This window comes from Ferribacterium limneticum (assembly GCF_020510565.1).
GTDB classification, from domain to species: Bacteria; Pseudomonadota; Gammaproteobacteria; order Burkholderiales; family Rhodocyclaceae; genus Azonexus; species Azonexus limneticus_B.
This window is the reverse complement of record NZ_CP075189.1, coordinates 1,448,705-1,562,595: the sequence shown is the minus strand read 5'-3', so window position 1 is coordinate 1,562,595 and position 113,891 is coordinate 1,448,705. Positions and strand designations below refer to the sequence as shown.

Here is a 113,891-nt window from a genome sequence, read left to right as displayed (position 1 = left end):
CATGAAACTGGTCGTCGCCGGCAAGCTCAACAAGCAGATCGCCGACGAACTGAACATCAGCATGAAAACCGTCGAAGCCCACCGGGCGCGGGTCATGGAGAAAATGGGTGTGCGCACCCTGGCCGAACTGGTCAAGGCCGTGGTGACAGTTAACTGAAAACGCCCGGCAGATGCGCCGGGCCAATCACTCAAAGCGGAATGATGTCGTCGCCGCCGGTGCCGAAGTGGCCTTCGTAGTGCTTGAGCTGGCGAACTTCCTTGCGGCGCAGCAGCTTTTCCTGAACCTTGGGCGGCAGGTCGGTGAACATGATCAGATCCTTGGCGATCAGCAGTTCGATGGTGTCTTCGATAACCCGGACGAAATCGCGGTCCAGCTCATGGAGTTCGTTCTGCCGCCAGCGTTCGTGGATGAACTGCAGGACCTCGGGATGATCGGCCGGCAAGGCTTCGCTGGCGTCGCCGACGGGCATCGGGTGCAATTCGCAAATGTTGCCCTTGCTGTCTCTCGCCACGTAAAGCATGCCCATTCCTCTCTCGGTTGATCAGCGCAGTCTGCATTAGCTGATCGTGATTTGCAATTGATCCCGGCCGGGAAGGCCCACTATCAGTAGTTCCTGACCGGCGCCCTGATCGGCATTTTCGGCGTGCCGAAGTAGGTCGCCGGCGGCGCCTTGAAGCCGGCCGCCTTGTTCTTGCCTTTTTCATCGACGACGATCGTCGCCGACTGCTGCTGCGGCTTCTTGCGGCTGGCGGTAATTTCCATCGTCACCGCCCGAGCCGGCATCGGCCGATCCATTTCGGCGCGTACGATGCGCACGCGTTCGGTGGCGATGCGCTTGTCGATGACGTCCGTCGTCATGTTCCGCTCGACGAGCTTTTCGCGCATGTTGAGCAGTTCTTCGAGTTCCTTCGAGCTGCGCATCGAGCGCACCGGCGCGCCCCATTTTTCCTTCGGCTGGCTGACGGCGATGTTGAACTCTTCGGGGTTGCTCACCATGCGCGCCAGTTCCAGCCGGTCTTGACGCATCGCCCACTCCAGCGCCCCGTCGCCCCAGTCGTTCTTCGGCGTCCGGTCGGCGCCTTTTTCGATCAGCTTGCGGACCAGCGGCTGATGACCTTCGTACACTGCCATCATGAGCACGCTCGAGCCATTGGTGCTCTGGGCGTTGATGTCGGCCCCCTGGTCGATCAGAAAATCGGCCACTTCGGCATGCCCGGCGAACACCGCGTAATGCAGCGCCGACCATTGCCGGGCCGGCGCGTTGATGCGCGCCCCGCGCTCAAGCAGCCATTTGACCGTCGCCAGATTGCCGCGCCAGGCGGCCAGCGCAATGGCCGATTCGCCATTCGCGTTGAGCTTGTTGATATCGGCGCCGCGCGACAGGAAGAGGCGCATGAGATCCGGCTTGCCTTCCCAGGCGCCGATCATCAGGCCGGAACCGATCCGGCTGCCCATGAAATCGGGCGGCAGGCCGGCGTCGAGCCAGCTTTCGGCCTGGCCGACATCGCCGAGTTCCATGCTGACGGTGAAGCGCACCGGGTCGGGCAAGGCATCGGCCGAAAAAACTGGCAGCGAAGCCGACAGCAAAAACCCCATCGCGCTTATCATGGCAAGCCGTCGTTTTACAGTTAGTCTCATTGCGTATCCATTGCCTCAGGCCAGCCCCCATTTTCTCATGACCCGGATCGATTACCGGCTTTTTGCGGCGCTGGCGTTGTCGCTCTCGCTGCATCTCTTGCCACTGCTGCCGGATTTCAATTTTGGCCAAAATTTCCGGTCGACCGTGGCACCGCTGACTGCCGAGCTGCGCCCGCCCCCGGCCGCAGCCGCAACACCGCCGCTGAGCCTGCCGGAGCAGCCGGAACCGGCCAGTAAGCCCGCGACAAAACCGCCCAAGCCAGCTCTGTCAAAACCAGCCGAAAAAACCGGCGCATCCGCCCCGAAAACCTGGACCCAGACCGTCCGCGAACACCTCAAGAAGCTCGACAGCGCCGGCCAGTTCTACCCGGCCGAAGCCATCGCCCGCGGACTTGAAGGCGAAGTCCTCGTCCTGCTCATCATCGACGAAGCCGGCAAAGTCAGCGCCGCTCGCGTCGAACAAGGCAGCGGCCACCCGCTGCTCGACGCCGCCGCCCTGCGCGCCGTCCGTTCCCTGCAATCGCTGCCGGCCGACGCGCCGCGCCAGGTTGTTCTGCCGGTGCGCTTCCGGCTACGTTGATCGGCTGACGGCGTTTCGGTTGCGCGCTTGATCGGCGGACCAATGCCTGGCGCACCGAGACAGATTGAACCGTTGGCGGGAAGCGCATTCAAACTCAGGGAAGCATCAACAACGATAGGGATTTTCCGGAAGGAGTCTGCCATGTCGATCTTTGCCCGCTACCAGAGTCGTTACGAGGCCCAGCAGGAAGAGGAAATGTCGGTCCAGGAGTATCTGGATCTGTGCAAGAGTGACAAGACCGCGTACGCCAGTGTCGCCGAACGCATGCTCATCGCCATCGGCGAGCCGGAACTCGTTGATACCCGGCTCGATCCACGCCTGTCGCGGATCTTCGCCAACAAGATGATCAAGCTCTACCCGGCCTTCCGCGAGTTCTACGGAATGGAAGAGGTCATCGAGCACATCGTTTCCTACTTCCGGCACGCCGCCCAGGGGCTGGAAGAGAAGAAGCAGATTCTCTATCTGCTGGGCCCGGTTGGCGGCGGCAAGTCGTCGCTGGCCGAACGCCTGAAATACCTGATCGAGAAAGTGCCCTTCTACGCCATCAAGGATTCGCCGGTCCATGAGTCGCCGCTTGGCCTCTTCAACGTTCTTGAGGACGGCGAAATACTGGAAGAGGATTTCGGCATTCCGAAGCGTTACCTCGGGACCATCATGAGCCCGTGGGCGGTCAAGCGCCTGCATGAATTTGGCGGCGACATCACCAAGTTCCGCGTCGTCAAGCTGCGCCCTTCCGTGCTTTCCCAGATCGCCGTCTCGAAGACCGAGCCGGGCGACGAGAACAATCAGGACATTTCGTCGCTGGTCGGCAAGATCGATATCCGCAAGCTGGAAAGCTATTCGCAGAACGACCCGGATGCCTACTCGTACTCCGGCGGCCTGTGCGTCGCCAATCGCGGCATTCTGGAATTCGTCGAAATGTTCAAGGCGCCGATCAAGGTGCTGCACCCCCTGCTCACCGCGACCCAGGAGCAGAACTACAAGGGGACCGAGGGCTTCGGCGCCATTCCCTTTGATGGTCTCGTGCTGGCCCACTCGAACGAGGCGGAATGGCAGGCCTTCAAGAACAATCGCAACAACGAGGCCTTCCTCGACCGCATTTACATCGTCAAGGTGCCGTACTGCCTGCGCGTCACCGACGAAATCCACATCTACGAAAAGCTGCTGTTCAATTCGTCGCTGGCCAAGGCCCCCTGCGCCCCCGACACGCTGCGCATGCTGGCCCAGTTCTCTGCCTTGTCGCGTCTCAAGGAACCGGAGAATTCCAGCATCTACAGCAAGATGCGGGTCTACGACGGCGAGAATCTCAAGGACACCGATCCCAAGGCCAAGAGCTACCAGGAATACCGCGACTTCGCCGGGGTGGACGAGGGAATGACCGGACTATCCACCCGCTTCGCCTTCAAGATCCTGTCCAAGGTCTTCAATTTCGATCACCGCGAAGTGGCGGCCAATCCGGTGCACCTGATGTACGTGCTTGAGCAGCAGATCGAACAGGAACAGTACCAGCCCGAAATCGAGGAACGCTACCTGCGCTTCCTCAAGGAATTCCTGAGCCCGCGCTACGCCGAATTCATCGGCAAGGAAATCCAGACTGCCTACCTGGAAAGCTATTCCGAATACGGCCAGAACATTTTCGACCGCTACGTGACCTATGCCGATTTCTGGATTCAGGATCAGGAATTCCGCGATCCGAATACCGGTGAAATGCTCGACCGCGGAGCCCTCAACGATGAACTGGAGAAGATCGAGAAGCCGGCCGGCATCAGTAATCCCAAGGATTTCCGCAACGAGGTGGTGAATTTCGTGCTGCGCGCCCGGGCCAAGAACGATGGCACGAACCCGGCGTGGACCAGCTACGAGAAGTTGCGGGCGGTCATCGAGAAGAAAATGTTCTCGAACACCGAGGAACTGCTCCCGGTCATTTCCTTCAATACCAAGGCCAGCGCCGACGAGCAGAAGAAGCACAAGGACTTCGTCGAGCGCATGACCAGCAAGGGCTACACCGAGAAACAGGTGCGCCTGCTCTGCGACTGGTACCTGCGGGTTCGCAAGTCTTCGTGATGGTGGAAAGGCGGGGCGGTTTCGCCGCGCAACGGGAGGTCACCCATGACGGTACGCATCGTCGATCGGCGGCAGGACAGCAAGAACAAGAGTTCGATCAATCGCAGCCGTTTCATCCAGCGCTTCAAGGGGCAGATCCGCAAAGCGGTGGCTGATGCCATTGCCCATCGCGGCATCCGTGACCTCGACAACGGCGAGAAGATCGGCATTCCCGGCAAGGACATCACCGAGCCGCATTTCCGCCATGGCAAGGGCGGCAAGCGGGAGATCGTGCATCCCGGCAACGACCGCTTCAATACCGGCGACAGCGTCGACCGCCCGCTCGAAGGCTCCGGCCAGGGGCCGGGCGGGGCGAGCGAGGATGGCGAGGGGATCGACGACTTCGTCTTCACGCTGACCCGCGACGAGTTCCTCGACATCTTCTTCGACGAACTGGCCCTGCCCAACCTGGTCAAACGCCAACTGGCCCGCATCGACGAATACAAGCGGGTGCGCGCCGGCTACACGCAGAGCGGCGTGCCGACCAACATCAATCTGGTCCGCACCATGCGCGGCGCGGCCGGGCGGCGCATCGCCGTCGGCGCCCCCTTCGCCGCCCGGCTGCGCGAACTGCGGGAAGAACTGGAGCGCCTGCGCCGCGACTGCCCGGGCGACCCGGACATCGTCCGCATCGAGCGCGAAATCGCCAGCCTGCTGGCGCGGCGCGAGGCCATTCCGTTCATTGACCCTTTCGACCTGCGTTACAGCAACCGCATTCGCATCGCCCAGCCCTCAACACAGGCCGTGATGTTCTGCCTGATGGACGTTTCCGGGTCGATGGACGAGTCGAAGAAGCAGATCGCCAAGCGCTTTTTCATGCTGCTTTACCTCTTCCTCAACCGTAACTACGAACATATCGAGGTGGTCTTCATCCGCCACCACACGGTGGCCGAGGAGGTCGACGAGGAGAATTTCTTCCATTCCCGCGAGACCGGCGGCACCATCGTTTCCAGCGCCCTCAAGCTGATGCACGAGATCGTCGTCGCCCGCTATGCGTCGAGCGCCTGGAACATCTACGGCGCCCAGGCTTCCGATGGCGACAACTGGAACAACGATTCGCCGCCCTGCCGGGAACTGCTCAGCGAATCCATCCTGCCGCTCGTCCAGTACTTCGCCTACATCGAGATCGCCGACGCCGAACCGCAGAACCTCTGGCTCGAGTACGAACGCCTGCTCGACAGCCATCCCGGGTTGTTTGCCATGCAGCGCATTGCCGCGGTGGCCGACATCTACCCGGTATTCCGCGAGCTCTTCCGAAAGCGACTGGCATGAGCAAGAAGCGCACTCGCCCGATTGCCGAGGGCTCGGAATGGACGGTCGAAGCGATCGACCGCTACGACGCCGAGATCGGCCGCGTCGCCAAGGCCTACGGCCTCGACTGCTACCGCCACCAGCTCGAAATCATCACCGCCGAGCAGATGATGGACGCCTACGCCGCCATCGGCATGCCGGTCTATTACCACCACTGGTCCTTCGGCAAGCATTTCCTGGAAACCGAGAACCGCTACAAGCGCGGCCAGATGGGCCTGGCCTACGAGATCGTCATCAATTCCGATCCCTGCATCGCTTACCTCATGGAAGAAAACACGCTGACCATGCAGGCCCTGGTCATCGCCCATGCCGCCTACGGCCACAATTCCTTCTTCAAGGGCAACCACCTGTTCAAGCAATGGACCAGCGCCGACGCCATCATCGACTACCTCGTCTTCGCCCGGAACTACATCGCCCAGTGCGAGGAGCGCCATGGCTTCGCGGCGGTCGAGCAACTGGTCGACGCCTGCCACGCCCTGAGCAATCTCGGCGTAGACCGCTACAAACGTTCACCGCGTTTGTCGCTGGACAAGGAAACGCTGCGCCAGAAGGAGCGCGAGGAATATTTGCAGGCCCAGGTCAATGATCTGTGGCGAACGCTGCCGCGTCATGCCGCGGCCGTCGCCGAAGAGGAGGAACGGCGCTTCCCCGAGGAGCCCGAGGAAAACCTGCTCTATTTCGTCGAGAAGAATGCGCCCCTGCTCGAACCCTGGCAGCGCGAGATCATCCGCATCATTCGCAAGATCGGCCAATATTTCTATCCCCAGCGCCAGACCCAGGTCATGAACGAGGGCTGGGCCTGCTTCTGGCACTACACCCTGATCAACACGCTGTATGACGAAGGCAAGCTGACCGACGGCTTCATGATGGAGTTCCTGCAATCGCATACCAATGTCGTCTACCAACCGCCGTACACCAGCAAGTGGTATTCCGGCATCAACCCCTATGCGCTGGGTTTTGCCATGTGGCGCGACATCCGGCGCATCTGCGAGGAACCGACGGCCGAGGACCGCGAATGGTTTCCCGAGTTTGCCGGCTCGGACTGGCGCGAAACCTTCAATTTCGCGATGAGCAATTTCAAGGACGAGAGCTTCGTCGCCCAGTACCTGTCGCCCCGCCTGATGCGGGAATTCCGCCTGTTCGCCATCCTCGACGACGAGGCCAACCCCAAGCTGCGCGTCAATGCCATTCACGACGACATGGGCTATCGCGCCCTGCGCCGCGCGCTGGCCGAACAATACAACCTGGGCAGCGCCGACCCCGACATCCAGGTCTGGAACGTCGATCTGCGCGGCGACCGCTCGCTGACCCTGCGCCACTTTTCCCATCAGCACCGCCCGCTCGGCCCGGAAACAGAGCGCGTCATCGAACATCTGGCCACCCTCTGGGGCTTCACGGTGCGTCTCGAAACGCAGATGCCGGACGGCAATCTGCGCCCGGTCGCCGAATACCGCAGCGAAAAGCGCAACCGCCAAATCCCCTGACTTTCATTTTTGGCCGATATTTCCGGTTGACCGTGGGAATGGCTCGACGGCCACCCGGACCGCCCCGGCGACCCGGTCGCGGCGCACGTTGCCGACCGATGCCCCCCGGAAACCCTCATACCGTTTGGCTTCAGGCTGCGTTAAGATGAAATATCAGAATTTTCTGATCAGCCCATGAGCTTATGCTGACTTTCGCACACCTGGTGCGGCTCTTGGTCAATAATAGACAAATGTCATATTTGGAGCGGAAAAATGGGGACCCTCGGCAACTGGCGTGTTTCGACACGCATGCAGCTTCTTGTCGGCCTGACCTTGCTTGGCCTGATCATCCTCTGCCTGACAGCCTTGTTCCAACTCAAGAACAGCATGCTGGAAGACCGCAAGCAAACGACGCGCAACCTGGTCGAGGTTGGCATCGGTATCGTTGCCCATCACCACAAACTGGCTGCCGCCGGGAAAATGTCGGAAGAAGATGCCAAAAAGGCGGCGCGCGACAGTCTGCGTGGCCTGCGTTACGGCAAGGACGACTATTTCTTCGGCTTCGACACGACGGGCGTCTATTTCCTGCATGGTGGCAACCCGGCCGTCGAAGGCCAGCAAAAGATCGAGATGAAGGACACCAACGGCAAGTTGCTGATCAAGGAATTGATCAGTGCAGCCCAGGCCGGTGGCGGTTTTGTTGACTACTGGTTCCCGCGGGCCGGCCAGCAGGTGGCTGAACCCAAGCTGGGTTACGCCGCGCTGTTCGGCCCCTGGAACTGGGTTGTCGGAACCGGCATCTATATCGATGACGTAGACCGGGAATACCGCGAAAGTGCCTTGCTGCTCGGCGGCATTTCTCTTGCCCTGCTGGTCATTCTGAGCCTGGTCGGCTGGCAGGTCGGCAGCAGCGTTCTCAGACAACTGGGAGGCGAACCCGCAACCGCCGCCGGGATCATGCAGCGCGTCGCCGATGGCGACCTGACGGCAAGTGTCAACTCGGCCCCGGCCGGCAGCATGCTGCATGCGCTCAGCGCCATGGTCGGTTCGCTGCGCCAACTGGTCAGCGAAATAAACAGCGATGCCAACCGACTGGTCAGCAGCGCCGAGTCGATTGCCAAGGCGTCCGACGAGGTTGCCCGCTCGGCCGAACAGCAATCCGATGCGACGTCGGCAATGGCCGCCGCCATCGAGGAACTGACCGTCAGCTCCAGCCACATTTCGGAAAGCGCCCGCGAAACAGCTTTGGACAGCACCCAAGCCGTCGAGCTTTCGAGCCAGGGCACAGAACGGGTCAATCAGGCGACGCAAGCCATCGAGCAGATTGCCGGAACCGTTTCCGATGCCTCGGGCCGTATCAAGGCACTCGAAGAAAGGGCCCGCCAGGTTTCATCGATCGCCAACGTGATCAAGGACATTGCCGGACAGACCAATCTGCTCGCCCTCAATGCGGCAATCGAAGCCGCCCGGGCCGGCGAGCAGGGGCGCGGCTTTGCCGTCGTCGCCGACGAAGTCCGCAAGCTGGCCGAACGGACCTCGCTGGCCACCACGGAAATCGAACAGATGATCGTCGGCATCCAGAGCGATACGGTCGGCGCCGTCGAAGCCATGGATACGGCACTGCCCGAGGTACAGGCCGGCGTCGAGTTGGCTGGCTCGGCCTCGGAATCGCTGCGCGCCATCGAGGAAGGGGCGCGCCGGACGCTGACGCGGATTGGCGACGTGGCCGACGCCACGCGGGAGCAAAGTTCGGCCAGCACCTCAATCGCCCAGCGCGTCGAACAGATCGCCAACATGGTCGAGGCGACTACCGACACCATCCGCGGCACGGCTGCCACGGCACATCAGCTGGAAAGCATCGCCATCAACCTGAAGCAGCTGATCGGCCGCTTCCGCGTTTAGGCCTAGACAGCCCCCGATGCACGCAGCCCGGCTATCTCTTCACGGAGATAGCCGAGTCCGGCGAGCACTTCGTCGGTATGCTCGCCGAGTTTGGCCCCCAGCCATTCCGTGCTGCCCGGCGTTGCCGACAATTTGGGCACGATGCCGGGAATCTTGAATTCCTTGCCATCCGGCAGCTTGGCCGACTCGAACATCTGGCGGGCGATGAATTGCGGGTCGGCGAACATGTCGATGGCCGAATAGACGCGCGACGACGGTACTTCGGCCGCGGCCAGTATCTCCAGCACCTCGGCCTCGTCGTGCTCGGCGGTCCACGCATCGATCAACCCGTAAATCTCGTCACGCCGCGCATCGCGGCCGGCGTTGTCGGCCAGGGTTGGATCATCGGCCAGATCGGGCCGGCCGATGGCGTTCATGAAGCGTTTGAAAATCGCGTCGCCATTGGCGCCGATGGTGACGTGTTTGCCGTCCTTGGTCGTGTGCGTGCTCGACGGCGTAATGCCCGGCATGATGTTGCCGGTGCGCTCGCGGACGAAACCGAAAACGTCAAACTCCGGCACCATCGACTCCATCATCGCGAAGACCGCCTCGTAGAGCGCGACATCGACGACCTGCCCGGCCCCGCCATTGACTTCCCTGTGACGCAGCGCCATCAGCGCACCAATCGCGCCCCACAGCGCGGCAATCGAATCGCCGATAGAAATCCCGGTACGCACTGGCGGCCGGTCGGGGAAGCCGGTGATGTAGCGCAGCCCGCCCATCGACTCGCCAACCGCGCCGAAGCCCGGCTGATCCTTGTACGGCCCGGTCTGGCCGAAGCCGGAAAGGCGGACCATGACCAGCCCCGGGTTGTCGGCCTTCAAGGTTTCCCAACCCAGCCCGAGTTTTTCGAGCACGCCGGGGCGGAAGTTTTCGACCAGGATGTCGGCCTCGGCAATGAGCTTTCGGACGAAAGCGACGCCCTCCGGATGCTTGAGATTGGCCGTCACCGACTTCTTGTTCCGCCCCTGCACAGCCCACCACAGCGACGTGCCTTCGTAGAGCTTGCGCCACTTGCGCAGCGGGTCGCCGCCATCGGGTGATTCGACCTTGACCACCTCGGCGCCGAACTCGCCCATGATCCGCGTGCAGAACGGCCCGGCGATCAGCGTGCCGAGTTCAACCACTTTGAGCCTGGCTAGCGGCTTTTGCGCGACGTTTTTTTCCCCCTCGCTCATCAAGGCTCCCAGTGTTCGATTTTCAATTTTTGCCCAAAAATCCGGTCGACCGTGGCAATCACCGACGCCGGCGCCCCGCTCGTCGCCACCGTCAGCCGGCCCTCGCCGCCGCCGAGCAGATTGCCCGCCGCCAACAGCCGCTCAAGCTGACGCGCCACCGGCTCGCCGGTATCAAGCAGCACGGTGCCCGCCGGCATGCGCCGGGCAATCGCCGCCGACACGCACGGATAATGCGTGCAGCCGAGCACCACGACATCCGCTGCCGCCGCAGCCAGCGGCGCAACAAAGGTATCGAGCAAGGCCGCCACCGCGCCACTGTCCGGCCCCTCAGCCTCAATCGCCTCGGCCAGCCCCGGACACGGCTGGGCAATGACCCGATGGCCGTTGGCATGATTGCCAACCAGCCGCTGAAAACGCTCGCTAGCCAAAGTCCGCGTCGTCGCCAGCACGCCAATGACGCCCGTTTTGGTCAGCCCTACCGCCGGCTTGACGCCTGGCTCCAGCGCCACCACCGGCACCTCGATGGCCGCCCGAATAGCCTCCGCCGCCGCTGCCGTCGCCGTATTGCAGGCAATCACCAACGCCTTCGCCCCGCGCCCGACCAGCGCCTCGGCAATCAACACACCACGTTCGCGCAGAAAGGTCTCGGGCCGGTCGCCATAGGGCAAAAACCGGGTGTCGGCGAAATAAAGGAAGTCTTCCTGCGGCAGTCGTTCGCGCAGGGCGCGCAACACCGTCAGGCCACCGAGGCCGGAATCAAAAACAGCGATGGGATGAGAGATCACAAGTCCATTCAGGGTGAGGCGAATTTCTGCCTATTATATTTCCCCGTCGTCGCAGCCCGCCAAACCGGATGGCTCAACTTTGCTGCCTGGCCAGCCATTTGAGGAGCACCGCAAAGAGCACGTCGGGATCGACCGGCTTGGTGATGAAATCGTTCATGCCGGCCGCCATGCAGCGCTCGCGATCCTCGGTAAAGGCATTGGCGGTCATGGCCAGTATCGGCACGCTGGCGTACCCGACAATCTTGCGAATGGCGCCCGCCGCCTGCAAGCCGTCCATTTCCGGCATCTGCATGTCCATCAGGATGGCCGCATAGGGCTGCTCGAGCGCCATGCGCAGGGCCTGCACTCCGTCAGCCGCCACATCGACGACCAGCCCCGCATCCTGCAACAGCGCCGACGCCACTTCCTGATTGATCGGCTCATCTTCGGCCAGCAATATCCGCTTGCCGTGGTACTCGCGCAGCAGGATGGCCTCGGCCCCTTCAGGCGCAGGCTCTGCCGCGGCAAGGGCAGCGCGGCTGCCTTTTTTCAGGCGGATGGTCAGCCAGAACGAACTGCCCTGCCCGGCAATGCTGTCTACGCCCACCGCGCCGCCCATCAGTTCGGCAATCCGTCGCGTGATGGCCAGCCCCAGGCCACTGCCGCCGTATTTGCGCGTGGTCGATTTGTCCGCCTGCTCGAAAGCATTGAAGAGCCGGTCTTGCTGCTCGCCGGTAATGCCCACGCCGGTATCTTCGACGACAAAGCGCAGCAGGACATCGGTGTCGCTTTCTTCGAGAATCCGGCCGACCAGCCTGATTGTCCCCGCATCGGTAAATTTCAGGGCGTTGTTGAGGTAATTGACCAGCGCCTGCGACAGCCGGGTCGCGTCGCCCCACAACTGCCTGGGCAGGCCTTCGCTGTCGATGACGAGTTTCAGCCCCTTTTCGGCGATGGCCCCACCGACTACGGCGACCACCGACTTGAGCAGATCGGCCAGGACAAAATCGCTTTCCTGCAATTGGAGCTTGCCGGCTTCGATCTTGGACAGGTCGAGAATATCGTTGATCACCGCCAACAAATGCTTGCCCGACGCATCGATCTTGTCGAGCAGATCGCTTTGCTCGTCCCTGACGCCGGAGCGGCGCAGGAGATTGGCCATGCCGAGAATGCCGTTCATCGGCGTGCGAATTTCGTGGCTCATATTGGCCAGAAAGGCGCTCTTGGCCTGACTGGAAGCCTCGGCGGCCTGCTTGGCGTCCTGCAGTTCCCGGGTGCGGAGATCGACCGCTTCTTCGAGGTGATGCCGATAGCGCTCAAGTTCCTCTTCGGCCCGCTTGCGCTCGTCGATATCCGTGTGCGTCCCGGCCATGCGGACGGGGCGGCCCTCCGCATCCCGTTCGACGATCTTTCCCCGGGTCAGGATCCAGCTCCATTCGCCATTTTTATTCCGGCAGCGCATTTCGACTTCATGCGACTGCGCCTGGCCGGCCAGGTGCGCCTGGATCGACGCCCAGGCTTGGGCCAGATCGTCGGCATGGACGAATTCGTTCCAGTTATCGACCCGAATATTCATCTCGCCCGGCGCATAACCGAACATGCTTTCAAAGCGAGCACTGACGTTGAATTCGTTGCTCAGCAGGTTCCATTCCCAAAACCCCTGATCCGACCCCTCAATCACCCGTTGCAGTCGTTGCTCGTTGTCCCGGGCGAGCCGCTCGGCCAATTTCAGATCGGAAATATCGAGCGAGTTGCGTCCGATAAACCTCACTGTCCCAGAGGCATCGAGGACCGGAAACAGATGGGACACGAAAGAACGCATCCGGCCGTCCACCGGCATGCCTTCCTCAACGGAATGGCTGGACAGGGTACGCAAAACCTGTTCATCACTGGCCCGGAGACAAGCCGCGACGTCCTGCGGAAACAACTCGTCGTCGGTCTTGCCGAGGATTTCCGCTTCGCTCAGGCCGAGGATGCGCTCCAGGTTGGGATTGGCCAGGGCGTAGCGCCCATCGGGATTTTTGAGCGACAAGGCCGACGGCGAGTTATTGACGATGGCCGACAACTTGAATTCATGATCGAGCAAGGCCGCCTCGTTCATTTTATTGACGCTGATATCCTCGAAGACGGTGGCAAACTGATCCGGCCCCGTCGCGAATACGCTGATGAAAAAGAATTTTTGCAGCGGCGGGAAATAGTGTTCAAAGGTGCAGGGCTGCTGGGTCTGCACAACCCGGGCATAAACATCGAGAAACGGCGGCTCGCCAGCGCCATAGGCCTTCGAGGCCAATTGATCGACAACCGCCTCGCGCCGAATCCCGGTCTGCTTTTCAAAAGCCGGGTTCACATCGAGCACCAGATAATCGAGCGCGCGGCCTTCGCCATCGTAGACCAGCCGATGGATGGCCATGCCCTCGACCATCGCACCGAACAGCGAGCGATAGCGCGCTTCGCTTTCCTTGCCCTTTTGCTCGGCCCGTTTTTTGTCGGAAATATCCTCGAAAAGCGAATAGACGCCGATGACCGGGCCATCGGCCCTTTCCCGAATGGGAAACGAGCGAATATTGACCCAGGTCAGTCGCTGCGGATCGTGCGAAAAAAGGCCCATGACGACATCAAGAACCGGCAGGCCGGTATTGAGCGCAACCATCGGCGGATGATCCCTGCCCGGAAATGGCGAGCCGTCTTCACGCACAGGCTGCCAGCCCGGATCGGCCGAAACCATCCCGCGCATCTCGCCGAGCGGGAGGCCGAGAATTTTTTCGGCGGCGGCATTGGCCGCGGTCAGCGTTCCCTCTGCGTTCTGGAAAATGATGCCGACCGGCAGCGAATCGAAGAGCAGGCTGCCCTGTACCGCCTCTGGCGAAGGATTGCCCCCCGGGTCCGTCGTTGTACTCATTCGATTGCTTTTAGGCTTGGTTGACGAGTCAGTATAGACAAAATTTCGGGACTAAAAACAGCGCGACAACAACAGGCCATCTGGGCCTTTCCTAGCTGACATGGCGTTCAGCCAAGCAGCGCCGGGTGCCGTCACGCGCACGGCAGTGCAGACTCGACCCGAATCTGGCGCTAGCTCCGACACCCACTCGCCTTCAGCATCCGGTCATAAAGCACGACATTGACCGTCGCCGCCAGATTCATGCAGCCGTGAGTGGGGATATAGACGATGTCCTTGCACCATGAGGTGACGTTCTTTTTCAGGCTGCCGTCTTCCGGGCCGAAGATGTAGAAGGCGCGTTCGGGGTGGGTGTATTCGGTGAGCGGTTTGGCGTCCGGGTGGACTTCGATGGCGACCGGAACGCAGCCGAAGGGGATGACCGTTTGCAAGTCGTCGACGCCGATCAGCGGCAGTTGCAGGTGGACCTGTTTGGTGTCGGTGCGGAATTCGACGGCGCGCTCGTAGCGTTTGCCGGTGTAGAACACCGTATTGACGCCGTAGCAGCCGGCGGCGCGCATGATGGAGCCGACGTTTTCCGGGCCTTTCGGGTTGTAGAGGCCGATGCACGAATAGCCGGTATAGCCCTGGACGGCCTGTTTCCGGGTGATGGTTTCGATGCTCATCGTTATTCTGGCTGGCGGAATTCGTCGTCTATCCAGGCGTTGGCGCTGGCCGGGCTGAGCTTGAAGTTGGGGCCGACGCGGACCTTGGCCAGTTGCTCGCCACCGGCATCTTCGGCCGAGAGCGTGGCGTAGGGATCGTCCTCGTCGGGAACAATGTCCAGGCATATCAAAATTGGCCCGTTTTCCCGGTCGACCGTGAGTTTCCGGTGCAGTTGGGCGTGCAGCTGATGTTCGTGCCGGCGCAGGACTTCGGAGGCGGTCTTGATCAGGGTCTGGAAGGCGGAAACGTCGAGCGGCTTGGGGTTCTTCTTGTCGCGACCCATGGTCCATGGGCCGACCAGCGCCGGCTCGGCTTCGCCGTCCTTGATCATTTCGACAGCCCAGCCTTCGTCATCTTCGTTCTTGATGACGCGGGCGGTCCAGCCGTTGTTGCGCCACAGACGTGGCTCGTTGATGACGTCGGACTCTTCAGCCTCGACGGGGTCGTTGATTGCGTTTTCGGTCATCCGCGAATTGTACTTCTAGGGCGTGGCAGCGGCCTTGCTGGCTTCGATTTCAAGGTGGCAGGGAGAGAGCAGCAGATGGGCCAGATGCTCCGGATCGCTGCCGCCCAGGTGTTCGGCGAAGGCCGTCAGGCGGGGGTCGTTGGCCTCGGCCAGGGTGGCGATCAATTGCCGTGCCGCCTCGCGCGGATTGGTCACGCCGGGCACGTAGCCCGGCCAATCCTTGTAGTGGGTCAGCAGTTCGGCCTTGTGGTCCTGATAGAGCGCTGAATTCTGCACGAACTCGAGTTCGGCCTGTTTGGCGGCGATTTCCGCGTCGATCTCGGCGTCGGTATTCTGGTAGTGCGCCTTCTCGGCCTCGGTCCAGTGCGGCTTTTCACCATGCTTTTCGCGCAGGGTGGCGAAGGTGCTGTCCAGTTCGATCTGCGAATGGGTCGAGGCATCACGGAAGACGTGAACCATGTCCTTGCCGTGGCCCTCCTTGCCGACATAGCGCATGCCGGCCGTGACACGCCGCGGATTGAAGCGGAACTGGCGGGCGCAGGCGGCACGCAGGAGGTCGAAGAGTTCTTCTATTTTTGCTGGGCTCACAGGGCACTCCTTTCGCTCGCCCGAACTGCGGCGATTGCATCGCTGGCCAATTGGCTGGCCCACAGCATACGCCTGCGCCTGGCCAAGCGGCAGCCCGAAATGACAAAAGCCACCTTGCGGTGGCTTCGTTCGCGCAGTTTCCCAGCAAATCACATGCGGGCGATCATCGCATCGCCGAAAGCCGAGCACGACAGCTCTTCGGCGCCATCCATCTGGCGGGCGAAGTCGTAGGTCACCTTCTTGTCGCCGATGGCTTTTTCCATGGCCTTGATGACGAGATTGGCCGCTTCGGTCCAGCCGAGGTGGCGCAGCATCATTTCGGCCGAGAGGATGAGCGAACCGGGATTCACCTTGTCCAGCCCGGCGTACTTCGGTGCCGTGCCATGTGTCGCTTCGAAACAGGCGTACTGGTCGGAGATGTTGGCGCCCGGGGCGATGCCGATGCCGCCGACCTGGGCGGCCAGGGCGTCGGAAATATAGTCGCCGTTCAGGTTGGTGGTTGCGATCACGTCGTATTCGGCCGGCCGCAGCAGAATTTGCTGCAGGAAGGCGTCGGCGATGGAATCCTTGACGGTGATTTCGCGCCCCGTGTTCGGGTTGGTGAAATGGCACCACGGGCCGCCGTCGATGAGCTGGGCACCGAATTCCTCCTGCGCCACCTTGTAGGCGATGTCGCGGAACAGGCCTTCGGTGAATTTCATGATGTTGCCCTTGTGCACGATGGTCAGCGACTTGCGGTCGTTGGCGATGACGTACTTGAGCGCGGCGCGCACGAGGCGGGTGGTGCCTTCGACGGAAATCGGCTTGATGCCGATGCCAGAGCTTTCCGGGAAGCGGATTTTCTTGACGCCCATTTCCTTCTGCAGGAAATCGATGACCTTCCGGCAGGCCTCGGAATCGGCCGCCCATTCGACGCCGGCGTAGATGTCTTCGGTGTTCTCGCGGAAGATGACCATGTTGGTCAGTTCCGGATGTTTGAGCGGTGACGGCACGCCCTTGAAATACTGCACTGGACGGACGCATTGGTAGAGATCGAGTTCCTGGCGCAGGGCGACGTTGAGCGAACGGATGCCGCCGCCAACCGGCGTCGTCATCGGTCCCTTGATGGAAACTGAATATTCCTTGAGCGCCGCGAAGGTTTCCTGCGGAAACCACTCGTCCGGGCCGTAGAGGCGGGTCGATTTTTCGCCGGCAAAGACTTCCATCCAGTAAATCTTCTTCGCACCGCCGTAGGCCTTGGCCACGGCAGCATCGATGACCTTGATCATGACCGGCGTGATGTCGATGCCGATGCCGTCGCCCTCGATGAAGGGAATGATCGGATTGTTCGGGATCGCCTGCCCCGGAACGATTTTCTGACCGCCTTGCGGCACCTTGATGTGAGAAGTCATGGTCTCTCCTTGGGTTTTATCGGACGGGCCGCAGCCGCGCATTCCGTTGAACAGCAAAGCCCGACGCTTGTCTCCGGCGCCGGGCAGCGAGGTGATTATGTCGCAAAACGTCGGCCGGTGTCAGCCATTTGGCCGCGTGGCGAGGTTCCCACGGTCAACCGGAAAAAAGGCCTGAAAATGAAAAAAGCGAAGACCGGATGGCCTTCGCTTTTTTAATATCCGGCGCTCACACGCCGGGAAAGATGGCTCGCTTAGATGCGGGCTGCCTTGAGTGCGGCATTGAGCGTCGGGCTCGGACGCATGATCGCCTTGGTCTTCTCGGCATCGGCCTTGTAGTAGCCGCCGATATCGACCGGACGACCCTGCACCGACTTCATTTCGGCAACGATCTGAGCTTCGTTGTCAGTCAGGGTCTTGGCCAGCTTGGTGAAGTGGGCTGCCAGTTCGGCATCTTCCTTCTGCGCCGCCAGTTCCTGCGCCCAGTACATGGCGAGGTAGAACTGTGAACCGCGGTTGTCGAGCTCACCAGTCTTCGGCGACGGCGACTTGTTGTTGTCGAGCAACTTGCCGGTGGCAGCGTCAAGGGTCTTGGCGAGCAGCACAGCGCGCTTGTTGCCATCCTTGATGCCTTGCTCTTCGAGCGACACGGCCAGGGCCAGGAACTCGCCGAGCGAATCCCAGCGCAGGTGGTTTTCCTGCGTCAGCTGCTGGACGTGCTTCGGGGCCGAACCGCCGGCGCCGGTTTCGTACATGCCACCGCCGTTCATGAGCGGGACGATGGACAGCATCTTGGCCGAGGTGCCCAGTTCCATGATCGGGAACAGGTCAGTCAGGTAGTCGCGCAGGATGTTGCCGGTCACCGAAATGGTGTCGAGGCCGCGGGCGACGCGTTCCAGCGTGAAACGCATGGCGCGGACCTGCGACATGATCTGGATGTCGAGACCGGAGGTGTCGTGATCCTTGAGGTACTTCTGGACCTTCTTGATCAGCTCGTTTTCGTGCGGACGATAGCTGTCCAGCCAGAAGATGGCCGGCATGCCGGACTGGCGGGCGCGGGTGACGGCCAGCTTGACCCAGTCGCGGATCGGCGCGTCCTTGACCTGGCAGGCACGCCAGATGTCGCCGGCTTCAACGTTTTGCGTCAGCAGGACTTCGCCGGTGGCGTTATCGACGATGTTGGCGATGCCGTCTTCGGTGATTTCGAAGGTCTTGTCGTGCGAGCCGTATTCCTCGGCCTGCTGGGCCATCAGACCGACGTTCGGGACGGTACCCATGGTCCGCGGGTCGAAGTTGCCATGCCATTTGACGAAGTTGATCATCTCTTGGTAAATGCGGGCGAAGGTCGATTCCGGCATGACGCACTTGCTGTCGTACTGCTTGCCGTCAGCACCCCACATCTTGCCGCCCTGACGGATCATGGCCGGCATGGAGGCATCGACGATGATGTCGTTGGGTGAATGGAAATTGGTGATGCCCTTGGCCGAATCGACCATGGCCAGACGCGGACGGTGTTCCTGACAGGCGTGCAGGTCGCGGATGATTTCGTCGCGCTTGGATTCCGGCAAAGCCTTGATCTTCTCGTACAGATCGACCATGCCGTTATTGACGTTGATGCCGAGTTCGTCAAAGGTCTTGCCGTGCTTCTCGAAGGCGTCCTTGTAGTAGATCTTGACGCAGTGGCCGAAAACAATGGGGTGCGAGACCTTCATCATCGTCGCCTTGACGTGCAGCGAGAACAGGATGCCGGATTCGCGGCAGTCTTCCAGTTGTGCTTCGTAGAAGTCGCAAAGCGCCTTCTTGCTCATGAACATGGAGTCGATGATCTCGCCTTCGAGCAGGGAGAGCTTCGGCTTGAGCACAGTGGTCTTGCCGCCCTTGGCGATCAGTTCCATGCGCACTTCACGTGCCTTGTCGAGGGTCAGCGACTTTTCGCCGTGGTAGAAGTCGCCATGTTCCATATGCGAAACGTGGGTCTGCGACCATTGTTTCCACTCGCCCATCGAATGCGGGCGCTTCCTGGCGAAATTCTTGACGGCGCCCGGCGCGCGGCGGTCGGAGTTGCCTTCGCGCAGCACCGGATTGACGGCCGAACCGATACACTTGCCGAAACGGGCCTTGAGGGCCTTGGCTTCGTCGGTATCGGCGGTTTCAGGGTAATCGGGGATGGGGTAGCCCTTTTCCTGCAGTTCCTTGACGCAGGCCTTGAGCTGGGCGACCGAGGCCGAAATGTTCGGCAACTTGATGATGTTGGTTTCCGGCAGCAGGCACTTTTTGCCCAGTTCGCCCAGGGTGTTCGGCACCTTCTGGTCATCTGCGAGGAATTCGGAGAATTCGGAGAGAACGCGGGCCGAAACGGAAATGTCGGCCTTCTCGATTTCAATGCCGGCCGGCCCCGTAAAAGTGCGGACGATCGGCAAAAACGCACAAGTCGCCAGCAGCGGCGCCTCGTCGGTGAGCGTGTAGATGATCTTGGACTTGCCTGCGGACATACGAACCCCTTGGTGATGGTTTTTAATATGCGAGTCGACGACGATACGCCGACACCCTTGCGCGGTGCTTACAGAGTCTCGGGAGTATCCGCAAGGCAGCGCTTCCGGTCAACGGTGAAATGCGGTTTCACAGTGTGGTCTGGCGCGGATGCCCCGAATGGCGGCGATCTCGTCATTTCGCCCCAGCCCCACTAAAATCCGCTGACATACGGAGCGATCACATGAAAATCTCAGTCGGCCTCTACGGCACCAGCGCGCACCAGATAGCGCTGGCCATGATCCAGGGATTCAACAAGCACTACACGCTGTTTCGCCAGAGCAGCCGCGAAGCCAAGTCGCGTTTCGAGCAAAGCGACTGGCAGGGCGTGCACAAGGCAGTGCGCGAGCGCATCCGTTTCTACGATGACCGCGTGGACGAATGCGTCGAACGTCTGCGCGACGACTACGATGCCCAGCACATCGACGACAGCACCTGGCAGCAGGTCAAGCTGCTCTACATCGGCCTGCTGCTCAACCACAAGCAGCCGGAACTGGCCGAAACCTTCTTCAACTCGGTGACCACCAAGATCCTGCACCGCAATTATTTCCACAACGATTTCATTTTCGTCCGCCCGAGCATCTCGACGGAGAACATCGAGGGCGACGACAGCCAGACCTACCGCAGCTACTACGCCAAGGAAAACGGCCTGCGCGGGGCAATCCACAGCATCATCGCCGACTTCGGCTGGCTACGCCCCTTCGCCGACCTCGAGCGCGATGTTGACCATGTTTACGAGTCCGTCAGCCGCCACCTCAACGCCATGCCGCGGCGCGAGGTCAACTTCCAGATTCAGGTGCTCGGCTCGCCCTTCTACCGCAACAAGGCGGCCTACATCATCGGCAAGGCGATCAACGGCGCCAACGAGTATCCGTTCGCCATCCCGGTGCTGCACGACGAGGAGGACAAGCTCTACCTCGACACCATCCTGCTCGACGGGTGGCGGATCGGCCTGCTCTTCTCGCTGTCGCGCGCCTACTTCATGGTCGATATGGAAGTGCCCTCCGGCTACGTCCAGTTCCTGCGCTCCATCCTGCCCGCCAAGCCGCGCTCCGAGCTGTACATCATGCTCGGCCTCGGCAAGCAGGGCAAAACGATGTTCTTCCGTGACTTCATCTATCACCTGCACCATTCAGAAGACCAGTTCATCATGGCGCCCGGCATCCGCGGCATGGTCATGCTGGTTTTCACGCTGCCGTCTTACCCCTATGTCTTCAAGATCATCAAGGATGTCTTCGGCGCCTCGAAGAACATGGACCGCGCCACGGTCAAGCGCAAATTCATGATGGTCAAGCAGGTCGACCGCGTCGGTCGCATGGCCGATACCCTCGAATTCTCCAACGTCCTGTTCCCGCGCAAGCGTTTCGACGACGAGGTCATGGCCGAACTGGAAAAGCTGGCGCCGTCCTGCTACGAAATCGATGGCGATCAGCTGATCATCAAGCACCTCTACATCGAACGCCGAATGGAGCCACTCAACATCCACCTCGACCGCATGGAGCGTTCCAACAACATCGAAGGACTCGAACACGCCATCCGGGAATACGGCAGCGCCATTCGCGAAATGGCCCAGGCCAACATCTTCCCGGGCGACATGCTGTGGAAGAATTTCGGCGTTACCCGCTACGGCCGTGTCGTTTTCTACGACTACGACGAAATTGAATACATGACCGACTGCAACTTCCGCAAAATTCCGCCGGCCCCCGATTTCGAGACCGAGATGTCGGGTGAGGTTTGGTACCCGGTGGCGAGAAACGACATTTTCCCGGAGGAATTCGCCACCTTCCTGCTCGCCTCGCCGCAGGTGCGAAAAGTATTCCTCAAACACCACAAGGACCTGCTCGACCCGAAATTCTGGCAGGATGCCCAGCAGAAAATCCGCGACGGCCATGTCGAGGACTTCTTCCCCTACCCGCAGGAACTGCGTTTTGTGAATACCAGCAAACAGCTCAATGAATAGATAAGTGATCACTGACCCCGATAGTCAGAAACTCTGACTTCTGCCGAAATAACAATTCACTTATCTTCAGACCAAATACATTAACCGAATCATGACCTCACCGTCATTCAAGGTCAGGTTCGGTGCTTTCATAAATCCAACATCGCCCACAATTCAAGGAGAGTGATGATGCCGCTTACCCTAGCGGTTGCTCGCGAAAGCGCCGACGGTGAATACCGTACCGCGCTCGCCCCCGAGACAGCCAAGAAATTCGCCGCCCTCGGCGCCAAGCTTTGCATGGAGCAAAGTGCCGGCATCCAGAGCCATTTTCTCGATCCGGACTACACCGGCGTCGAATTCGTGCATGGCCTCGTCGAAGCCTACGCCAATGCCAATCTGGTCCTGCGCGTCGCGCCGCCGACCCTGGCGGAGATCGAGCATATCCCCGAAGGCGCAGTCCTCATCGGCCTGCTCAAACCCTTCGAAGACAAGGCCCGCCTCGCCGCGCTGAACGCCCGCAAGATCACCGCCTTCGCCCTTGAACTGCTGCCGCGTATCTCGCGCGCCCAGAGCATGGATGCACTCTCATCGCAAGGCGCCTGTGCCGGCTACCAGTGCGGCCTGATCGCCGCCGCCCGCTGCACCAAGTTTTTCCCGATGCTGACCACCGCCGCCGGCACCATCCGCCCGGCGCGTGTGCTGGTCATCGGTGCCGGCGTCGCCGGCCTGCAAGCGATCGCCACCTGCAAGCGCCTCGGCGCCATGGTCGAAGCCTACGACGTGCGCTCCGCCGCCCGCGAGCAGATCGAATCGCTCGGCGCCAAGTTCGTCGACACCGGCGTTGCGGCTGATGGCGTCGGCGGTTACGCCCGCGAACTGACGGCCGAAGAGAAGGCCGCCCAGACCGAGAAACTCGCCAAGGCCGTCGCCTTGTCCGACGTCGTCATCACCACCGCCGCCATCCCCGGCAAGAAAGCCCCGATCATCATCACCACCGACATGATCGGCCGCATGAAATACGGTGCCATCATCGTCGACATGGCGGCCGAATCCGGAGGCAACTGTGCCCTGACCCAGCCCGGCGAACACGTCGTCGCCAACGACGTGAACATCCACGGCCCCCTCAATCTTCCTTCCCGCATGCCGACCCACGCCTCCGAGCTCTACGCCAAGAACCTTTACAACTTCCTCTCGCCGTGGATCAAGGATGGCGAACTCGTTATCGACTGGAGCGACGATGTCGTCGCCGGCACGCTGCTGTGCAAGGACGGCGTCACCGTCCATAACGTGGTCAAACAAGTCATGGGAGAAGCATGATGGACGGCCTGCTCGCGCTCTACATCTTCATGCTCGCCGCCTTCACCGGCTACGAGATCATCGCCAAGGTGCCGGTCATCCTGCACACGCCGCTGATGTCGGGTTCCAACTTCATCCACGGCGTCGTCGTCGTCGGTGCCATGCTCATGCTCGGCACGGCTGACACCCCCGTCCAGCAAGCCATCGGCTTCTTCGCCGTCGCCCTCGGCGCCGCCAATGCCGCCGGCGGTTACGTCGTCACCGAACGCATGCTCGCCATGTTCAAGAAGAAAGAGGGTTGAACATGACCATCCCAATTTACGTTCAAGGCGCCTGGTTCCTCGGCGCTGCCCTGTTCATCTTCGGCCTCAAGGGCATGAGTTCGCCGGCCAGTGCCCGCAAAGGCATCATCATCGCCGGCTACGGCATGCTCGTCGCCATTGCCGCCACCTTCCTGATTCCCGGCCTGCAGAACCTCGCCCTCATGGCCCTGGCTCTGGCCCTCGGCGGCTCGGCCGCCTGGATTTCCGGCAAGAAGGTCAAGATGACCGACATGCCGCAGATGGTCGCCATCTACAACGGCATGGGTGGTGGTGCTGCCGCCGCCATTGCCGCCATCGAGTTCGCCAAGGGCGATGCCCACAGTCTGGCCACCACGGTCCTCGCCGTCATCGGCGCGCTGATTGGCGCCGTTTCCTTTACCGGCTCCTGCGTCGCCTGGGCCAAGCTGCAGGGCGTGCTCAAGAAGGCCCATCGCCTGCCGGCGCAGAATGCGGTCAATGTCGTTCTCGCCCTGATCGCCATCGGCCTCGGTGGCGCCATGGTCGTCATGGCGCCAGCGCAACCGGAACTGATCTTCGGCTTCTTCATCGTTGCTCTGGTCCTCGGCCTGATCGTCACGCTGCCCATCGGCGGTGCCGACATGCCGGTCGTCATCTCGCTGTTCAACGCCTTCACGGGTCTGGCTGTCGGCTTCGAAGGCTATGTCCTGGGCAATCCGGCGCTGATCATTGCCGGCATCGTCGTCGGCGCGGCCGGTACGCTGCTCACCCAACTCATGGCCAAGGCCATGAACCGGCCGATCTCCAACATCCTGTTCACACCGATGGTGGCCAGTGGCCCGGGTGAAGCGATCAGCGGTTCGATGAAGGAGCTGTCCGCTCTCGATGCGGCAGCGATGATGCGTTACGCCTCCAAGGTCATCATCGTGCCGGGTTACGGCATGGCCGTGGCGCATGCCCAGCACAAGGTGTGGGAGATGACCTCGATCCTCGAAGAAGCCGGGGTCGAGGTGAAGTTCGCCATCCACCCGGTTGCCGGGCGCATGCCGGGGCACATGAATGTACTGCTGGCCGAGGCCGGCGTGCCGTACGACAAGATTATGGATCTGGAAGAAATCAATGGTGAGTTCGCCCAGACGGACGTCGCCTTGATCATCGGGGCCAATGATGTGGTGAATCCATCCGCCCGCACCGACAAGACCAGCCCGATCTACGGCATGCCGATTCTGAACGCGGATATGGCGCAGAACGTCATCGTCATCAAGCGCGGCAAGGGCACCGGTTACTCGGGTGTCGAGAATGCGCTGTTCTATACCGACAACTGCCGGATGCTTTATGGCGATGCCCAACCGATGGCCGGCGAGATCATTCAGCATCTCAAGGCGATGGGGTAAATCGACATCACTGGCACCAGTGCATCCGGTCACATTTTTGTAACTGCCGTGCTGGTGCGGCCTTACAATATCCGGCTATATCGTCCCCGGAAGCGGTGAATGAAGCGTATTGATGATCTGTTGATCTGGCTGGCGGCAGCCGCCTGCCTTGGACTCTGGCTGTGGTCGCTGGCTGTCGGCCCGATTTCGCCGCACTTCCTGCTGGCACTGGCGGTATTGCTGGCAGGAACCATCCTTTTTTCCTATGGCGAACGGCGGCGCTGGAAGGACAAGCAACTGTCCTACGTCACCGAACTCAAGGACGTCATGTCGGAATACCAGGTGCTCTCCGACGAAGCGATGGCCCACGCCGAACTGCAATTCACCTCGCTCGAAACCGACATGCGGGAAGCCCAGGAGATCATCCGGACCTCGGTCAGCAAACTTTCCGGCAGCCTGACCGGACTTGAATCGCAATCCTCCGACCAGCGCCAGATCCTGCGCTCGCTGATCGACCAGATGCTCAACATGACGGGCGACAGCCATGCCCTGGAGCAGGTCAGCCTGCAACGCTTCTTCGACGAGACGAACATCCTGATTGCCGAATTCGTCGGCAAGATGGCCCATCTGCAAGAAACCAGCAAGGGCATCGCCAGCAGTTTCGACGAAATGCAGGAGCGCGTTTCGCGCATTACCGGCTCGCTCAACGACATCGCCGGCATTACCAAGCAGACCGACCTGCTCGCCCTCAATGCCGCCATCGAGGCGGCGCGGGCTGGCGATGCAGGCCGCGGCTTTGCCGTGGTGGCCGACGAAGTGCGCAATCTGGCGGCGCGCACCGGCGAATTCAACGTCGACATCCGCAAGTCGCTGACCGACATCATGAATTCCCTGCAGGAAGTCGGCGGCCGGGTCGCCGATGCGACCCACATCGACATGAGCATCGCCGACAAATCGCGCGCCGCACTGCAGGAACTGGGCGACGAGCTCATGGAACTGACCGGCAAGGCACGCGAGCACTCCGACCACATCACCGCCATCACCGAACAGATGCATGAAATGACCCAGGAAGGCGTCATGGCCATCCAGTTCGAGGACATCGTGACGCAGATGATGTCGCGCATCAGCCAGCGGACGACCAACGTCGGCGACTACATGCACGCCTTCCTCGCCCTGCAGCACGACAACGAAGCCGACGGCCTGCAACGCTTCCGTTCGCGCAGCCAGAAACTGGTCGAATTGCTGGTCAATTCACACGTCAAGGGCGATGCGATGAAAGCCAACAGTGCCGGACTGCACGCCAAGAACAACAGCGACGGCGATATCGAGCTGTTCTGAGGCCAGCTGGGCATTGCTACGGTCAACCGGAAATTCAGGCCAAAAATGGAATTGACCAACCTGATCGAAATCCTCGGCGAGAAGACCGCCGTCACGCTGGCCGGCCTGAGCATCGGCCTCTTTTTCGGCATTTTTGCCCAGCGCTCGCGTTTCTGCCTGCGTTCCGCCGTCGTCGAATTCTGGAACCGTGACGGCTGCAGCAAGCTCGCCGTCTGGCTTTTCGCCTTCTCGGCCGCCGTCATCGCCACCCAGTTCTTCATCACCCAGGGCTGGCTCGATGTCTCGCAGGCCCGCCAACTGGCCGCCAAAGGCAGCCTGTCCGGCGCGCTGGTCGGCGGTCTGCTCTTCGGCGTCGGCATGATCCTCGCCCGCGGCTGCTCGTCGCGCATGCTGGTGCTGGCCGCCAACGGCAACCTGCGTGCCCTGCTCGCCGGGCTGATTTTCGCCGTCGCCGCCCAAGCCTCGCTGAACGGCCTGCTCTCGCCACTGCGCACCTGGGTTTCCGGCTGGCTGACCATCGATGGCGGCACCGCCCGCGACCTGCTCGCCTTCCTCCATCTCGGCAATATCGGCGGCCTGCTCTTCGGTCTCGCCTGGCTGGCCGCGGCCATTCACTTCGCCCGCCGCGCCCACCTTGCCCGGCGCGAATGGCTGGGCGGCAGCGGCGTCGGCCTGATGGTTGCGCTAGCCTGGCTGGTCACCTACCAGGTCGGTACGCAATCCTTCGAAATCATCCCGGTGCAGAGCCTGAGCTTCACCGGCCCGTCGGCCGACATGCTCATGCTGGTGCTTTCGCCACCCGGCCAGCCGTGGGACTTCAATATCGGCCTGGTCCCCGGCGTGGTCCTCGGCTCTTTCCTCGCCGCCCTGTGGGGCAAGGAACTCAAGCTGGAAGGCTTCAAGGATGGCCACAGCATGCGGCGCTACATGGCCGGCGCCGTCTGCATGGGTTTCGGCGGCATGCTGGCCGGCGGTTGCGCCGTCGGTGCCGGCGTCTCGGGCGCCGCGATTTTCGCGCTGACGGCGTGGATTTCGCTGATCGGCATGTGGCTCGGTGCCGGAGTGGCCGACCGACTCATCGACCGGCCAGCCAAGCAGTCGACAACGGCATGTGCCGGCAGCACGCCGGCAACCTCGCCGTAATCCATCTTCAACGGTCAGCCGCCCTGTGCTGGCCAACCCGAATCCCGGCAACGGCCGTCTGGAACGTTTCTCGCTAACAGCGCAGATACCCTCCCGATTTGTGCCGAAGATGTCAGAAAACTCACAAGCCTTGCTCGATTCGCTGTCGCTCGACCCCCGACTGTCCCTGTTCGCCGTGGCTGCCGGGGCGACCATGGCCGGTGGCGAACTCGGCGATGACACGCTCGACGACATGGCCGCGCAGGTCGCCAGCGGTGCCCTGGCCGAACTCGATGCGCGACTCGTCTGGCCATTGCTGGCCGAAGGCCTGATGGGTGCCCAGCCCTCGCGCATGCTGGCGGCGCTGACCGCCTGCGGCGCGCTGGAGCGCCTGCTGCCGGAATTCACCGCGCTGTTCGGCCGCTTCGAGACCGGCTTCGATGGCGAGCCGGTCGATATCGGGCGGCATCAGGGGCGGGTACTCGACATGGCAGCCGTCGCCAACGCTCCCCTGCGCGTGCGGCTGGCCGCGCTACTGTGCAATCTCGGCAAGGCCGACTCACCGCCGCAGCATCTGCCCTCGCACTACCGCCACATCGACCGCTGCCTGCCGCGCATCCGCAATATCTGCACGCGTTTCGGCATCCCCACCGAGCTCGAGGATTTCGCCATCCTGGCCGCCATGGAACTGGAGCGCGTGCATCGCGCGACGCGCATGCGCGCCGACTCGATGACCGCGCTGCTCGAACGCGTTGGTGCCTTTGCCGACCCGGCGCGCTTCGACGACCTGCTGACAGTCTGCGCCTGCGACTACTTCGCCTACCCGGGCAACACCACGCCGACCTATCCGAAAGCCGCCCTGCTCAAGCAGGCCCTGGCCGCCTGCCTGTCGCTTCCCAAAACCGACGAGGACGAGGCCACCACGCTGCACGAACAGCGTGCCATGGCCGTCGCCCGCGCCTTGCGCTCCGGCACTGACCACGAACTTTGAAAGGACCAACGATGACAACCGCCCCCCTCTCCCCGGACTGCCTGATCGCTGTGGCCACCAAGACCGGCCAGCAGATCGACCTGCACTTCGGCCACGCTGACGACTTTGCCATCTACGCCGTGCGCAACGGCACGGTCGCCTTCCTCGAAAAGCGCGAGGTCGAGCATTACTGCCAGGGCGGCCATGGCGACGAAGACAAGCGCGAAGTCATCCTGCGTGCCCTCGCCGACTGCCGGGCGCTGTTCGTCGCCCGGATCGGCGGCGGCCCCGGCACCCGGTTGCGCGAGGCGGGCATCGAACCGGTGGACGATTACCCCTACGGCGCGCCGGAAGCCTCGATTGTCGCTTGGCTGGCCAGCCAAAACGGGTGAGCGCCCAATCCCACGGTCAACCGGAAAAAACGGCAAAAAATGAAATGCCGCGTAATGCCAGACGAAAAAAATCCCCGCCGCAGCGAGGATTTCTTTGAACGCCGATTGACGATCAGCGCGGGAAGTACATCTTCGCCTTGTCGAGCTTGTAGGTCCACGGCAGGCCGGCGTTCTTCCAGCCATTGACGACGCGCTGGCCGGCTTTCGGACCTTCCTTGGCGGTATCGCCCTCGACGCCTTCGGCAATCCCGTAAACCTTGGTATAACCGGCTGTTTGCAGGCGATCCTGCGCCTTCGAGCTGCGGTCGCCGGAGCGGCAGACGAGGATGATCGTGGCGTCCTTGCCGAGCCCCATTTCTTTCAGGCGACGCTCCAGTTCCGGCACAAAATCCTGGTTCGGCTCGAGCTTGTACATGGCGCGTTTGTCGTCCCAGTCGCTCATCAACTCGGGATGCTCGACGTAGGGCACCAGCGCATCGGCATCGCTCGGCCAGCCGACGTACATGGCTTCGGCCCGGGTACGGATGTCGAAGAAGGCGACGCCCTTCGGGTTGGCTTTCTTCATGTCGTAGGCCTGCTGCGGCGTCAGGTAGAGGCCGACCTTGGACTTCTTGACGTCTGGCAGCTTGTCCCAATCGGTGCTACCGGGCGCCCAGTCGGCGGCGAAGGTTTGCGTGGCAAAGGCCAGCGCGGCAACAGCAAATAGTTTCGGCAGGAGTTTCATCATGCAATCCCCGGATTGTTGGCAGCGCCCTTGAGCGTCGGCAGGTTGAGATTGACCGGTTTGACGGTCTTTATGTCACGCAGATATTTTGCCACGACATCCCAGATCGGTTCGCCGGAATTTTTCGCCTCTTCCGACACCGGTGCCCAGCCCGCGACCTTGTAGGTTTTGGCCGGATCGATGAGCTTGCCCTTGAGCATCATGTTCTGGATGCGGTTGCCCATCTTGGCAGTCGGATCGCAGGTCCATTGCAGGCCACCAACGCGCACCATGTCGCCGCCCTGTTGATAGTACGGGTCAGGGTTGAACAGGTTGTCGCAGACGTCTTCGAGCACGGTCTTGATCATCTCGCCGCTCATGTTGCTGACTGTCGTCCATGGGTAGGTGATGGCGGTCTGGTCGAGCACGTGTTCCATCAGGATGGGCTGGCCGGGGAGCAGCGAGGTGCCCCAGCGGAAGCCGGGCGAGAAGGCGATTTCGGCGTCCTTGACCTTCATCAGCGCGTCGAGGATGACTTGGTCAAAAGTGCCGTTGAAATTGCCGCGACGATAGAGCGTGCCTTCGGAGATGGCCAGCTTTTCGTTGAGCTTGGACAAATAGGGCGCGCGGGCCTTGTCGATCAGCGTCTGCATGTCCTTGTCGGCCGGCAGCAGGTTGGCGAAGACCGGCAGCAGCTTGTAGCGGAAGTCGGCGATCTTGCCGTTCTTGACGTCGAAATCGAGCACGCCGAGGTACTTGCCGTTGGAACCAGCATTGGTCACCAGGGTCTGGCCACCGGCGTTCTTGACGACGACCGGGGCGGGCATGCCGTCATGGGTGTGGCCACCGAGGATGGCGTCGATGCCCTTGACGCGCGAAGCCATCTTGAGGTCAACGTCCATGCCGTTGTGCGAGAGCACGACAACGACCTGCGCGCCAGCCGCACGGGCTTCGTCGACGGTCTTCTGCATGTTTTCTTCCTGGATGCCGAAGCTCCAGTTCGGCGTCTGCCAGCGCGGGTTGGCGATCGGCGTGTAGGGGAAAGCCTGGCCGATGATGGCGACCGGCACGCCGTTCATCTTCTTCATGACGAAGGGCTTGAAGACGGCGTCGCCGAAATCGGTGGTCTTGACGTTCTGGGCGACGATGTCGATCTGGCCGGCGAAATCCTTTTCTTCGATTTCCTTGACCCGCGCTTCGCCGTAGGTCGATTCCCAGTGCAGGGTCATGACGTTGACGCCGAGCGCCTTGCAGGCGTCGACCATGTCCTGAGCGTTCGACCACAGCGCCGTGCCGGAACCCTGCCAGGTGTCGCCGCCATCGAGCAGCAGCGCGCCGGGGCGGTTGGCCTTCATGCGCTTGACCAGCGTCGCGAGGTGGGCAAAGCCGCCGACCTTGCCGTAGGTCTCGGCGGCTTTTTCGAAATTCAGATAGGTGTAGGCGTGGGCTTCGAGGCTGTTCGGCTTGAAACCGAAATGCTTGAGCAGGTTGGCACCGACGAGGTGCGGCACCTTGCCGAACTGGTCGCCAAAGCCGAGATTGACGTTCGGCTCACGGAAGTAGATGGGCAGCAACTGGGCATGACAGTCGGTGATGTGCAGCAGGCTGACATTGCCGAATTTGGGCAGGTCATACAGTTTGGCAGCACCCTTTTCGGCCTGCGCCAATTCGCTGTGCAAGGACATGCCACCGGCCGCCGCGACGGCCATGACCTGAAGAAATTCCCGACGATTCATGCTCATTTTTTGTTCCTTGAAGATGAGATTTCAGCGAGGCCAAGCGAAGCTTTTGGCGCGGCTAAAAAAAAGCCCAGCCAGTTTCCCGGCCGGGCCAATCACGCAAGTTCTAATCTTTGTTAACCGGCGATTCCGGATCGATCAGGAAAGCCACGATGTGGGTGATCTGCTCCGGCGTCACCCAGTTATGCAGGCCGAAGCGCGGCATGTTGGTGCACGCCGTGAAGGCGTTGGAGTTGTAGATCTTGTCGTAGACGTACTTGATGTTCTCTTCGGAATTGCCGCGGATCTTGCCGAAATTGCGCAGGCTCGGGCCAATCGTGCCGTAAGCGACTTCCTTCTTGGCCAGCTCGTGGCAGGCATAGCAGTTGCCACCACGGACCCGGCCAGCCTTGTCCGGCTGGATGAAGCCGATGTGACCGCCAGTGCCGACGGCAGCGAGCTTCTCGCCTTCCTTCCAGTCGCCGATCAGCTTGCCGTCAACCGGGTAACGGATGGTCGCGGCGTTGAGCTTTTCGAGCTTTTCGCCGATCTTGCGCGGCGGGTTGTCGCGGAATTGCTGGCAGGTCTTCATCGTCTCGTCCTGCTCGAGGCGAGTCATCCAGTATTTCGGATTCTCGGCCTTGAACGAAGCGCGGAACATCTGGTCGGCTTCCTTGGCGTACTTGCCACCGGGTGCTTCAACAGCTTTCTGAGCCAGGGCCGGCGTTGCGATTGCCACGGTCAACCCGAAAAAGAGGGCAAATTTGAAATTCATGGTCGTCCCCTTTTTCAGCGCTTGATGCCCGGCGTTTCCATCACGGTGCCGGTCGCAGTTTTTTGCAGATAGGTTTCCAGCGCGATGATCGAATCGGCCAGATACTCGGGCTCAGGCCAGCGGGCCTGGCGCATGCAGTCGATCAGACGACGCTGCATGGTCCACACCGTGCCTTGCGAGACGCGGTACGACGGCCAGGTCTTCATGGCAAAGCCGGCACCTTCCTTGGTCGTCAGGTTGCCGAGATCCTGCAGGCGGATGCGCTTGCCTTCCTGACCGTGACAGATCGAGCAGGAAAAATCCTGCGGACCGGAACGACGGAAGAAAATGTATTCGCCCATCTTGGCCATCTTGGCTTCTTCCGGATGCGTCGCCGGCACGTTGATCGGCTTGCCATTCGACTTGGCGCCGATGAAAGTAATCAGCGCCTCGATGTCGGAATCCTTGCCCGGCTTCGAATACCACTGCTTGGTCGCTTCGGCCAGCGTGAAGCCTTGCAGGGTCATCATGCAATGGACCAGGCGGGACTCGACGTCCATCACCTTGTTGGTGTCCTTGAAATACTTCGGCAGGGCGGCATAGGCACCATCCAGCTTGCCCGGCCCCTGACCGAGGTCGCACTGTTCGAGCGAGGCATTCTTCGGGCCACGCTTTTCCATCCACAGGCTTTCACCCTTGACCTCGAACAGGTCGGCCGGATTGCCGTCAGCCAGCGCTTCGCGGTACTTGGCGAGCTCATCGGCGACCTTGCTATCCTGGGCCGCAACACCACCGGCAAAGGCGACTAGCACAGCCGCCCCAACCAGCGTTTTCATCAAACGTTGAATCATTGATTACTCCTCCACGGGGTAAAGGCAACGGCAGCGGCGGTCTGCGCCGCCTGGCTGCCGTATCGCATGCCATCAGTTAGTTGATGGCCGCTTCGTCGGTGCGTGAATCGCCCTTGTTGTCCTTCCAGCTGACCGTAACCTTTTCGCCCTTGACGCCGCCCTTGAACTTGAAGGCCAGGTAGGGGTTCTTGGACACGGACGGTCCGAATTCGCTGGTCAGCACGACCTTGTCGCCATGCTTGGCGGTCAGTTCGGTGATGAACCAGGCCGGCACGATGGCGCCGGCGGAGTCCTTGCGCTGGCCGGTTTCCATTTCGTGGCTGACCAGAACCTTCACTTCGGTAACGCCGTCCTTGCTGGCGGCGCGGATTTTCATTGGATTGCCCATGTTTCTATCTCCTTGAATTCGTGTCGATTAGCCGCCGCAGCCGCCGAGAGTAACCTTGATCTCTTTCGTGGCCATGAAGAACTTGCCGTCGGACTTGACCAGCGCGTAGATGTTCGAGGTCTGGCCCATCTTGACGCGGGTCTGGACGTTGGCTTCGGTGCCTTCCGGCAGCACGAAGGAAGCGGCCAGCGCATTCGGGTTTTTCTCGATCAGGATGGCGACCATCGTGATGTTCGGCAGCGTCGAGGCGACGCCAACCGGCACGACGGCGCCGTTTTCGGCGATGTCCGGACCGGTGACCTGGACGTCCTTGCTGTCAGCCGGGGTGCCGGCGCCAAGCGCCTTGAGCGTGTCGGCCATGCTCTTGGCGTCAAAGGCAGCCTTGTTCCAGTCAGCCAGGGCCATGCCCGGGGTGATGATGCCGGCGGCAGCCAGCATGCCCAGCAGGGCGGCGCCGGAGCCGGATTTCAGTACGGTGCGACGTTGATTGTTCATGACTTCTCCTCTGTAGAAATTGGGTTACTTCGAACCGGACAGAATCCACTGAACCAGTGTCTTGATGTCTTCGTCCTTGATATGACCGTTCGGCGGCATCGGGATCGATCCCCAGACGCCCTGCCCACCGGCCTTGACCTTGGCGATCAGGCGCGATTCGGCATCGGTCTGATCCTTGTAGCGGGCCACAACTTCGTTGTAGCCGGGGCCAACAATCTTGCTCTTCATGCCGTGACAGGCCATGCAGCCGCTCTTCGTCGCCAGATCCAGCGTGCCGGCATCGGCTGCCTTCTTGGCGGCTTCGGGGCCGAGCGTCTGGGTACCGCGGACCGGACCGAATGAACGGTTCTGATCACGCAGTTCGCCATGCGCCGTCCGGGCGTATTCCGGCAGGGTCGAGCCGATCAGCACTTCCGGCTTGCAGTTCTTCATGCACGCCTTGTTTGCCGTATCGGGCTTGCCACCGTTGCCGATGCCACCCTTCTTGGCTGGCGCACCGGGCCACATGCCGTGATCGGTCGTCATGCCGTTGCGGTTGGGCAGCAGCTTCTGGACTTCGCCGATGTTCTTGTCGGACAACGTGAAGTCGGCGGGCACAATCTCCTGCAAGTTGAGCAGGTAGGCCAGGATGGCGTAAACCTCGTCCGGCTTCAGCGATTTCGGCGCCGTCCAGGGCATGGCGCGCTGGATGTAGTCGAAGACCGTCGAAATCGTCGCCACCTTGGTGAAGGTCGTGCGCTGAGGCAGTTCGCCAGAAGACAGACCGCGGACATTGCCGGTCTTGATGTCGTCCTTGGTCGTGCCGCCGGCCAGCGGCGTGAACACTTCGTTCGACTCGCCAAAGGAACCGTGGCAGGAAGCGCACTTTTCCTCGAACAGCTCGTTGCCGCGCTCGACATTGCCCGATCCCTTGGGCAGGCCCTTGAAGTCCGGGCGAACGTCGATGTCCCAGGCCTTCACTTCGGCCGAGGTGGCCGGACGGCCAACGCCCTGATAGTTCTCGAAGGCGATTGCTACGGTCGACGCGGAAAAAAGGGCAAAAACGAAAAGCGGTTTAGAGAACCTGAACATTGCTGACCTCCCCGCTTTCGATGACTTTCCACGACTGGATGGCGTTGTTGTGATAAATCGACTTGGTGCCGCGCACCTTGCGCAGCTGGCCATAGGTCGGCTGGACGAAACCGGTTTCGTCGATGGCCCGCGACTGCAGGATGGCCGGCGAGCCGTCCCACACCCAATTGGTATTGAAACGGGTCAGCGCCTTGTTCTGAATCGGCCCTTCAAGACGTGCCGTCTGCCAGTTGATGCCGCCATCGAAGGAAACATCGACCTGCTTGATCTTGCCGCGACCGGACCAGGCGAGACCGGAAACGTTGTAGAAGCCCTTGTCGAGCAGCGTCTGGCCGCCGGACGGGGTGGTGATCACCGACTTGGCTTCCTGGATCGAGCTGTACTGGCGATGCTGACCACTAGGCAGGAGGTCGATGTAATGCACGGCCTCGTCCTTGGTTGCATAAGGCTTGTCGCCAACTTCGATGCGACGCAGCCACTTGACCCACGACACGCCCTGAACGCCCGGCACGACCAGGCGCAGCGGGTAACCGTTTTCCGGCCGCAGCATTTCGCCGTTCTGGCCGTAAGCGACGAAAACTTCGCCGGATTCGACCATTTCCATCGGGATGGTGCGCGTCATCGAGGAGCCATCGGCCCCCTCGGCCAGCACGTAACGCGCCTTCTTGTAATCGACGCCGCAGTCTTCCAGCAGCACCTTAAGCGGCACGCCGGTGAATTCGGAACAGGACAGCATGCCGTGCGTGTATTGCACCGTCGGCACGGCCACATTGCCCCACTCGAGGCCCGTATTGGCACCGCACTCGATGAAGTGAATGCGCGACACCGACGGCAGGCGCATCAATTCGTCGAGCGTATAAACCTTGGCCTTCTTGAGCAGCGAATCATCCGAGCCATTGACCATCAGGCGATGCTTGGACGGATCGATGTCGTGCCAGCCCTGATGATGGCGCTCGAAATGCAGGCCGGACGGCGTGATGATGCCGAACAGGCCCTGCAGCGGCGCAAACGACACCGAGGCACCGCCAACGCGGGCCAGACCCGGCGATTCCCGGCGCAGCAACTGGCTTTCGTACTTCGACGGCATGCCGTACGGGTTGGTCGCTACCGGCAGACCGAGCGAGGTTGTCCACGCCGGGTTTTCCAGGATATTGACGTCACCCTCGCTCGCCGCGCGCGCTGCCATCGGCGCAGCCAGAGCGGCACCAGCGGCGAGGAAGCTCTTGCGCAGGAAGTCGCGGCGACCGCTGCCAACCGCCTTGACCTGCTCTTCCGACAAAAAGTTCTCCGGTGCGGGCCGCAGACGCCCCGGTTGTTTCACGATGTCACCCATAGACAAACCCCTCTGCTTATTTGACGTCAGTACTGCAATTCACCGGCGACACCCCCAACTCATCGCCCAGATCGCGGCTTGCCACCGTGATGCTGACCGTTCGGCAGATGTCGACAAAATTCGGATCGATCACGCGGTACATGACCGAACTGCCCTCGCGCCGCCGGTCGACTACGCCGGCCCGGTAAAGGATGTTCAGATGCCGCGAGATGTTGGCCTGCGTCAGGCCGATTTTTTCCACCACCTCATGAACCGGACGCTCCTCAGCGCACAAGCACGAAAGAATGCGCAAACGGGTCGGATCGGCGAGCAATCCGAAGTAGTGCGCTACCTGTTCGAAAACCTGTAATGTCTCGTCCGATGTCTCGTCCATATCGTTCTTTTGATTTCAATCAAGAATCAATGTATAACTGCGTACTTATATAGTCAACTACTAATATTGTTGCAATGCAGCATGCAATTAGTGCAAAAGGCTTATAACCTTGGCACTACGCTGAAATGGGCAATTAAAATAATTTTGGCTATATATGGCGTATCGACAACACTAGAGGAGATGTATCGATGAAACCGTTTGCTCCCATAGCCGCCCTGTGCCTGCTGGCCTTTGCCAGCGCCTCGCAGGCGGCCGATCCCAACCTCGGCCGCAATCTGGCCGCCACCTGCGCCAACTGCCACGGCACCAACGGCAATGCCGTCAAGGGCTCCGGCATGGATGCCCTGGCCGGCATGGAAAAAGCCAAGATCCTGCAGAAACTGGCTGACTACAAGAGCGGCGACAAGCCCGCTTCGATCATGCATCAGATCTCCAAGGGCTACACCGAAGCCCAGCTTGACCTGATCGCCGGCTATTTCGCCGGACAAAAATAAGGGGAGATGACCATGATGCTGATGAAAAGACGTGATTTCCTGAAAGTCGGTGCGGCAGCCGGCGCAATGGCTTCCCTTTACGGCTGCGCTGGCGGCGGCAAAGCCAGCGGCCATGTCGTCGTCGTTGGCGGCGGCTACGGTGGCGCCACGGTCGCCAAGTACCTGCGCATGTGGAGCGAAGGCGGCGTGCAAGTGACGCTGATCGAGCGCAACCCGACCTTCATTTCCTGCCCGATCTCCAACCTGGTCATTGGCGGCACCAAGACCATGGAAGACATCACCGTCAGCTACGACGGCCTGAAGAACAAATGGGGCGTCCGCGTCGTCCAGGACGACGTTATTGCGGTCGATAGCGCCAAGAAGACCATTTCGCTGAAGGCTGGCGGCGCCATGTCCTACGACCGTCTGGTGCTCTCACCAGGCGTCGATTTCATGTTCGACCAGATCCCCGGCCTCAACAACGCCGATGCCCAGTCGAAGATCCTCCACGCCTGGAAGGCCGGCGCCCAGACCGTCGCCCTGCGCAAGCAACTGGAGTCGATGAAGGACGGCGGCACCTACGCCATCGCCATCCCCAAGGCGCCCTATCGCTGCCCGCCCGGACCCTACGAGCGTGCCTGCCTGGTCGCCAATTACTTCAAGCAGAGCAAGCCGAAATCCAAGGTCGTCATCCTTGATGCCAACGAAGACGTGATGTCCAAGAAAGGCCTGTTCACCAAGGCCTGGGCTGATCTCTACAAGGGCATGATCGAATACCGCAACAACAGCGAAGTGAAGGATGTCGAAGTCGGCACCAACACCGCCGTGCTCGAATTCGACAAGTTCAAGGCCGATGTGCTCAACGTCATTCCGCCGCACCGTGCTGGCGATATCGCCGCCAAGTCAGGTATCAAGCTCATCAACAATCGTTGGGTAGACATCAACTGGCAGTCGATGGAATCGACCAGCACACCGGGCATCCATGTCCTTGGCGACGCCATCTTCCCGGCCCCGACCATGCCGAAATCGGGTCACATGGCCAACCAGCACGGCAAGCTCGCGGCGGCGGCAATTCTGAACATGCTGTCCGGTCTGGAGCCGAATCCGGAGCCGGTCGTCATGAACACCTGCTACAGCTTCGTCGATGCCAAGAACGTCATCCACGTCTCGTCGATCCACCAGTACGACGCCGCAACCAAGACCGTGCAACCGGTCAAGGGCGCCGGCGGCGTCTCCGCAGCGCGGAATGAGTTGGAAGGCAAGGTAGCGATGGGTTGGGCGAAGAACATCTGGGCCGACATGCTGACCTGATCGCCACTTCATCCCGAAAAGGCCGCGTTTGCGGCCTTTTTTACGACCAGCACGCCGCCTTGACCGTTCCCACGGTCAACCGGAAATTTTGGCCAAAATTGAAAATTGCAAAGCGACGCAATTGCTCGCGCAAACGCAAAAGGCCGCCCGCAGGCGGCCTCCAGCAAGCCAATTCAATCAATCCAGCGTAGCGATGTACTCGGCAACGGCATGCGTCTCGAGCTCGGACAGCTTCGAAGCAATGGTATGCATGACCGCGTTATCGTTGGTCCGCTCGCGCTTGTTGAACTGTTTCAACTGATCCTCGATGTAACGCGGATGCTGCCCGGCCAGACGCGGCAACTGCGGCGTGCCAAGTCCCTTGGCCCCATGGCAGGTCGAACAGGCTGGCAGGCCGGAGAACTGATTGCCGCGGTTGAAGACGAATTTGCCGACCGCCAGCAGTTCCTGGTCTCTTCCCGTGCGCGGCCCGACCACCTTGGCTTGAAAGAAAGCCCCCAGCGACTTCATTTCGGCTGGTGTCAGTTCCTCGGCCTGCGGCTTCATGGTGTCGCTGTTGCGCTTGCCGGACTTGAAATCAGCCAGCTGTTTGGCGATGTAGTCGCCATGCTGCCCGGCCAAGCGGGGGAAAACCGGGCTGGCCGATTCGCCTTCGAGGCCATGACAGAGAAAGCAGCGTCCGGAAACGATCTCTTCGGCGCGCGCCAGATCGACCGCGTCAGCGGCCAACACAGGCATAGAGCAGAGTGCGGCGAACACAGCGCCGGCGAATTGCAATCCAAATATCCTCATTTCCCCTACCCCTTGGCCAAAAAGAAAATAATTAAATAGTAATTTGCTTACACCCTGCTTTCAACACTCACGCGTGCCCGGTGCTGCCAAAACCGCCTTCGCCACGGTGACTCGCGTCGAAATCGTCAACAATATTGAATCCAACCTGCAGGACCGGCACGATGATCAGCTGCGCGATGCGATCCAGCGGGTTGAGCGTAAAGCCCACACTGCCGCGGTTCCAGACCGACACCATGAGTTCGCCCTGATAGTCGCTGTCGATCAGGCCGACCAGATTACCAAGTACGATGCCGTGCTTGTGGCCCAAGCCCGAGCGCGGCAGGATCATCGCGGCCAGGCCCGGATCGGCCAGATGGATGGCCATGCCGGTCGGCACCAGCGTCGTCTGGCCCGGCGCGACATGGATGGGCGCCTCGATGCAGGCGCGCAGATCGAGCCCGGCCGACCCCGGCGTAGCGTATTCCGGCGGCGTTTCACGCAGGCGGTTGTCGAGAATTTTTACGTCGATTTGATGCATTAGTTTCTCCCCGTCAGGGTAGCGATGTGTTCAATCAATTGCCGGGCCAATACCGCTTTGGGTGCGGGCGCCAGCGGATGGACGCCAGCCTCGTCGAACAACACGAGCCGGTTGTCGTCGCCGCTGAAACCGTCCTGAATCAGGTTGCCGGCGATCAGCGGAATGTTCTTCTTGCGCCGCTTGCTCTGCGCGTATTCCTCAAGATTGCGGCTCTCGGCCGCGAAACCGACGCAAAACGGGCCGCCCGACATCGCCGCCACTTCGGCCAGGATGTCCGGGTTCTCGACCAATTCAATCGGCGGAATGCCGCCGGTGTCTTTCTTCAATTTGTGCTCGGCGGCATTGGCGACGCGGTAATCGGCGACGGCGGCGACGCCGATAAAGATGTCAGCCGCCGCGGCCCGGACCATCACAGCCGCGTGCATGTCGAGGGCGCTCTGCACATTGACACGGTCGACGCCCTGCGGGGCCGAAAAACCAACTGGCCCGGAAACCAACGTCACCTGTGCACCGGCCTGCCGCGCGGCGCGGGCGACGGCGTAGCCCATGCGGCCAGACGACAGATTGGTGATACCGCGCACCGGATCGATGGCTTCAAAAGTTGGCCCGGCGGTTATCAACACTTTTTTTCCAACCAGCAGCTTGGGCGTAAAGAAGGCGATGACCTCCTCAAGAATTTCCTCGGGTTCCAGCATGCGGCCTGCACCGACTTCGCCACAAGCCTGCTCGCCGCTGGCCGGGCCGAGCATCTGCACGCCGTCGGCCTGCAATTGGACAACGTTGCGTTGCGTCGCCGGGTTTTCCCACATCTGGCGGTTCATCGCCGGCGCCACCAGCAACGGACAATCGCGGGCCAGCACCATGGTCGCCAGCAGATCGTCGGCCATGCCGTGAGCAATGCGGGCGAGGAAATCAGCCGAAGCAGGCGCCACGAGTATGAGATCAGCCTGCCGCGACAGGTCGATGTGGGCCATGGCGTTGGGCATCCTGGCATCCCACTGATCAAGGTAGACCGGCTTTCCCGACAGCGCCTGGAAGGTCGTCGCCGTCACGAAATGCGTTGCCCCTTCGGTCATCGCCACCTGCACCTCGGCGCCCTGCTTGCCGAGCAGGCGAACCAGCTCAGCCGCCTTGTAGGCAGCGATGCCGCCGGTGACGCCGAGAACGATGCGTTTTCCCTGTAATTCCATTGTCTTGCCATTAGAATTGGACTCCGCACATTCTAACGGAAAAGAATATGGCGATTACCGACTGGCCCGAAGGCGAACGACCGCGCGAGCGTCTGCTGGCCCATGGCCCGGAAGCCCTTTCCGATGCTGAACTGCTGGCTATCTATTTGCGCGTTGGTGTGCGCGGCAAAAGCGCCGTCGATCTGGCGCGCGATCTGCTGCAGCGATTCGACGGCCAACTCGGCACGTTGGCCGAAGCATCGCTGGCCGAACTGGCCAGCGTTTCCGGTATCGGCATGGCCAAGGCCGCGCAATTGAAAGCCAGTTTCGAACTGGCCAGGCGCGCCCTTTCGCAGGACATGGCCACCCGCGACAGCTTCACCTCGCCGGGCAAGGTCCGCGACTGGCTGCGCCTCAAACTAGCCAGCCGCGGTCACGAAGTGTTCATGGCACTGTGGCTGGACGCCCAGAACCGCCTGCTCAAAGCCGACGAATTGTTCACCGGCACGCTGACCCAGACCTCGGTTTACCCGCGCGAAGTCGTCAAGGCGGCGCTGGCCAACAATGCTGCGGCGGTCATTCTGGCCCACAATCACCCGTCCGGCATTGCCGAGCCGTCGCGAGCCGACGAAATGCTCACACGATCACTGAAAGAGGCCCTGGCGCTAGTCGACGTCAAGGTTCTTGACCACTTCATCGTCGCCGGCAACACCCCGCCACTCTCTTTTGCCGAACGGGGTTTGCTATAAAATTCACAAAACCCCTTGAAACGGTTAAGTACTTTTGGTTATACTTGTGGGCTCTCTTCTAGCGAATTCTGGAGCACCATCATGGCGCGTGTCTGCCAAGTAACGGGTAAAGGCCCGATGGTTGGGAATACTGTTTCCCATGCCAACAATAGAACCAAACGCCGTTTCCTGCCGAACTTGCAGTACCGTCGTTTTTGGGTTGAATCTGAAAACCGCTTCCTGCGCCTGCGCGTTTCCAACGCCGGTCTGCGCCTGATCGACAAGAACGGCATCGATGCCGTCCTCGCCGACCTGCGTGCCCGCGGCGAAGTCTGATAAAGAAGGAAATATAAAATGGCTAAAGGCGGTCGCGAAAAAATCAAGCTGGAATCTACAGCTGGCACCGGTCACTTCTATACCACCTCCAAGAACAAGCGCACGACGCCTGCCAAACTGGAGTTCATGAAGTACGACCCGAAGGCTCGTAAGCACGTTGCTTACAAGGAAGTCAAGCTGAAGTAATTCAGCTTCTCCAGAGCATTCGACAAACCCGCCTTTCGGCGGGTTTTGTTTTTTCAGGCCTGCCGTTTCTGCCTGAAAAGCAATGCCGCATAAACCACGATGCCGGCGAACATCACAACGGACCAGTTGGCCATCGACAGGCCAAGAAACTCCCATTCGCGGCTGGTACAGAAACCGGTGGCCAGGAACATCGACGGCCATTCCATGCCCAGCCAGTCAACCAAACGCTCGATGGCGTTGGGATCAGTGAAGCTGCATTCCGGCGCCAGGTCGGGAAAAGCCTGCATCCAGGTTTGATAGCCGGCAACGCCAAAGCCAAATACACCAAGTCCGCCGGCCAGCGCGGCCCACAACATTCGCCCGGCCGGCCAGATGAAACCGAGCAGGCCGATGATGCCGATCACGATGTAGAGCAGGCGCTGGAAAATACAGAGCGGGCACGGCGCAAGACGAAGCAGCGTCTGCAACTCCATGCCGACGGCAACGAGACCCAGGCAACCTAGCCCCAACGTCGCGAACCAGGCCCGCATGGGTACTTTTGACCAATTCATTCAGGCAAATCCTCAAGTGACAAACAGCCGGGATTCTATGCCATCGCCGGCGAGACTTGAAATTTTGGCCATTTTTCCGGTTGACCGTGGAAATGGAGTCGAGGCACGGGAAGGTGGACCGCTGCCCGGCAGGTGGTTAAGATTGGCGGATGAATACACGCATCCTGCTAGTCGAAGACGACGAACGCCTGGCCGAACTGACGGCCGAATACCTGACCAAGAACGACATGCAAGTCAGCATCGAGCCCCGCGGCGACACCGCCGAGGCGCGTATTCTGGCCGAGCAGCCCGATTTGGTCATTCTTGACGTGATGCTGCCCGGCAAGGACGGTTTCGAAGTCTGTCGCGCCATCCGGCCGCTGTATCGCGGCGTGATCCTCATGCTGACGGCGCGTGACGAGGACTTCGACCAGATTCTCGGTCTCGAAATGGGCGCCGACGATTACATCGCCAAGCCGGTCCAGCCGCGCGTCCTGCTCGCCCGCATCAAGGCCTTGTTACGGCGCCTACCGACGGCGGGCGATGCCGGCGGCAACAGCGAATCGGAGAGCATGGTCTTCGGCCAGTTCAAGATCAGTCAGGCGACGCGCACCGCTTCGCTGAATGGCCAGACCATCGACCTGACCACCGCCGAGTTCGACCTGCTCTGGCTGCTCGCCTCGCACGCCGGCAATGTACTGTCGCGCGACGACCTTTTGCAGGAACTGCGCGGCATCGGCTTCGACGGACTGGATCGCTCGATCGACGCCCGTATTTCCCGCCTGCGCAAGAAGCTGAACGACGATCCGGAGAACCCGACGCGCATCAAGACCGTGCGTGGCAAGGGTTATCTTTTCAGCAAGCATGACTGGAACTGAACCCGAACTCGGGGCGGCACGGCCGAAGGAGAAGAACGAAGGTCTCGCCCGCTCGCTGATCCGGGTCGCCTTGCCGCGCTGGCGCGGCAAGCGCTACAGCCTGTCCAAGCTGTTCTTCAACTTCTATTTGCTGGCCATGGGCTCTTTCGTCGCCATTGCCTTTACCGCTGATTTCGTCATTTCCACTGCCCAGCGCGGCATTACCGACGACTACGCGCGCCGTTTCATGCGCGGCACGATCACCCTGATCGAAGACGAACTCTTCCGTCAGCCACGCCGCGAGTGGCAAAAGCACCTAAAGGAAATCGACAACAAGTTTTCCTACAAACTGGGCATCGTCGAGCGCATGAGCCTCGACCGCATGCTGACGCCCAGTCAGGTCATCAAACTCGATGCCGGTGACATCGCCATCGACCACGACGGCGACATCATGTACCACCGCCTCGGGACATCCAGTCAGGTGCTGGTGGTCGGCCCGCTCGCTGCCAACCGCAACCCGGAACTGAAGGACCGTCTGCCGCTCGAACTGCGTCTGCGCCTGCTGACCTGGAGCCTGATCGGCCTTATTTTCGCCGTCGCGCTGTGGTTCTGGATTCGTCCGGTCTGGCGCGATCTCGAAGGCCTGCGCCAGACCGCGCTCGATCTCGGCAACGGCCATTTCGAGGCCGTTTCGCCCCCCGTCCGCACCCAGCTTTTCGCGCCGCTTTCCGACACGATGAACAGCATGGCGGAGCGCATCCGGCAGTTGCTCGCCACGCATCGTGAGCTGTCCTGCGGCATTTCGCACGAACTGCGCACGCCGATTGCCCGCATGCGCTTTGCGCTGGAAATGCTCTCCGAAACCGAGCTGCGCGAAGAACGCGAACGCCTGTGGGCGATGATGGAAGCCGATCTCGACGAGCTCGACCAGCTCATCGACACCAGCCTGACCTACGCCCGCTTCGAGCGCGAAGCGCCGGAAGCGCATTTTTCCAGCGTCAAGCTGGCCGAATGGCTGACCGACGAAGTCGATTCCGTCCGCCTGCTCGGCCGCAAGCTTGAGGTCATGGTCAACACGCAAAACCTGCCGGAAAACCTGTTCGTCGACCTGGACCGCAAGGCCATGCCCTACGCCCTGCGCAATCTGCTGCGCAATGCCTTCAAGTACGCTGCCACGCGAATCTCGGTCGATGCCGAGCAAATCGGCGAAACGATCCGGATCCACGTCGACGACGACGGCATCGGCATCCCGCCCGAAGAGCGCGAACACATCTTCTCTGCCTTCACCCGCCTCGACCGTTCGCGCGACCGGTCGACCGGTGGCTACGGCCTCGGCCTGGCCATCGCCCGTCGCGTTCTCGAACTGCATGGCGGCACCGCCACAGCCGACGCCTCGCCACTCGGCGGCGCCCGCTTCACGTTGACCTGGAAAGCCCGCCAATAGGCGATTTCGGCGGCGTCACAAAGCGTCACACAAGATCAAAACCTGTTACCTCCGAGGCACGCTTGTGCCACAGACGCAGGGCCGGCGCGTCCCTAGAATGCGAGGCATGGAAGCAAACCAATCCCATCAAGAGGACAACAAGGAAATGACCAAAATGAACATCAAGCAATTTATCGAAGCCACCCGCCAATACCTGTTTGAGCTGGCTCACGTGCAAGCCCAACCGAAGCTGGCGACCATCCCCGTACGCGCCAATCGCCGCTGATGGCCATGGCCTTTTCGGACAACCTGCCGATCAGCGAATCCCTCGGTGTCTTCATTGGCATCACCGGATTCGACTGGCTGTCGGAAGGTCAGGCTGAACCGCTCAAGGCCGCTGTGACCGCTGTTGCTGCCGGCGCATTCATCGCCGTTGCCCGCTACTGGTTGAAGAAACGCCGAAAAGACTGAACCGCTTTACCCTCCTCTCGAATTTCCCCCGATTCGAGAAACTCCCTGTTACCCCGCCCTCGTGGCGGGGTTTTTTTTGCCTTCGCGACAATATCGCTGTCTAATCACCCACTCGCCTTTGGGCCGTAACGCAGCAAGGTCATCATTTCCGACCTGTGAAAACATTCTCGACCGGTAACCGCATGAAGCAAGCCATTTTTCCCGCAACTCCCTTGTTGACGGGCGCCGACGCCGAACAGAAGCGCCAGCAGATCCTCGACTACTTTCACGCCACCTTCGACCGCTACGAGCAGTTGTTCGAAGTACTGACCAGCGACGAGGCTTACTACGTCAAACCGATTGCGTTGCGTCACCCGCTGATTTTCTATTTTGGCCACACCGCCACCTTTTTCATCAACAAGCTGGTTCTTGCCGGCTTGATCGAGCAGCGCATCAACCCCGGCTTCGAGTCAATGTTCGCCATCGGCGTCGATGAAATGAGCTGGGACGACCTGAGCGATCAGCGTTACGACTGGCCGCGCGTGGACGAGGTGCGAGCCTATCGCCGGGCCGTGCGGGCGACCGTGGCGCAGTTGATCGAGAGCTTGCCGCTGAACCTGCCGATTGGCTGGGATGACCCGTTCTGGATTATCGTCATGGGCATCGAGCATGAGCGCATCCACCTCGAAACCTCGTCGGTGCTGATTCGCCAGCATCAGCTCAAATACGTGCAGAAGCATCCGGCCTGGGAACCCTGTCGCGACAGCGGGCCGGCGCCGGAGAACGCGCTGGTCGGCATTCCAGCCACCGAACTGCGCCTCGGCCGCGACCGCAGCGACCCGAAAATCTATGGATGGGACAACGAATTCGGCCGTCACGAGGCGTCGACCGCCGCCTTCCAGGCCAGCCGTTATCTCGTCTCGAATCGCGAGTTTCTCGCCTTCGTCGAAGCCGGTGGCTATGCCGACGACACCCTGTGGCCGGAGGAAGGTTTGGCATGGAAGAAATTCGCCAAGGCCGAGCACCCGACTTTCTGGATCAAGGACGGTCCGCAGTGGCGCCTGCGCCTGATGCTCGAAGAAGTCGCCATGCCCTGGGACTGGCCGGTCGAGAACAATTACCACGAGGCCAAGGCCTTCTGTAACTGGAAGGCGCGCGAGAGCGGTCAGGCCGTGCGCCTTCCGAGCGAGGATGAATGGCAGGCGCTGCGCCAGTTCGCCGGAGTCGCTGACCTGCCTGGCGATCTACCAGCCAACCTTGGCCTGAGCCACGAGGCATCAAGTTGCCCGGTCAATCGCTTTGCCCATGGCCCGCTATTCGACGTCATCGGCAATGTCTGGCAATGGCTGGAAACGCCGATCTACCCGTTCGCTGGCTTCGAAGTCCATCCGATCTACGACGATTTCACGACGCCGACCTTCGACGAGCGCCACAACCTGTTCAAGGGCGGTTCGTGGATTTCCTGCGGCAACGAGGCCGCGCCGGTGTCGCGCTACGCCTTTCGCCGCCACTTCTTCCAGCACGCCGGTTTCCGTTATGTCGTCGGCGATGCGGCAGCGACCCAACCGGCTTCGCATTACGAAACCGACCGGCTGATTTCGGAATACATCGAATTCCATTACGGCGAAGACTATTTCGGCGTCGCCAATTTCCCGAAAACATTGGCGCAACTGGCCATCGCCACGATGGGCGACAAGCCGGCGGGCAAGGCGCTCGATCTCGGCTGCGCGACCGGCCGGGCGACTTTCGAGCTAGCCCGCCATTTCGATCAGGTCACCGGCATCGATTTCTCGGCACGCTTCATCGGCGTCGGCACGCAACTGGCCGAACAAGGCCGGCTGCGCTACACGCTGACCGAAGAAGGCGAACTGGTCAGCTACAAGGAATGCTCACTGGCGGCGCTCGGCCTTACAGACGTGGCGGCCAAGATCGAGTTCTTCCAGGGCGACGCCTGCAATCTCAAGCCGGTTTTCGCCGGCTACGACCTGATCCTCGCCGCCAACCTGATCGACCGCCTGTACAGCCCGGCGCTCTTCCTCAAAACCGTCCATGAACGCCTCAACCCGGGCGGTTTGCTCATGCTGACCTCGCCCTACACCTGGCTACAGGAACACACCAAGCGCGAGGAGTGGATCGGCGGTTTCAAGAAGGATGGCGAGAACGTGACCACCTTCGATGGCCTAAAAGCCATGCTGGGCAAGCATTTCCGCCTGGTGCGCGGGCCTGAATCCGTGCCCTTTGTCATTCGCGAAACGAAACGGAAATTCCAGCACACGCTGTCGGAAGTCACGGTCTGGGAGCGGATTTAGCCTGGACGCTATCGGCGGCAAGGGCAGCCAGGCGCAGCGCCGTCACCAACACCCACAGCGACAGGATGCCGGAGGCCAGGCGTTCGTACAGACCGGTGTAGGCATGCGCCGCGTCGCTGGCCAACATCAGCAGCAGGAATTGCAGACCGGCAGCGCCGGTAACGAGGGAGTAGGTGCTGAGCGGCCTTAGCCGGCGATCGCGGCGAAAAAGGAGGGTGCCGAGCAGCGCGGCGGCCGCGATGGCGAGGAAGGCGATGCTTGCCGACAGGCCATGGAGGCGCTGGCTGAGCACTTCCGGCGCGGCACAGCCGGGTTCGCAGGCAAAGATGCCGGCACCGATGCGGCCAAGACCATTGAGCGCGATGAGGCTGGCAACGAGCAGCGTCAGGCGGGGACGACCGGTGGCCCGAGCGACGGCAGCATAAAATGCCGCCGCGTAGCCGATATGGAGCAGCCCGCTGGCGACGAAACCGCCATAGCGCATGAAAAACCCGGTGCTGCTGCCGCGTTCGCCCAGTTCGCTGATGTACTGGCCGACATGATCGAAACCGGGCCGCAGTTCGCCGGCAATGACAATCACCGCCGCCCAGAGCACCGGCGCCAACACACCGCAGAGGAGGCCGATGCGGACCATTGCGCGTGCGGTGCCTAGGCCGCTTCGCCGAACCAGTTGGCGCCAAGGCAGGCGCGCAGGGCCAGCCGTGCCCGGTGCAGTTGTACCCAGCAATTATTGGTGGTGATACCCAGGGTCTGGCAGATTTCGTCGGTGTCGAAACCGAGCACTTCGCGCATGGTGAAGATACGTCCGCTGGCTTCCGGCAGGCGATAGAGGCAGGCCTCGAAGACTTCCCAGAACTGCTTGTTTTCCATGGCCTGCTGCGGCGTTTCCCATTCAGATGGTCGGGTGTCTTCGGCCCAGTGCTCGCGGTCGTTGAAATATCCTTGCAAATTTTCGTCATTTTCCGGGTTGACCGTAGCATTCTCGCGAACGCGGCCCCGCAGCACATCGACGATCTTGTTTTTGAGGATGGAGAGCACCCAGGTGCGCAGCGATGAACGCGAGGCGAACTTTTCGCGTCCGCCCAGTGCACCGGCCAGCGCTTCCTGCACGGCATCTTCGGCCTGCGCCTGGTTGCGTAGCTGCATGTCGGCGAAACGCAGCATGTCGCGGCGCAGGCTTGTGAGAAACTCCGGGTCGTGCAAGGGGTCAGAAGCCATGGCAACTCGATTAGGTTATGGCGAAGAATCATACTTTAAAAAATTTTTGTAAGGTTTTGATGACCGCTCCGACTAATTGAGCAGGCCACCAAGCCAACGACGTAGAACAGGAACTGAAATGATCAGCTGCAAGGAAGCCACCCGCCTCGCCTCGCTCCAACTGGAACGCCCGCTCAGCCGTTGGGAGCGACTCCAGTTTCGCCTGCACCTGGCGTTTTGTGTCGGCTGCCGACGGGCTGAAAAGCAGTTCGCGTTCATGCGTCAGGTGACGGGCGCCTGGATGAGTCAAAAAGACTGATCCGACCACCTCAATCTCAACGGAGAAAATCATGAAAAAACAAAATTTCGTCTCGCTGGCTGTCGGTTCTGCCTTTGCCGCTGTTGCCCTGAGCCCGCTGGCCCACGCTGCTGAAAACCCCTTCGGTGCGACCAAGCTGGAAGCCGGCTACCAGCTGGCCCAGGCCGATACCAAGATGAAGGACGGCAGCTGCGGCGGCGACAAGAAGATGGACGCCAAGTGCGGGGCCGACAAGAAGGCCGCCGAGGCCAAGTGTGGCGCCGACAAGAAAAAGGATGCCTCCTGTGGCGCCGCCAAGAAGTCGACCGAAGCCAAGTGCGGCGCTGACAAGAAGAAGGATGCCGCCTGCGGCGCCAAGAAGTAAGTCGGCCCTGAAACCTGGCGGCGCGGGGCTATCCCTGCCCGCCTTTTCTCCCTGACTGGAGCCAATTCAATGCAAGCACGCCATGCGCACGGCGCCGGCCTCGGCTTTCGCCGCGAACTGATCGCCCCGCTCAAGGCCGGCGTTCCCGACGCCATCCGCTTCTTCGAGATCGCCCCGGAAAACTGGGCCGGGATGGGCGGTAGTTCGGCCAAGGATTTGCGCCATTTCACCGAGCGTTACCCCTTCGTCTGCCACGGCCTGTCTCTCTCGCTGGGCGGCCCAGGGCCTTTGGACGAAGCGCTGCTCCGCCGCATCAAGAGCTTCATGGCCGAGCACGGCATCAGCCTCTACACCGAACACCTGTCGTGGTGCGCCGACGACCGTCAGCTCTATGACCTGCTGCCGATCCCGCTCACCGAAGCCGCCGTCAAATGGACAGCCGAGCGCATCCAGCGGGCGCAGGACATCCTCGGCCAGCGCATCGGCATCGAAAACGCCTCGTACTACGTCGCGCCGCCCGGCGCCGAGATGAGCGAGGCGGAATTCATCTCGGCCATCGTCCGCGAAGCCGATTGCCTGCTCCATCTCGACGTCAACAACATCTACGTCAACAGCCAAAATTTCGCCTTCGACCCGCTCGCCTTCATGCACGCCCTGCCGCTCGAACGCACCTGCTACGTCCATGTCGCCGGCCATTATGTTGAGCCGGACGGGCTGCTCATCGACACCCACGGCGCCGATGTCATCGACCCGGTGTGGTCGCTGCTCGAAGCCGCCTACGCCCGCATCGGCGGCGAGGTGCCGACCTGCCTGGAACGCGATTTCAATTTTCCCGATTTTTTCCGGTTGACCGTGGAAGTCGAGCAAATTGTCCGTTTGCAGGCCGCAGCATCCCGAAAGGCCGCCTGATGAACGCCGCGCCTTCACCCGATTTCCAGGATTTCCAGCGCGCCTTCGCCGCCCACCTGCGCGACCCGCAACACACCCCGCGCCCACCCGGCGTACCTGCCCGCCGCATGGCGGTGTACAACGAACTGCTCTTCAACAACATCTGCGGCTTTGTCGACCGCTGTTTTCCGGTCAGCCGGGCGATTCTCGGTGAAAAACGCTGGCGGCGACTGTGCCGGACCTTCTACCGCGACTGGCCGCTGCACACGCCCTGGTTCCGCGAGATTCCGCGCGAATTCGCCCGTTATCTGGCCGAGGCCGACATCCGCCAGCCGCTACCTGCCTGGCTACCCGAACTGGCGCACTACGAATGGGCGGAGCTGGCGGTCGACGTCATCGATGCGCCGAAGCCCGCACACGACCCGGCCGGCGACCTGCTGCGCAACCCGGTCGCCCTCAATCCGGCCCTCCTCAACCTCGCCTACACCTGGCCGGTGCACCGCATCAGCCCGGACTACCGACCGCGCAAGCCGCAACCGACTTACCTTGCCGTCTACCGTGACGCCAACGACGACGTGCAATTCAGCCAGATCAACGCCGTCACCAGCCGCCTGCTGGCCCTGCTCGCCGCCGCACCAACCACCGGCAAAACCGCCATCCACCAGATCGCCGCCGAACTGCAACACCCCGCCCCCGAACAACTGCTCGCCCACGGCGCCGCGCTGCTCGACAACCTGCGCCGGCAAGGCATCGTGCTCGGCAGTTTGATCGGACAGCAACCGGCCACGAGTGATCGCTGACCATTGTTTCCACAAACGGACATTCGACTGTACTACGTGTATGCTTTTGGCGTTATTCGCCTCGGGCGCCAGTGAAAATTCGAGCCCGGCCCCTTTTATCCATAAGCAATAACCCAAACGATGCAGCGTCTGAATAATTTAGGTGCCATGAAACCTCACATTGCTCATCTCTTGGTGCTTGCGCTGTGCACAACGATTTTCTCAATATCGTGTGCTGACGCTGCTCCTCCTCGCTCTCCTCCAAAGGCAGAACATTTCAGGGCCACGGCAGTGACTAACACTAAGCAGTTGTCCAAGTACATGTCTGAGGCCGCGTTGGAAACTGCACTTATGGCAATCAAAGAACATAAATGTCCGCAGAACAACATGACGATATATCGCAATCCAAGGCCTGAGAGGAAAGCGATGGTAGTCACTGTAGCGTGCTCCCCGTCATTGGAAACAGACCAAACAGCTAGTCGCTATTACGCCTACCTTGAGTATCCCCTGACTTTCATTGTCCAAGGCGATACGGTCACAGAAGTTGATCTTTCGGCGCAAGGGTTTATGTATGAATCAGGGAAAATCTCATTTATCACCGACCTCGATCAGAGCGATATGCCCGAGTTCTGGCTCTTTGGCGATGTATGTGAGTGCGACGGCGAACCGGAAGACTTTGGCCCAAATGGATGCGATTGCGATGGAGGAGTTGTTGTCGAATTTCGGAATGGAAGTCTTCACCCTTGGAAGAATCGCAAGCGCGTCAAGGCGCGGTAGTCCTAACTATGGAGAAATGGCACCTAACCCTGCCATGCACTGGAACTGAACGAAAAGCCGCGTAGGCCGGTGATTTTGAACGTTCTGAGTGACCGCTTTCCAATAGTGGCTACGGCCGGAATGGGCACCCTTGAGCAATTCACCCCGGATGCGCCCCGGCAACCAGCAGCACGTATTCCCCGCTCCTCAATCATTCCCCGTTGAGCTGTAAGTTTTTCGCCACCCCGGCGACTAATGATTACCCCACCTCAACGGAGAATAATCATGAAAACCATCCAGCTTCTCGCCGGCCTCGCCCTGGCGGCCGCCGCCAGCCTCGCCTTCGCGCTCGACATCCAGCCCTACTCGCCGGAAACCCTCGCCGCCAAACAGAAGGCCGGCGAAGCGGTGGCGCTGCATTTCCACGCTGACTGGTGCCCGACCTGCCGCGCCCAGGAAAAGGTGTTCAACGGCTGGAAGGGCGATGCCGCGGTGCCCGGCACGCTGCTCATCGTCAATTACGACAAGGAGCGCGAACTCAAGCGCCAGCTTGGCGTGCGCACGCAATCGACGGTGATTGTCTACAAGGGCAGCAAGGAAACCGGGCGACTGGCCGGCGAGACCGACCCGGCGCCGTTGCGCGCCGTGCTTGATAGCGCGAAGTAAGCGCCATGGACATTCCCCTCGCCCACCTCGGGCTGAGCCTGGTCGCCGGCAGTTTGACGACACTCTCCCCCTGCGTTTTCCCCATCCTGCCGCTGGTCCTCGGCGGCGCCGTGCAGGCCAACCGGCTGGCGCCGCTGGCCATGGGCGCCGGCATGGCGATTTCGTTTGCGCTGATCGGCATCGTCCTCGGCGCCCTCGGCCCGGCGCTTGGCATCGATTCGGACAGCGTGCGGCTGTTCGGCGCCTGGATGTTGATCACCTTCGGCCTCGTCATGCTGGTGCCGGTGCTCAATCGCCGTTTCACCGAATGGATGCTGCCCATCGCGTCGAGCGCCAATGCGGCTTCGGCCAAGCTCGACGGCGGCTCGCTGGGCGGCGCCCTGCTCCTCGGCGGCGTGCTCGGTCTGGTCTGGAGCCCGTGTTCCGGCCCCTTGCTCGCCTCGGCGCTGACGCTGGTTGCCAGCGAGGGCGGTGCGCTGCGCGGTGGGGTGATTCTTGGCTTGTTCGGCATTGGTGCGGCGATTCCGCTGGTCGCCGTGGCCTACGCTTCGCGCAAGGGCTTCAATGCAGCGCGCGGCTGGGTGTTGCAGCGCATCGACGGGATCAAGAAGGCCTTCGGCGTGATCATCCTGCTGACCGGCATCGCCATCCTGTCCGGTGCCGACAAATGGCTGGAAGCGCAGGTGGTGGGCGTGCTGCCGGATGCCTGGGTGCGGGCGACGACGCTGTTCTGAACGGCGTCAGCATTGGTTACAAATTATGCAAACGACCACCACAGACGCTGCTGGCCGCGCCCGATAAAGTGAATTCGTCCTCACCCCCCAACGGAGACATGACGATGGAAAAGACGAAGCGCAAACTCAAGAAGTTTTTCAAACTGGACAAGCTCGGGCAGCGCATTGCCCACGCCAGCAAGGCTTTCGACCAGCAACGGAAGGAACGCCTGTTGCGCAACTACGAGCGGCAAATGATGCTGCTCAGCTAGCCCTCTCGTTCCGGAACCAGACTTCCACGGTCAACCGGAAATTTTGACCAAAATTGAAATGGCGCGCTCACCCCGCGCCATTTTTCATGCGCTGGCGACGGGCGCTTGCGTTTCGTTGAGGATGCGGACTTCGCGCTGCGGGAAGGGAATGGAAACGCCGTTTTCCTTGAAGGCGCGCCAGATGGCGAAGTTGATGTCGGAGATGACATTGCCCTTGCCTTTTTCGGGGTCGTCGATCCAGAAGCCGAGTTCCAGGTTGATGCTGCTGTCGGCAAACTGGGTCAGGAAAACTTTGGGCGGCGGGTCGGCCAGGACGCGTTCCTGAGCGGCGGCGGCTTCGGTCATCAGGCGGGCGGCCAGATCGAGATCGCTGTCGTAAGCGACGCCAACGCTGGTCGTCAGGCGCAACTGGGCGTTGGAATAGGTCTGGTTCTGCACCGTGCTGCTGATCAGCGTTTCGTTCGGCACAATGAACTCGCTGCCACCCGGGTTCTTGAGCACGGTGTAGCGGGTCGTGATCTGCGTCACCTCGCCGGCATCGGTGCCGACCTGGACGACATTGCCGATGCGGATCGAGCGGTCGAGCAGGATGATGAAGCCGGAAACGTAATTGCTGGCGATCTTCTGCAGGCCGAAACCAAGACCGACGCCGAGCGCGCCGGTGAATACCGAGAGCGCCGTCATGTCGATGCCGACCAGCCCCAGGCTGGCCAGGATGGCGATGACGGTCAGGCCGGCCTTGGCGACGCGCACTCCGACGATGCGCAGGTTGGCGTCGATGGTCTGGACGCGCATCAGCCTGGCTTCAATGACGCCGGCGATCCACAGCGCGAAAACGACGGTCAGGAAAATGGTCGCAATGCCGCGCAGCACGGTCCACAAATCGATGTGCTGCTTGCCGATGTGAAACTCCACCGACTCCATGGCCTCGATGACGAAGGGCGCCAGATCGGTGATGTAGAGCGCCAGCCAGCCCCAGACGGTGGCCGCGATGATGCGTTCCCAAGCGGTCAGCCAGGTCGCCCGCGGGAAAGCCTGACGGAGCACGAAAATGACGCTGCGCACCAGCGCCATCGAGCCGAGCAGCGGCATGGCCAGCTTGAGCAGATTGACGTGAATGAGCGAACCGAGCGTGGCGATGGCGATGCCGGTCAGCACCATGCCGGTGAGCGGGAAGGCCAGACGGGAGCTGGCATCGGACAGCCGCCCTTCGCCTTCGGTACGACGGCCGCGCCACCAGTGGGCGATCAGCGCGGCGAGGCCGATGCAGGCGACCAGCGCGACCACCTGCCAAACGAAATCCGGATCGCGAAAATCCGCGACGAGGTCGTTGATCAGGCGCAGGGCCTGGCTTTTCTCGCTCATCCTTGAAACCTCGGTTGGACGCGGATGATGGCGCGTTTGGACGGGATGGCCGGCGCGAAGCGACGACGCTGCAGGCTCGTGCCTGCAAGGAGAAGCGACAAAGCCAGACGCCCGGCCAGACGTGCCAGCGGCCGCGTAGCGTTGCCACCCGATGGGTTAATCACTTCGAAGGCACAAAAATCAGTGTTCATGCGGCCGGTCAAGGATGGGTGAGCGGTCAACTGAGGTTTCAAGGATCATGCCTTCTTTTCCAGCGCCGCGGCAAAGAAGCCGTCGGTGTTGTGCTGGTTGGGCAGCAGACGCAGCAGGTCACCGTCGAAGGCGATGCCTTGCTTGGCGAGAATGGCCGAGGCCGGAACCAGCGTGAAATCAGGATGCTTGGCCAGGAACGCGGCGACGATGTCGTCGTTTTCTGCGGTCAACAGGCTGCAGGTGGCATAAACCAGACGGCCGCCGGGGCGGACCATGGTCGAAGCCGCTTCGAGAATCGACAATTGCTTGACGGTCAGTTCGGCCACCGAAGCCTCATCCTGACGCCATTTCAGGTCGGGGTTGCGGCGCAGCGTGCCGAGGCCGGAACACGGCGCATCGACCAGCACGCGGTCAGCCTTGCCGGCCAGACGCTTGATCTTGGTGTCGCGCTCGTGCTCGATGCGGGCCGGATGGACGTTGGACAGGCCGGAACGGGCCAGCCGTGGCTTGAGGTTGGCCAGGCGTTTGTCGGAAACGTCGTAAGCGTAGAGCCGGCCGGTATTGCGCATCAGGGCGCCGAGCAGCAGCGTCTTGCCGCCGGCGCCGGCGCAGAAATCGACGACCATTTCGCCGCGCTTCGGCTCGAGCAGGAAGCCGAGCAGCTGGCTGCCTTCGTCCTGGACCTCGACGGCACCTTCGATGAACAGCGGGTGTTTGGCCAGCGCCGGCTTGTCGCGCAGGCGAACGGCGATGGGCGAGAGCGGGCCGGGCATGGCGGCGATGTCGTCGGCGGCCAGCTTGGCCAGCACTTCTTCGCGGTTGGCTTTGAGCGTATTGACGCGCAGGTCGAGCGGGGCCGGCTGGTTGAGGCCGTGGGCCAGGGCCAGCGTTTCGTCGGCGCCGAACTGGGCTTCGAGACGGTTGTACAGCCAGTCCGGCAGGTCGCAGCGGACGGACGGCGGAAAGTCGGCTTCCGGCATGGCCTTGGCGGCGGCCAGCCATTCTTCTTCGCTGGCCTTGAGGACAGGGGCCAGTTCGCGCTGGCTCCAGCCGCGCGTCACGGCCAATGCAGCGAGCAGGCGGCGACGGTCAGAGAGCTTGCCGGCGCAACGCGCTTCGAGGCTACGACCGCGACGCAGGACGGCAAACACCGTTTCGGCGACGAAAGCGCGGTCGGCATGGCCGAGCTCACGATGCTCGCGGAAATAGCGCGAAACGACAGCGTCGGCCGGATAATCGAAGCGCAGCAGCAGGCCGAGAACGGCTTCGGCGTGGGCAAACAGGGCGGGTGTGAAGCGGGCTTTCATGGTGATCCTATTTCAGTCGCGACTTGCTCGAAAATGTCGCCTTTTTTATCGGTGTAGCGAATTTTAACCGGTAGGCGGTGACGGTCGAGGGCAATCCAGATTTCGGTCACCGTATCACCCATGGCGCGCAGATGCAGGGTGCGGAAATGGCCGGCCGGGATGTCGATTTCCTCTTCGCCCAGTGAATCGAGGGCGAAACGGTCGTATTTCTTGCCGGTGACGACGCCGACCGTCGTGCCGCCTTCCGGCTGGCGCAGGTAGGCAAGCTGGTAGTTGAGCGACAGGATGTCCAGGGCACCGGTGGTTATCGGCTGCACGGCGCCGCTGCGCGACAGGCGGACTTCGGCGGTCGACCAGTCGAAATCGGCGTTTTCGTTGGCGTCCTTACCATTCTTGCGCGTCCGGTAGGTTTCGGGTTGCAGGCCGCCAGCAACGAGCCTACCGCTGCTTTCGTTCTCGAAGACGAGCGGCTTGAAGAGGGCGACCAGGCCGATGGTTTCGGTCATGCCGGTCAGCCGGTAACGGCCGTCCTCGGTGAATTCCCAACTGTGTTCGGCGCGGCCGATCTGAAAACCCTGGGTGCCGTAGAAGATGACGAAACGCATGCGGCCTTTGGCCGGCAGCAGGGGCCTGGCCGGCTCCGGCGCCGGCTTTGCCACGGTCGACGGCAAATTCGGGGCAAATTCGGAAGGCTTGGTTTCCGCCGCCGGGGCCACGGTTTCGACCGATGGCGACGGCTTGGCGGTGGCCAGAGGGGCTGGCTTGGCCGGTTTCGGGCGGGGTTTGACGACTGGTTTCTGTTCGGCCGCCGGCGGCGGTGGCGGCTGCAACTCGGCGCGCAGGGGAACCGGCTCATCCACCCCGCCGAAAATCTCGACATCGGTGCCGAACAGCGCTGCGGCATGAATGCCGAGCGAAGCGGCGAGCGCGATGACGAGGGCGAGCGGCACAACCAGTCAGCGGATTTCGGGAGAGATCAGCACAGGCGGTTCGGCCAGTTCGGCGGCGATCCGGACGCGACCGTTTTCCAGCGTCAATTTGTCTTCGACAAACCAGCGCACGGCTTGCGGGTAAACAATGTGTTCTTGGCGCAGGACGCGGGCCGACAGGCTGGCCTCGTCGTCGCCATCGAGCACCGGCACGGCGGCCTGGATGATGACCGGGCCGTGATCAAGAGCCGGCGTGACGAAATGCACGGTGCAGCCGTGGATGCGCACGCCTTCGTCAAGCGCCCGCTGGTGCGTGTGCAGGCCGGGGAAGGACGGTAGCAGCGAGGGGTGGATGTTGATGAGCCGGCCTTCGTAATGACGCACGAAGCTGTCGGACAAAATGCGCATGAAACCGGCAAGGACGACGAGATCCGGCTCGAATTCGTCGATGCATTCGGCCAGCCGGCTATCGAAAGCCTCGCGCCCGGCAAAGGCCTTGTGATTGATGAAGTGCGTCGTGATGCCCGATTTTGCCGCGGTTTCCAGGCCCTCGGCCTCGACCCGGTTGCTGATCACGGCGACGATGTTAACGGGCAGCGTTCCGGCGTCGCGGGCGGCGATCAACGCCTCCATGTTGCTGCCACGACCGGAAATCAGGATGACGATTCTCTTCATTTCAAAAAACTCACGGGTAAAAAGATGGCGCTGGCCACGGACTGGCTCAGCCGGGAAAAAGTGCGGCCATTGCGGTCGGCAACGACCTTGGCCATGAAATCGAGCAGGCCCATGACGCGGCCGAATTCGCGCTCGTACGACAGGTTGCGGTTGGCCGGGTCGAGCTCGTTCGAGAGCAGGAAGAGCTCGCCGGCCGCGTTGCGGTCGTGGCCGAGCTTCCAGATGGCGATATCCATGTTGCGGGCGCTGTTGTAGAGCTTCATTTCGTTGAGGCTGTCGAGGATGTAGAACTCGTCCTTGTGCTCGAAGGCAGCGTCGACCATGCCGAGCAGCCCGAACATCAGCGCCATGACGCGGTCGCCGGCATAAACCTCGGTGAAGGCCAGCGAAGCCACCGCGCCTTCGCGCAAACCGCTGAACTCCGGCCAGCTGCGGAACTGGCGTTGGCGCAGGCGCTCGACTGCCGCTTCACGACTCACGGCGCCACTCTTCTTCCATTCCTTCGGATTGCGCTTGTAGAGCTTGTCGGCGATCAGCAGCAGGCCAGTGACCACCTCGGCACGATTGGTGTCGGCGATGCGGTCGACTTCCGATTTGAGCAGATATTTCGGGTCGACCGTGGATTCCGTCCGGCCGGCCTTGTCCATCTTCGTCGTACAGGCCGCCAGCACCAGCACAAGGATGACGGCCAGCCAGCGCATCAGGCTTCCTTGCTCTTGAGGTAGCCCCAGCCGATGGGAATGAGCGAGGAAATGATGATGCCGATGATGATGACCGACAGATTGGCCTTGACCCACGGCATGTTGCCCAGCCAGTAGCCGGCCAGACACAGCGAAACGACCCAGCCAACGGCGCCGATCAGGTTGAATAGCGTGAAACGGGCGTAGGTCATCGAGCCAATGCCGGCAACAAAGGGCGCGAAGGTGCGGAACAGCGGCAGGAAGCGCGAAATGATCAACGTCTTGCCGCCATGTTTTTCATAGAAGGCGTGCGTCTTGATCAGCGCGTCGCGGTTGAAGAAACGCGAGTTTTCCCAGTGGAAAACCTTGGGCCCAAGGAAGCGGCCGATCTGGTAATTGACCGTGTTGCCGAGCACCGCCGCAGCAATCAGCACACCCATCAGCGTAAAGATATCCATGCCCCCCTCGCCGATGGCGGCCAGCGCACCGGCCACGAAAAGCAGCGAATCGCCCGGCAGAAAGGGCAATACGACAAAACCAGTCTCCGAGAAAATGATGAAGAACAGGATGCCGTAAATCCACAAGCCGTACTGCTGAACCATGATGGCCAGATGCTTGTCGAGATGGAGGACGATTTCGATGAATTGGGTCAGGAGTTCCATGCGGGGCGCCGGGGTTTGAATGACGGCGCATTATAATGCGCCGATGCCGACTATTGCCCGCCTCCCCGACCTGCTGATCAGCCAGATTGCCGCTGGCGAAGTGGTTGAAAGACCCGCCTCCGTCCTCAAGGAACTCCTCGAAAACAGTCTCGACGCCGGCAGCAAGGCGATCCAGGTGCATCTGGAGGAAGGCGGCGTCAAGCTGATCCGCATCACGGACGATGGTTGCGGCATTGCGAAAGATGAACTGGCGCTGGCGCTGACCCGGCATGCCACGTCGAAGATTTCCAGCCTCGACGACCTTGAGCGCGTCGGCACGCTTGGCTTTCGTGGCGAGGCGCTGGCTTCGGTGGCTTCTGTTGCCCGGCTGAGCATTACCAGCCGCGAACGCGGTGCGGCGCATGCCTGGAAATTAAAAGGCGAGCCCGATGCGGAACCCGAACCGGCCGCCTTGATGGCCGGCACCGTCGTCGAAATGCGCGACCTCTATTTCAACACGCCGGCCCGCCGCAAGTTTTTGAAGTCGGAAAGCACCGAATTTGCCCACTGCGCCGACGCCGTACGGCGTTTGGCCCTGACCCGGCCGGATGTCGCGATCAGCCTGACCCACAACGGCCGCAACCTGTTCCAGCTAGCCCCCGCCGATGCGCCGCGGCGCATTGCCGACATCCTCGGCGACGATTTCCTCGGCGCCGCCCGCGCTGTCGATGCCGGCGCCGGACCGTTGTCCATCGTCGGTTTCGCCATCGACCCGACGCGCGCCACCGATGCCAAGGACGGCCAGTACGTCTTCGTCAACGGCCGTTTCGTGCGCGACAAGATCATCAGCCACGCCCTCCGCGAAGCCTACCGCGACGTGCTGCACGGCAGCCGCCAGCCAGCCGTCTGCCTGTTCGTCAACATCGACCCGGCGCTGGTCGACGTCAATGTGCATCCGGCCAAGACCGAAGTCCGCTTCCGCGATTCGCGCGCCATGCACCAGTTCGTCTTCCACGCCATCCAGCGCACGCTGGCCGCGCCCGTTCAGGCCGAAGCCGCCCCGGCGCTGGTCGAACGCGAGACTTCCACGGTCAACCCGGAAAATCGGCCAAATTTCGAATACGCCCCGCCACTCCGTCATCAAGGCAGCCTCGGCGTCGCCGAACCGGCAGCTGCCGCCTACCTCGCCTTCGCCCGCGCCGCGCAACAGGTCACGCCATCGTCCGCCAGCCCGGCCACGACATTTCAATTTCAGCCCAATTTTCCGGTTGACCGTGGCATTGACAGCCCGCCGCCCGACAGCGCCGGCCCGCCGCTCGGCTACGCCCTCGCCCAGCTCCACGGCATCTACATCCTGGCCCAGAACGCCCGCGGCCTGATCCTCATCGACATGCACGCGGCGCATGAGCGCATCCTCTACGAAAAACTCAAAAACGCCTTTGACAACCGCCAGATCGCCACGCAGGCGCTGCTCATCCCGGCCGTCTTCTCGGCCGATCCGCTCGACATCGCGGCCGTCGAAGAACACGCCGAGGCGCTGGCCGATCTCGGCTTCCAGATCGCCCCGCTCGGCCCGAATCAACTCGGCGTGCGTGCCGTCCCCGCCCTGCTCCAATCCGGCGACCCCGCCGCCCTGGCCAAATCGCTGATCGCCGAACTGCGCGAACACGGCATCACCCAGCTCGCCACCGCCCGACGCAACGAACTGCTCGCCACCATGGCCTGCCACGGCGCCGTCCGCGCCCGCCGCCTGCTCACCGTCCCCGAAATGAACGCCCTGCTTCGCCAGATGGAAGAGACCGAACGCGCCGGCCAATGCAACCACGGCCGACCGACCTGGACGGAACTGTCACTCAACGATCTCGACAAACTGTTTCTGCGCGGGCAATAATTCGGCGGCTCACACTCGCCCCGGCCCGCGCCCTCATGATGTCATCCCTCAGGCAGTTGCTCCGACCGTCCTCGGCGCCCCCCGGCGAACGTCGCAATGTCCTGATGGCCTTGGGGCTCCTTGCCCTGCTGACCTATATCGGGCTCATTGTCGGCGGCCTGAAAGTCTCGCTCGACCGCGAAAACGAGTTTGCCCTGCGCAACCTCGACAATCTGGCGCGCGTACTGGAGGCACACGCCCACAACACTGTGGACAAGATCGACACCGTGCTGCTGGCCAGCCAGTTGCGCCTGAACACCACGCTGGCCGGCGAATCGGGCGACGCTGCCGCGATCAACACCGCGCTGGCCAGCTATCTGGCACTGATCGCCAGCGAATCGCAAAGCCTGCGCGTGGCCAACGCCGATGGCAACTTCACGCATGACGCCTCGGGCAAGATCGCCAGCGTCCATATTCGCGACCGCGACTACTTCCGGCGCAATCGCGACGGTGCTCGCGCCCTGGTCGTCTCCGAGCCGCTGTTTGCCAAGATCACCAGCAACTGGGTGATCACGCTGAGCCGCCGCCTCGACGACCGGCAAGGCCAATTCGCCGGCCTCGTCCAGGCAGCGGTACGTGCCGATCATTTCCAGGAATTCTTCACCAGCCTCAAGCTCGGTGCCGGCCAGAGCATCGCTTTGATCGACCGCGAACGCCGGCTGATCGCCCGTTACCCGGCCGCCCCCGAACGCCAGGGTACCGTCCTCGAAAACACCCCGCTGACAACCCAGATCGCCAACAAGCTGGCGTATGGCAATTTCACCCATCGCTCGTCGGTTGACGGCATCGAGCGCCTCTATGTCGCTCGTCAGGTCGGCCACTACCCGTTGTACGTGGTGGTTGGCCACGCACCGAGCGACTATCTGGCCAACTGGTACCAGCAAGTCATGTGGTCAGTCCTCAGCATTCTTTTGCTGGCCTTCGTTCTCGCCGGCTGGATCGTCGTCTGGCTGCGCACCTACGACCGGGCGCGGGTGCTGGCACAAGACATGACCCGGGCCTACGAGAACACCACGCGGCAAACCCGCGCCCTCCTCGACAGCCTGCCCGACCCGGCCTGGCTGAGCGACCGCGCGCAACGCCTGATCGCCGTCAACGACGCCTACGCGCGGGCCTGTGGCCAGCCGGCCGACACCCTGCCGGGGCAGACGGTAGCCGCCATCTGGCCGGCCGAAGCGGCCGAATCGCTGACCCGGCAGGACGCCCTGGCGCTGACCGAACAACGGCAACAGCGGCGGACCGATACCCAGCAACTGGCCGACGGCGAGACCCGTCATTTCGAGTTCATCTCCACCCCGGTCCTCGACGAACGCGGCGAACTGGCCGGTGTCGCCGGCGTCGCCCGCGACATCACGCAACTGCACGAAGACCAGGAGCGCATCCGCTACCTGGCCGAACATGACCAGCTGACCCAGCTCCCCAATCGCGGCATGCTGGCCGATCTGATGTCGCAGGCACTGGCCCTGACTTTCGGCACCCAGGCCGAGGTCGCCCTGATGTTCCTCGACCTCGACCATTTCAAGAACGTGAACGACACGCTCGGCCACGAGATCGGCGACCAGTTGCTGCGCGAGGCGGCCCAGCGCCTGCGCAGCAGCCTCGATGCGCGCGACACGGTGAGCCGGCAGGGCGGCGACGAATTCGCCATCCTGATCCAGGGCTATGGCTCGCCCTCGCGTCTGGCCAGCATCGCCCAGCGACTGATCGACGCACTGGGCGAGCCCTTCATGGTGGCCGGGCACGAATTGCGCGTCGGCGCCAGCATCGGCATCAGCACCTACCCGGAGGATGGCCAGGACATCGGCAGCCTGCTCAAGAACGCCGACACGGCGATGTACCAGGCCAAGGCCGCCGGTGGCAATGCCTACCGTTTCTTCATGCCCGAGATGAACACCCGCATCTCCGAACGGGTGATGCTGGAAAACTGCCTGCGCCGGGCGCAGCGCGGCCAGGACATCTACCTCAATTACCAGCCGCAGGTCGACGCCCAAAGCGGCCGGCTGATCGGACTCGAAGCGCTGGTCCGCTGGAACCACCCGGAAAAAGGCAATATCCCTCCTTCGCGCTTCATCCCCATCGCCGAGGAAAGCAACCTGATCAACCAGATCGGCGACTGGGTACTGCGCGAAGCCTGTCGGCAAAACCGCCAATGGCAGGAGCAGGGCCTGCCGCCCGTGGTCATGGCGGTCAACCTGTCCGCCGTTCAGTTACGCCAGGCCAACCTCGCCCAACGCATCATCGCCATCCTCGCCGAAACCGGTCTGGAGCCCTGCTGGCTCGAGCTGGAAGTCACCGAAAGCGCCTTCATCCACGACACCGACCGCATCGTCGCCGTGCTCGACGAACTGAGCGCCCTGGGCATCAAGTTGTCGATCGACGATTTCGGCACCGGCTACTCCAGCCTCGCCTACCTCAAGCGCCTGCCCTTCGACCGCATCAAGATCGACCAGTCCTTCGTCCGCGAACTGCCGGGCGACACCGACGACGTCGCCATCGTCCGGGCCATCATCGCCATCGCCGACAGTCTGCAAAAGGAAGTCATTGCCGAAGGCGTCGAGGAACGCCCCCAAGCCGACTTCCTGCTCGACCACGGCTGCCGCCTGATGCAGGGCTACCACTTTGGCCGCCCGACCACGGCTGCCGCCATCGAAGGCGTGTTGCAACGGGGCGGATACCTCCCGATGCGGGCAGTCGACAACGTCGATTGATTCCCTGGGCATCAAGGGGCAGAGGGAGTTTCATCGCCCCCCGTTCACCGCAAAGTGCAATCCCACGGTCAACCGGAAATATTGGCCAAAAACGAAATCCTGCACTGTCGCGAGCTTCCGCCGCCATGCCAACAACATGCTTGCATCCACTGCTAAAACTTCGTAGGCTCCTGATCAGCCCTCCGTTTTCCGGGGGGAAGCGCTCCATGAAGGCCGGCAGCTTCGCCGGCAGATTTTCGACGGCAGGAGGCATCCATGCTCAATCTGTTTTCCGTCTCTGCTTTTGGGCGCCGCAATGCATGGCGGCTGTTTTTTGCGCTTGTGGTCTTGGCCGGGCTGAATGCCTGCGGAAAATCCGGCGCCCCGCTCGAAACACCTGTGGAAACAGCGCCACCTCCTCCCCCGCCACCAGCCGCCGCAGCAAGACCGGCCCCGGCGCCTGCGCCGGTAACGCTGCCGCCCCCGCCGCCCAGACCGGCTGCTGCGAATGGCGGCGGAATTCCACGCGAGACCGGGTCTGGCGGCTTCGGCAGTCTGGTGAAGCCGGCGCCAGATCAGGTCACAGGCGACGCTGCGCCGTCGATTCCGCAGTTCGACTGGCCGCCGCCCAAGGCTTCCGCCGAGGAGTCGATTCCCGACAAATGGCTGCGCACCGGCTCGACGACCCGCCTGGCCAATGTCGCCGACAAGTTCGAGAAGGCCCTGCGCCTGGCCCATTACGAACAGCGGAGTTATTACGCCGTGCCGCGTGGTTTTGCGCTGGCGACGCAGCTCGAGCAGATCAAGGCCGATGGCACGCCGATGCCCGGGGCGGATCGCTGGAAGATCGGCACGCCGTCGGTGAACAATCTGTCGCTGGCAAACTTCATCAAGGCCTTGGCCAAGGCGCCGGCCGGCAATTACCGGGCGATTGTTTTCGTCGTCACCGACGCCCCTTGGGTGCAGTCCACCACGGCGCCGAGCGACGACAAGATCAAGGGCTGGGCCGGTGGCGGGGCGCACACGCTACCGGCATCGATTGGCGCCCTGCCCTATGGCGACGACTATCGCGCCCGCGCCCTGATTTACGAGTTCAAAAAGGGCAAGTCCGGCCCGGCGAAAACCCTGCTGCCCAGTGCAGTGTCGGGTGAAACGCATCTCGACAAGGGGGGCATCTGGGAACCCTTGAGCATCCTGTGAAACCCGGCGCGGCGCGAGGCTTTCATGGCTAATCCGGTCTTCATCAGCTACCGGCGCAGCGACACGACGGGTGAGGCCGGGCGGCTGGCCGATTCGCTGGAAAACCTGCTCGGTGCTGCCTGCGTCTTTCGCGATGCCGACGATATTCCGGCCGGCGAGGATTTCGCCGTATTTTTGCAGCGCGAGCTGGCCGGGACCGAAGTGGCCGTCGTCCTAATCGGCAAGAAATGGCTGGCCGAACTGAACAGCCGACTCAACAAGCCCGAGCCCGACTTCGTCCGCATCGAGATCGCCACCGCGCTAAAACTCGGCAAGCGGGTCATCCCGGTTTTGCTCCAGGGCGCCGAGCTGCCGAGTGCGGCATCCTTGCCCGACGACCTGCGCGCCCTGGTCAATCGTCAGGCCATCAACCTGCGCGATGAGGCGTGGACAGCCGATGCCGGCCGTCTCGCCGATGCCATCGGCCGTCCCTATGCCTGGCGACTGTTGGCACTGCGCGCCGCGATTTTTGTCGTCGTCGTCGTGATCGCCACCAAATACGCCATCGGCACCCTGGCCCCGAATGCCGACAACCAGCTCGAACTGGCACGTGGCGTCATCGTCAGCCTGCTGGCGCTCTTTGCCGGCGTTGAAGGTTTCCTGTGGTGGAAACGAAAAAAGCGGGTGGCGTAATTTGACGCGGCAAATCGCCACCCTGCTGCTCTGGCTGTCCGGCGCGCTGGCGCTCGGCCTTTTCGTCGCCATGGCCGTCCACTCAGCGCCACTGACGCCCGGCATTCCGGCGCTGCAATTCACCTTTGATGAGACATCCTTCAAAGCCATTCTCGACCAGTGGGGCCCGGATGGCGTCGACCTTTTCCGCCGCCATTTCCACATCGACTTCCCGGTCCTCGCCAGCTACGGCCTGTTCGGTTACCTGCTCGCCCGCTACGGCTGCCTTTTCCGGCAACTCGACCGAACGACCCGACGCCTTTCCAGCTGGACCTTGCCCGGCGCCGCAGGGCTCGATGCCATTGAAAACCTGCTCCACCTCCAGTTGATTTCCGAGCCGGCAACCCACGCCCCGGCCCTCTACCTGATCGCCGGACTGGTGGCCACGGGCAAATGGCTGCTCATCGCCAATTTCATGGCCGGCACGCTTTACCTGCTGGTCGCCAAATGGCGCTACGGCTGCGAGAAATGACCTCGGCCATGGACTCTCACGGTCAACCGGAAATTTTGGTCAAAATTGAAAAGACCAGCCTTCCTGCCATGACCACTACCACCCAACTCGCCCCGCCCGGCGCCGGCCTGCCGACCCTCGAACGCTGGATTTCCCGCACATTGCTTCAAGCCTTGCGGACTTTTTTAAGCAAGGATGCGCTGACCCGCTGGCTGCGCCGGGAGACCGAAACCATCCTCGCCCTGGCCGCCAGCCTGCCTCCGGCGCTGGCCAGCCAGCCAGTCATCGTGCCGCGCGTCACCGGGCTGGAAGACAGCAGCCGTGGCTGGTCGGCCAACATGGTGCTGCAGCATCTGGTCATCGTCGACACCGGCATCCGCCAACTGGCCAAAGCCCTGGCCGACGGCAACAGCTTCGGCCGCGAGCTGCGCATCGCCGAGGTCAAACCCGAACTCACTGCCGGAGCCGAACAGCACGCCCAGCTGCGCGCGGCGGTCGACGATTACGCCCGGCTGATCGACCGCCTCGGCGATTTGCGCAGCCCCCTGCGCCACGCCCATCCGTGGTTCGGCCAGCTCGACCTGCGCGGCTGGCATGCCCTGGCCGCCATGCACACCCTGGCCCATCGTCGTCAGATGCAACACATCGTCGCCCGGCAACAGCCCGGAAACTAGCTTTCCCGGCTCAGGCAAGCGCACAAAACCACACATCGTTACAGCCAACCATCGGCTGCGCCGCCTAAAATACCGGCGATGTTCGTGTCCCATCCCTCTCCTGCCCGGCGAGCACCGCTTTTCGCGTTTGCTGCCTCGCTCCTGATCCACGCCCTGATCCTGATGATCCCCCGGCATGATCCGGACGAAGCCTCAAGTCCACCGCGCATGGAAGCCCGCCTGCGCAAGCCGGTGTCGACCGAAACGGCGAGCGCTCCCGAGGCACGCCAGAAGCCGGCGAAAATCAAGCCGGAACGCCCGCGCCTGCTGACCACCAACAAGCCGGGCAAAACCTCGGTCGCCAGCGCACCGCAATGGACGGCGGCCGAAAAGGCGGACATGAACCGCTTTCTCGACGAGCTCGACAACAACGCCAAATCCGCCCCCAAACCGACGCTGGCCCAGCGTTCAAAAGCCATGGCCCGCGAGGAAGCGTGGAAGCAGGCGCGGGAAGAATCAGCCGGCAGCGCCCTGCTCGACCTGCGCCCCAACGCCGCGCCGCCCGACCCGTTCAGCCTCGAAATGTATCTCGAAGGCCTGCTCAAACGCCTCAATCGCAGCGCCAGCTTCGTCAAGAACGACCCGCGCGCCAAGGGCATGCGGCCTGCTTCCATCGAGTTCAAGATCAATCCGGACGGCTCGATGAAGTCCTTCAGGGTCGTCAATGCCGGCGATCAGGCCGACGAGATCGCCTTCGTCAAGGCCGTCGTCGAACGCTCGGTTCCCTTCTCGCCCTTCCCGGTCGATCTCGACCGGGCGGCCCGCTCGCTGACCATGCGCATCTGCATCAATCCGGCTGGCTCGGGCGAAGGCGGCTTCGGCTTTACGCGAGCCAGTGGGCGGGCCTGCTGAGCCTCGCCGTCCGGTTCACTTGGTCAGATTGACCGCTTCCTCCGCCCAGCCAATCGCTTCGACTGAAGCCGACTCGATGGCTTCGAGCGCATAGCCCAGCTGTTCGGCCAGACGCGCGACGTTCTGGACACGGCCCTTTTCGACGGCGATGCTCAGCATCAGGTAGCGCGCCAACGGGCCGCTGCTGTCGAGCAAGGCTTCGCTCAGCGCCGGCAACAGATTGAGCTTGCTGACCACCGCGCTCATCGGCAGGCCGAGCAGGCTGTCGAGCAGCGAAAGCAGGCCGAGCAGGAAGAACTCATCGCACTCCAGCTTGCTGTGCTTCTCCTGACCGAGCAGTTCGAGGAAACGCCCGCGCGCCAGGGCCAGTTCGAGCAGCACCTCGTCGCGCGGCGAGCCGGCGCCAGCGCGGAACATCCCGATCGACAGCCAGCGGTAGAGCTGTTCCCGGCCGAGCACCATGATCGCCTGATCAATGCTGGTCACCGGCTGCGCCAACCCGGCCATCGGCGAGTTGGCCATGGCCATCACCTTGACGATGACGCCCGGGTCGCGTTTGGCAATCTGGGCGATGTCGGCCAGCTCGGCGTCCTTGCGCAGCTGGTTGAGCATTTCGATCAGGACCAGCTGGCTCTGGCCGATTTCCTTGGCCTGCTGCTCCTCGTCCGGCTCGGTGGTAAATGTGCCGAGGCAATAGGCGATGCCATGCGAAACGCAATAGCGATGCTCCGGCCAGCGCCTGACCTTGTCGGCGATGAGTTCAAGGCCCGGCTTTTCCTGGCGCAGGGTGCGCAGCAGAACCTCGAGGCTGGACAAGGAAAGCGCCGAAAAATCGAGGAGCAGATAATCGGCGTGTTCGAGGATCGTTTGCCGATGCGTCACGATGTCACCGGCGGCCAGTGCGATCCTCGCCCCGGCGCCATGAATGGCGGCGGCAACCGCGTTCCAGTCGTCGGATACCCTGGCGCCATCGGGCAGAGCGAGCAGAAAGGTCGTCATCGGGCCGATCAGCGGCGTGTAGTCCTGGCGCGTCCAGTCATCGTGGGTCAGGGGAATCAGCGCCAGACGCCGAACAGCAAAGGCCGCGACGTTGCTGGCGGTGAGGATTTCCAGCGTCGCCGAGGCGTCGGCGAGCAGTTCGGAATCCGGCCGGCGAGCTGAAAAACGGTAGCCGGCTATGCGTGTCCGGGCATCGATGATCTCGTCTCGCAACAGAACCACCGGCGGAGCCTTGCGGACGGCTACCGCTGGCGCCGAATTAACCGGGACATCGGGCGACGAACTGCCGCCTTTGCTGGGTGCAGTCTCTCCGCCACCCATGCCGAAAACGCGTTTGATGAAACCGAACATGATGCCAAGCCCCGAGATGAAGAAATCGGCGGCCAGGCCAGTGTTGCCCGAAAAAACCGATTTAACAGAGACATTATATTCATCAAATCGGCGGACAAATGGCGACACGGCAATTAGCCATTTTTCCCTTCGGCTTCCGCCACCACAGCGCCAAGAGAGCGCCATGACATGCGGCAATTTGACACATTCCGAATGTATTAGATTTTCCTTATGATCGCCCGGCCTGGCACCCCGTCCAGTCCGTCAGACAGGCTGTGCGGGGGTATTGAGGCGCCAATTCAATAATAAATTCTTCAGGGGGTAACACATTGAACGCGTTCAGAATTTTCATTTCCGCACTGGCCATCTACATCACCGGCACCGCGGTCGCGCAAGCCCAGAGCTATTCGTCCGAGGCAATCGACAGCCTGCGCTACATGATCGAGGAAGAAAAGCTGGCCGGTGACGTGTACCGCTCGTTCGGCTTCCTCTACCCGACAATCATGCCGTTCAAGAATATCCCCCGATCGGAAGACATGCATGTGGCTACGCTGGTTGGTCAAGCCAACGCCATCGGGCTTGATGTCAGCGACCTGACCTCGCTCGCCGCCGGCCAGTTCCAGAATCCGGCGCTGCAATCGCTCTACCTGAACCTGGTGGCGCAAGGCAGCACCTCGAGCTTTGCCGCGCTGACCGTCGGCAAGAATATCGAATTGCTCGACATCGCCGACCTGACTGCAGCCAGGGCCCTTATCCCAACGGACTCGCCCCTTTACGCGTCCTATGGAAGCCTGATGAATGCCTCCTACAACCACCTGAATGCGTTCAATACCTGGCTGGCCAGGACGCCAGTACCGGCAGTTCCGGAACCGGAAACCTACGCCATGCTGCTGGCCGGCCTGGCCATCGTCGGCGGCGTCGCCCGGCGCAACCAGCGCGCCATCAACTGAAGCCAAGTCCGCCGCCAAGCGACGGACAACTGATCATGGCGCAGCTTGGTTTGCGCCATCTTTTTTTCCGGCTGACCAGGCATCCGGAGGCGAGCCGGCTCCGCCAGCCGCATCGACAAGCGCCTCGAAAGCCCGGTCAGCATCGCGGCGGCGGTGAATTTCGATCACCCTGACCTGCTCAAGGGTAGGGCCGAAAACAGCTTTCAGATGTTCGCGTTCCGTCGTTTCATCGACCACCAGCACCAGCCTTTGCGGCGGCAGGCGCTTGGCCAGTTGCTGCAGTTCAAACTCGCAGCCCAGCCGCGCTGCGCTGATGCCGCGCACGTCCATGATCACGACGTCGGCGCGCAACATTAGTTCGATGACGGTGGCCTGCCAGGTCGAGTCGCGGCAGCAGAATTCGTTGATGCGGAAACGCCCGTCAGGATCGGGGGCCAGATCGAGCCTCGCCAGCTTGGCGTCGAGACTGGCGCGCGAGGTGACGAAGAGGTCATCAATACGTCCGGTCAACCAGCGCAGATAGTCGCCGGGATCGATGGTGCGGGCGGTGACATCGGGCGCCGCGATCGTGGTGACCGGGCCAAGCAGACGCCAGCGCGACGCGACGCGGTCGAACAAGCGCTCGGTGCGGGCGGTGTAGCCGAACACGCGGAGCAGGAGGAGCGTTGGCGCCGGTTTCGCTGCCGCCAATTTAGCCACACCCAGCCAGCGCATGACCCAATGATTGACCAGCGGAAAGAGGACAATCTCGCCAACGACCAGCAGCAGCGCGAAGGTCGGGCGCTCGCGACCGGCCAGGATGTCGAAACCGATGGTGACGACGAGCATGAGCCACCAGGTGCGGGCCAGCAACTGGGCGTCGGAAAAGCGCTTGGCTTCGTAATCGGCGGCAAGTTTGCCCAGCCGCAACCAGGCCAGCCAGCCGACCGGCAGGGCAATGAGCATGAAAACGCCATTCAGCCCCAGCGTATATACCCACGGTGTGCCGACCTCGGTGGCGGCGAGCACGGCAGTCAGGCGGGAGCCGGCAAAGGGCGCCGCGGCGAAGACCAGCACGGCGGCGAAGGTGATCGGCACGACGCCGCGCAGCCGGGTTGGCCAGGACAGCAGCCAGAATAGCCCGGCCATCCACAGCTGGTTCCAGGCGATATCGAAGAACAACGGGACGAGGCCGAGAATTTTCCAGCTCAGGGGCCGGCCGAGCAGGCTACGTTCGATGATGCCGGCGAGCAGGCAGAGCGCCGCGAAGCTCAGCATCATGACGACAAAGGCGATAACCATGCGCCATGGCGGCCAGGCCAGCGAGACGGCAATCATCGGCAAGGCGGCAATCATGTAGCTGCAGGTCAGCGCCAGCGCATAGGTCGGCGAGGCGCTCATTTTGCCGGCGACCATGTAGGCCACAGCCATCGGCAGGCTGCAAATGGCCGTGGTCAGCAACCAGGCGGCGGCGACGCGTTGGCGCATCGCCTGCTCGCGGGCGGCGATGTCGCCGTCGGCCAGCACGGCCCGGCCCGGCGCACGCTCAGCCGGCAGAGGCAAAAATGCGGAATCGCCGCGCCGCATGCCGCCCAGGATGGCCAGCCGGTAACGCCAGAGGACGAACAGCGCGACAACCACCGTGACCAGCACGCTGTTGATGAAATGCACACTCGGTTCGCCGCCATGCATCGCTCGCTCCTCTCGGGCCGAATTGGAGTAGCCTACGCCCAATGTCATATTCAGGAAACTGTCATGACCACCCAGCGCCCCGACACAACCAGACACCCCGCCGGCTGGCGCGAGCCCTGGCGCTTCCTGCTGGCGACCGTAGCGATCACCCTGCTCTACCTTGGCATTCAGGCATTCTGGATGTGGGGCGCGGCCGAACTGGCCCACATCGGCTGGACGGTCAACGACCCGGCCCGAACCTACGCCGACGAAGCGGCCACCATCGCCGAAAAATCACGGACACGCGAGCTCGGACTCGACCCGCACTTTCCCCGGCGTGTCTTTCTGCTCGGTTTTGAATACGGCTACTTGAGCCAGTGGCTGGGCGGCTACGGGCAACAGCCCGACGACATCATGGCGCAGTTGGCACGGCCGGTCGAAGCACACATTCGCCGCCTCGACGAAACCGCCACTCTGCTCGGTGTCGCCCCGGTCAGCCGTTTGCCGGTGCGCACCGCGGCCGATTTCAGCGGTCTGACCCAGCGCATCGAAGATGACCCGAGCGGGGTTGCCGGGCGTATCGAGCTGGCCGGCTCACCACGCCTGCGCCATCTTTTCCTGCTCGCCGCCCATGTTGGCACGATGAGTGCGGCGCTCGAATCGCCACCGGGCGACGTCATGCCGATTCCCGCCACCCAGTTGATCGGCATGCACGCGACGCTGGCGGGTGTTCCTGAAGCGCAGTGGCGGCCACTCAGCCGGGTTTCACGCGGCACGCGGGAAGCAATTCAGGGCGACTACCAGGCCGCCGTCACCTATCTGGAAACTGCACTGGCCGACACTCCGGCGCCAGGCGGCGCCCGGCAAACACCGTGAATCCTTGTCGGCCGTCGGAAGCGTAGCCGGATTCACACCGCCGGACTTGCCTCAGGTTGGCGAGCCGGGAGCCAGACGGTAAAGGTTGTTCCCTGCCCTGGCTGACTGGCAACATCGATCTTGCCGCCGTGTTTTTCGATAATGCCGTAGGAGACGGAAAGGCCTAGGCCGGTGCCCTTGCCGACCGGCTTGGTGGTGAAGAAGGGGTCGAAAATGCGCGCCACGATGTCGGGCGGAATACCGCTGCCAGTATCGCTGACAGAAAACCATACCTGGTCGTCGACGCAGCCGCTCTTCAGCGTGATCCTGCCCTTCTGATCAATGGCCTGGGCTGCGTTGACCAGAAGGTTCATGAAGACCTGATTGATCTGCGATGGCCGGCATTCGACCAGGGGCAGCGTACCGTAGTCGCGCACGACGTCGGCCTTGTACTTGATCTCGTTGGAGACGACGTTGAGGGTACTCTCCAGACCGGCATGGAGATCAACCCATTCCATATCAACTTCACCGGTCCGCGAGAAATCACGCAAATCCTGGACGATCCGGCGAACCCGGGTGGTGCCGTCGATCGATTCAGTAATCAGGCATCCGATGTCTTCGCGCAGGAAATCGAGGTCGGCCTTGCGCTTCAGTTCCTCAAGGTTTTTCTTGACCACCAAATCATTGGCGAGCAGCGGTTCGACTGTGGTCGAGACATCCTCGATCAGCTTGATCAATTTGTCGACATAGCCTTTGAGCGTACCCAGATTGGAATTGACGAAACCGATCGGATTGTTGATTTCGTGGGCCACGCCGGCCGCGAGCTGACCGATCGAGGCGAGTTTTTCCGACTGGTGCAACTGGTTGTGAGCCTCTTCCAGTTTGAGGATCAGGATGCGCTGCTCCTCCTTTTCGCTTTGCAGCGCCTGATTGACCCGCTCGTTCTCGCGCAGCGCCGCCTCCAGTTGCTGGGTCCGCTCACGGACCTGGTTTTCCAGGGCCACGCCCGACTGGAATGCACTGAAATCCGAGACTTTGGCGCTCATGTCGCGCTCCGCCCGGTTCATCAGAGCGGTCACTATCTTGTTGAGGCGAACGACTTCGCGCTGCAGCGCTGCTTCCTGCGGCGAGGCGTTGGCGGCGACCGGATCAGTCATGCTTGCTCTCGGCAGCAGAGCCAATGGCAATGCCGGTAAAGGTCTGGTTGACGTGGACGCCGCCAAATTGTTCGCCATAGGTGCTGAAGCCGACCGTGTTGTTGCGCTGGAACAGGTCGCCAATTTTCCCCTTGAGTTGCTTCTGGGTAATTTCCAGATTGCGCAGGATGCAGTCGCAGCCAAGCGTCAGCGCTGGCTGCCCGATTTCCTCACGGAGATTGTCAAAAGTCTGCTCCAGGTTGGCGTAGATGTCGCCGCCGCGCGCCACGCGCAAGACCAGCCCTTCCTCGATGGCGCAAAAGAAGGTCAGGGTGCCATCCGGGTTGGCTTTCTGGATTGAGCGGACGTAGTCGGTACCGTCGAGGACGACCACCACCGGGGTGGCAGCAAAGTGCTCCGGGGTGAGACTGTCGACCGTCACGCCAAGCACCCGGGCATATTCCTCGGCGGCCGGCAGGCCATTGATTTCCTTGACGATGCGCTGAGTAGCATCGGCTTCGGTAACCACCAGCCGTTCGTTTTCGCTGGTGAAATGCTGAGTCTTGAAAATACGGATCGGAAGAGGCGTGCTGACCAGTAGCAAAACGGCGCTGTTGTCGCGGAAAGCGCCGTCCTGGAAGACCTTGGTATTGGCGAACTTAAGATCATCGCCGGCCGATCCTCCGCACAGGTGAATGCTCCCCAGGGCCGCCTGCAAGGCACGTACGACGGGCTCCTCGCGCACCGACAGACCATCGATCAGGAGCAGCGCAAAGGCTCTGTTCCCCTTCGAAACGTGCTTGTCCAGTTGCTGCAGGAGCCCTTGCACAAACACCTGGCCCTGGGCGATTTCGAAATTCTTCAGGTCGGGAAGGCAGCCGGCAGCGACTGTACCGGCGGCTGCGGCGAAACTGACACCGGACAGGCTCTGGGCACGGTAGCCGGCAGAGCCGATTTCGCCGGCCGTGGTGCAACCAATCACGGGTACGCTGCCAAACAGCTGGTTCAGTTCGTCGGCCAGGGCATCGAGGTCATAGTCGCTGGAGCAGAAAAAAATGACCATCGACATGTCGGGCTGCTCGACCCCGGCATGAAATTCCCGTGCCGCCTGCCGCGCATCAGTGGCACAGGAATGGGTGGTACGAAAGGGAGATTCGGTAGCCATGTTGTCTCCATGCTCCTCATGTTTTTTCTTCGCCGCTGCAGGTAGCGCAGCCGTTCTGATTATCCGGACTGCGACAGCGCTGTCCACTCATCATCCATTTTTAGCAAAAATAACCAGAAACAGCAAAATCAGTGTTTTGTGAGACCGGTTCAATTCGCTGCCTCCAGCCTATCCTGACCTGGCTATTGCCCGGAGATGGAACGGCACCGGGCGTGCTAGCATTCGCCGCCATGAACTCACCCCGCTTGCCGCCTGCCATCCTGATCATGGGTCCGACCGCGTCGGGCAAGACGGCGGTTGCCATGGCGCTGGCCGACCGCTTTCCGGTCGAGCTGATCAGCGTTGATTCGGCCCAGGTTTTCCGCGACATGGATGTCGGCACCGCCAAGCCGGACCGCAAAACGCTGGCCCGCTACCCGCACCGCCTGATCGACCTCATCTCGCCGGAGGAAAGCTACTCCGCCGCCCGTTTTCGCGCCGATGCGCTGGCCGCGATGGACGAGATCACCAAGGCCGGCAAGGTCCCTGTGCTGGTTGGCGGCACGATGTTGTATTTCCGCGCCCTGCTGCACGGCCTGGCCGACCTGCCGCAGGCCGACGCCGCGCTGCGTGCTGAAATCGATGCCGAAGCAGCGGCCGAGGGCTGGCCGGCGATGCACGCCAAGCTGGCCGAGCTCGACCCGGCGACCGCCGCCCGGCTCCACACGACCGACAGCCAGCGCCTGCAACGCGCCCTGGAAATCTGCCGGCTGACCGGCCGGCCGATGTCAGAATTGCTGGCCGCAAGCGAAAAACAGAAGCCACCCTACGATTTGCTCTCCATCGGCCTGCTGCCCTCCGACCGCGCCGTGCTGCACGAGCGCATCGCCCGCCGTTTCGACGAAATGCTGCTGGCCGGACTGGACGACGAAGTGCGCCTGCTCCGCCAAAAATACGCGCTGAGCCTCAATCTGCCCTCGATGCGCTGCGTCGGCTACCGGCAGACTTGGGAGGCGCAGGACGGCACTCTGCCACTCAAGGAACTGCGCGACCGCGGCATTTTCGCGACACGCCAACTGGCCAAACGCCAGATCACCTGGCTGACCAATTCCTTCGAAGCCGAGAATTTCGATTGCCTGAACCCGATGCTGACCGAGCAGGTGGCCGAGCGCACCGCGCGCTTCCTGGCGGCCTGAACGGCGGACTGCTACGGTCAACCGGAAAAAACGCCAAAAAACGAAATATCCGCTCGGCCGTGCGAGGCCGCCCGTCAGGCTTCGATCTGCTCCTTGCGCGCTGCCAGTAGTGAATACACCGTCGGCACCACGAACAGCGTGAAGAAGGTGCCGAGCAGCAGGCCGCCGACGATGACCCAGCCGATCTGCTGCCGCGACTCGGCGCCCGCCCCGGTACTGAAGGCCAGCGGCACGGCGCCGAGCACCATGGCGCCAGTCGTCATCAAAATCGGCCGCAGGCGCAGGAAGGATGACTCGATGACCGCCTCCTTGATCGTCATGCCCTTTTCCTGCAACTGGTTGGCGAATTCGACGATCAGGATGCCGTGCTTGGTGATCAGGCCGACCAACGTAACCAGGCCGATCTGGCTGTAAACGTTGAGCGTGCCGCCGCTCAGCCAGAGGGCGAGGAGCGCGCCGGCCATCGACAGCGGCACGGTCAGCATGATGATGAAGGGGTCGCGGAAGCTCTCGAACTGGGCGGCCAGCACCAGGTAAATGAAAGCCAGCGCCAGGCCGAAGGTGAAGGCCAGCGACGACGACGATTGCCGGAATTCACGCGACTGGCCGTTGTAGTCGGCGGCGTAGCCCGGTTTCAGCACCTGGTTGGCAACGCCATCCATGAAAGTCAGCGCCTCGCCTAGCGTGTAGCCCGGCGCCAGATTGGCGGTAATCGTCACGGCGCGGCGCTGGCCGAAGTGGTTCAGTTCGCGCGGGCTGATCGTCTCTTTGACATCGACCAGATTTTCCAGCGAAATCATGGCGCCATCGCGGCCCCGCACGTAGATGTCACGGATGTCCTCGGGATTGCGCCGCTCGACTTCGGCAACCTGGACGATCACGTCGTATTGCTCGCCATCGCGCTTGAAACGCGTGACCTGCCGGCCTCCGAGGAAAGTTTCCAGCGTCCGCCCGATGGTCTCGACCGGCACGCCCATGTCGGCCGCCTTGTCACGCTTGACGTCGACCGACAGCTCGGGTTTGTTGAGCTTGAGGTCGGTATCGACGTTGGTCAGCGACGGGTTCTTCGCCACTTCGGCCAGGATCTCGCCGGTCACTTTCTGCAGTTCCTCGTAGGGCGCGGCGGTGACGACGACGAAATTGACCGGCCGCTCACGCGGGCTCTGGCCGAGCGACGGCGGCGTGATCGGGAAGGCCATGACACCGGGAATGCTGCCGAATTTGGGGAACAGCTCCTTGGCGATTTCCGGCGAACGACGGCTGCGATCGTTCCAGTCGGTCAGGCCGAGAATGGAAATCCCCTGGCTCACCGTCGGGTTGCCGGCCACGACGAAATAACGTTCGGCATCCTTGGTCTGGCTGTAAATGGCCTCGATCTGGCGCGCATATTTCTCGGTGTAATCGAGCGTCGCGCCTTCGGGCCCGAGGAACATGCCGAAAATGATGCCGCGATCCTCGACCGGCGCCAGTTCGGACTTGAGCGCCTTGAGCAGAACGCCGCAGGAGGCAGCGACGAGGACGAAACCGACGAGCACGATCCAGCGGCGGTTGAGCGAAGCGGTCAGCACTCGCTTGTAGCCGGCGTTGAGCCAGTTCAGGAAGCCTTCAACCATCAGGAAGACCTTGCCGTGCTTTTCCTCGTGCTTGAGCAGGACCGAGCACATCATCGGCGACAGGGTCAGCGCGACGAAACCGGAGACCAGTACGGCGCCGGCCAGGGTAAGGGCGAATTCGATGAACAGTTTGCCGGTGCGCCCGGTCATGAACGCCACCGGGGCATAGACCGCGGCCAGCGTCAGCGTCATGGCGACCACCGCGAAGCCGATTTCCTTCGAACCCTGCAGCGCCGCCTGCATGCGCGGCATGCCCTCCTCGATGTGACGGAAGATGTTCTCCAGCATGACGATGGCGTCATCGACGACGAGGCCGATAGCCAGGACCAGCGCGAGCAGGGTCAGCGTATTGATCGTGAAACCAAGCGCAAACATGATGCCGAAGGCACCGATCAGCGACACCGGGATGGTGACCAGCGGAATCAGCGTCGCCCGAACATTGCGCAGGAAGAAGAAGATGATGGCGAGCACGAGCAGGATGGCCTCGCCGATGGTCTTGAACACCGACTCGATCGAGCGGTCGATGAACACTGACGAATCGTAGGACAGATTGGCGCTCATGCCTTCCGGCAGTTCGCTGGTGATTTTCGGCAACTCGGCACGCAGCGCTTTCGACAGTTCGAGCGGGTTAGCCGTCGCCTGCTTGATGACGCCGAGGGCCACAGCCGAGCGCCCTTTGAAACGCACGGAGCTACGCTCCGATGCGGCCCCGATCTCGACCCGACCAAGATCGTTGATACGGATCGGATAGCCGTTCACCGTCTTGACGATGACCGCCCCGAATTCCTCGGTCGTCTTGAGGTCGGTATTGGCCACCACGGAAAACTCGCGTTCGCGGCTTTCGATACGGCCGGCCGGCACCTCGACATTCTGCTTGCGCAAGGCATCCTCGACATCGGCCGGCGTCAGCTGGTAAGCCGCCAGCCGCTGCTTGTCGAGCCAGATGCGCATGGCGAACTTGCGGTCGCCGAAAACGCGCACATCGGCCGCGCCGGGCAAGGTCTGCAGGCGCGGCTTGACGATGCGCGTGGCGACGTCGGTCACTTCCAGCGCCGAATGTTTGTCGGATGAAAAAGCGATCCAGATCACCGGATTGGCATCGGCCTCGACCTTGGCGATGACCGGCTCGTCGACCTCATCCGGCAGTTTGTTACGGACGCGGGAAACCCGGTCGCGGACATCGGAAGCCGCCGAATCGGGCGCTCGTTCGAGCTTGAAGCGCACCGAAATCTGGCTGCTTTCGGCCCGCGAAATGGAAGTGATCACTTCCACACCTTCGATCCCGGCCAGCGAATCCTCCAGCGGTTTGGTTACCTGCGACTCGATGATCTCGGCCGAGGCGCCGCGATAGTTCGTGTTGACCGTGACCACCGGTTCATCGATCTTTGGGTACTCGCGCACCGGCAGCCGGTCGTAGGAAACGATGCCGAGCAGCATGATGACCAGCGACAGCACGGTCGCGAAGACCGGCCGCTTGATGCAGATCTCGGAAACTTTCATTTGCCGGCCGCCGTCCCGCCTACCGCCGCCTGCGGCGCCGCAGCTGGCGTGCCTTCACCAACCGGACGCACCGCAGCACCTTCGCGCAGCTTCAACTGGCCGGCCGTCACGACCAGATCGCCAGCCGCCAATCCTTCCACGACTTCAACCTGCGCCGTCCGCCGCACCCCAAGCTTGACCTTGACCAGGCTGACCTTGCCGTCGACCACCTTGAACACCGCCGGGTGACCGCCCGGCACGATGGCCTGTTCGGGCACCATGAGCACGGCCTTGCGCTCGCCGAAGAGTAGACGAACGCGAACGAACATGCCGGGCCGCAGCTTGCCCTTGGCGTTGTCGAGCCGGGCGCGGGCTGAAATCGAGCGGCCGTTCTGATCGACCAGCGGGTCAATGGCGTCGAGCACGGCCTTGAAGCGCTCGCTGGGCAGAGCATCGCTCACCACCTCGACGCTCTGACCCTTGCTGATGCGGCCGAGATAGTTTTCCGGCAGCTTGAAATCGACGCGCAAGGTGGCGACATCCTCGATGTTGATGAGATCCTGACCGTCCTTGAGGTAATCGCCGACGCTGACATTGCGCAGGCCGACCATGCCGGTGAATGGCGCCTTGATGCGCATCCTGGCGGCCTTGGCCTCGGCCAGCTGAACGGCGGCCTCCTGCACCTTGAGCGTTGCTGACGAGCTGTCGAGTGCCTGCTGGCTCAGGAATTTCTTGCCGACCAGTTCAACGTTGCGCTCATAGCTGCTTTTGGCCAATGCCAGATTGGCCCGGGCCTGCAGCAATTCGGCGTCCTGGATCGCTGCATCGAAGACAACCAGCACCGTTCCCTTGGCCACGATGGCGCCATCCTTGAAACCAATGGAGGCCACGCGCCCGGCTATTTCGGGGCGCAGCACGACGGATTCGTTCGATTTCAGGGTACCGACTGCGGCCACATCATCAGCAAAATCGCTGGCCACCACCCGGGCCACCTCCACCGCCGTCGGAAAGCTGGCCGGAGCTCCACCTGCTGCCGGCTTGGCCGGAGCCCCGTTCGGCGCGACTGGTCCGGCGGCCGGGGCGCGGTTGGCGGTGTAGGCGTAGTAGCCCAGGCCAGCCATACCAGCAAGTGCGATGGCGATGATTCCGAAACGGGTATTTTTGTTCATGGCATTCGGCAAAGGTTCGAACTGACCGGGCAGTCAGCAATAGCCGGAATTGTAACGAACCAGCTGAAATCGCAGAACAAAATCAGCCGTCGATATTGGGCAGGAATTCAGGCAATTGCGGTAGTTGACCGCAAGACGCGCATCCCGGTTCGGTTTCCGGCTCGAAAGCCGCCTGACAAGAGCCGGCACCGCCCTCCTGCCAACCCTTCTTCAAGGGCACCACACTGACGAAGACGACACCGGCGCGAACCATATTGAGGTATTCGGCGACACCGCGCGACACGTCGATGATGCGTTTGCGGTGTTTCGGATGCATCCGGTCATTGACCTTGACGATGGCGCAACGGTCGTTGTCGATGCGCCTGACCGCGAGCATGGTACCGAGCGGAAAGCGATTGCTGGCGGCGGTGAACTGCTTGACGTCAAAGCGTTCGCCGGTGGCCGTCTTGCGGCCCTGAAAGCCCCGGCCGTAAAAACTGGCGTGGCCGCGCAGGCCGGGTACGCCGTCCTCGAGCAGATCGGCCGCCCCGAATGCGGGGGCCAACTCGGCCTGGCGCGGCGAATGCCGCACTGCCTTCTTGACATGTCTGGTTGCAGCCGCCTTGTGTGACGGCTTCTGGCTCGCCGCCCAGACGGTCGACGAGACATTCAGCAGGAACAGGCCGCAGACGAACATCGCCGCGACCCGCCACGGCCATTTAGACCACAATAGTCTGCGCTTCGTCACCCGAGCGCGCCCGGATCTTCCCGATGCGATAAACCGCCTCGCCCTGCGCCTTGAGTTCTGCCATGGCGGCATCGGCGTCGGCCGCGGCAACGACGATAACCAAGCCGATACCGCAGTTGAAGACGCGGTGCATTTCATTCTCGGCCACATTGCCTTCGGCCTGCATCCAGTCGAACAGCTTGGGACGCGGCCAGGCGGCCTTTTCCAGCTCGGCGACGGTGTTTTCCGGCAGGACGCGCGGCACGTTTTCAAGCAGGCCGCCGCCGGTGATGTGGGCCATGCCCTTGATGGTGACCTTTTCCATGGTCGCCAGCACTTGCTTGACGTAGATGCGGGTCGGCGCCATGACGACATCAGCCAGAGTCCGCTCGCCGTCAAACTTGGCGTTCATGTCCGGGTTGGAACGCTCGATGATCTTGCGGACCAGCGAGTAGCCGTTGGAGTGGGCGCCCGAGGAAGCCAGACCGAGTACCACGTCGCCCGGGGCAATCGAAGCCTTGCCGTCGATGGCCTTGGATTTCTCAACGACGCCAACGGCAAAACCGGCCAGATCGTATTCGCCAGCCGGGTACATGCCCGGCATTTCGGCGGTTTCGCCACCGATCAGCGCGCAGCCGGCCAGTTCGCAACCCTTGGCAATTCCGCCGACGACCGCCGCGGCGGTATCGACATCGAGCTTGCCGCAGGCGAAGTAATCGAGGAAGAACAGCGACTCGGCGCCAAGCACCAGAATGTCATTGACGCTCATGGCGACCAGATCCTGGCCAACCGTGTCGTGACGATTCAGGTCAAAAGCCAGGCGCAGCTTGGTGCCGACGCCGTCAGTGCCGGACACCAGAACCGGCTCCTTGTAACGCTTCGGCACTTCGAACAGCGCGCCAAAGCCGCCGATGCCGCCGAGCACGCCCTCGCGCAGGGTCTTCTTGGCCAAGGGCTTGATACGTTCAACGAGGGCATCGCCCGCATCGATATCGACGCCGGCATCACGGTAGGAGAGGGAAGTGTTCTGGGTCATGGTCTTTAGGCGCCAAGGCGCGGCGAAGGCCGCTGGAAAAAACAGCGATTTTACCCGAAACCGCCAAGCTCCCCTAACCGGCCGGCCAACCCCACCATTCCAGCCGCCGGCCAAAAATGCGCATTCCCACGGTGAACCGGAAAATTGGCCCAAAATCGAAATTGCCGCAGCAGCCGCAAACCGGCTTTGACTGCGAGCCAGCATGACCGCCTGTCATGATGCTGTTACCTTTCGCCTCAAGGCTGGCGTTATCATGGCTTCGTTTTGCCACGCTCAATCGATATGGACGAATCGCGTTTCGCCGCCTGGAAATACGACTACAAGGGCCCTGGTTGTCGCAGCAGGCTTCAGTACTGGTTTGCCGCCGGTTTTTTCGGCGCCAGCCTGCTCGCCAGGCAGATTTGGCCGTTGGCCATTTTCCTTTTCGTGCTCAGCGTGATCATTCTGTTGGTCACGCGCAAAAAGCTTCTGGTGAATGCCCGTTACCTGATTTGTGGTGGTCAGATCGTCTATTTCGCCAATGTGGTGCGTATCGAACGCGACGATAGCGCCGGCAAGCTCCACCTGATTTGTGCCGACGGCAACCGACTCCTACTTGAACGCGACAAGTTCCCCACCAATGCGCGCAAGACCGACAAGATTGCCCGCAACAAGGCAGCCAAGTTCGACAAGGTCGCCAAGCATTTAACCGAACGCGTGCGCCGGGCGTCGCCTGCAGCAGAGTTCACCTAGGCAGGCGAGCACGGTCAACCATGAACGCGCCGAGCCGTCCCGTCCACCTCCTCTACGTGCCAACCCTGGCCTGCAACCTGGGCTGCAGCTACTGCTACCTGGGCACGCAGACGACCGAGGCGAAACTCAAGGAAGACAGCGCACGCGCCGTATCCACGCTGCGTCACGCGCTGACGGCACTCGACGAGGCCGGCGTGCTGGCCTTCAACGTATCGCTGCACGGCGGCGAAGTGACGACGCTGCCGCCAGCCGTACTCGATGAACTGTTCAGCATGGTTCGAGCGCATTACCTCAAGCATTTCGATGCGATTTCCGCGCTCGGCCACAAGAAGCTGGCGCCACACATCAAGACCAATCTCTACAAATTCGCACCGCTCTACGACCTGTTCGACCGCCACAAGGTATCGATCAGCGCCTCCATCGATCTCCCGCTGAAGCTGCATGAAGAGCATCGCCGCACCCTGGGCGGCAAGGGTTGGCGCGATCTGGCCTGCGACAACCTGCGCCGCCTTGCCGCCTACCCGCACGCCAAGAAAATTTCGGCGACGCTGGCCGCCGAACATCTGGCTGACCTGCCGGCGCTGATTGACGACATCTGGTACATCCACCGCGACCTCGGTTTCGACATGAACCAGATGAACCTGATGTTCGCCTTTCCCTCGGCGCTCAACACCGCCGCCCGAGGCAATCCGCTGGCGCCGGCCGACGAGGCAACCCAGTTGGCGCTCTACGACGCCCTCAATGCTGCCTTCGCCGGCACTGAACTGGAGGAGGGCTTGCGCCGGAACTGGTTTGACGAATTCACCCCGAGCTATTGCACCAACGCCATCAATTGCGGCGAACGCTTCTACCTGCTGCAGAGCGACGGCAACGTCTATTCCTGCGTGCGCGGCCAGGGCCTGCCGGAATTCCACTACGGCAACGTGTTCACCGATAGCGTCGACACCATCCTCGCCACCGGCGCCCGCAAGATCGCCACCATCCATCAGCAATTCGGCCTGGCCAACGACTGCCGCGCCTGCGGCCATCTGGCGCAATGTCACAGCGGCTGTGCCGTGGTCAAATTCCAGCGGCAACACGCCAAGTCCTATACCTGCCAGTTGCAGAAGGCGCTCTACCGCGATTACCCGCAGCGCTTCCCGGCGCTCGCCGGCGACGAACAGGCCGCCTACGCCCGCCACTACATCGCCCGCGCCCACCCCGGGCTGGCCATCGCCGAGCCACCGCCACCGCCTGCCCCCGCTGCGCTCGTCCTGCCCAGCGATCTGGTCGACGCCAAGAACGGACTGCGCGCACTGATTGCCGCTGACCCTATCCTGGTCGAACTCTATCGGGCCGACGCCTGGCGACTCGAACTCAACGATGAATGGCTGGCGCTGGAATCGCAAATCCTGCGCGCCCGCGCCGATTGCCACACCTTGCTGCCGGGCGACCAGATTCGCCTGCACCTGCGCCGCGAGCTATTCGCCGTTGCCTGCACGGAGCCCGTGCGCAACACGGTCTACCTGCAAGTGTTGCGCGACACGCCGGTGGTGTACGGCGACGAGCAGCGCAGCAAGCAGGAGCACCTGTTTACCTACCAGCGCTTCGCCAACTGCCTGAGCGACAGCCCGCTCGGCGACGACTGGGCCATGCTCGACCTCGCCCCGCTCCTCGCCCTGCATGCACCGCTGTTCCAGCGTGGCGTGCGCAACAACCTGCTGGTGACCACCGGCTACTTGCGCGACTACCATTATCAGAAACAGAAAGCGAACGCCTTCTACCATGTGCAGGCCATCAACCTGCCCTTCCAGAACCTTGAGTTTCACTACCTGACCGAGGCTTGATCATGGCCCCCGACGAACTCGCCCGCACTGCCTACACCGTCGAATGTTTTCTCAACGCCCTGCGCCTGGACGACGGACGGGGACGCACTGAAATCGAGGAACGGCTGGTCAAGTGGCTAAGCCGTCCGAAAAACAAAACGGGCTACGCCGTCTATAGCGATGGCAACATCTTCTGCCATGCCGGAAAGGAAGATAGCAGCGCCATCGACACCATTCCCGTTCCCACCGCCAGTCGGCAACATGCTGTCTGGTGCAACCACAAGAAACTCTCGGAAATCGACGCCAACAGCTACGCCGGCAGCGGCAAACTGGTCATGCTGGGCACCGCCGCCCTGCTCCTCAACCTGCCCGGCAGCGCGGAGGCGGCTGCGGCAAAGCCGACATTCGAACTCGGATTCAGCAACAACAATAATAACAATAATAACAATAATAACAATAACAACAATAATAATAACAACGGTTGAGCCCTTAGCTGAGGAATCGCTACGGTCAACCGGAAATTTCGCCCAAAATCGAAATCCCATTCAGCCGTCCGCACGCCGTGCAGAGATGGCGCTCTGCTAAAATCGCCGGTTCGAATTTCCGGCGCCGGCGGCGCTGTTCCGTGGAGAAAAAGCAATGTACCAGTCCCCCCTCATCCAGGATCTGCAAGATCGCGGCCTGATCGCCCAGATCACCGACGCTGCGGCGCTCGACAAACTGCTGACTGAGGAATCGGTAACGCTCTATTGCGGCTTCGACCCGACGGCGGACAGCCTGCACCTCGGCCACCTGGTCCCCGTGCTCATCCTCAAGCGCTTCCAGGAAGCCGGCCACAAGCCCATCGCCCTGGTCGGCGGCGCCACCGGCATGATCGGCGACCCGAGCTTCAAGGCCACCGAGCGCAAGCTCAATACGCCGGACGTCATCGCCACCTGGGTCGACAAGATCCGCGGCCAGGTTGAACCCTTCCTCAAGTTCGACGGCGCCAACGCCGCCATCATGGCCAACAACTACGACTGGTTCGGCGGCATGAACTGCCTCGAATTCATGCGCGACATCGGCAAGCACTTCTCGGTCAATGCCATGATCAAGAAGGAATCCGTGCAGCAACGCCTGACGCGCGAAGACCAGGGCATTTCCTACACCGAGTTCTCCTACAGCCTGCTTCAGGGCTACGACTTCGCCGAACTCAACAAGCGTTACGGCTGCGTGCTGCAGATCGGCGGTTCCGACCAGTGGGGCAACATCGTCGCCGGCACCGACCTGACGCGCCGCCTGCATCAGCAGCACGTCTTCGGCCTGACCCTGCCGCTGATCACCAAGGCCGACGGCACCAAGTTCGGCAAGACCGAATCCGGCGCCATCTGGCTCGACCCGAAAAAGACCTCGCCCTACGCCTTCTACCAGTTCTGGCTCAACACCAGCGACGCCGACGTCTACAAGTTCATGAATTTCTTCACCTTCCTGCCGGTGACGCGCATCGCCGAGATCGAAGCGGCCGACAAGGCCAGTGGCGGCAAACCGGAAGCCCAGCGCATCCTGGCCGAGGAAGCGACCCGTCTGGTGCACGGCGAAGTCGCCCTGATGGCCGCCCGCCGCATCACCGACAGCCTGTTCCACGGTCAACTGGAAAATCTGACCGAAAATGACCTCGAACAACTGGCCCAGGACGGCATGCCCGGCGTGCAGATCGACAAATCTGCAGGCAGCCTGATCGATGCCCTGGTCGCCGCCGGCTTGGCCAAATCAAAATCCGAAGCCCGCACTTTCATCCAGAGCGGCAGCGTCGCCATCAATGGTGCCAAAGCCGAGGCCCTGGACCACCAGATCGCCGACGACGAGCGCCTCTACGGCCGTTTCACCATCCTGCGTCGCGGCAAGAAAAACTACGGTTTGGTCAGCTGGCAGTAACCGGCGTTTGTACTCGCGCTGAACCAAAGTGTTACAGCGCGTAAATGCACTAAACGTGAAGCATTTCCGGACGTTAATGAATTTACCGGGTAGATTTTCCGGTAGAGAGTTACCGAAGGAGATGCGCCATGACCTATTTAAGCCCCAGCCAGATCAGGTCGCTTGCCGAAACCTCGACAACAGCGGCCGCCTACCTTGATGCCTGCGACAACGGCGCAAAATTTGTTCGACTGGATCCGGCTTATTACCAGGCATGCGCTCGCTTGCTGACGAGCATCTTTACCGTGGTCGATGCTCCAGACGCCTTCCCGGACCTGCTCAGCCGCTCCCCCTCGGCCCGCAACACCGCCGAATCGCTCGAAATGGAACACCACCTCAGGGTCAGCCGAACCGGCTACTACCCGCGGCTAGCGGCCATCCTGGCCCGCGCTTCGGTATAAAAACCCGGGACTGGCTGAAAAAGCAGACTTCGAGAACGCCGGCGCCGGTCTAAATCGGCGCTGTCGTCGGCAGCAATGCTAGAATTTCGGCCCCATTCCCTTTCGCTATCCCGATGCGCCAGCTGATTCTCGATTTGCTGCCCGAAAGCTCGCCCACCCTGGATAACTTCGTCGCTGGTGGAAATGCTCAAACGCTGGCCCTGCTCACCGAATGGCTGGCCGGAACACGCACCGACACGTCATTCTGCCTGTGGGGAGAAGCCGGCTCGGGATGCTCGCATTTGCTGCAGGCAAGCGGCTTTGCCTATATCGACGCGGCCCTCGACCCGGCACTGAAATCAGCCCCAACTGCGGAGCAACTGGCTGTCGATCACGTTGAAATGCTTGACGAAACTGGCCAGATCGCCCTCTTCAATCATTTCAACCGCCTCAAAATGGCCTTCGGAATGCTGTTGACCGCAGCCGCGCAGCCGCCGGCTCACCTCACGCTGCGCGAAGACCTGCGCACCCGCCTCGGCTCCGGCCTGATCTGCCGCCTGCAACCGCTGTCCGACGCCGAAAAGGCCGAAGCCCTGGCCACCCAGGCCAAAGAGCGCGCCCTCAAGCTGACGCCGGAAATCATCGACTACCTGATGCGCCACGCCCCGCGCGACATGCGCAGGCTATCGGCCATCATCGTCGCCCTCGACCAATACACGCTGGAACAAAAACGCGCCGTCACCCTGCCGCTGCTGCGCGAACTGCTCAACCAGGAAGCCAACGCATGAATCTTGCCCTCTTCGACCTCGACAACACCCTGCTCACCGGCGACTCCGACTTTGAGTGGGCGCAATTCCTGATCAGCAAAGGCGTCGTCGACCGCGAGTTGCAGGAAGCCAAGAACATCCAGTTCTACGAGCAATACAAGGCCGGCACGCTCGACATCTACGAATTCCTGAATTTCCAGCTCGCCCCGCTGACCCGTCATTCGCGGGAAGAACTCGATGCCTGGCACCGCGAATACATGGCCCGCCACATCCTGCCAATCATCGGCCAGCCGTCCCGCGCCTTGGTCAAGAGCCATCTCGATGCTGGCGACTTGTGCGCCATCGTCACCGCCACCAACAGCTTCGTCACCGGCGCCATTTGCCGCGAATTCGGCATTCCGCACCTGATCGGCACCATTCCTGCGGTCAACCCGGAAAATGGCCGATTTTCAGGATCGCCCAGCGGCACACCGTCCTTCCGCGAAGGCAAGATCGAACGCGTCGAAGCCTGGCTCGAATCGCTCGGCCTGTGGTGGGGCAGCTTCGCCGACAGTTATTTCTACAGCGACTCGCACAACGACCTGCCGCTGATGGGTAAGGTCAAGACGCCGGTGGCCGTCGATCCGGACGAAAAGCTGCACGCCCATGCCAGTCAAATGGGCTGGAAAATCATTACTTTGCGGTAGAATCCGCCTTTTCCCGTAGCGCCCAAAACGCTCATTGAACGGTAATACGTGATCCGCAAATTCATATCCCGCGTTTTCAGCGGCAAGAAGCCCAAGGCCGGCAAGCACGAACCGGCCGTCATTCCCGTCTCCAGCCACGGCATCACCCGCGACCGCATCAGCAGCGGCAGCCGGCGCGTTTGCGAAACCCTGCAAGGCCATGGCTTCAAGGCCTACGTCGTCGGCGGTGCAGTACGCGACCTGCTGATCGGCGCCGTGCCCAAGGATTTCGACATCGCCACCGACGCCACGCCGGAAGAGGTCCGCCGCGCTTTCCGCCGCTCACGCATCATCGGCCGCCGCTTCCAGATCGTGCATGTCATGATGGGCCAGGAAACCTTGGAAGTGACCACCTTCCGCGGCATGCTCGACGAAAAGACGAAGACCGACGAACACGGCCGCGTCCTCCACGACAACGTTTTCGGCAGCCATGCCGACGACGCCGCCCGCCGCGACTTCACGGCCAACGCGCTGTACTACGACCCGGCCACCGAAGCCGTCATCGACTATCACCACGGCGTCGGCGACCTCAAACAAAAAACCCTGCGCATGATCGGCGAGCCGCGCGCCCGCTACCGCGAAGACCCGGTCCGCATGCTGCGCGCCGTCCGCCTCGCCGCCAAGCTAGGCCTATTCATCGATCCGGAAGCCAAGAAACCGATCCGCGAAATGGCCAGCCTGCTCGAAAACGTGCCGGCCGCCCGCCTTTTCGACGAAATGCTCAAGCTGCTGACCTCCGGGCATTCGGTCAAATGCATCACCCAGCTCCGCGATGAGGGCCTGCACCACGGCCTGCTGCCGCTGCTCGACGTCATTCTCGAACAGCCGATGGGCGAGAAATTCGTCATGCTCTCGCTCAAGAACACCGACGACCGCATTCGTCAGGAAAAAGGCGTCTCACCCGGCTTCCTGTTCGCCACCCTGCTCTGGCACGAAGTGCTGGCCCACTGGGAAAAGCTCAAGGCCAAGGGCGAGGCGAAGATTCCGGCGCTTTACCAGGCGATGGATACGGTCATCGACGTGCAGGGCGAAAAACTCGCCATCACGCGCCGCATCGCCGGCGACATCAAGGACATCTGGGCGCTGCAACCACGCTTCGAAGCGCGCGCCGGCAAACGCCCCTACGCCCTGCTCGAACAGCCGCGCTTCCGTGCCGGCTATGACTTTCTGGTACTGCGCGCCGAATCCGGCGAAGTCGACATCGAACTGGCCGAGTGGTGGACGCGCTTCCAAAAGGTCGATGGCGAAGAACGCGCCGAAATGCTGCAACCCGAGCAGGCCGGCGACAAAAAGCGCCGCCGCCGCAAGAAAAAACCGGCCACCGAAGGTAGCTCCCCCCCCCCCGCAGAATGAACACTGCCTACGTTGCGCTGGGCGCCAACCTCGGCGACCCGGCGGCTACTGTTCTGGCCGCCTTCGCCGCCCTGGCCAACCTGCCGGAAAGCCGCGTTGTCCATAGCTCTTCGCTCTATCGAACGGCGCCGGTCGGTCTCACCGATCAGCCCGAATTCGTCAATGCGGTGGCCGAACTGGAAACCACACTGGCGCCGGAAGCCCTGCTCGCCGCGCTGTTTGACATCGAAGAACGCTTCGGCCGCATCCGCGCCGAGAAGAACGGCCCGCGCACGCTCGACCTAGACCTGCTGCTCTACAACGACCAGTTCCTCGACTTGCCGCGCCTGACCCTGCCCCACCCGCGCCTGCACCTGCGCGCCTTCGTCCTCCAGCCGCTGGCTGAAATTGCGCCGCGGCTCGCCATCCCCGGGCGCGGCACCGTCGCCGCCTGGCTTCCGGCCGTCGCCAATCAGGGCATCGTCCGACTGTGACCGTTTTTGGTTTCCACATCCCCGTGCTCTGGCAGACGGTGGTTCTGCTGGCCCTATCGAACGTCTTCATGACTTTCGCCTGGTATTCGCATCTCAAGCATCTCAACGACAAGCCGTGGTGGATCGCTGCGTTGATTTCGTGGGGCATCGCGCTGTTCGAATACCTGCTGCAGGTGCCAGCCAACCGCATCGGCAATACCGAACTCAGCCTCGGCCAGCTCAAGATCCTGCAGGAAGTGATCACCCTGGCCATCTTCGTCCCCTTCGTCGTTTTCTACATGCAACAGCCGCTCAAGCTTGACTACTTGTGGGCCGCCCTGTGTATCCTAGGCGCCGTCTATTTCGTTTTCCGGACCTAATCCGCCATGTCAGCCCAAACCATCACCCGCCGCCTGACCCAGGCCGATCTTGCCAAGCTTTATCAAGCCGGCGAGAAGGTCGTCATGTTCACCTGCTACGACGCCAGCTTCGCCCGCCTGCTCGATGGCGCCGGGGTCGATTCGATCCTGATCGGCGATTCGCTGGGCAATGTCATCCAGGGCCACGACACGACGCTGCCGGTCACCGTCGCCGACATCGCTTACCACACCGCCTGCGTCAAACGCGGTTCGGACCACGCTTTCATCATCGCAGACATGCCTTTCGGGAGTTATCAGGAATCGCCGGAACAAGCCTTCCGCAACGCCGTCACGCTGATGGCGGCCGGCGCCCAGATGGTCAAACTTGAAGGCGGCCAGGAAATGGCAAAAACGGTCAAATTTCTGGTTGACCGTGGCATTCCGGTCTGTGGCCACGTCGGCCTGACGCCGCAATCGGTCCACGCACTCGGCGGCTACAAGGTCCAGGGCAAGGGCGAAGCAGCCGCGCAAAAGCTCAAGGATGACGCACTGGCCGTGCAAAATGCCGGCGCCACGATGGTCGTCCTCGAAGCCATTCCCGCCGTCCTGGCCGCCGAAGTTACGGCCCTGCTGAGCATGATCACCATCGGCATCGGTGCCGGCAAGGACTGCTCCGGCCAGGTCATGGTGCTGCACGATGCTTTCGACATCCCGCCGGGCAAGAAGGCCAAGTTCGTCAAGAATTTCATGGAAGGCGCCAGCAGCATCCACGACGCCGCCTGTCGCGCCGTCGCCGCCGTCAAGGACGGCAGCTATCCAGGCCCCGAACACACCTATTCCGCCTAGAGGCACTCACAAAATGCCCCTGGCGTCGTTGTGCCTCCTCGCCGTACAAATGTACTGTCTTCGTCGGCCCGCCTAGCCAGGGTCGCTTCGCTTCATTTTCTGAGCTCCTCTTAATATGCAAATCATTTCCGCCATCGCCGACCTGCGTGCGGCGCTCCAGGGGCGCGGCCGCGTCGTTTTCGTGCCGACCATGGGCAACCTGCACGCCGGCCACATCAGCCTGATGGAACAGGCGCGGGCCCACGGCGACACCGTGGTCGCCTCGATCTTCGTCAATCGCCTGCAATTCGGCCCGAACGAGGATTTCGACAAGTACCCGCGCACTTTCCAGGCCGACTGCGACAAGCTGGCTGCCGCTGGCGTCGATGTGCTGTTCGCGCCGACCGAAGCCGATCTTTACCCGGAACCGCAGGAATATACGGTCGAACCGCCGGCCATCCAGAACATCCTCGACGGCGAATTCCGCCCCGGCCATTTCCGCGGTGTCGCCACCGTCGTCCTCAAGCTGTTCAACATCGTCCAGCCGCAGGCCGCCGTGTTTGGCAAGAAGGACTACCAGCAGCTCATGGTCATCCGCAACATGACCCGCCAGCTGGCCTTGCCGATAGCCATCATCGGCGGTGAAACGGTGCGCGCCGAGGACGGCCTGGCCCTTTCTTCACGCAACGGCTACCTGAGCGAGGCCGAGCGCGCCGAAGCGCCGCGCCTGTATCGGCTCCTCAACGAAATCCGCGCCGCCATCCGGGCGGGCGAAATCGACACCGTCAAACTGGAAAATGCAGCCATTTCCGAGTTGACCGCAGCCGGCTGGAAAACCGACTATGTTGCAGTGCGACAACAAGCCGACCTGTCTATGCCGAAAGGCGTAAACGCCCCGCTGGTGGTGCTTGCCGCCAGCCGCCTGGGAACGACGCGGCTCATTGATAACATTGAAGTTTGACGCAGCAATCGTATCCATAATTATGGCCATTGACAGCCCGGCCATTGTCGTTACAATGCGCTTCCCCCAACTGTCTGGATGAGTGAAACCATGCAGAGAACAATGCTGAAATCCAAGTTGCACCGCGTGACGGCAACCCACGCCGACCTGCACTACGAGGGTTCCTGCGCCATCGATGAAGACCTGCTTGAAGCGGCAAACATCAAGGAATACGAACAGATCGATATCTGGAACGTAAACAATGGCGAGCGTTTCACCACCTATGCCATCCGCGCCGAACGCGGATCGGGCGTCATTTCCGTCAATGGTTCGGCGGCCCGCCGCGCCGCCCCGGGCGACATCCTGATCATCGCCACCTTCGCCGTCTATAACGAAGTCGAACTGGCCCGCCACGAGCCCGATCTGATCTACGTCGATTCGCAGAACCGCATCACGCGTCGCGGTCACAAGATTCCGGTGCAAGCAGCCGCCTGATCGTGAAGTAGTTCAGCTTTGCTCAAAACCCGCCTCTCGGCGGGTTTTTCTTTTGTGTAAAATACATCAAAAAAATTTACATAAATTCAAAAATCTACATCGATTTTGGAGACAAACCATGGGCATTGCTTTCGCCAAGACCCCGAAGGGGCATGACGAAATCACCACGAAGGCCGGCGGGCTGTCACCGCGGGTCAGACGGGTATTGATTTTCGTTGACGGAAAAAGGACCGTCGAAGACCTGCGCGGCATGTTGCAGTCGGACGACTTGCAGCACACGCTGGGCATGCTGGAGGAAGAGGGCTACATCGAACTGGCCAGCGTCACCAACGCTGCCGGGAAGCCCGTAGCACCCCAGGTGCCGCTGGCGTCGATCACGGCTTTCGGCGAACTGCCGGCCAGCCCCGATCCGGTTCGCCTGCAAAAGGCCCGCAACTTCATGAGCAACACGCTCAATGCCTTCGTCGGCGCCCTCGGCAACAGCTCCCTGCTCGACCGCATTGAACAGGCGAGCGGCCATGCCGAGCTACGTGCCATGTACGACGAGTGGTATCACGCCATCGTGATGTCACGCGAAGGCAAGCGCGAGGCCGAAGGCCTGCGCAGCAAGCTGCTCGCCGTCATCTGATGCGGACGGGGCCGCAAGCGGCCCCGTCGAATCTCAGCTTTCCGGCGTTTCGGTTGCGACTTTCGCCTTGCGCGGACGTGACGGACGCTTGGCCTTGGCCGGCTTCGCCTCGCCTTCGGCGCTTGCGGCCGTTGCCACGGTAACCACGACCGGCGACTCGGCGACCGGTGCGGCAGCATCTTTTGCCGCATCCGTCTTGCGTGGACGGCGAGTGCCGCGACGCGGCTTGCTTTCGGTCTTTTCTGCCGGAGCGGCTTCACTCGCCACAGGCTGCGGCTGGCTTTCGGCCGGCGAGTTCACTGGCGTTGCGTCGAATACCGGCTCGACCGGCTCGCTCACCGTCCGCTCCCGACCATTGCGCGAACGCCGGCCGCCGCGTCGGCGAGCGTTGCCGGCGGTTTCCGGCTCGGCGACCGGCGATTCCATTTTTGGCTCATTTTCCGGGTTGACCGTAGGAATCGGCTCCACCGGCAACTCGGCCCCAGTTTCGGCTTCACCCGTAGCCGGTCGGCCCTGCCCACGGAAGACAAAGGCGCCCTTGTCGTCACGACCAAAGCCGAGCAAGCCACGGCTGGCGGCTTCTTCGAGCAGGTTACCGAAGGTCCGGAAGCCGTAATAGCTTTCGTTGAAGCCGGGATTGCGGCGCTTGACGACTTCCTTGAGGACAGAGGCCCAGATGCGTTCGCTTTCGCCGCGGTCGGCCATGAGGTCGACGAAGGTTGCCGAAACGATATCGACCGCCTTAGCTTTCCGTTCTTCCTGTTTCTGGCTGCGCTTGGCTTCTTCTTCCGGCGAGCGCTTGGGCGCTTCGCGGTCGCGCCGCGCGTTGCCACGGCCTTCGCGGTCGCGGACGAGGTCGTCGTAGTAGATGAATTCGTCGCAATTGGTGACGAGCAGGTCGGAGCACGATTGCTTGACGCCGACGCCGATGACTTTCTTGGCGTTTTCGCGCAGCTTGGAGACGAGCGGCGAGAAGTCAGAGTCGCCGGAGATGATCACGAAGGTATCGACGTGGGCCTTGGTGTAGCAGAGGTCAAGGGCGTCGACGACCATCCGGATGTCGGCCGAGTTCTTGCCTGACTGGCGAACGTGCGGGATTTCGATGAGCTCGAAATTGGCTTCGTGCATGGCCGACTTGAAGGCCTTGTAGCGATCCCAGTCGCAATAGGCTTTCTTGACCACAATGCTGCCCTTGGCGAGCAGGCGCTCGAGAATCGGCTTGATATCGAACTTCTCGTAATTGGCATCGCGGACGCCAAGGGCAACGTTTTCGAAATCACAAAAGAGCGCCATGCTGGCGTTGTCGTTGGCTGCGGCCATGGAATGCTTTCAACTTGAAGAGGCGCCAGTATACCGCCGACGCCGTTCTCCCCGACGCCTCAAGTAATTCCGCATTTTTAGCGGGCATCAAAGATTGCCCCTGCCTCGCGACCTACCATCCGTCGGCCAAACAATTTCCGAAAGGGGGAAAACAATGAGTGGCGCTTTCACCAAATCGATGGCGCGGAACATTTTTTACGGAGGAACCGTCTTCTTCTTCCTGTTGTTCCTTGCGCTGTCCTTCGACACCCATTCGCAACTGCCTAAACGCGACATGCGGGCCAATATCACGCCGCAGATCGCCGAGGGCAAGAAGCTATGGGAAGTCAATAACTGTATCGGTTGCCACACCCTGATGGGTGAAGGTGCCTACTTTGCTCCTGAACTGGGCAACGTCATCGCTCGCTACGGCGACGAAGGCGTCAAGGCCTTCATCCAGAGCCGTCCGAAAGAGGGCATTCCAGGTCGCCGCAGCATGCCGCAGTTCAACTTCACCGACGAGCAACTGAATGCCATCGTGGCCTTCCTGAAGCACGTCAATTCGATCAACGATGCTAACTGGCCGCCCAACGACCAAGGCTGATCGAGAGGAGAAACTGAACATGCAATTTAAATCTCAAGCGGTTGCAAAACCCTACTTCATCGCGGCAATCGGCCTGTTTGTCGGTCAGATCCTGTTCGGCCTGATTCTTGGCCTGCAGTATGTGATCGGCGACTTCCTGTTCCCCGCCATTCCGTTCAACGTGGCCCGCATGGTCCACACCAACCTGCTCATCGTGTGGCTGCTCTTCGGCTTCATGGGTGGCGCCTACTACATGATCCCGGAAGAATCCGAGACCGAACTGTTCAGCCCGAAACTGGCGCTGGCCCTGTTCTGGATCTTCCTGGTCGCCGGGGCGCTGACCATCGTCGGCTATCTGGCCGTGCCGTACGCCACGCTGGCTGAACTGACCGGTAACAACCTCCTCGAAACCATGGGCCGCGAGTTCCTCGAACAGCCGCTGCCGACCAAACTTGGTATCGTCGTCGTTGCGCTCGGCTTCCTGTTCAACCTGACCATGACCATGCTGAAGGGCAAGAAAACTGCCATTTCCATGGTGCTGATGATCGGTCTGTGGGGTCTCGCCGTCTTCTTCCTGTTCTCTTTCTACAACCCGGTGAACGTCGTTCTCGACAAGTTCTTCTGGTGGTGGACGGTGCACCTCTGGGTTGAAGGCGTATGGGAATTGATCCTCGGCTCCTTCCTCGCATTCGTGCTGATCAAGACGACCGGTGTTGACCGCGAAGTGATCGAAAAGTGGCTGTACGTCATCGTCACCCTGACGCTGATCTCGGGCATCATCGGTACGGGTCACCACTACTTCTGGATCGGTACGCCGGAATACTGGCAGTGGTGGGGTTCCATCTTCTCTGCACTGGAGCCGATTCCGTTCTTCGGGATGACCGTGTTTGCCTTCAACATGGTGAACCGTCGCCGTCGCGAGCATCCGAACAAGGCTGCCGTGCTGTGGGCGCTGGGCACCGGTGTCATGGCTTTCCTGGGCGCTGGCGTGTGGGGCTTCCTGCATACCCTGGCTCCGGTCAACTACTACACGCACGGCACGCAGATCACCGCGGCGCACGGCCACATGGCTTTCTATGGCGCCTACGCCATGGTCAACATGATGATGATCTCCTACGCCATGCCCATCATTCGCGGCCGTGCTGCCAACAGCAACAAGTCGCAAGTGCTGGAAATGTGGTCATTCTGGCTGATGACCACGGCGATCGTCTTCATCACGCTGTTCCTGACCGCCGCTGGCATCCTGCAAGTCTGGCTGCAACGCGTCTCCGATTCTCCGCTGCCGTTCATGGTGGCGCAGGACAAGATTTCGCTGTTCTACTGGATGCGTGAGTGGGCCGGTGTGGTCTTCCTGATCGGCCTGATCCTCTACATCACCAGCTTCTTTGTCGGTGGTGATGAAGAGAAGGCAGCCTGATCGGTAGATTGCTCAAGTAGTACGAAAAAGGCGCGGTTCGCAAGAACCGCGCCTTTTTTATGCCTAGCGGATTTAAGCCAGATCGAAGCGGTCAGCGTTCATGACCTTCGCCCAGGCGGCAACGAAGTCCCTGACGAACTTCTCCTTGCTGTCATCCTGGGCATAGACCTCGGCATAGGCACGAAGAACCGAATTCGAACCGAACACGAGATCGACCCGGGTCGCCGTCCACTTGACCGTGTCGGTCTTGCGGTCACGGATTTCGTACAGGTTCCGGCCTGTCGGCTTCCACGTGTAGGCCATATCGGTCAGATTGACGAAGAAGTCGTTGGTCAGCGCCCCGACGCGGTCAGTAAATGCGCCATGCCGGGTACCGCCGTAATTGGTGCCGAGAACGCGCATGCCGCCAACCAGAACCGTCATCTCGGATGCGGTCAGTCGCATCAGTTGCGCGCGGTCAAGCAACAACTCCTCGGCCGTGACGACGTAATCCTTCTTCATCCAGTTACGGAAGCCATCGGCCAGCGGTTCCAGCACGTCGAACGACTCGACATCGGTTTGCGCCTGGCTGGCGTCGCCGCGTCCCGGAGCGAAGGGCACCGTTACCTCGACACCTGCCGCCCTGGCTGCCTGCTCAACCCCGACGTTGCCGGCCAGCACGATGACATCAGCCACGCTGGCACCGGTCTCGGCGGCAATCTTCTCCAGCCCGGCCAATACTTTGGCGAGACGGGCCGGTTCATTGCCTTCCCAGTCCTTTTGCGGCGCCAGACGGATGCGCGCGCCGTTGGCACCGCCGCGCTTGTCCGAACCGCGGAAGGTACGGGCGCTATCCCAGGCCGTTGCCACCATGTCACTGATGCTCAGGCCGCTGGCGGCGATCTTCGCCTTGACGGCCGCCACGTCGTAATCCTTGCGACCAGCCGGCACCGGGTCTTGCCAGATCAGGTCTTCCTGCGGCACGTCCGGGCCGATGTAGCGTGCCTTCGGACCCATGTCACGGTGCGTCAGCTTGAACCAGGCGCGGGCGAAGACTTCGGAGAAGTAGGCAGGATCCTTGTGGAAGCGCTCGGCGATCTTGCGGTATTCAGGGTCGAACTTCATCGCCATGTCGGCGTCGGTCATCATCGGCTTGCAGCGAATCGAGGGATCTTCGACATCGACCGGCATGTCCTCTTCCCTGATGTTGACCGGCTCCCACTGATGGGCACCGGCCGGCGATTTTCCCAGCCACCAGTCGTAGCCAAGGAGCAGGTCGAAGTAACCGTTGTCCCACTTGGTAGGATGGGTAGTCCAGGCACCTTCGATGCCGCTGGTCACGGTATCGCGTCCCACGCTGCGCGAGCTGTGGTTGTTCCAGCCCAGGCCTTGCTCGTCCACATCCGCCGCCTCGGGGGCCGGCCCCAGATTGGCAGCGCTGCCATTGCCGTGCGCCTTGCCGACGGTGTGGCCACCGGCGGTCAGGGCAACGGTTTCCTCGTCGTTCATCGCCATGCGGGCGAAGGTCACGCGCACATCGTGGGCCGTCTTGAGCGGGTCGGGCTTGCCGTCCACACCTTCCGGGTTGACGTAGATCAGGCCCATCATCACGGCGGCAAGCGGGTTTTCCAGATCGCGCTCGCCTGAGTAACGGCTGTTGGGGTTGTCAGTCGGGGCGAGCCATTCCTTTTCGGAGCCCCAGTAAATATCCTTTTCCGGATGCCAGATGTCTTCACGGCCAAAACCGAAACCGAAGGTTTTGAGGCCCATCGACTCGTAGGCCATGTTGCCGGCGAGAATGATCAGGTCGGCCCAGCTCAGCTTGTTGCCGTATTTTTTCTTGATCGGCCAGAGCAGGCGACGGGCCTTGTCCAGATTGGCGTTGTCCGGCCAGGAATTGAGCGGGGCGAAACGCTGATTGCCCGTGCCGCCACCGCCACGACCATCGGCAATGCGGTAGGTACCGGCCGAGTGCCAGGCCATGCGGATCATCAGGCCGCCGTAGTGGCCCCAGTCGGCCGGCCACCAATCCTGGCTGTTGGTCATCAAGGCCTTGAGGTCGTTCTTCAACGCGTCGACATCGAGCTTCTTGACCTCTTCGCGATAGTTGAAATCCGGGCCCAGCGGGTTGGTCTTGCTATCGTGCTGGTGCAGGATGTCGAGGTTCAGGGCCTTGGGCCACCACGCCATCGTCTGCATGCTGGCCGATGTGGCACCGCCATGCATGACCGGGCATTTGCCGGCGGAATTCATTTGATTGGTATCCATCTCTACTCTCCTCGGTGAATGACGTTCAGGAAACGTTCAAACTGATATTAGGAAAACGGTTTGTTTAGCACCAATTGATTAACCGGATAAGTTTGATAGATGATCACTATCAAGACAGCGGCAGACCTGTTCTCTCTTGCTGATTTCGACAGTGATTGCGGCGATGCTATCCGCTTAACGCGTCTCGTCGACGATCTGGATGAGCTTTTCTTCGAGCTCCTGCGCCAGCCGGGCCAGCCCGGCATCCGGCGAGAGCGCCGCGAGGAGGGGCAGCGGCCGGATCACGGCGATTTTCGTGTTGCCGTTCTCGGTATAGACCGATATGCGCCAGGGCAGCGCCGCGCTGAGGCGCATGTCGATGGCCAGCATTTTCTCGACCAGCCGGGGATTGCCGACTTCGAAGACCTGACATTCGTCGTCGAACTCGATCTCCTTGCTGTCGAGCATGCCGCCGAGATCGTGCATCTGCAGTACGCTGAGGCCGAGGCGCTGGATGACCGGGACGAGGTCGGTGCTGGCTTCGTAAAATGATTTGTCGCTATCGACGATGTAGTACATGGATTTTCCTGATCTGAAAACGCGGCATCCCGGGCGGCCGGCGAGGATTTCAATTTTCGCCGAAATTTCCGGTTGACCGTAGCAATCACACCCCAAGCCCGCAATTTGACGCTCGCATGGAGGATGATGGGAACCGATGCCCCGGCCAGCGGTCCGCTTAAGTGCCGCCACAGAAAATGCCCCGATGCCTGCCCTGACGCTCTCTTCCGTTGATTCTGCCGACGCCATCCCGGGCGAAGCTTGGGCTCGTCTTTGTCCGCCCGGCGATCCTTTTCTCAGCGCCGATTTTCTCGCCATCATCGAACGCCACGGTGCCGCCGGGCCGGACTGGGGCTGGGTGCCATGTCATCTGACGGCAAGCGATGAGCAGGGCCGCATCGTCGGCATCCTGCCGCTCTACGTCCGCTTCAACTCGCACGGCGACTTTATTCACGACTGGTCGTGGGCCTCGGTCTACCAACAGCTCGGCCGCAGCTACTTCCCGAAATTGCTGAGCGGCCTACCGCATACCCCGGCGACCGGTCCGCGCCTGCTGGTGGCGGAAGGACCGCAGGCGTCGACGATTCGTCGCGCCCTGATCGATGGCGCGCAGTCGGTGGCCAGCGGGCACGACATGTCATCGTGGCACGTCGCCTTTCCGAACGAGAACGACTGCAGTGAGCTACGGGCAGCCGGCATGCTGATCAGCCACAACGTCCAGTTCCAGTGGCTCGACAGCGGTTGTGGCGACTTCGACGGCTATCTGGCCACCTTTGCCGCCGACAAGCGGCGCAAGGTCCGGGCCGAGCGCCGCAAGGTGGCCGAAAGCGGCCTGAGCATCGAGGTCTGCCATGGCAACGAAATCGACCCGGCCGAATGGCCCGCCCTGCACGCCCTCTACGCCGCAACCTTCGACAAATTCAACAACCACGCCGTGTTCACGGCCGCCTGCTTCGCCGATCTGGCGCCGGCGCTGGGCCGCCGCATGGTCGTTTTCATCGCCCGCGATGGTGGCCGGCCGGTCGCCATATCGCTCTGCTTCCGCAGCGACGAAACGCTTTATGGCCGTTACTGGGGCTGCAGTGGCCAATATCACAGCCTGCATTTCGAACTCTGTTTCTATCAGGGCATCGCCTACTGCCTGCGCGAGGGCCTGCAGCGCTTCGAGCCGGGTGCCGGCGGCGAACACAAGATCGCCCGCGGTTTCACGCCAACCGTCGTCCATTCCGCCCACTGGATCGCCGACCCGGCCATGCGCAAGCTGATCGGCCGCCACCTCGACGTGCAGGGCGACGCAGTCGCCAACTATCGGGACCAGGCGGCGGCGCATCTGCCCTTCCGTTGTGAGAACTAGTCTCATTTTTGGGCCATATCAATTTGTGCTGATCGACACCCCGCTACCATGCAGGCCATGACCACCGCCGCCCAGTCTTCGCCATTGAACCCTCCGCCCGAACCCGGTACCGCCCCGGCCGCACCGCGCCTGCCCGGCGACCTCGCCATCTGGTTCTTCATCCTCGCCGAACTGCTCGCCTTCGCCGTGTTCTTTTCCGCCTACGCCTTCGCCCGGGCCAGCCATGTCGAGGAATTCAATCTCTACCAGCAGACGCTGGACCGCAACCTCGGCGCCCTCAATACGCTGCTCCTCATCACCGGCTCGTGGTTCATCGTCCGCGCCGTGCAGGCGGCGCATCGCGATGACATCAAGGCCATCCCCCGCAATATCCTGCTCGGCTGGTTGTGCGGCGGCGGTTTCCTGGTCGTCAAGGTGATCGAATATGCCGCCAAGTTCGGCGCCGGCATTTCGATGTCGACCAATACGTTTTACATGTTCTACATCTCGCTGACCTTCTTCCATTTCATGCACGTCATCCTCGGCATGGTCATCCTGACCGTTCTCTGGTTCCAGGCCAGAAATGGCGCCTACGGCGGCCACAATGCGCACGGACTGGAAAGCGGCGCCGCCTACTGGCACATGGTCGACCTGCTGTGGATCGTCCTTTTCCCGCTCGTTTATGTGATGCGCTGATGGCCACCTTTCTGAAAAATTCCGCCCACCGCGCCTGGCTCGTCCTCATGATCGCCACCGGCATCACCTGGTATCTCGGTGAAGTCGGCGCCGCCGGCACCGGGGCCATCGTCGCCATGCTGGTCATCGCCTTCGTCAAGGGCCGGCTGGTCATCCTCGATTTCATGGAGCTGCGCGAAGCCCCGCTGATGTGGCGCCTGCTCCTCGAAGGCTGGCTGATCCTCGTCTCCAGCCTGATTCTGCTTGCCTACTGGATCTCTCTCAAATGACCGAACTGCCCTTCTACGAACCTTCCGGCAACGAAATTTCGCTCTTCGAGCACGCCTTCAACCAGCGCCTGCCGCTGCTCATCAAGGGTCCGACCGGCTGCGGCAAGACGCGCTTCGTCGCCCACATGGCAGCGAGGCTGAAACTGCCGCTCTATACCGTCGCCTGCCATGACGACCTGACCGCCGCCGACCTCGTCGGCCGCCACCTCATTTCCGACAAGGGCACCTACTGGTCGGATGGCCCGCTGACTCGCGCCGTGCGCGAAGGCGGCATCTGCTACCTCGACGAAGTGGTCGAGGCGCGCAAGGACACCACCGTCGTCCTCCACCCGCTGGCCGACGACCGCCGCATCCTGCCCATCGACCGCACTGGTGAAACGCTGGTAGCGCCGGCCAATTTTATGCTCGTCGTCTCCTACAACCCGGGCTACCAGAATTTGCTGAAAGGTCTGAAGCCCTCTACCCGCCAGCGTTTCGTCTCGATGCGCTTCGACTTCCCGGGCGCCGAGCGCGAAATCTCCATCCTGATCGGCGAAACAGGCTGCGACGCTGACCTCGCCAAGCGTCTGGTCGGCATCGCCAAGGCCTTCCGCGCCCTCAAGGATCGCGATCTCGAAGAAGTCGCCAGCACCCGCCTGCTCGTCTATGCCGCGACCCTCATCAAATCCGGCTTCGACGTCACCGCCGCCTGCCGCGCCGCGCTGGTCGAAAGCCTGACCGACGACGAGGAAACCGTCGAAGCGCTCATGGAAATCGTCAATGCCACTTTCGGACGATGATTTCGGATTCGAGGAAGAAAAGGCCGGGCAAAACCTGGCCGTCCTCGCCGAAGCCCTCTATCTGATCAACCTGCTGCTCTTGCCGGGGCTGGCCTTCCTGATCCTCCTCGGCCTCTGGTTCAATTACAAGGACAGCGCCCCGCCACTGGCCCGCCAGCATCTCCGGCAGACCACCTTCGTCAGTCTGGTCGGCGGCCTGCTCATTGTCATTCTCTCCGGCCTCATCGTCGGCCTCGGCGGACTCGACTGGGAATGGACCTGGGTCACCCTGATCCTCTATTTCACCTGCATCCACTCGACCCTCGTGCTGTTCGGCATGTATGCGCTGATCAAGGCCATGAACGGCCAAACCTGGCGCTTCCCGCTCATCGGTCCGGCGATCCCACGGTCAACCGGAAAAAATGGCTAAAACTGAAAGCTTGCAGCGCACCCGTCTGCTGGCGCAGATGGGCTTCTTCACGCTGTTCACCGTCACGCCCATCTTCGACCTCTTCCGCTACGACCTCACCGAGCGCCACGCCTATTTCCTGACCTACCCCTGGCACCTCGGCATCGACGAACTGATGGCCGGCACCGGCGAAGCGAGCACGGCCGTCATCAACATCATCCTCTACCTCTTCCTGCCAGTCCTTGGCGCCGGCGCGCTGATCATCGGCGTCGCCTGGAAATGGGGCCGCCTCTACTGCGGCTGGCTGTGCCCGCATTTTTCCGTGGTCGAAACGATCAACCGCCTGATGCTCATCGCCAGCGGCAAGCACTCGGTCTGGGACAAGAAACAAACCCCGCCGTGGGAGCCGGACGGCACCCCGGCCAAGCGCGACAAGCGTTACTGGCTGCTCGTCGTCCCCGCTGCCATCGGCTTCGCCTTCGCCTGGGCGCTGGTCGGCCTGACCTACCTGATGCCGCCCTTTCAGGTCTACCACGGCCTGTTCACCTTCACGCTCTACGAAAAAGAAGTCATTTTCCTCGCCGCCGCCACCACGGTGCTGAGCCTCGAATTCCTCTTCGCCCGCCACCTGTTCTGCCGCTACGGCTGCGCCATCGGCATCTTCCAGAGCTTCGCCTGGATCGTGAACAAGAAAGCCATGGTCGTCGGCTTCGACCGCAAACGGCTGACCGACTGCGCCAGTTGCCAGCAAGGCGCCGGTAGCGCCGGCCACACCGTTCTCGCCCGGCAAGCCCTGCGCGAAAGCGGCGACCCGTTCGCCTCGCCGTCGGGAAGTGCCTGCGACGCCGTCTGCCCGATGCGCCTCAAACCACGCAACGTCAAACGCTGGATGTTCGCCTGCACGCAATGCGGCCAGTGCATTTCGGCCTGCAAGACCGTGAACCGCGACAACCCGGACGGGCAACTGCTCCGCTGGGTCAGCAACGAGGATGCCCGGCGCAACGAAGCCGGTTTTTCAGCCTTATCAAATACAGACGAAGACGCGGGAGCCAAACTGTAGCCATGGAAGAATTCATCGGCAAAATCTGGCACAACTGGGTCACCAAGGCCGCCGCCGGCCATTACCCGGAGGCCGCCGTCAAACTGGGCGAGATCGAAAAAACGGCCGGCATCCTGTTTCGCGCCTTCGGTGGCGACCCGGGCCTCAAAGTCGCTGCCGCCACCCCGGAAGAACACGGCGCCCGTCGCACCTGGCTGCAGCGCATTGCCGCCAGTAATGAGCGCATCGCCCAGGGCCGGCGCGATGCCGAAACCCTGCGCCTGCCGCCGGAAATCGCCGCCTTCCCCGAAAAATCGCTGAACCGCGACCTCTACCTGTGGCTGGCCGCCCTCGCCGCCAGCGATGTGGCGCCCGAGCAGCCCTGGTTCATCCGCAACCAGATCGCCAGCCGGACGGCGCTCGATCGCTATCCGGGCCTCAACGAGCGTTACCGCCGCCTCGTCGCAGCCCATCTTGCCGGCCGCATCGCGCCAAGTGCCATGCAAGCCGACGAAGCGGCGCAGGAAAAGGCCATTCGTCAGGCGCTGGAACAACCGGGTTCAGTCGCCGGCCTGCCACCACTCAACACGGTCAAGGCAAAGCCACCGCAGCCTGTCCTGCTTTGGCTGATCGGTTCAGACAAGATTGAAGCCGCGACCAAACTCGCCGACCCGAACGACAACCTGCCGCCCGAAGGCAGCGGCGGCAATCCGGAAACGGCCAAGGAAGCGCACAAGGCCGAGCAGGTCGAAACGCCGGACAACAAAAATCCTGTGCTCGCCATGTTCCGCGCCGAAAGCCTGCCGACCTGGGCCGAATACGTTCGGGTCAATCGCGCCTTCGACGAGGACGAGAATCCCAACGCCAGCCAAGCCGCCAACGACCTCGACAAGCTCTCGCTGACCCGCGACGGCGAAACCGCCAAGTCGCGCGTCAAGTTCGACCTCGACCTGCCCTCGGCGGCCGAGGACGACACCCCGATCGGCCCCGGCATCGCCCTGCCCGAGTGGGATTACCGCAAGAACGCGATGCAGCCGGCGCATTGCCTGCTGCAACCGATGGTCGCCCACGATGCCGTGCCCGCTGCGCTGCCGCAGGAGCTGGCCGCGACGGCCAGGAAACTGCGCGGCCAGTTCGCCGCCCTCGCCCCGCAACGCCGCTGGCTCAAAGGCCAGCCGGACGGCCCGGAACTCGATGTCGATTCCTGCGTGCGCAACCACGCCGACCGTGCCTCCGGGCACACGCCGGAATCCGGCGGCTACCTCGCCCAGGCGCGCTGCGAGCGCGACCTGGCCTGCCTGCTGCTGGCCGACCTGTCGATGTCCACCGACGCGCCGATTTCCGATTCGCACCGTATCGTCGATGTCATCCGCGATTCGCTGCTGCTGTTTTCCGAAGCACTAACCGCCACCGGCGACCGTTTCGGTATCTACGGTTTTTCGTCGTTGCGCCGCCAGAACATCCGTTTCCATCTGCTCAAGGACTTTGGCGGCAAGTACGATGCCGCCGCCCGCGGCCGCATCCTGGCCATCAAGCCCGGCTACTACACGCGCATGGGCGCCGCCATCCGCCAGGCCGCCAGCATCCTGGCCGAACAGCCGGCCAGCCGCCGCCTCTTGCTGATCATCACCGACGGCAAGCCGAACGACCTCGACATCTACGATTCGCGCTACGGCATCGAAGACACCCGGATGGCCGTGCACGAAGCCCGCCGCCTCGGCTTGACGCCGTTCTGCGTAACCATCGACCACGAAGCCGGGGCCTACTTGCCCTATCTTTTCGGCCCTGCCGGCTTCTGCGTCATCCGCAAACCGGAGGAACTGCCCAGCCGGCTCCCCCTCCTTTATGTGCAACTTACCCGCCAGTAGGTAGTCATAAAGTCGTATTGCTTTGGCATCAGCCGGATGCCAGTATTGGGTGTTATTTTTATTGCGCGAAGATCATGCACGGCAGTCATCCCATCAACATAGAAGCCCTACTGACGCACGTTCCGCTTTTTCAGGGACTGGCGCCTGAGGAACTCAGCCGCATCGCCCGTGGCACGCGCGAAATGCACCCGAACAAGGGGGAAATCCTCTTTCACAAGGGCGACCCCTGCAACGGTTTTCACCTGCTGGTGTACGGCCAGATCAAACTGGCTTTCACCTCATCGCAGGGCAGCGAAAAAGTCGTTGAAATCATCAGCCAGGGGCAGAGTTTCGGCGAAGCCATCATGTTCATGGAGAAGCCCTACATCGTCTTCGCCCAGGCCCTGACCGACTGCCTGTTGCTGCACATCTCGAAGGCCGCCGTTTTCGAGGAACTGCAGCGCGACCACAACCTGTGCCGCAAGATGCTGGCCGGCATGGCCATGCGCCTGCATCAACTCATGAACGACGTCGAGTCGTATTCGCTGCACTCCGGCAAGCAGCGCATCATCGGCTACCTGCTGCGCGAACTGCCCGAGGCCGAGCACGACGGCATCAATGTTTCGATCACGCTGCCGACCAACAAGGGCGTCATCGCCTCCCGCCTCAACCTGACCCAGGAACATTTCTCGCGCATCCTGCACGAACTGACCGAACTCGGCCTGATCGTCGTCGAAGGCCGGAAAATCCATATCCCGAACGCCACCAAGCTGCGTCAGCACGAGTAAAGGCGTTCAAGCACGGTTGCTACGGTCAACCGGAAAAAACGGGTAAAAATGAAACAAAAAGGGGCGATAAAAATCGCCCCTTTTTGCTAACCGGCCAACGGAATCAGTCGGTAATCAGCTTACCGCTCTTCAGCAACTCGTTAATGATCGCCGTGTCCGTGGTGGCAGATCCAACCAGATCGATCCCTTGCAAGGTAATCGTCTGGTTGCTGCCACCAGAACCGCTGGTCGTCACATTGATCGTCGTATTTCCAGTCGCATTATTGAAACTGAAATGCAGGTAGTTGGCGAGATTGCCGGCATCGGTGCCATCGTGCGATTCGCCGAGCAGCAGATCGCGCAAGTCGAGAATATCGCCGCCAGCGTTGGCCGCCTCACCGCCGAAGTCGGTGATCACGTCCACCGCAGGAATAGCGACCGAACCGCCGTCGTTCAATTCCCACTGGAAGATATCGGTCACCGCATCCGCCGTTCCGGCATTGCCGCTCAGCGTATCGTTGCCCTGGCCACCGATCAGGCGGTCGCTGCCGGCGCCGCCCTGAAGGGTGTCGGTTCCCGTCCCGCCATAAAGCACATCCGTACCGTCGCCGCCAAGAAGTGAGTCGTTGCCGCTGCCGCCCAGCAACAAGTCGTTGCCCGCCAGACCGCTGATCGTGTCGCTCCCCCCCGCGCCATCGATGTAATCGTCGGCAGCAGCTCCGGACAACGTGTTACCCGAAAAGCTTCCCGTCTGCGTCGTCGTGGTGTAGTCGGAAATCAAGGTGATGTCCTGCGAAGTCGAGGCGGCGTCGATGGCCGTCGACACGCCATCCACCATGGCATAGACCGTCGAGGTTGCCGTCACCGTGATGGCCGTTCCGGTGGAAGTAAAGTTGCTGGCAACCGTAATGGTCAGGTTGGCCAGATTCCAGGCACTGATATCCACCCCGTTATCAGCCATGGTTGCCGTAAAGGTGTTGGTGCCATCGCTGAGCACAGCACCAGTCGGCAAACCGGCAACCTTCAGTGTCAGCGTTTCACTGCTATCGACCAGGCCGACGGAAATCGGCAGATCAAGCGTCCGATACGTTGCCGTCGCCGCCTGACTGACGACAACCATCGTATCCGGCGTCACCAAGGTCGGTGCATCGGCATCGGCAACCAGGACCGACAGGATCCCCGTGGAAGAGGCCGACGCCCCATTGCTGATCTCAGTGGCGGTTGCCGTTACAGTCAAGTCCACCACGCCGCTGTAACCGCTGACGGACTTGAACTGAAGCGCAGTGAGATCCCAGCCCGTCACATCGACACTGGTCGCGCCGGCCGTGGCGGTGAAGGTGTGGAGGGGATTCCCGTCGCTCAGCACACCGCCAACGGGGATCGCGCTGATCACCACTGTCAAGGTCTCCGAACCATCGCTATCGGCCAAGGCGGCGGACACACTACCGAGGGCAATCCAGGTATTGGAACCGCCGCTGGCGCCTACAGGGTAATAGCCGCCGTCGTTATTGCTAACGAAATCGCCCACGGTTGTGGCCGATGTAACATCAGTACTGGCCGCATACAGCGAGAAGTTCGAGGAATTGAGCGCCAGCGGCGTCGTTGCACCATCGACCAAGACCCCGGCAGTCAGTTCACCGATACCGTCGCCGTCAAACATGTTGATCTCGAGAGAGTAATAACCAGATTCGGTGGGCGTCAATGTCTCGCTCGTGTAGTTTGCCCAGTTGTTGAATCCTGTAGCAAATACAGTCGTTCCGCCGATCTTGATCTGCAAGGTGTCGTCGCGGTAGCCGGTCAAGGCATAGCTATGTCCCGCTTCGAGATAAATGTAGCCGGTGTAACGATAGGCATCGCCGGTATCGAAAGCCGACTCTGCCACGCCAACGCCGGCAACGATGGAAGTCGACGTCGCGACATTGCTCTCGACAGCGGCTTCGAGATTCAGGACGTTGTTGGCATTGCTCGTCGACAATGCCAATTCGTCGAAGAAACTCAAGGTCAACCCGGTCGCTGTCGGCAAGGAAACAGGCGTCGTCGACGTACCCACCACGGTATTCGAATCAACGATCAATATCGGCGCATCCTTCACCGCCGTCACCGTGATTTCGAGAGGCGCGCTGGCAGTGTTCGCACCATCGGTGATCGTATAAACGATGGAAGGCACACCGCTGTAATGCGTCGCGGGTGTAAAGCTGTAACTGCCGTTGGTGCCGATGCTCAGTTCCCCAACACCGGCAACGGTATGCGACGTGCCTGCCGCAACGGTGACACCCTCGAAAACGAACTGGGTAACGGTCAGCGTATCGCCATCGGCATCTGTATCGTTGAGCAGCACATTGCCGTTCACGGTACCGGCATCTTCCAGCATCGAGTTCGTATCGACGGTGGCAACCGGTGTCGAATCGTCGTCAATGATGGTGCCGACGGCCGTGACGCCGCCAATGCTGAGGGCCGTCGTTTCGTCCGCTTCGTCGATGTTGTCCGGGCTCGTCGCGTAGCTCACGGTGAAGCTGGTGACGCCGGCCGGAACACTGATCTGGCCGGTGCTGCTGTCGTAGCTGACGCCGTCGCTGAAGCTCGGGGTCGTCACAAAGTCGGTGCCCGCCGTCGCCGTCGTGCCGCCCAGGCTGAAGCTGTAGCTGGTCGCCGTGCTCGAAGCGTTGGAGAGGGTCACGGTGTGGGCCAGGTCGCCGCCTTCGGTGATGCTGGCAGCCGTCACGCTGCTGATGGTCGGCGCCGCGTCGTTGTCGATGATGGTGCCGGTGCCAACCACGCCACCAATGGTCAGGCTCAGGTTTTCTGTCGCTTCGCTGGTGCTGTCGCTGACCGTCGGAACGCTGACCGTGAAACTGGTGACGCCGGCCGGAACGCTGATCTGGCCAGTGCCGCTGTTGTAGGTGACGCCGTCACTGAAGCTCAGGGCGTTGGTGTAGTCGCTGCCCAGGTGGGCGCTGCCGTCGGCCAGAACAAGTGTGTAGCTGGTGGCGCTGCTGCTGGCGTTGGACAGGCTGACCGTGAACACGGCCGCGTTGCCTTCGCTGACGGTGACGCTGTTGATGCCGGCGTCGAGCGGGTCGTCTACGCTCGTGATGGTGGGGACGCCGTCGTCGTCAATGATGGTGCCGACGGCCGTGACGCCGCCAATGCTGAGGGCCGTCGTTTCGTCCGCTTCGTCGATGTTGTCCGGGCTCGTCGCGTAGCTCACGGTGAAGCTGGTGACGCCGGCCGGAACACTGATCTGGCCGGTGCTGCTGTCGTAGCTGACGCCGTCGCTGAAGCTCGGGGTCGTCACAAAGTCGGTGCCCGCCGTCGCCGTCGTGCCGCCCAGGCTGAAGCTGTAGCTGGTCGCCGTGCTCGAAGCGTTGGAGAGGGTCACGGTGTGGGCCAGGTCGCCGCCTTCGGTGATGCTGGCAGCCGTCACGCTGCTGATGGTCGGCGCCGCGTCGTTGTCGATGATGGTGCCGGTGCCAACCACGCCACCAATGGTCAGGCTCAGGTTTTCTGTCGCTTCGCTGGTGCTGTCGCTGACCGTCGGAACGCTGACCGTGAAACTGGTGACGCCGGCCGGAACGCTGATCTGGCCAGTGCCGCTGTTGTAGGTGACGCCGTCACTGAAGCTCAGGGCGTTGGTGTAGTCGCTGCCCAGGTGGGCGCTGCCGTCGGCCAGAACAAGTGTGTAGCTGGTGGCGCTGCTGCTGGCGTTGGACAGGCTGACCGTGAACACGGCCGCGTTGCCTTCGCTGACGGTGACGCTGTTGATGCCGGCGTCGAGCGGGTCGTCTACGCTCGTGATGGTGGGGACGCCGTCGTCGTCAATGATGGTGCCGACGGCCGTGACGCCGCCAATGCTGAGGGCCGTCGTTTCGTCCGCTTCGTCGATGTTGTCCGGGCTCGTCGCGTAGCTCACGGTGAAGCTGGTGACGCCGGCCGGAACACTGATCTGGCCGGTGCTGCTGTCGTAGCTGACGCCGTCGCTGAAGCTCGGGGTCGTCACAAAGTCGGTGCCCGCCGTCGCCGTCGTGCCGCCCAGGCTGAAGCTGTAGCTGGTCGCCGTGCTCGAAGCGTTGGAGAGGGTCACGGTGTGGGCCAGGTCGCCGCCTTCGGTGATGCTGGCAGCCGTCACGCTGCTGATGGTCGGCGCCGCGTCGTTGTCGATGATGGTGCCGGTGCCAACCACGCCACCAATGGTCAGGCTCAGGTTTTCTGTCGCTTCGCTGGTGCTGTCGCTGACCGTCGGAACGCTGACCGTGAAACTGGTGACGCCGGCCGGAACGCTGATCTGGCCAGTGCCGCTGTTGTAGGTGACGCCGTCACTGAAGCTCAGGGCGTTGGTGTAGTCGCTGCCCAGGTGGGCGCTGCCGTCGGCCAGAACAAGTGTGTAGCTGGTGGCGCTGCTGCTGGCGTTGGACAGGCTGACCGTGAACACGGCCGCGTTGCCTTCGCTGACGGTGACGCTGTTGATGCCGGCGTCGAGCGGGTCGTCTACGCTCGTGATGGTGGGGACGCCGTCGTCGTCAATGATGGTGCCGACGGCCGTGACGCCGCCAATGCTGAGGGCCGTCGTTTCGTCCGCTTCGTCGATGTTGTCCGGGCTCGTCGCGTAGCTCACGGTGAAGCTGGTGACGCCGGCCGGAACACTGATCTGGCCGGTGCTGCTGTCGTAGCTGACGCCGTCGCTGAAGCTCGGGGTCGTCACAAAGTCGGTGCCCGCCGTCGCCGTCGTGCCGCCCAGGCTGAAGCTGTAGCTGGTCGCCGTGCTCGAAGCGTTGGAGAGGGTCACGGTGTGGGCCAGGTCGCCGCCTTCGGTGATGCTGGCAGCCGTCACGCTGCTGATGGTCGGCGCCGCGTCGTTGTCGATGATGGTGCCGGTGCCAACCACGCCACCAATGGTCAGGCTCAGGTTTTCTGTCGCTTCGCTGGTGCTGTCGCTGACCGTCGGAACGCTGACCGTGAAACTGGTGACGCCGGCCGGAACGCTGATCTGGCCAGTGCCGCTGTTGTAGGTGACGCCGTCACTGAAGCTCAGGGCGTTGGTGTAGTCGCTGCCCAGGTGGGCGCTGCCGTCGGCCAGAACAAGTGTGTAGCTGGTGGCGCTGCTGCTGGCGTTGGACAGGCTGACCGTGAACACGGCCGCGTTGCCTTCGCTGACGGTGACGCTGTTGATGCCGGCGTCGAGCGGGTCGTCTACGCTCGTGATGGTGGGGACGCCGTCGTCGTCAATGATGGTGCCGACGGCCGTGACGCCGCCAATGCTGAGGGCCGTCGTTTCGTCCGCTTCGTCGATGTTGTCCGGGCTCGTCGCGTAGCTCACGGTGAAGCTGGTGACGCCGGCCGGAACACTGATCTGGCCGGTGCTGCTGTCGTAGCTGACGCCGTCGCTGAAGCTCGGGGTCGTCACAAAGTCGGTGCCCGCCGTCGCCGTCGTGCCGCCCAGGCTGAAGCTGTAGCTGGTCGCCGTGCTCGAAGCGTTGGAGAGGGTCACGGTGTGGGCCAGGTCGCCGCCTTCGGTGATGCTGGCAGCCGTCACGCTGCTGATGGTCGGCGCCGCGTCGTTGTCGATGATGGTGCCGGTGCCAACCACGCCACCAATGGTCAGGCTCAGGTTTTCTGTCGCTTCGCTGGTGCTGTCGCTGACCGTCGGAACGCTGACCGTGAAACTGGTGACGCCGGCCGGAACGCTGATCTGGCCAGTGCCGCTGTTGTAGGTGACGCCGTCACTGAAGCTCAGGGCGTTGGTGTAGTCGCTGCCCAGGTGGGCGCTGCCGTCGGCCAGAACAAGTGTGTAGCTGGTGGCGCTGCTGCTGGCGTTGGACAGGCTGACCGTGAACACGGCCGCGTTGCCTTCGCTGACGGTGACGCTGTTGATGCCGGCGTCGAGCGGGTCGTCTACGCTCGTGATGGTGGGGACGCCGTCGTCGTCAATGATGGTGCCGACGGCCGTGACGCCGCCAATGCTGAGGGCCGTCGTTTCGTCCGCTTCGTCGATGTTGTCCGGGCTCGTCGCGTAGCTCACGGTGAAGCTGGTGACGCCGGCCGGAACACTGATCTGGCCGGTGCTGCTGTCGTAGCTGACGCCGTCGCTGAAGCTCGGGGTCGTCACAAAGTCGGTGCCCGCCGTCGCCGTCGTGCCGCCCAGGCTGAAGCTGTAGCTGGTCGCCGTGCTCGAAGCGTTGGAGAGGGTCACGGTGTGGGCCAGGTCGCCGCCTTCGGTGATGCTGGCAGCCGTCACGCTGCTGATGGTCGGCGCCGCGTCGTTGTCGATGATGGTGCCGGTGCCAACCACGCCACCAATGGTCAGGCTCAGGTTTTCTGTCGCTTCGCTGGTGCTGTCGCTGACCGTCGGAACGCTGACCGTGAAACTGGTGACGCCGGCCGGAACGCTGATCTGGCCAGTGCCGCTGTTGTAGGTGACGCCGTCACTGAAGCTCAGGGCGTTGGTGTAGTCGCTGCCCAGGTGGGCGCTGCCGTCGGCCAGAACAAGTGTGTAGCTGGTGGCGCTGCTGCTGGCGTTGGACAGGCTGACCGTGAACACGGCCGCGTTGCCTTCGCTGACGGTGACGCTGTTGATGCCGGCGTCGAGCGGGTCGTCTACGCTCGTGATGGTGGGGACGCCGTCGTCGTCAATGATGGTGCCGACGGCCGTGACGCCGCCAATGCTGAGGGCCGTCGTTTCGTCCGCTTCGTCGATGTTGTCCGGGCTCGTCGCGTAGCTCACGGTGAAGCTGGTGACGCCGGCCGGAACACTGATCTGGCCGGTGCTGCTGTCGTAGCTGACGCCGTCGCTGAAGCTCGGGGTCGTCACAAAGTCGGTGCCCGCCGTCGCCGTCGTGCCGCCCAGGCTGAAGCTGTAGCTGGTCGCCGTGCTCGAAGCGTTGGAGAGGGTCACGGTGTGGGCCAGGTCGCCGCCTTCGGTGATGCTGGCAGCCGTCACGCTGCTGATGGTCGGCGCCGCGTCGTTGTCGATGATGGTGCCGGTGCCAACCACGCCACCAATGGTCAGGCTCAGGTTTTCTGTCGCTTCGCTGGTGCTGTCGCTGACCGTCGGAACGCTGACCGTGAAACTGGTGACGCCGGCCGGAACGCTGATCTGGCCAGTGCCGCTGTTGTAGGTGACGCCGTCACTGAAGCTCAGGGCGTTGGTGTAGTCGCTGCCCAGGTGGGCGCTGCCGTCGGCCAGAACAAGTGTGTAGCTGGTGGCGCTGCTGCTGGCGTTGGACAGGCTGACCGTGAACACGGCCGCGTTGCCTTCGCTGACGGTGACGCTGTTGATGCCGGCGTCGAGCGGGTCGTCTACGCTCGTGATGGTGGGGACGCCGTCGTCGTCAATGATGGTGCCGACGGCCGTGACGCCGCCAATGCTGAGGGCCGTCGTTTCGTCCGCTTCGTCGATGTTGTCCGGGCTCGTCGCGTAGCTCACGGTGAAGCTGGTGACGCCGGCCGGAACACTGATCTGGCCGGTGCTGCTGTCGTAGCTGACGCCGTCGCTGAAGCTCGGGGTCGTCACAAAGTCGGTGCCCGCCGTCGCCGTCGTGCCGCCCAGGCTGAAGCTGTAGCTGGTCGCCGTGCTCGAAGCGTTGGAGAGGGTCACGGTGTGGGCCAGGTCGCCGCCTTCGGTGATGCTGGCAGCCGTCACGCTGCTGATGGTCGGCGCCGCGTCGTTGTCGATGATGGTGCCGGTGCCAACCACGCCACCA

General features: G+C 62.0%; 109 protein-coding genes (2 of these 109 running past the window's edge). 64 read left to right on the top strand and 45 right to left on the bottom strand.

All coding sequences use genetic code 11. The annotated features are described in order from the left end of the window. On the top strand, positions 1-157 hold the final stretch of the coding sequence (locus tag KI610_RS07525; RefSeq protein ID WP_226498523.1) for a response regulator transcription factor. It extends 452 nt beyond the left edge of the window; only the last 157 of its 609 coding nucleotides appear in the window; its start codon lies off the left edge, out of view; the stop codon is at positions 155-157. Between the two features lie 31 nt (positions 158-188). Here KI610_RS07525 and KI610_RS07520 read toward each other — a convergent pair whose 3' ends face one another. Then, entirely contained in the window at positions 189-527 is a 339-nt protein-coding gene (locus tag KI610_RS07520) for a hypothetical protein (RefSeq protein WP_226498037.1), read from the bottom strand. Positions 528-604: 77 nt separating this feature from the next. Then, positions 605-1,597 carry an ankyrin repeat domain-containing protein gene (locus KI610_RS07515; RefSeq protein ID WP_226498036.1) on the bottom strand — a complete coding sequence of 331 codons (993 nt, stop codon included), beginning with the start codon at positions 1,595-1,597 and terminating at the stop codon, positions 605-607. Positions 1,598-1,676: 79 nt separating this feature from the next. Here KI610_RS07515 and KI610_RS07510 point away from each other — a divergent pair, with 79 nt between their 5' ends. The 5 genes from KI610_RS07510 (at position 1,677) to KI610_RS07490 (ending at position 8,998) form a co-directional block, all read left to right on the top strand. After that, entirely contained in the window at positions 1,677-2,219 is a 543-nt protein-coding gene (locus KI610_RS07510) for an energy transducer TonB (protein ID WP_226498035.1), read from the top strand. A 141-nt stretch (positions 2,220-2,360) separates the two neighbouring features. Then, positions 2,361-4,283 carry a PrkA family serine protein kinase gene (locus KI610_RS07505; protein WP_226498034.1) on the top strand — a complete coding sequence of 641 codons (1,923 nt, stop codon included), beginning with the start codon at positions 2,361-2,363 and terminating at the stop codon, positions 4,281-4,283. Positions 4,284-4,328: 45 nt separating this feature from the next. Continuing rightward, entirely contained in the window at positions 4,329-5,594 is a 1,266-nt protein-coding gene (locus KI610_RS07500; RefSeq protein WP_226498033.1) for a YeaH/YhbH family protein, read from the top strand. Further along, positions 5,591-7,117: a SpoVR family protein gene (locus KI610_RS07495; protein WP_226498032.1), complete on the top strand. Its 1,527-nt coding sequence runs from the start codon at positions 5,591-5,593 to the stop codon at positions 7,115-7,117. Before KI610_RS07500 ends, KI610_RS07495 begins: the two co-directional genes overlap by 4 nt. A 252-nt stretch (positions 7,118-7,369) precedes the next feature. After that, positions 7,370-8,998 carry a methyl-accepting chemotaxis protein gene (locus KI610_RS07490; RefSeq protein ID WP_226498031.1) on the top strand — a complete coding sequence of 543 codons (1,629 nt, stop codon included), beginning with the start codon at positions 7,370-7,372 and terminating at the stop codon, positions 8,996-8,998. A gap of 2 nt (positions 8,999-9,000) precedes the next feature. Here the strand turns inward: KI610_RS07490 and KI610_RS07485 are convergent, their stop codons facing one another. The 8 genes from KI610_RS07485 to KI610_RS07450 all read right to left on the bottom strand — a co-directional run bounded on the left by KI610_RS07485 (position 9,001) and on the right by KI610_RS07450 (position 19,514). Continuing rightward, positions 9,001-10,215, bottom strand: a complete 1,215-nt coding sequence (locus tag KI610_RS07485; RefSeq protein ID WP_226498030.1) for a CaiB/BaiF CoA transferase family protein — start codon at positions 10,213-10,215, stop codon at positions 9,001-9,003. Continuing rightward, positions 10,215-11,000 (bottom strand): glutamate racemase, encoded by a 786-nt coding sequence (gene murI, locus KI610_RS07480; RefSeq protein ID WP_226498029.1) that lies wholly within the window; start codon positions 10,998-11,000, stop codon positions 10,215-10,217. The genes KI610_RS07485 and murI overlap by 1 nt, the downstream gene beginning before the upstream one ends. Positions 11,001-11,073: 73 nt before the next feature. Continuing rightward, positions 11,074-13,878, bottom strand: coding sequence for a PAS domain S-box protein (locus KI610_RS07475; protein ID WP_226498028.1), 2,805 nt, complete (start codon positions 13,876-13,878; stop codon positions 11,074-11,076). 170 nt (positions 13,879-14,048) lie between these two features. Further along, positions 14,049-14,540 carry an RNA methyltransferase gene (locus KI610_RS07470; protein ID WP_226498027.1) on the bottom strand — a complete coding sequence of 164 codons (492 nt, stop codon included), beginning with the start codon at positions 14,538-14,540 and terminating at the stop codon, positions 14,049-14,051. Between the two features lie 2 nt (positions 14,541-14,542). Further along, on the bottom strand, positions 14,543-15,046 hold the full coding sequence (locus KI610_RS07465; RefSeq protein ID WP_226498026.1) for a hypothetical protein: 504 nt from the start codon (positions 15,044-15,046) through the stop codon (positions 14,543-14,545). A gap of 15 nt (positions 15,047-15,061) precedes the next feature. Further along, positions 15,062-15,634 (bottom strand): hypothetical protein, encoded by a 573-nt coding sequence (locus tag KI610_RS07460; protein WP_226498025.1) that lies wholly within the window; start codon positions 15,632-15,634, stop codon positions 15,062-15,064. A gap of 149 nt (positions 15,635-15,783) precedes the next feature. Continuing rightward, positions 15,784-17,025: an NADP-dependent isocitrate dehydrogenase gene (icd, locus tag KI610_RS07455; protein ID WP_226498024.1), complete on the bottom strand. Its 1,242-nt coding sequence runs from the start codon at positions 17,023-17,025 to the stop codon at positions 15,784-15,786. Between the two features lie 251 nt (positions 17,026-17,276). Further along, positions 17,277-19,514, bottom strand: a complete 2,238-nt coding sequence (locus KI610_RS07450) for an NADP-dependent isocitrate dehydrogenase (protein WP_226498023.1) — start codon at positions 19,512-19,514, stop codon at positions 17,277-17,279. Positions 19,515-19,735: 221 nt separating this feature from the next. Between KI610_RS07450 and aceK the strand changes: the two genes are divergently transcribed. The 8 genes from aceK (at position 19,736) to KI610_RS07410 (ending at position 28,262) form a co-directional block, all read left to right on the top strand. Next, complete coding sequence (aceK, locus tag KI610_RS07445; RefSeq protein WP_226498022.1) at positions 19,736-21,511, top strand: bifunctional isocitrate dehydrogenase kinase/phosphatase; 1,776 nt, start codon at positions 19,736-19,738, stop codon at positions 21,509-21,511. Between the two features lie 168 nt (positions 21,512-21,679). Next, complete coding sequence (locus KI610_RS07440) at positions 21,680-22,807, top strand: NAD(P) transhydrogenase subunit alpha (protein WP_226498021.1); 1,128 nt, start codon at positions 21,680-21,682, stop codon at positions 22,805-22,807. Beyond that, positions 22,807-23,088, top strand: a complete 282-nt coding sequence (locus KI610_RS07435) for an NAD(P) transhydrogenase subunit alpha (protein ID WP_226400950.1) — start codon at positions 22,807-22,809, stop codon at positions 23,086-23,088. The genes KI610_RS07440 and KI610_RS07435 overlap by 1 nt, the downstream gene beginning before the upstream one ends. A 2-nt stretch (positions 23,089-23,090) precedes the next feature. Further along, positions 23,091-24,461 carry an NAD(P)(+) transhydrogenase (Re/Si-specific) subunit beta gene (locus tag KI610_RS07430; protein WP_226498020.1) on the top strand — a complete coding sequence of 457 codons (1,371 nt, stop codon included), beginning with the start codon at positions 23,091-23,093 and terminating at the stop codon, positions 24,459-24,461. A 99-nt stretch (positions 24,462-24,560) separates the two neighbouring features. After that, positions 24,561-25,778 carry a methyl-accepting chemotaxis protein gene (locus KI610_RS07425; RefSeq protein ID WP_226498019.1) on the top strand — a complete coding sequence of 406 codons (1,218 nt, stop codon included), beginning with the start codon at positions 24,561-24,563 and terminating at the stop codon, positions 25,776-25,778. Between the two features lie 45 nt (positions 25,779-25,823). Continuing rightward, a complete protein-coding gene (locus tag KI610_RS07420) occupies positions 25,824-26,921 on the top strand; it encodes a YeeE/YedE family protein (protein WP_226498018.1) in 1,098 nt (365 codons plus the stop codon). A gap of 109 nt (positions 26,922-27,030) precedes the next feature. Beyond that, positions 27,031-27,891, top strand: coding sequence for a tRNA nucleotidyltransferase (locus KI610_RS07415; RefSeq protein WP_226498017.1), 861 nt, complete (start codon positions 27,031-27,033; stop codon positions 27,889-27,891). Between the two features lie 11 nt (positions 27,892-27,902). Next, positions 27,903-28,262, top strand: coding sequence for a NifB/NifX family molybdenum-iron cluster-binding protein (locus tag KI610_RS07410; protein WP_226498016.1), 360 nt, complete (start codon positions 27,903-27,905; stop codon positions 28,260-28,262). 112 nt (positions 28,263-28,374) lie between these two features. On the opposite strand, the gene KI610_RS07405 is transcribed toward KI610_RS07410, so the two are convergent. The 9 genes from KI610_RS07405 to KI610_RS07365 all read right to left on the bottom strand — a co-directional run bounded on the left by KI610_RS07405 (position 28,375) and on the right by KI610_RS07365 (position 35,948). Continuing rightward, on the bottom strand, positions 28,375-28,989 hold the full coding sequence (locus KI610_RS07405; RefSeq protein ID WP_226498015.1) for a rhodanese-like domain-containing protein: 615 nt from the start codon (positions 28,987-28,989) through the stop codon (positions 28,375-28,377). Next, positions 28,986-30,707, bottom strand: coding sequence for a thiosulfohydrolase SoxB (soxB, locus tag KI610_RS07400; RefSeq protein WP_226498014.1), 1,722 nt, complete (start codon positions 30,705-30,707; stop codon positions 28,986-28,988). Before soxB ends, KI610_RS07405 begins: the two co-directional genes overlap by 4 nt. 103 nt (positions 30,708-30,810) lie before the next feature. Continuing rightward, complete coding sequence (gene soxX / locus KI610_RS07395; protein ID WP_226498013.1) at positions 30,811-31,458, bottom strand: sulfur oxidation c-type cytochrome SoxX; 648 nt, start codon at positions 31,456-31,458, stop codon at positions 30,811-30,813. A gap of 14 nt (positions 31,459-31,472) precedes the next feature. Then, positions 31,473-32,288, bottom strand: coding sequence for a sulfur oxidation c-type cytochrome SoxA (gene soxA / locus KI610_RS07390; protein ID WP_226498012.1), 816 nt, complete (start codon positions 32,286-32,288; stop codon positions 31,473-31,475). A gap of 76 nt (positions 32,289-32,364) precedes the next feature. Beyond that, on the bottom strand, positions 32,365-32,676 hold the full coding sequence (gene soxZ / locus KI610_RS07385) for a thiosulfate oxidation carrier complex protein SoxZ (RefSeq protein ID WP_226498011.1): 312 nt from the start codon (positions 32,674-32,676) through the stop codon (positions 32,365-32,367). A gap of 27 nt (positions 32,677-32,703) precedes the next feature. Then, entirely contained in the window at positions 32,704-33,171 is a 468-nt protein-coding gene (gene soxY / locus KI610_RS07380; RefSeq protein WP_226498010.1) for a thiosulfate oxidation carrier protein SoxY, read from the bottom strand. A gap of 24 nt (positions 33,172-33,195) precedes the next feature. Continuing rightward, complete coding sequence (locus KI610_RS07375) at positions 33,196-34,242, bottom strand: c-type cytochrome (RefSeq protein ID WP_226498009.1); 1,047 nt, start codon at positions 34,240-34,242, stop codon at positions 33,196-33,198. After that, the gene (gene soxC / locus KI610_RS07370; protein WP_226498008.1) at positions 34,226-35,575 is read right to left on the bottom strand and encodes a sulfite dehydrogenase; all 1,350 of its coding nucleotides are present in this window, start codon (positions 35,573-35,575) and stop codon (positions 34,226-34,228) included. The genes KI610_RS07375 and soxC overlap by 17 nt, the downstream gene beginning before the upstream one ends. 16 nt (positions 35,576-35,591) lie before the next feature. Continuing rightward, on the bottom strand, positions 35,592-35,948 hold the full coding sequence (locus KI610_RS07365) for an ArsR/SmtB family transcription factor (protein ID WP_226498007.1): 357 nt from the start codon (positions 35,946-35,948) through the stop codon (positions 35,592-35,594). Positions 35,949-36,136: 188 nt separating this feature from the next. On the opposite strand from KI610_RS07365, the gene KI610_RS07360 reads away from it, so the two are divergent. Together KI610_RS07360 and KI610_RS07355 are read left to right on the top strand one after the other, a co-directional pair. Further along, on the top strand, positions 36,137-36,442 hold the full coding sequence (locus tag KI610_RS07360; protein WP_226498006.1) for a c-type cytochrome: 306 nt from the start codon (positions 36,137-36,139) through the stop codon (positions 36,440-36,442). Between the two features lie 12 nt (positions 36,443-36,454). Beyond that, a complete protein-coding gene (locus KI610_RS07355) occupies positions 36,455-37,732 on the top strand; it encodes an FCSD flavin-binding domain-containing protein (RefSeq protein ID WP_226498005.1) in 1,278 nt (425 codons plus the stop codon). Between the two features lie 177 nt (positions 37,733-37,909). Here KI610_RS07355 and KI610_RS07350 read toward each other — a convergent pair whose 3' ends face one another. The 3 genes from KI610_RS07350 to coaBC all read right to left on the bottom strand — a co-directional run bounded on the left by KI610_RS07350 (position 37,910) and on the right by coaBC (position 40,231). Continuing rightward, positions 37,910-38,509 carry a c-type cytochrome gene (locus tag KI610_RS07350; RefSeq protein WP_319004215.1) on the bottom strand — a complete coding sequence of 200 codons (600 nt, stop codon included), beginning with the start codon at positions 38,507-38,509 and terminating at the stop codon, positions 37,910-37,912. 82 nt (positions 38,510-38,591) lie between these two features. Next, positions 38,592-39,041, bottom strand: a complete 450-nt coding sequence (dut, locus tag KI610_RS07345; protein ID WP_226498004.1) for a dUTP diphosphatase — start codon at positions 39,039-39,041, stop codon at positions 38,592-38,594. Next, positions 39,041-40,231, bottom strand: coding sequence for a bifunctional phosphopantothenoylcysteine decarboxylase/phosphopantothenate--cysteine ligase CoaBC (gene coaBC, locus KI610_RS07340; RefSeq protein WP_226498003.1), 1,191 nt, complete (start codon positions 40,229-40,231; stop codon positions 39,041-39,043). The genes dut and coaBC overlap by 1 nt, the downstream gene beginning before the upstream one ends. A gap of 47 nt (positions 40,232-40,278) precedes the next feature. On the opposite strand from coaBC, the gene radC reads away from it, so the two are divergent. The 3 genes from radC to rpmG all read left to right on the top strand — a co-directional run bounded on the left by radC (position 40,279) and on the right by rpmG (position 41,460). Next, positions 40,279-40,959 carry a RadC family protein gene (gene radC, locus KI610_RS07335; RefSeq protein WP_226498002.1) on the top strand — a complete coding sequence of 227 codons (681 nt, stop codon included), beginning with the start codon at positions 40,279-40,281 and terminating at the stop codon, positions 40,957-40,959. A gap of 81 nt (positions 40,960-41,040) precedes the next feature. Continuing rightward, positions 41,041-41,274 (top strand): 50S ribosomal protein L28, encoded by a 234-nt coding sequence (gene rpmB, locus KI610_RS07330; protein ID WP_226498001.1) that lies wholly within the window; start codon positions 41,041-41,043, stop codon positions 41,272-41,274. An 18-nt stretch (positions 41,275-41,292) separates the two neighbouring features. Continuing rightward, complete coding sequence (gene rpmG, locus KI610_RS07325; RefSeq protein ID WP_226400983.1) at positions 41,293-41,460, top strand: 50S ribosomal protein L33; 168 nt, start codon at positions 41,293-41,295, stop codon at positions 41,458-41,460. Positions 41,461-41,513: 53 nt separating this feature from the next. Here the strand turns inward: rpmG and KI610_RS07320 are convergent, their stop codons facing one another. Next, entirely contained in the window at positions 41,514-42,011 is a 498-nt protein-coding gene (locus KI610_RS07320; protein WP_226498000.1) for a disulfide bond formation protein B, read from the bottom strand. 149 nt (positions 42,012-42,160) lie between these two features. Between KI610_RS07320 and KI610_RS07315 the strand changes: the two genes are divergently transcribed. The 4 genes from KI610_RS07315 to ovoA all read left to right on the top strand — a co-directional run bounded on the left by KI610_RS07315 (position 42,161) and on the right by ovoA (position 47,029). Then, the gene (locus KI610_RS07315; protein WP_226497999.1) at positions 42,161-42,868 is read left to right on the top strand and encodes a winged helix-turn-helix domain-containing protein; all 708 of its coding nucleotides are present in this window, start codon (positions 42,161-42,163) and stop codon (positions 42,866-42,868) included. Next, entirely contained in the window at positions 42,855-44,291 is a 1,437-nt protein-coding gene (locus KI610_RS07310) for an ATP-binding protein (protein WP_226497998.1), read from the top strand. Before KI610_RS07315 ends, KI610_RS07310 begins: the two co-directional genes overlap by 14 nt. Positions 44,292-44,561: 270 nt before the next feature. After that, complete coding sequence (locus KI610_RS07305) at positions 44,562-44,741, top strand: hypothetical protein (protein WP_226497997.1); 180 nt, start codon at positions 44,562-44,564, stop codon at positions 44,739-44,741. A gap of 182 nt (positions 44,742-44,923) precedes the next feature. Continuing rightward, positions 44,924-47,029, top strand: a complete 2,106-nt coding sequence (ovoA, locus tag KI610_RS07300; RefSeq protein WP_226497996.1) for a 5-histidylcysteine sulfoxide synthase — start codon at positions 44,924-44,926, stop codon at positions 47,027-47,029. On the opposite strand, the gene KI610_RS07295 is transcribed toward ovoA, so the two are convergent. Genes KI610_RS07295 through KI610_RS20190 form a run of 3 tightly spaced genes read right to left on the bottom strand, consistent with a single transcriptional unit; the run spans position 47,007 to position 48,578 of the window. Beyond that, positions 47,007-47,663, bottom strand: coding sequence for a DUF998 domain-containing protein (locus tag KI610_RS07295; protein ID WP_226497995.1), 657 nt, complete (start codon positions 47,661-47,663; stop codon positions 47,007-47,009). The genes ovoA and KI610_RS07295 overlap by 23 nt on opposite strands. A 14-nt stretch (positions 47,664-47,677) precedes the next feature. Further along, the gene (locus KI610_RS07290; protein WP_226497994.1) at positions 47,678-48,247 is read right to left on the bottom strand and encodes a sigma-70 family RNA polymerase sigma factor; all 570 of its coding nucleotides are present in this window, start codon (positions 48,245-48,247) and stop codon (positions 47,678-47,680) included. Between the two features lie 28 nt (positions 48,248-48,275). Continuing rightward, positions 48,276-48,578: a hypothetical protein gene (locus tag KI610_RS20190; protein WP_264179204.1), complete on the bottom strand. Its 303-nt coding sequence runs from the start codon at positions 48,576-48,578 to the stop codon at positions 48,276-48,278. Here KI610_RS20190 and KI610_RS07280 point away from each other — a divergent pair. The 7 genes from KI610_RS07280 to KI610_RS07250 all read left to right on the top strand — a co-directional run bounded on the left by KI610_RS07280 (position 48,577) and on the right by KI610_RS07250 (position 52,983). Beyond that, positions 48,577-48,909: a hypothetical protein gene (locus tag KI610_RS07280; RefSeq protein WP_226497993.1), complete on the top strand. Its 333-nt coding sequence runs from the start codon at positions 48,577-48,579 to the stop codon at positions 48,907-48,909. The two genes, KI610_RS20190 and KI610_RS07280, sit on opposite strands and share 2 nt — an antisense overlap. Before the next feature lie 69 nt (positions 48,910-48,978). Beyond that, positions 48,979-49,818 carry an HvfB family MNIO-type RiPP peptide maturase gene (locus KI610_RS07275; RefSeq protein ID WP_226497992.1) on the top strand — a complete coding sequence of 280 codons (840 nt, stop codon included), beginning with the start codon at positions 48,979-48,981 and terminating at the stop codon, positions 49,816-49,818. After that, the gene (locus KI610_RS07270; RefSeq protein ID WP_226497991.1) at positions 49,818-50,597 is read left to right on the top strand and encodes an HvfC family RiPP maturation protein; all 780 of its coding nucleotides are present in this window, start codon (positions 49,818-49,820) and stop codon (positions 50,595-50,597) included. Before KI610_RS07275 ends, KI610_RS07270 begins: the two co-directional genes overlap by 1 nt. A 330-nt stretch (positions 50,598-50,927) precedes the next feature. Next, on the top strand, positions 50,928-51,353 hold the full coding sequence (locus tag KI610_RS07265) for a hypothetical protein (RefSeq protein ID WP_226497990.1): 426 nt from the start codon (positions 50,928-50,930) through the stop codon (positions 51,351-51,353). 264 nt (positions 51,354-51,617) lie between these two features. Then, positions 51,618-51,998 (top strand): thioredoxin family protein, encoded by a 381-nt coding sequence (locus tag KI610_RS07260; protein WP_226497989.1) that lies wholly within the window; start codon positions 51,618-51,620, stop codon positions 51,996-51,998. A 5-nt stretch (positions 51,999-52,003) separates the two neighbouring features. Beyond that, positions 52,004-52,732: a cytochrome c biogenesis CcdA family protein gene (locus KI610_RS07255; RefSeq protein ID WP_226497988.1), complete on the top strand. Its 729-nt coding sequence runs from the start codon at positions 52,004-52,006 to the stop codon at positions 52,730-52,732. Positions 52,733-52,836: 104 nt separating this feature from the next. Beyond that, entirely contained in the window at positions 52,837-52,983 is a 147-nt protein-coding gene (locus KI610_RS07250) for a hypothetical protein (RefSeq protein ID WP_226497987.1), read from the top strand. A gap of 84 nt (positions 52,984-53,067) precedes the next feature. On the opposite strand, the gene KI610_RS07245 is transcribed toward KI610_RS07250, so the two are convergent. The 7 genes from KI610_RS07245 to KI610_RS07215 are packed head-to-tail and all read right to left on the bottom strand — an operon-like array spanning position 53,068 to position 58,793. Continuing rightward, complete coding sequence (locus KI610_RS07245; protein WP_226497986.1) at positions 53,068-54,348, bottom strand: mechanosensitive ion channel family protein; 1,281 nt, start codon at positions 54,346-54,348, stop codon at positions 53,068-53,070. Then, positions 54,345-54,539, bottom strand: a complete 195-nt coding sequence (locus tag KI610_RS07240) for a hypothetical protein (protein WP_226497985.1) — start codon at positions 54,537-54,539, stop codon at positions 54,345-54,347. The genes KI610_RS07245 and KI610_RS07240 overlap by 4 nt, the downstream gene beginning before the upstream one ends. Positions 54,540-54,584: 45 nt before the next feature. Continuing rightward, positions 54,585-55,847 (bottom strand): RsmB/NOP family class I SAM-dependent RNA methyltransferase, encoded by a 1,263-nt coding sequence (locus KI610_RS07235; protein WP_226497984.1) that lies wholly within the window; start codon positions 55,845-55,847, stop codon positions 54,585-54,587. Further along, a complete protein-coding gene (locus KI610_RS07230; protein WP_226497983.1) occupies positions 55,844-56,797 on the bottom strand; it encodes a DUF3108 domain-containing protein in 954 nt (317 codons plus the stop codon). The genes KI610_RS07235 and KI610_RS07230 overlap by 4 nt, the downstream gene beginning before the upstream one ends. Before the next feature lie 6 nt (positions 56,798-56,803). Then, positions 56,804-57,451, bottom strand: coding sequence for a phosphoribosylglycinamide formyltransferase (purN, locus tag KI610_RS07225; RefSeq protein ID WP_226497982.1), 648 nt, complete (start codon positions 57,449-57,451; stop codon positions 56,804-56,806). Further along, on the bottom strand, positions 57,448-58,152 hold the full coding sequence (locus KI610_RS07220; RefSeq protein WP_226497981.1) for a hypothetical protein: 705 nt from the start codon (positions 58,150-58,152) through the stop codon (positions 57,448-57,450). The genes purN and KI610_RS07220 overlap by 4 nt, the downstream gene beginning before the upstream one ends. Beyond that, positions 58,152-58,793, bottom strand: coding sequence for a DedA family protein (locus KI610_RS07215; protein WP_226497980.1), 642 nt, complete (start codon positions 58,791-58,793; stop codon positions 58,152-58,154). Before KI610_RS07215 ends, KI610_RS07220 begins: the two co-directional genes overlap by 1 nt. Positions 58,794-58,812: 19 nt before the next feature. Here KI610_RS07215 and mutL point away from each other — a divergent pair, with 19 nt between their 5' ends. From mutL to KI610_RS07180, 7 genes are all read left to right on the top strand, one after another. After that, positions 58,813-60,663: a DNA mismatch repair endonuclease MutL gene (mutL, locus tag KI610_RS07210; protein ID WP_404827482.1), complete on the top strand. Its 1,851-nt coding sequence runs from the start codon at positions 58,813-58,815 to the stop codon at positions 60,661-60,663. Between the two features lie 104 nt (positions 60,664-60,767). Continuing rightward, on the top strand, positions 60,768-63,410 hold the full coding sequence (locus tag KI610_RS07205) for a bifunctional diguanylate cyclase/phosphodiesterase (RefSeq protein ID WP_226497979.1): 2,643 nt from the start codon (positions 60,768-60,770) through the stop codon (positions 63,408-63,410). A gap of 255 nt (positions 63,411-63,665) precedes the next feature. After that, positions 63,666-64,589, top strand: a complete 924-nt coding sequence (locus KI610_RS07200) for a hypothetical protein (RefSeq protein ID WP_226497978.1) — start codon at positions 63,666-63,668, stop codon at positions 64,587-64,589. A 24-nt stretch (positions 64,590-64,613) separates the two neighbouring features. Then, positions 64,614-65,261, top strand: a complete 648-nt coding sequence (locus tag KI610_RS07195) for a toll/interleukin-1 receptor domain-containing protein (RefSeq protein WP_226497977.1) — start codon at positions 64,614-64,616, stop codon at positions 65,259-65,261. A 1-nt stretch (position 65,262) separates the two neighbouring features. Further along, positions 65,263-65,772: a hypothetical protein gene (locus KI610_RS07190; RefSeq protein WP_226497976.1), complete on the top strand. Its 510-nt coding sequence runs from the start codon at positions 65,263-65,265 to the stop codon at positions 65,770-65,772. A gap of 68 nt (positions 65,773-65,840) precedes the next feature. Continuing rightward, positions 65,841-66,425 carry a DinB family protein gene (locus KI610_RS07185; RefSeq protein WP_226497975.1) on the top strand — a complete coding sequence of 195 codons (585 nt, stop codon included), beginning with the start codon at positions 65,841-65,843 and terminating at the stop codon, positions 66,423-66,425. Positions 66,426-66,503: 78 nt separating this feature from the next. Further along, positions 66,504-67,316, top strand: a complete 813-nt coding sequence (locus KI610_RS07180; RefSeq protein ID WP_404827481.1) for a hypothetical protein — start codon at positions 66,504-66,506, stop codon at positions 67,314-67,316. 15 nt (positions 67,317-67,331) lie between these two features. Here KI610_RS07180 and KI610_RS07175 read toward each other — a convergent pair whose 3' ends face one another. After that, positions 67,332-68,666 (bottom strand): EAL and HDOD domain-containing protein, encoded by a 1,335-nt coding sequence (locus tag KI610_RS07175; RefSeq protein ID WP_226497973.1) that lies wholly within the window; start codon positions 68,664-68,666, stop codon positions 67,332-67,334. Between the two features lie 308 nt (positions 68,667-68,974). On the opposite strand from KI610_RS07175, the gene KI610_RS07170 reads away from it, so the two are divergent. Continuing rightward, positions 68,975-69,595 (top strand): ferritin-like domain-containing protein, encoded by a 621-nt coding sequence (locus tag KI610_RS07170; protein WP_226497972.1) that lies wholly within the window; start codon positions 68,975-68,977, stop codon positions 69,593-69,595. A gap of 33 nt (positions 69,596-69,628) precedes the next feature. Here the strand turns inward: KI610_RS07170 and KI610_RS07165 are convergent, their stop codons facing one another. Next, entirely contained in the window at positions 69,629-71,266 is a 1,638-nt protein-coding gene (locus KI610_RS07165; protein ID WP_226497971.1) for a hypothetical protein, read from the bottom strand. A gap of 63 nt (positions 71,267-71,329) precedes the next feature. On the opposite strand from KI610_RS07165, the gene KI610_RS07160 reads away from it, so the two are divergent. Next, entirely contained in the window at positions 71,330-72,121 is a 792-nt protein-coding gene (locus KI610_RS07160; RefSeq protein WP_226497970.1) for a hypothetical protein, read from the top strand. Between the two features lie 32 nt (positions 72,122-72,153). On the opposite strand, the gene KI610_RS07155 is transcribed toward KI610_RS07160, so the two are convergent. Together KI610_RS07155 and nosP are read right to left on the bottom strand one after the other, a co-directional pair. Beyond that, the gene (locus tag KI610_RS07155) at positions 72,154-73,257 is read right to left on the bottom strand and encodes an ATP-binding protein (protein WP_226497969.1); all 1,104 of its coding nucleotides are present in this window, start codon (positions 73,255-73,257) and stop codon (positions 72,154-72,156) included. Beyond that, positions 73,250-74,401, bottom strand: a complete 1,152-nt coding sequence (gene nosP, locus KI610_RS07150) for a nitric oxide-sensing protein NosP (protein ID WP_226497968.1) — start codon at positions 74,399-74,401, stop codon at positions 73,250-73,252. The genes KI610_RS07155 and nosP overlap by 8 nt, the downstream gene beginning before the upstream one ends. Before the next feature lie 230 nt (positions 74,402-74,631). On the opposite strand from nosP, the gene miaA reads away from it, so the two are divergent. Continuing rightward, the gene (miaA, locus tag KI610_RS07145; RefSeq protein WP_226497967.1) at positions 74,632-75,576 is read left to right on the top strand and encodes a tRNA (adenosine(37)-N6)-dimethylallyltransferase MiaA; all 945 of its coding nucleotides are present in this window, start codon (positions 74,632-74,634) and stop codon (positions 75,574-75,576) included. A 74-nt stretch (positions 75,577-75,650) separates the two neighbouring features. On the opposite strand, the gene KI610_RS07140 is transcribed toward miaA, so the two are convergent. From KI610_RS07140 to purM, 4 genes are all read right to left on the bottom strand, one after another. Further along, positions 75,651-78,689: an efflux RND transporter permease subunit gene (locus KI610_RS07140; protein ID WP_226497966.1), complete on the bottom strand. Its 3,039-nt coding sequence runs from the start codon at positions 78,687-78,689 to the stop codon at positions 75,651-75,653. After that, positions 78,686-79,837, bottom strand: a complete 1,152-nt coding sequence (locus KI610_RS07135; RefSeq protein WP_226497965.1) for an efflux RND transporter periplasmic adaptor subunit — start codon at positions 79,835-79,837, stop codon at positions 78,686-78,688. Before KI610_RS07135 ends, KI610_RS07140 begins: the two co-directional genes overlap by 4 nt. Positions 79,838-79,919: 82 nt before the next feature. Further along, the gene (locus KI610_RS07130) at positions 79,920-80,546 is read right to left on the bottom strand and encodes a septal ring lytic transglycosylase RlpA family protein (protein ID WP_226497964.1); all 627 of its coding nucleotides are present in this window, start codon (positions 80,544-80,546) and stop codon (positions 79,920-79,922) included. After that, positions 80,536-81,579 carry a phosphoribosylformylglycinamidine cyclo-ligase gene (gene purM / locus KI610_RS07125; protein ID WP_226497963.1) on the bottom strand — a complete coding sequence of 348 codons (1,044 nt, stop codon included), beginning with the start codon at positions 81,577-81,579 and terminating at the stop codon, positions 80,536-80,538. The genes KI610_RS07130 and purM overlap by 11 nt, the downstream gene beginning before the upstream one ends. A 282-nt stretch (positions 81,580-81,861) precedes the next feature. Here purM and KI610_RS07120 point away from each other — a divergent pair, with 282 nt between their 5' ends. From KI610_RS07120 to KI610_RS07055, 14 genes are all read left to right on the top strand, one after another. Continuing rightward, positions 81,862-82,311, top strand: coding sequence for a hypothetical protein (locus KI610_RS07120; RefSeq protein ID WP_226497962.1), 450 nt, complete (start codon positions 81,862-81,864; stop codon positions 82,309-82,311). Positions 82,312-82,331: 20 nt separating this feature from the next. After that, a complete protein-coding gene (locus KI610_RS07115; protein ID WP_226497961.1) occupies positions 82,332-84,137 on the top strand; it encodes a radical SAM protein in 1,806 nt (601 codons plus the stop codon). Positions 84,138-84,139: 2 nt separating this feature from the next. Next, the gene (locus tag KI610_RS07110; protein WP_226497960.1) at positions 84,140-84,601 is read left to right on the top strand and encodes a hypothetical protein; all 462 of its coding nucleotides are present in this window, start codon (positions 84,140-84,142) and stop codon (positions 84,599-84,601) included. Between the two features lie 154 nt (positions 84,602-84,755). Next, positions 84,756-86,030 (top strand): tyrosine--tRNA ligase, encoded by a 1,275-nt coding sequence (gene tyrS, locus KI610_RS07105; protein WP_226497959.1) that lies wholly within the window; start codon positions 84,756-84,758, stop codon positions 86,028-86,030. Positions 86,031-86,158: 128 nt separating this feature from the next. Continuing rightward, complete coding sequence (locus KI610_RS07100) at positions 86,159-86,470, top strand: hypothetical protein (RefSeq protein ID WP_226497958.1); 312 nt, start codon at positions 86,159-86,161, stop codon at positions 86,468-86,470. Positions 86,471-86,583: 113 nt separating this feature from the next. Beyond that, positions 86,584-87,237 carry a DnaA regulatory inactivator Hda gene (gene hda / locus KI610_RS07095; RefSeq protein ID WP_226497957.1) on the top strand — a complete coding sequence of 218 codons (654 nt, stop codon included), beginning with the start codon at positions 86,584-86,586 and terminating at the stop codon, positions 87,235-87,237. Then, positions 87,234-87,902 (top strand): histidinol-phosphatase, encoded by a 669-nt coding sequence (locus KI610_RS07090; protein ID WP_226497956.1) that lies wholly within the window; start codon positions 87,234-87,236, stop codon positions 87,900-87,902. The genes hda and KI610_RS07090 overlap by 4 nt, the downstream gene beginning before the upstream one ends. 48 nt (positions 87,903-87,950) lie before the next feature. Beyond that, positions 87,951-89,294, top strand: a complete 1,344-nt coding sequence (gene pcnB / locus KI610_RS07085) for a polynucleotide adenylyltransferase PcnB (protein WP_226497955.1) — start codon at positions 87,951-87,953, stop codon at positions 89,292-89,294. Beyond that, on the top strand, positions 89,291-89,767 hold the full coding sequence (gene folK / locus KI610_RS07080; protein ID WP_226497954.1) for a 2-amino-4-hydroxy-6-hydroxymethyldihydropteridine diphosphokinase: 477 nt from the start codon (positions 89,291-89,293) through the stop codon (positions 89,765-89,767). The genes pcnB and folK overlap by 4 nt, the downstream gene beginning before the upstream one ends. Before the next feature lie 68 nt (positions 89,768-89,835). Then, positions 89,836-90,126 (top strand): DMT family protein, encoded by a 291-nt coding sequence (locus KI610_RS07075; protein ID WP_404827501.1) that lies wholly within the window; start codon positions 89,836-89,838, stop codon positions 90,124-90,126. Positions 90,127-90,132: 6 nt separating this feature from the next. Next, positions 90,133-90,951 (top strand): 3-methyl-2-oxobutanoate hydroxymethyltransferase, encoded by an 819-nt coding sequence (gene panB, locus KI610_RS07070; protein WP_226497952.1) that lies wholly within the window; start codon positions 90,133-90,135, stop codon positions 90,949-90,951. A 115-nt stretch (positions 90,952-91,066) separates the two neighbouring features. After that, positions 91,067-91,891: a pantoate--beta-alanine ligase gene (gene panC / locus KI610_RS07065; protein WP_226497951.1), complete on the top strand. Its 825-nt coding sequence runs from the start codon at positions 91,067-91,069 to the stop codon at positions 91,889-91,891. A 90-nt stretch (positions 91,892-91,981) separates the two neighbouring features. Beyond that, on the top strand, positions 91,982-92,365 hold the full coding sequence (gene panD / locus KI610_RS07060; protein ID WP_226401091.1) for an aspartate 1-decarboxylase: 384 nt from the start codon (positions 91,982-91,984) through the stop codon (positions 92,363-92,365). Positions 92,366-92,483: 118 nt separating this feature from the next. After that, on the top strand, positions 92,484-92,993 hold the full coding sequence (locus KI610_RS07055) for a hypothetical protein (protein ID WP_226497950.1): 510 nt from the start codon (positions 92,484-92,486) through the stop codon (positions 92,991-92,993). Positions 92,994-93,026: 33 nt separating this feature from the next. Here KI610_RS07055 and KI610_RS07050 read toward each other — a convergent pair whose 3' ends face one another. Beyond that, the gene (locus KI610_RS07050; protein WP_226497949.1) at positions 93,027-94,313 is read right to left on the bottom strand and encodes an NYN domain-containing protein; all 1,287 of its coding nucleotides are present in this window, start codon (positions 94,311-94,313) and stop codon (positions 93,027-93,029) included. Between the two features lie 154 nt (positions 94,314-94,467). Between KI610_RS07050 and KI610_RS07045 the strand changes: the two genes are divergently transcribed. Both KI610_RS07045 and KI610_RS07040 read left to right on the top strand, forming a co-directional pair. After that, the gene (locus tag KI610_RS07045; protein ID WP_226497948.1) at positions 94,468-94,896 is read left to right on the top strand and encodes a c-type cytochrome; all 429 of its coding nucleotides are present in this window, start codon (positions 94,468-94,470) and stop codon (positions 94,894-94,896) included. 19 nt (positions 94,897-94,915) lie between these two features. Further along, complete coding sequence (locus KI610_RS07040) at positions 94,916-96,292, top strand: cbb3-type cytochrome c oxidase subunit I (RefSeq protein WP_226497947.1); 1,377 nt, start codon at positions 94,916-94,918, stop codon at positions 96,290-96,292. Positions 96,293-96,364: 72 nt separating this feature from the next. Here the strand turns inward: KI610_RS07040 and katG are convergent, their stop codons facing one another. Together katG and KI610_RS07030 are read right to left on the bottom strand one after the other, a co-directional pair. Beyond that, on the bottom strand, positions 96,365-98,539 hold the full coding sequence (katG, locus tag KI610_RS07035) for a catalase/peroxidase HPI (protein ID WP_226497946.1): 2,175 nt from the start codon (positions 98,537-98,539) through the stop codon (positions 96,365-96,367). A 174-nt stretch (positions 98,540-98,713) separates the two neighbouring features. Further along, the gene (locus KI610_RS07030; protein WP_226497945.1) at positions 98,714-99,097 is read right to left on the bottom strand and encodes a DUF302 domain-containing protein; all 384 of its coding nucleotides are present in this window, start codon (positions 99,095-99,097) and stop codon (positions 98,714-98,716) included. 184 nt (positions 99,098-99,281) lie between these two features. On the opposite strand from KI610_RS07030, the gene KI610_RS07025 reads away from it, so the two are divergent. From KI610_RS07025 to KI610_RS06990, 8 genes are all read left to right on the top strand, one after another. Beyond that, positions 99,282-100,430: a GNAT family N-acetyltransferase gene (locus tag KI610_RS07025; protein ID WP_226497944.1), complete on the top strand. Its 1,149-nt coding sequence runs from the start codon at positions 99,282-99,284 to the stop codon at positions 100,428-100,430. Between the two features lie 57 nt (positions 100,431-100,487). Then, positions 100,488-101,105 (top strand): cytochrome c oxidase subunit 3 family protein, encoded by a 618-nt coding sequence (locus KI610_RS07020; RefSeq protein WP_226497943.1) that lies wholly within the window; start codon positions 100,488-100,490, stop codon positions 101,103-101,105. Beyond that, a complete protein-coding gene (locus tag KI610_RS07015) occupies positions 101,105-101,374 on the top strand; it encodes a cytochrome C oxidase subunit IV family protein (protein ID WP_226497942.1) in 270 nt (89 codons plus the stop codon). The genes KI610_RS07020 and KI610_RS07015 overlap by 1 nt, the downstream gene beginning before the upstream one ends. Further along, complete coding sequence (locus KI610_RS07010; RefSeq protein WP_226497941.1) at positions 101,371-102,153, top strand: CbbQ/NirQ/NorQ/GpvN family protein; 783 nt, start codon at positions 101,371-101,373, stop codon at positions 102,151-102,153. The genes KI610_RS07015 and KI610_RS07010 overlap by 4 nt, the downstream gene beginning before the upstream one ends. Further along, positions 102,134-102,562, top strand: coding sequence for a hypothetical protein (locus KI610_RS07005; RefSeq protein ID WP_226497940.1), 429 nt, complete (start codon positions 102,134-102,136; stop codon positions 102,560-102,562). Before KI610_RS07010 ends, KI610_RS07005 begins: the two co-directional genes overlap by 20 nt. After that, positions 102,555-103,601 carry a 4Fe-4S binding protein gene (locus tag KI610_RS07000; RefSeq protein ID WP_226497939.1) on the top strand — a complete coding sequence of 349 codons (1,047 nt, stop codon included), beginning with the start codon at positions 102,555-102,557 and terminating at the stop codon, positions 103,599-103,601. Before KI610_RS07005 ends, KI610_RS07000 begins: the two co-directional genes overlap by 8 nt. Before the next feature lie 2 nt (positions 103,602-103,603). Further along, positions 103,604-105,448, top strand: coding sequence for a nitric oxide reductase activation protein NorD (locus tag KI610_RS06995; protein WP_226497938.1), 1,845 nt, complete (start codon positions 103,604-103,606; stop codon positions 105,446-105,448). Positions 105,449-105,522: 74 nt separating this feature from the next. Beyond that, complete coding sequence (locus KI610_RS06990; protein ID WP_226497937.1) at positions 105,523-106,215, top strand: Crp/Fnr family transcriptional regulator; 693 nt, start codon at positions 105,523-105,525, stop codon at positions 106,213-106,215. Between the two features lie 103 nt (positions 106,216-106,318). Here the strand turns inward: KI610_RS06990 and KI610_RS06985 are convergent, their stop codons facing one another. Continuing rightward, a protein-coding gene (locus KI610_RS06985; protein ID WP_264179201.1) for a retention module-containing protein crosses the window boundary here: on the bottom strand, positions 106,319-113,891 show its 3' portion. 2,858 nt of this gene lie beyond the right edge of the window; the window shows 7,573 of its 10,431 coding nt (coding positions 2,859-10,431); its start codon lies off the right edge, out of view — the gene reads right to left on this strand; it ends in the stop codon at positions 106,319-106,321.

Bases quoted from the DNA above. Each gene is read 5' to 3' on its own strand.
- panD (WP_226401091.1), top strand. From the start codon at position 91,982: ATGCAGAGAACAATGCTGAAATCCAAGTTGCACCGCGTGACGGCAACC.
- soxB (WP_226498014.1), bottom strand. From the start codon at position 30,707: ATGAGCATGAATCGTCGGGAATTTCTTCAGGTCATGGCCGTCGCGGCG.
- KI610_RS07215 (WP_226497980.1), bottom strand. From the start codon at position 58,793: ATGGAACTCCTGACCCAATTCATCGAAATCGTCCTCCATCTCGACAAG.
- KI610_RS07235 (WP_226497984.1), bottom strand. From the start codon at position 55,847: ATGAAAGCCCGCTTCACACCCGCCCTGTTTGCCCACGCCGAAGCCGTT.
- nosP (WP_226497968.1), bottom strand. From the start codon at position 74,401: ATGGCTACCGAATCTCCCTTTCGTACCACCCATTCCTGTGCCACTGAT.
- KI610_RS07475 (WP_226498028.1), bottom strand. From the start codon at position 13,878: ATGAGTACAACGACGGACCCGGGGGGCAATCCTTCGCCAGAGGCGGTA.
- KI610_RS07265 (WP_226497990.1), top strand. From the start codon at position 50,928: ATGGCAATCAAAGAACATAAATGTCCGCAGAACAACATGACGATATAT.
- KI610_RS07245 (WP_226497986.1), bottom strand. From the start codon at position 54,348: ATGAGCGAGAAAAGCCAGGCCCTGCGCCTGATCAACGACCTCGTCGCG.
- KI610_RS07200 (WP_226497978.1), top strand. From the start codon at position 63,666: ATGCTCAATCTGTTTTCCGTCTCTGCTTTTGGGCGCCGCAATGCATGG.
- KI610_RS07240 (WP_226497985.1), bottom strand. From the start codon at position 54,539: ATGAACACTGATTTTTGTGCCTTCGAAGTGATTAACCCATCGGGTGGC.
- KI610_RS07135 (WP_226497965.1), bottom strand. From the start codon at position 79,837: ATGAACAAAAATACCCGTTTCGGAATCATCGCCATCGCACTTGCTGGT.
- KI610_RS07500 (WP_226498033.1), top strand. From the start codon at position 4,329: ATGACGGTACGCATCGTCGATCGGCGGCAGGACAGCAAGAACAAGAGT.
- KI610_RS07360 (WP_226498006.1), top strand. From the start codon at position 36,137: ATGAAACCGTTTGCTCCCATAGCCGCCCTGTGCCTGCTGGCCTTTGCC.
- KI610_RS07355 (WP_226498005.1), top strand. From the start codon at position 36,455: ATGATGCTGATGAAAAGACGTGATTTCCTGAAAGTCGGTGCGGCAGCC.
- KI610_RS07115 (WP_226497961.1), top strand. From the start codon at position 82,332: ATGAACGCGCCGAGCCGTCCCGTCCACCTCCTCTACGTGCCAACCCTG.
- tyrS (WP_226497959.1), top strand. From the start codon at position 84,756: ATGTACCAGTCCCCCCTCATCCAGGATCTGCAAGATCGCGGCCTGATC.
- KI610_RS07030 (WP_226497945.1), bottom strand. From the start codon at position 99,097: ATGTACTACATCGTCGATAGCGACAAATCATTTTACGAAGCCAGCACC.
- KI610_RS07375 (WP_226498009.1), bottom strand. From the start codon at position 34,242: ATGTTCAGGTTCTCTAAACCGCTTTTCGTTTTTGCCCTTTTTTCCGCG.
- KI610_RS07165 (WP_226497971.1), bottom strand. From the start codon at position 71,266: ATGCATGGCGGCGAACCGAGTGTGCATTTCATCAACAGCGTGCTGGTC.
- KI610_RS07510 (WP_226498035.1), top strand. From the start codon at position 1,677: ATGACCCGGATCGATTACCGGCTTTTTGCGGCGCTGGCGTTGTCGCTC.
- radC (WP_226498002.1), top strand. From the start codon at position 40,279: ATGGCGATTACCGACTGGCCCGAAGGCGAACGACCGCGCGAGCGTCTG.
- KI610_RS07410 (WP_226498016.1), top strand. From the start codon at position 27,903: ATGACAACCGCCCCCCTCTCCCCGGACTGCCTGATCGCTGTGGCCACC.
- purM (WP_226497963.1), bottom strand. From the start codon at position 81,579: ATGACCCAGAACACTTCCCTCTCCTACCGTGATGCCGGCGTCGATATC.
- KI610_RS07365 (WP_226498007.1), bottom strand. From the start codon at position 35,948: ATGGACGAGACATCGGACGAGACATTACAGGTTTTCGAACAGGTAGCG.
- dut (WP_226498004.1), bottom strand. From the start codon at position 39,041: ATGCATCAAATCGACGTAAAAATTCTCGACAACCGCCTGCGTGAAACG.
- KI610_RS07010 (WP_226497941.1), top strand. From the start codon at position 101,371: ATGACCGAACTGCCCTTCTACGAACCTTCCGGCAACGAAATTTCGCTC.
- KI610_RS07450 (WP_226498023.1), bottom strand. From the start codon at position 19,514: ATGTCCGCAGGCAAGTCCAAGATCATCTACACGCTCACCGACGAGGCG.
- KI610_RS07440 (WP_226498021.1), top strand. From the start codon at position 21,680: ATGCCGCTTACCCTAGCGGTTGCTCGCGAAAGCGCCGACGGTGAATAC.
- KI610_RS07025 (WP_226497944.1), top strand. From the start codon at position 99,282: ATGCCTGCCCTGACGCTCTCTTCCGTTGATTCTGCCGACGCCATCCCG.
- KI610_RS07195 (WP_226497977.1), top strand. From the start codon at position 64,614: ATGGCTAATCCGGTCTTCATCAGCTACCGGCGCAGCGACACGACGGGT.
- KI610_RS07430 (WP_226498020.1), top strand. From the start codon at position 23,091: ATGACCATCCCAATTTACGTTCAAGGCGCCTGGTTCCTCGGCGCTGCC.
- KI610_RS07050 (WP_226497949.1), bottom strand. From the start codon at position 94,313: ATGGCCGCAGCCAACGACAACGCCAGCATGGCGCTCTTTTGTGATTTC.
- KI610_RS07470 (WP_226498027.1), bottom strand. From the start codon at position 14,540: ATGAGCATCGAAACCATCACCCGGAAACAGGCCGTCCAGGGCTATACC.
- KI610_RS07295 (WP_226497995.1), bottom strand. From the start codon at position 47,663: ATGGTCCGCATCGGCCTCCTCTGCGGTGTGTTGGCGCCGGTGCTCTGG.
- soxX (WP_226498013.1), bottom strand. From the start codon at position 31,458: ATGAATTTCAAATTTGCCCTCTTTTTCGGGTTGACCGTGGCAATCGCA.
- KI610_RS07485 (WP_226498030.1), bottom strand. From the start codon at position 10,215: ATGAGCGAGGGGGAAAAAAACGTCGCGCAAAAGCCGCTAGCCAGGCTC.
- KI610_RS07490 (WP_226498031.1), top strand. From the start codon at position 7,370: ATGGGGACCCTCGGCAACTGGCGTGTTTCGACACGCATGCAGCTTCTT.
- panB (WP_226497952.1), top strand. From the start codon at position 90,133: ATGTCAGCCCAAACCATCACCCGCCGCCTGACCCAGGCCGATCTTGCC.
- KI610_RS07305 (WP_226497997.1), top strand. From the start codon at position 44,562: ATGGCCTTTTCGGACAACCTGCCGATCAGCGAATCCCTCGGTGTCTTC.
- KI610_RS07220 (WP_226497981.1), bottom strand. From the start codon at position 58,152: ATGCGCTGGCTGGCCGTCATCCTTGTGCTGGTGCTGGCGGCCTGTACG.
- KI610_RS07020 (WP_226497943.1), top strand. From the start codon at position 100,488: ATGACCACCGCCGCCCAGTCTTCGCCATTGAACCCTCCGCCCGAACCC.
- KI610_RS07495 (WP_226498032.1), top strand. From the start codon at position 5,591: ATGAGCAAGAAGCGCACTCGCCCGATTGCCGAGGGCTCGGAATGGACG.
- KI610_RS07435 (WP_226400950.1), top strand. From the start codon at position 22,807: ATGGACGGCCTGCTCGCGCTCTACATCTTCATGCTCGCCGCCTTCACC.
- KI610_RS07520 (WP_226498037.1), bottom strand. From the start codon at position 527: ATGGGCATGCTTTACGTGGCGAGAGACAGCAAGGGCAACATTTGCGAA.
- KI610_RS07205 (WP_226497979.1), top strand. From the start codon at position 60,768: ATGGCCTTGGGGCTCCTTGCCCTGCTGACCTATATCGGGCTCATTGTC.
- KI610_RS06995 (WP_226497938.1), top strand. From the start codon at position 103,604: ATGGAAGAATTCATCGGCAAAATCTGGCACAACTGGGTCACCAAGGCC.
- KI610_RS07420 (WP_226498018.1), top strand. From the start codon at position 25,824: ATGGAATTGACCAACCTGATCGAAATCCTCGGCGAGAAGACCGCCGTC.
- soxC (WP_226498008.1), bottom strand. From the start codon at position 35,575: ATGGGTGACATCGTGAAACAACCGGGGCGTCTGCGGCCCGCACCGGAG.
- KI610_RS07465 (WP_226498026.1), bottom strand. From the start codon at position 15,046: ATGACCGAAAACGCAATCAACGACCCCGTCGAGGCTGAAGAGTCCGAC.
- KI610_RS07180 (WP_404827481.1), top strand. From the start codon at position 66,504: ATGTTCGTGTCCCATCCCTCTCCTGCCCGGCGAGCACCGCTTTTCGCG.
- icd (WP_226498024.1), bottom strand. From the start codon at position 17,025: ATGACTTCTCACATCAAGGTGCCGCAAGGCGGTCAGAAAATCGTTCCG.
- KI610_RS07045 (WP_226497948.1), top strand. From the start codon at position 94,468: ATGAGTGGCGCTTTCACCAAATCGATGGCGCGGAACATTTTTTACGGA.
- KI610_RS07260 (WP_226497989.1), top strand. From the start codon at position 51,618: ATGAAAACCATCCAGCTTCTCGCCGGCCTCGCCCTGGCGGCCGCCGCC.
- katG (WP_226497946.1), bottom strand. From the start codon at position 98,539: ATGGATACCAATCAAATGAATTCCGCCGGCAAATGCCCGGTCATGCAT.
- KI610_RS07100 (WP_226497958.1), top strand. From the start codon at position 86,159: ATGACCTATTTAAGCCCCAGCCAGATCAGGTCGCTTGCCGAAACCTCG.
- KI610_RS07505 (WP_226498034.1), top strand. From the start codon at position 2,361: ATGTCGATCTTTGCCCGCTACCAGAGTCGTTACGAGGCCCAGCAGGAA.
- soxZ (WP_226498011.1), bottom strand. From the start codon at position 32,676: ATGGGCAATCCAATGAAAATCCGCGCCGCCAGCAAGGACGGCGTTACC.
- KI610_RS07425 (WP_226498019.1), top strand. From the start codon at position 24,561: ATGAAGCGTATTGATGATCTGTTGATCTGGCTGGCGGCAGCCGCCTGC.
- rpmG (WP_226400983.1), top strand. From the start codon at position 41,293: ATGGCTAAAGGCGGTCGCGAAAAAATCAAGCTGGAATCTACAGCTGGC.
- KI610_RS20190 (WP_264179204.1), bottom strand. From the start codon at position 48,578: ATGATTTTCTCCGTTGAGATTGAGGTGGTCGGATCAGTCTTTTTGACT.
- KI610_RS07405 (WP_226498015.1), bottom strand. From the start codon at position 28,989: ATGATGAAACTCCTGCCGAAACTATTTGCTGTTGCCGCGCTGGCCTTT.
- KI610_RS07250 (WP_226497987.1), top strand. From the start codon at position 52,837: ATGGAAAAGACGAAGCGCAAACTCAAGAAGTTTTTCAAACTGGACAAG.
- KI610_RS07175 (WP_226497973.1), bottom strand. From the start codon at position 68,666: ATGTTCGGTTTCATCAAACGCGTTTTCGGCATGGGTGGCGGAGAGACT.
- folK (WP_226497954.1), top strand. From the start codon at position 89,291: ATGAACACTGCCTACGTTGCGCTGGGCGCCAACCTCGGCGACCCGGCG.
- purN (WP_226497982.1), bottom strand. From the start codon at position 57,451: ATGAAGAGAATCGTCATCCTGATTTCCGGTCGTGGCAGCAACATGGAG.
- panC (WP_226497951.1), top strand. From the start codon at position 91,067: ATGCAAATCATTTCCGCCATCGCCGACCTGCGTGCGGCGCTCCAGGGG.
- mutL (WP_404827482.1), top strand. From the start codon at position 58,813: ATGACGGCGCATTATAATGCGCCGATGCCGACTATTGCCCGCCTCCCC.
- ovoA (WP_226497996.1), top strand. From the start codon at position 44,924: ATGAAGCAAGCCATTTTTCCCGCAACTCCCTTGTTGACGGGCGCCGAC.
- KI610_RS07275 (WP_226497992.1), top strand. From the start codon at position 48,979: ATGCAAGCACGCCATGCGCACGGCGCCGGCCTCGGCTTTCGCCGCGAA.
- KI610_RS07055 (WP_226497950.1), top strand. From the start codon at position 92,484: ATGGGCATTGCTTTCGCCAAGACCCCGAAGGGGCATGACGAAATCACC.
- KI610_RS07310 (WP_226497998.1), top strand. From the start codon at position 42,855: ATGACTGGAACTGAACCCGAACTCGGGGCGGCACGGCCGAAGGAGAAG.
- KI610_RS07110 (WP_226497960.1), top strand. From the start codon at position 84,140: ATGGCCCCCGACGAACTCGCCCGCACTGCCTACACCGTCGAATGTTTT.
- KI610_RS07415 (WP_226498017.1), top strand. From the start codon at position 27,031: ATGTCAGAAAACTCACAAGCCTTGCTCGATTCGCTGTCGCTCGACCCC.
- rpmB (WP_226498001.1), top strand. From the start codon at position 41,041: ATGGCGCGTGTCTGCCAAGTAACGGGTAAAGGCCCGATGGTTGGGAAT.
- coaBC (WP_226498003.1), bottom strand. From the start codon at position 40,231: ATGGAATTACAGGGAAAACGCATCGTTCTCGGCGTCACCGGCGGCATC.
- KI610_RS07290 (WP_226497994.1), bottom strand. From the start codon at position 48,247: ATGGCTTCTGACCCCTTGCACGACCCGGAGTTTCTCACAAGCCTGCGC.
- KI610_RS07270 (WP_226497991.1), top strand. From the start codon at position 49,818: ATGAACGCCGCGCCTTCACCCGATTTCCAGGATTTCCAGCGCGCCTTC.
- KI610_RS07185 (WP_226497975.1), top strand. From the start codon at position 65,841: ATGACCACTACCACCCAACTCGCCCCGCCCGGCGCCGGCCTGCCGACC.
- KI610_RS07075 (WP_404827501.1), top strand. From the start codon at position 89,836: ATGACTTTCGCCTGGTATTCGCATCTCAAGCATCTCAACGACAAGCCG.
- KI610_RS07005 (WP_226497940.1), top strand. From the start codon at position 102,134: ATGCCACTTTCGGACGATGATTTCGGATTCGAGGAAGAAAAGGCCGGG.
- KI610_RS07280 (WP_226497993.1), top strand. From the start codon at position 48,577: ATGAAAAAACAAAATTTCGTCTCGCTGGCTGTCGGTTCTGCCTTTGCC.
- KI610_RS07515 (WP_226498036.1), bottom strand. From the start codon at position 1,597: ATGGGGTTTTTGCTGTCGGCTTCGCTGCCAGTTTTTTCGGCCGATGCC.
- soxY (WP_226498010.1), bottom strand. From the start codon at position 33,171: ATGAACAATCAACGTCGCACCGTACTGAAATCCGGCTCCGGCGCCGCC.
- KI610_RS07160 (WP_226497970.1), top strand. From the start codon at position 71,330: ATGACCACCCAGCGCCCCGACACAACCAGACACCCCGCCGGCTGGCGC.
- KI610_RS07120 (WP_226497962.1), top strand. From the start codon at position 81,862: ATGGACGAATCGCGTTTCGCCGCCTGGAAATACGACTACAAGGGCCCT.
- hda (WP_226497957.1), top strand. From the start codon at position 86,584: ATGCGCCAGCTGATTCTCGATTTGCTGCCCGAAAGCTCGCCCACCCTG.
- aceK (WP_226498022.1), top strand. From the start codon at position 19,736: ATGAAAATCTCAGTCGGCCTCTACGGCACCAGCGCGCACCAGATAGCG.
- KI610_RS07000 (WP_226497939.1), top strand. From the start codon at position 102,555: ATGGCTAAAACTGAAAGCTTGCAGCGCACCCGTCTGCTGGCGCAGATG.
- KI610_RS07015 (WP_226497942.1), top strand. From the start codon at position 101,105: ATGGCCACCTTTCTGAAAAATTCCGCCCACCGCGCCTGGCTCGTCCTC.
- KI610_RS07040 (WP_226497947.1), top strand. From the start codon at position 94,916: ATGCAATTTAAATCTCAAGCGGTTGCAAAACCCTACTTCATCGCGGCA.
- miaA (WP_226497967.1), top strand. From the start codon at position 74,632: ATGAACTCACCCCGCTTGCCGCCTGCCATCCTGATCATGGGTCCGACC.
- KI610_RS07140 (WP_226497966.1), bottom strand. From the start codon at position 78,689: ATGAAAGTTTCCGAGATCTGCATCAAGCGGCCGGTCTTCGCGACCGTG.
- KI610_RS06990 (WP_226497937.1), top strand. From the start codon at position 105,523: ATGCACGGCAGTCATCCCATCAACATAGAAGCCCTACTGACGCACGTT.
- KI610_RS07320 (WP_226498000.1), bottom strand. From the start codon at position 42,011: ATGAATTGGTCAAAAGTACCCATGCGGGCCTGGTTCGCGACGTTGGGG.
- soxA (WP_226498012.1), bottom strand. From the start codon at position 32,288: ATGATTCAACGTTTGATGAAAACGCTGGTTGGGGCGGCTGTGCTAGTC.
- KI610_RS07155 (WP_226497969.1), bottom strand. From the start codon at position 73,257: ATGACTGATCCGGTCGCCGCCAACGCCTCGCCGCAGGAAGCAGCGCTG.
- KI610_RS07255 (WP_226497988.1), top strand. From the start codon at position 52,004: ATGGACATTCCCCTCGCCCACCTCGGGCTGAGCCTGGTCGCCGGCAGT.
- KI610_RS07315 (WP_226497999.1), top strand. From the start codon at position 42,161: ATGAATACACGCATCCTGCTAGTCGAAGACGACGAACGCCTGGCCGAA.
- KI610_RS07090 (WP_226497956.1), top strand. From the start codon at position 87,234: ATGAATCTTGCCCTCTTCGACCTCGACAACACCCTGCTCACCGGCGAC.